Annotated in this window: 106 protein-coding genes, 4 tRNA genes, 1 pseudogene and 1 riboswitch (1 of these 112 cut by a window edge); of the genes and pseudogenes, 54 read left to right on the top strand and 57 right to left on the bottom strand. The window is 72.5% G+C overall.

Annotation, left to right across the window (positions count from 1 at the left end; all coding sequences use genetic code 11):
- The first annotated feature begins 34 nt into the window (after positions 1–34).
- Positions 35–1519: a replicative DNA helicase gene (gene dnaB / locus ACF09E_RS28580; protein WP_392208183.1), complete on the top strand. Its 1485-nt coding sequence runs from the start codon at positions 35–37 to the stop codon at positions 1517–1519.
- A gap of 56 nt (positions 1520–1575) precedes the next feature.
- On the opposite strand, the gene ACF09E_RS28585 is transcribed toward dnaB, so the two are convergent.
- The gene (locus tag ACF09E_RS28585) at positions 1576–2139 is read right to left on the bottom strand and encodes a dihydrofolate reductase family protein (protein WP_392208185.1); all 564 of its coding nucleotides are present in this window, start codon (positions 2137–2139) and stop codon (positions 1576–1578) included.
- A gap of 112 nt (positions 2140–2251) precedes the next feature.
- Here ACF09E_RS28585 and ACF09E_RS28590 point away from each other — a divergent pair.
- Positions 2252–3635, top strand: a pseudogene (locus ACF09E_RS28590) (serine hydrolase domain-containing protein).
- Between the two features lie 135 nt (positions 3636–3770).
- Here ACF09E_RS28590 and ACF09E_RS28595 read toward each other — a convergent pair.
- The 3 genes from ACF09E_RS28595 to ACF09E_RS28605 form a co-directional block, all read right to left on the bottom strand.
- Complete coding sequence (locus tag ACF09E_RS28595; protein WP_392208188.1) at positions 3771–4223, bottom strand: GNAT family N-acetyltransferase; 453 nt, start codon at positions 4221–4223, stop codon at positions 3771–3773.
- A gap of 81 nt (positions 4224–4304) precedes the next feature.
- Positions 4305–4763, bottom strand: a complete 459-nt coding sequence (locus tag ACF09E_RS28600) for a MarR family winged helix-turn-helix transcriptional regulator (protein WP_392208190.1) — start codon at positions 4761–4763, stop codon at positions 4305–4307.
- Between the two features lie 130 nt (positions 4764–4893).
- Entirely contained in the window at positions 4894–5757 is an 864-nt protein-coding gene (locus ACF09E_RS28605) for a GNAT family N-acetyltransferase (protein WP_392208192.1), read from the bottom strand.
- A 114-nt stretch (positions 5758–5871) separates the two neighbouring features.
- On the opposite strand from ACF09E_RS28605, the gene ACF09E_RS28610 reads away from it, so the two are divergent.
- Complete coding sequence (locus ACF09E_RS28610) at positions 5872–6525, top strand: HAD family hydrolase (protein WP_392208194.1); 654 nt, start codon at positions 5872–5874, stop codon at positions 6523–6525.
- 106 nt (positions 6526–6631) lie between these two features.
- The gene (locus ACF09E_RS28615; protein ID WP_392208196.1) at positions 6632–7924 is read left to right on the top strand and encodes a globin domain-containing protein; all 1293 of its coding nucleotides are present in this window, start codon (positions 6632–6634) and stop codon (positions 7922–7924) included.
- On the opposite strand, the gene ACF09E_RS28620 is transcribed toward ACF09E_RS28615, so the two are convergent.
- The 5 genes from ACF09E_RS28620 to ACF09E_RS28640 all read right to left on the bottom strand — a co-directional run bounded on the left by ACF09E_RS28620 (position 7867) and on the right by ACF09E_RS28640 (position 11725).
- Positions 7867–8361: an NUDIX hydrolase gene (locus ACF09E_RS28620; RefSeq protein ID WP_361859761.1), complete on the bottom strand. Its 495-nt coding sequence runs from the start codon at positions 8359–8361 to the stop codon at positions 7867–7869. The two genes, ACF09E_RS28615 and ACF09E_RS28620, sit on opposite strands and share 58 nt — an antisense overlap.
- 135 nt (positions 8362–8496) lie before the next feature.
- Positions 8497–9393, bottom strand: a complete 897-nt coding sequence (locus tag ACF09E_RS28625; protein ID WP_392208198.1) for a LysR family transcriptional regulator — start codon at positions 9391–9393, stop codon at positions 8497–8499.
- Positions 9394–9716: 323 nt separating this feature from the next.
- On the bottom strand, positions 9717–10850 hold the full coding sequence (locus ACF09E_RS28630) for a cystathionine gamma-lyase (protein WP_392208200.1): 1134 nt from the start codon (positions 10848–10850) through the stop codon (positions 9717–9719).
- Positions 10847–11338: a low molecular weight protein-tyrosine-phosphatase gene (locus tag ACF09E_RS28635; RefSeq protein ID WP_388800807.1), complete on the bottom strand. Its 492-nt coding sequence runs from the start codon at positions 11336–11338 to the stop codon at positions 10847–10849. Before ACF09E_RS28635 ends, ACF09E_RS28630 begins: the two co-directional genes overlap by 4 nt.
- 9 nt (positions 11339–11347) lie before the next feature.
- Positions 11348–11725: a phage holin family protein gene (locus ACF09E_RS28640; protein WP_319315257.1), complete on the bottom strand. Its 378-nt coding sequence runs from the start codon at positions 11723–11725 to the stop codon at positions 11348–11350.
- A gap of 51 nt (positions 11726–11776) precedes the next feature.
- Between ACF09E_RS28640 and ACF09E_RS28645 the strand changes: the two genes are divergently transcribed.
- The 4 genes from ACF09E_RS28645 to ACF09E_RS28660 all read left to right on the top strand — a co-directional run bounded on the left by ACF09E_RS28645 (position 11777) and on the right by ACF09E_RS28660 (position 14075).
- A complete protein-coding gene (locus tag ACF09E_RS28645) occupies positions 11777–12094 on the top strand; it encodes a cupin domain-containing protein (RefSeq protein WP_392208201.1) in 318 nt (105 codons plus the stop codon).
- A 172-nt stretch (positions 12095–12266) separates the two neighbouring features.
- The gene (locus ACF09E_RS28650) at positions 12267–12485 is read left to right on the top strand and encodes a DUF5326 family protein (RefSeq protein ID WP_361859777.1); all 219 of its coding nucleotides are present in this window, start codon (positions 12267–12269) and stop codon (positions 12483–12485) included.
- A gap of 237 nt (positions 12486–12722) precedes the next feature.
- Positions 12723–13493, top strand: a complete 771-nt coding sequence (locus ACF09E_RS28655) for an IclR family transcriptional regulator (protein WP_392208203.1) — start codon at positions 12723–12725, stop codon at positions 13491–13493.
- Positions 13494–13631: 138 nt separating this feature from the next.
- On the top strand, positions 13632–14075 hold the full coding sequence (locus ACF09E_RS28660; protein WP_030317990.1) for an SsgA family sporulation/cell division regulator: 444 nt from the start codon (positions 13632–13634) through the stop codon (positions 14073–14075).
- A gap of 117 nt (positions 14076–14192) precedes the next feature.
- Here the strand turns inward: ACF09E_RS28660 and ACF09E_RS28665 are convergent, their stop codons facing one another.
- Positions 14193–15602, bottom strand: a complete 1410-nt coding sequence (locus ACF09E_RS28665; RefSeq protein WP_392208205.1) for a YibE/F family protein — start codon at positions 15600–15602, stop codon at positions 14193–14195.
- Positions 15603–15673: 71 nt separating this feature from the next.
- Positions 15674–15820, top strand: a riboswitch (TPP riboswitch).
- On the opposite strand from ACF09E_RS28665, the gene thiC reads away from it, so the two are divergent.
- Entirely contained in the window at positions 15814–17607 is a 1794-nt protein-coding gene (gene thiC / locus ACF09E_RS28670; RefSeq protein ID WP_392208207.1) for a phosphomethylpyrimidine synthase ThiC, read from the top strand. Its footprint overlaps the riboswitch before it by 7 nt.
- A gap of 62 nt (positions 17608–17669) precedes the next feature.
- On the opposite strand, the gene ACF09E_RS28675 is transcribed toward thiC, so the two are convergent.
- The 3 genes from ACF09E_RS28675 to ACF09E_RS28685 form a co-directional block, all read right to left on the bottom strand.
- On the bottom strand, positions 17670–18329 hold the full coding sequence (locus ACF09E_RS28675; protein ID WP_392208220.1) for a hypothetical protein: 660 nt from the start codon (positions 18327–18329) through the stop codon (positions 17670–17672).
- Between the two features lie 160 nt (positions 18330–18489).
- Positions 18490–19893: a metallophosphoesterase gene (locus ACF09E_RS28680; protein ID WP_392208456.1), complete on the bottom strand. Its 1404-nt coding sequence runs from the start codon at positions 19891–19893 to the stop codon at positions 18490–18492.
- A gap of 258 nt (positions 19894–20151) precedes the next feature.
- Positions 20152–21258 (bottom strand): LacI family DNA-binding transcriptional regulator, encoded by a 1107-nt coding sequence (locus ACF09E_RS28685; protein WP_361857832.1) that lies wholly within the window; start codon positions 21256–21258, stop codon positions 20152–20154.
- A gap of 578 nt (positions 21259–21836) precedes the next feature.
- Between ACF09E_RS28685 and hisC the strand changes: the two genes are divergently transcribed.
- Positions 21837–22940: a histidinol-phosphate transaminase gene (hisC, locus tag ACF09E_RS28690; protein WP_392208226.1), complete on the top strand. Its 1104-nt coding sequence runs from the start codon at positions 21837–21839 to the stop codon at positions 22938–22940.
- Between the two features lie 60 nt (positions 22941–23000).
- Here the strand turns inward: hisC and ACF09E_RS28695 are convergent, their stop codons facing one another.
- A complete protein-coding gene (locus tag ACF09E_RS28695) occupies positions 23001–23381 on the bottom strand; it encodes a cyclophilin-like fold protein (RefSeq protein WP_361857838.1) in 381 nt (126 codons plus the stop codon).
- A 203-nt stretch (positions 23382–23584) separates the two neighbouring features.
- On the opposite strand from ACF09E_RS28695, the gene ACF09E_RS28700 reads away from it, so the two are divergent.
- The 4 genes from ACF09E_RS28700 to ACF09E_RS28715 are packed head-to-tail and all read left to right on the top strand — an operon-like array spanning position 23585 to position 31565.
- The gene (locus tag ACF09E_RS28700) at positions 23585–25093 is read left to right on the top strand and encodes a cytochrome ubiquinol oxidase subunit I (protein WP_361857841.1); all 1509 of its coding nucleotides are present in this window, start codon (positions 23585–23587) and stop codon (positions 25091–25093) included.
- A gap of 18 nt (positions 25094–25111) precedes the next feature.
- Entirely contained in the window at positions 25112–26113 is a 1002-nt protein-coding gene (gene cydB / locus ACF09E_RS28705; protein WP_392208227.1) for a cytochrome d ubiquinol oxidase subunit II, read from the top strand.
- A gap of 28 nt (positions 26114–26141) precedes the next feature.
- Positions 26142–29798, top strand: coding sequence for a thiol reductant ABC exporter subunit CydD (cydD, locus tag ACF09E_RS28710; RefSeq protein ID WP_392208229.1), 3657 nt, complete (start codon positions 26142–26144; stop codon positions 29796–29798).
- Between the two features lie 54 nt (positions 29799–29852).
- Entirely contained in the window at positions 29853–31565 is a 1713-nt protein-coding gene (locus ACF09E_RS28715) for a GAF domain-containing protein (RefSeq protein WP_392208231.1), read from the top strand.
- Between the two features lie 15 nt (positions 31566–31580).
- Here ACF09E_RS28715 and ACF09E_RS28720 read toward each other — a convergent pair whose 3' ends face one another.
- Positions 31581–32462, bottom strand: a complete 882-nt coding sequence (locus tag ACF09E_RS28720; RefSeq protein ID WP_392208233.1) for a Cof-type HAD-IIB family hydrolase — start codon at positions 32460–32462, stop codon at positions 31581–31583.
- A gap of 295 nt (positions 32463–32757) precedes the next feature.
- On the opposite strand from ACF09E_RS28720, the gene ACF09E_RS28725 reads away from it, so the two are divergent.
- A complete protein-coding gene (locus ACF09E_RS28725; RefSeq protein ID WP_392208235.1) occupies positions 32758–33312 on the top strand; it encodes a DUF6083 domain-containing protein in 555 nt (184 codons plus the stop codon).
- A gap of 55 nt (positions 33313–33367) precedes the next feature.
- On the opposite strand, the gene ACF09E_RS28730 is transcribed toward ACF09E_RS28725, so the two are convergent.
- The 6 genes from ACF09E_RS28730 to ACF09E_RS28755 form a co-directional block, all read right to left on the bottom strand.
- Complete coding sequence (locus ACF09E_RS28730; RefSeq protein ID WP_392208237.1) at positions 33368–34261, bottom strand: LLM class flavin-dependent oxidoreductase; 894 nt, start codon at positions 34259–34261, stop codon at positions 33368–33370.
- Positions 34262–34285: 24 nt separating this feature from the next.
- Positions 34286–34738, bottom strand: a complete 453-nt coding sequence (locus ACF09E_RS28735) for a hypothetical protein (RefSeq protein WP_392208239.1) — start codon at positions 34736–34738, stop codon at positions 34286–34288.
- 38 nt (positions 34739–34776) lie between these two features.
- Positions 34777–35361, bottom strand: coding sequence for an RNA 2'-phosphotransferase (locus ACF09E_RS28740; protein WP_392208241.1), 585 nt, complete (start codon positions 35359–35361; stop codon positions 34777–34779).
- 143 nt (positions 35362–35504) lie between these two features.
- Entirely contained in the window at positions 35505–36431 is a 927-nt protein-coding gene (locus tag ACF09E_RS28745; protein ID WP_392208243.1) for a MerR family transcriptional regulator, read from the bottom strand.
- 105 nt (positions 36432–36536) lie between these two features.
- Positions 36537–38327: an SDR family oxidoreductase gene (locus ACF09E_RS28750; RefSeq protein ID WP_392208245.1), complete on the bottom strand. Its 1791-nt coding sequence runs from the start codon at positions 38325–38327 to the stop codon at positions 36537–36539.
- Positions 38327–39172, bottom strand: coding sequence for a M24 family metallopeptidase (locus tag ACF09E_RS28755; RefSeq protein ID WP_392208247.1), 846 nt, complete (start codon positions 39170–39172; stop codon positions 38327–38329). Before ACF09E_RS28755 ends, ACF09E_RS28750 begins: the two co-directional genes overlap by 1 nt.
- Before the next feature lie 274 nt (positions 39173–39446).
- Between ACF09E_RS28755 and ACF09E_RS28760 the strand changes: the two genes are divergently transcribed.
- The 4 genes from ACF09E_RS28760 to ACF09E_RS28775 are packed head-to-tail and all read left to right on the top strand — an operon-like array spanning position 39447 to position 43003.
- Positions 39447–40409: an ABC transporter ATP-binding protein gene (locus tag ACF09E_RS28760; RefSeq protein WP_388801228.1), complete on the top strand. Its 963-nt coding sequence runs from the start codon at positions 39447–39449 to the stop codon at positions 40407–40409.
- Positions 40406–41308 carry an ABC transporter permease gene (locus tag ACF09E_RS28765; protein WP_361852739.1) on the top strand — a complete coding sequence of 301 codons (903 nt, stop codon included), beginning with the start codon at positions 40406–40408 and terminating at the stop codon, positions 41306–41308. Before ACF09E_RS28760 ends, ACF09E_RS28765 begins: the two co-directional genes overlap by 4 nt.
- Before the next feature lie 49 nt (positions 41309–41357).
- Positions 41358–42269, top strand: coding sequence for an ABC transporter ATP-binding protein (locus tag ACF09E_RS28770; protein WP_388800857.1), 912 nt, complete (start codon positions 41358–41360; stop codon positions 42267–42269).
- A 14-nt stretch (positions 42270–42283) separates the two neighbouring features.
- Complete coding sequence (locus tag ACF09E_RS28775; RefSeq protein ID WP_361852733.1) at positions 42284–43003, top strand: ABC transporter permease subunit; 720 nt, start codon at positions 42284–42286, stop codon at positions 43001–43003.
- Positions 43004–43140: 137 nt separating this feature from the next.
- Here ACF09E_RS28775 and ACF09E_RS28780 read toward each other — a convergent pair whose 3' ends face one another.
- Positions 43141–44439: a CynX/NimT family MFS transporter gene (locus ACF09E_RS28780; RefSeq protein WP_392208249.1), complete on the bottom strand. Its 1299-nt coding sequence runs from the start codon at positions 44437–44439 to the stop codon at positions 43141–43143.
- Entirely contained in the window at positions 44439–45116 is a 678-nt protein-coding gene (locus ACF09E_RS28785) for a FadR/GntR family transcriptional regulator (RefSeq protein ID WP_392208251.1), read from the bottom strand. Before ACF09E_RS28785 ends, ACF09E_RS28780 begins: the two co-directional genes overlap by 1 nt.
- 124 nt (positions 45117–45240) lie before the next feature.
- Here ACF09E_RS28785 and lpdA point away from each other — a divergent pair, with 124 nt between their 5' ends.
- A complete protein-coding gene (lpdA, locus tag ACF09E_RS28790; protein WP_392208253.1) occupies positions 45241–46644 on the top strand; it encodes a dihydrolipoyl dehydrogenase in 1404 nt (467 codons plus the stop codon).
- A 56-nt stretch (positions 46645–46700) separates the two neighbouring features.
- On the top strand, positions 46701–47357 hold the full coding sequence (locus ACF09E_RS28795) for a rhomboid-like protein (protein ID WP_392208458.1): 657 nt from the start codon (positions 46701–46703) through the stop codon (positions 47355–47357).
- Between the two features lie 106 nt (positions 47358–47463).
- On the opposite strand, the gene ACF09E_RS28800 is transcribed toward ACF09E_RS28795, so the two are convergent.
- The 9 genes from ACF09E_RS28800 to ACF09E_RS28840 form a co-directional block, all read right to left on the bottom strand.
- Positions 47464–48270, bottom strand: a complete 807-nt coding sequence (locus ACF09E_RS28800; RefSeq protein ID WP_392208256.1) for an HAD family hydrolase — start codon at positions 48268–48270, stop codon at positions 47464–47466.
- Entirely contained in the window at positions 48267–49556 is a 1290-nt protein-coding gene (serS, locus tag ACF09E_RS28805) for a serine--tRNA ligase (protein ID WP_392045211.1), read from the bottom strand. The genes ACF09E_RS28800 and serS overlap by 4 nt, the downstream gene beginning before the upstream one ends.
- Before the next feature lie 497 nt (positions 49557–50053).
- Positions 50054–50989 (bottom strand): prephenate dehydratase, encoded by a 936-nt coding sequence (pheA, locus tag ACF09E_RS28810; protein WP_392208258.1) that lies wholly within the window; start codon positions 50987–50989, stop codon positions 50054–50056.
- A gap of 81 nt (positions 50990–51070) precedes the next feature.
- Positions 51071–52336, bottom strand: a complete 1266-nt coding sequence (efeB, locus tag ACF09E_RS28815; RefSeq protein ID WP_392208260.1) for an iron uptake transporter deferrochelatase/peroxidase subunit — start codon at positions 52334–52336, stop codon at positions 51071–51073.
- A 3-nt stretch (positions 52337–52339) separates the two neighbouring features.
- Complete coding sequence (locus ACF09E_RS28820; protein WP_392208262.1) at positions 52340–54286, bottom strand: copper resistance CopC/CopD family protein; 1947 nt, start codon at positions 54284–54286, stop codon at positions 52340–52342.
- A gap of 45 nt (positions 54287–54331) precedes the next feature.
- Positions 54332–54799 carry a copper chaperone PCu(A)C gene (locus ACF09E_RS28825; protein ID WP_392208264.1) on the bottom strand — a complete coding sequence of 156 codons (468 nt, stop codon included), beginning with the start codon at positions 54797–54799 and terminating at the stop codon, positions 54332–54334.
- Positions 54796–55530, bottom strand: a complete 735-nt coding sequence (locus ACF09E_RS28830; protein ID WP_392208266.1) for an SCO family protein — start codon at positions 55528–55530, stop codon at positions 54796–54798. Before ACF09E_RS28830 ends, ACF09E_RS28825 begins: the two co-directional genes overlap by 4 nt.
- 48 nt (positions 55531–55578) lie before the next feature.
- A complete protein-coding gene (locus ACF09E_RS28835; RefSeq protein ID WP_392208268.1) occupies positions 55579–56358 on the bottom strand; it encodes a YcnI family protein in 780 nt (259 codons plus the stop codon).
- 111 nt (positions 56359–56469) lie between these two features.
- Positions 56470–57264, bottom strand: a complete 795-nt coding sequence (locus tag ACF09E_RS28840; protein ID WP_392208270.1) for a hypothetical protein — start codon at positions 57262–57264, stop codon at positions 56470–56472.
- 213 nt (positions 57265–57477) lie between these two features.
- Here ACF09E_RS28840 and ACF09E_RS28845 point away from each other — a divergent pair, with 213 nt between their 5' ends.
- The gene (locus ACF09E_RS28845; protein WP_392208272.1) at positions 57478–57927 is read left to right on the top strand and encodes an ATP-binding protein; all 450 of its coding nucleotides are present in this window, start codon (positions 57478–57480) and stop codon (positions 57925–57927) included.
- Positions 57928–58083: 156 nt separating this feature from the next.
- Here the strand turns inward: ACF09E_RS28845 and ACF09E_RS28850 are convergent, their stop codons facing one another.
- A complete protein-coding gene (locus ACF09E_RS28850) occupies positions 58084–59544 on the bottom strand; it encodes an aminopeptidase P family protein (protein ID WP_392208275.1) in 1461 nt (486 codons plus the stop codon).
- 138 nt (positions 59545–59682) lie between these two features.
- Complete coding sequence (locus ACF09E_RS28855) at positions 59683–61146, bottom strand: PP2C family protein-serine/threonine phosphatase (protein ID WP_392208277.1); 1464 nt, start codon at positions 61144–61146, stop codon at positions 59683–59685.
- A gap of 565 nt (positions 61147–61711) precedes the next feature.
- Here ACF09E_RS28855 and ACF09E_RS28860 point away from each other — a divergent pair.
- Together ACF09E_RS28860 and ACF09E_RS28865 are read left to right on the top strand one after the other, a co-directional pair.
- Positions 61712–62392, top strand: a complete 681-nt coding sequence (locus tag ACF09E_RS28860; protein ID WP_361859170.1) for a bifunctional DNA primase/polymerase — start codon at positions 61712–61714, stop codon at positions 62390–62392.
- 240 nt (positions 62393–62632) lie between these two features.
- Positions 62633–63295 (top strand): hypothetical protein, encoded by a 663-nt coding sequence (locus ACF09E_RS28865; RefSeq protein WP_392208279.1) that lies wholly within the window; start codon positions 62633–62635, stop codon positions 63293–63295.
- Between the two features lie 219 nt (positions 63296–63514).
- Here ACF09E_RS28865 and ACF09E_RS28870 read toward each other — a convergent pair whose 3' ends face one another.
- From ACF09E_RS28870 to ACF09E_RS28880, 3 genes are all read right to left on the bottom strand, one after another.
- Positions 63515–64492 carry a DUF5926 family protein gene (locus ACF09E_RS28870; RefSeq protein WP_392208281.1) on the bottom strand — a complete coding sequence of 326 codons (978 nt, stop codon included), beginning with the start codon at positions 64490–64492 and terminating at the stop codon, positions 63515–63517.
- A gap of 263 nt (positions 64493–64755) precedes the next feature.
- Positions 64756–65358 carry an ATP-binding protein gene (locus ACF09E_RS28875; protein ID WP_361859164.1) on the bottom strand — a complete coding sequence of 201 codons (603 nt, stop codon included), beginning with the start codon at positions 65356–65358 and terminating at the stop codon, positions 64756–64758.
- A gap of 124 nt (positions 65359–65482) precedes the next feature.
- Complete coding sequence (locus ACF09E_RS28880; RefSeq protein WP_392208283.1) at positions 65483–66304, bottom strand: glycerophosphodiester phosphodiesterase; 822 nt, start codon at positions 66302–66304, stop codon at positions 65483–65485.
- Positions 66305–66510: 206 nt separating this feature from the next.
- On the opposite strand from ACF09E_RS28880, the gene ACF09E_RS28885 reads away from it, so the two are divergent.
- The 13 genes from ACF09E_RS28885 (at position 66511) to ACF09E_RS28945 (ending at position 78905) form a co-directional block, all read left to right on the top strand.
- Positions 66511–67983 (top strand): S1C family serine protease, encoded by a 1473-nt coding sequence (locus tag ACF09E_RS28885; RefSeq protein ID WP_392208285.1) that lies wholly within the window; start codon positions 66511–66513, stop codon positions 67981–67983.
- A 48-nt stretch (positions 67984–68031) separates the two neighbouring features.
- Positions 68032–68118: transfer RNA gene (locus ACF09E_RS28890), tRNA-Ser, on the top strand.
- A 272-nt stretch (positions 68119–68390) separates the two neighbouring features.
- Positions 68391–68606, top strand: coding sequence for an antitoxin (locus tag ACF09E_RS28895; RefSeq protein WP_392208287.1), 216 nt, complete (start codon positions 68391–68393; stop codon positions 68604–68606).
- A gap of 150 nt (positions 68607–68756) precedes the next feature.
- On the top strand, positions 68757–69281 hold the full coding sequence (locus ACF09E_RS28900; protein ID WP_392208289.1) for an O-acetyl-ADP-ribose deacetylase: 525 nt from the start codon (positions 68757–68759) through the stop codon (positions 69279–69281).
- A 560-nt stretch (positions 69282–69841) separates the two neighbouring features.
- The gene (locus tag ACF09E_RS28905; RefSeq protein WP_361860055.1) at positions 69842–70147 is read left to right on the top strand and encodes a hypothetical protein; all 306 of its coding nucleotides are present in this window, start codon (positions 69842–69844) and stop codon (positions 70145–70147) included.
- A gap of 198 nt (positions 70148–70345) precedes the next feature.
- Positions 70346–71512, top strand: coding sequence for an acyl-CoA dehydrogenase family protein (locus ACF09E_RS28910; RefSeq protein WP_392208291.1), 1167 nt, complete (start codon positions 70346–70348; stop codon positions 71510–71512).
- Positions 71509–72462: a bifunctional MaoC family dehydratase N-terminal/OB-fold nucleic acid binding domain-containing protein gene (locus tag ACF09E_RS28915; RefSeq protein ID WP_392208294.1), complete on the top strand. Its 954-nt coding sequence runs from the start codon at positions 71509–71511 to the stop codon at positions 72460–72462. The genes ACF09E_RS28910 and ACF09E_RS28915 overlap by 4 nt, the downstream gene beginning before the upstream one ends.
- A 1-nt stretch (position 72463) precedes the next feature.
- Positions 72464–73537, top strand: a complete 1074-nt coding sequence (locus ACF09E_RS28920; RefSeq protein WP_392208296.1) for an acyl-CoA dehydrogenase family protein — start codon at positions 72464–72466, stop codon at positions 73535–73537.
- Positions 73534–73941: a MaoC family dehydratase gene (locus ACF09E_RS28925; RefSeq protein ID WP_388800935.1), complete on the top strand. Its 408-nt coding sequence runs from the start codon at positions 73534–73536 to the stop codon at positions 73939–73941. The genes ACF09E_RS28920 and ACF09E_RS28925 overlap by 4 nt, the downstream gene beginning before the upstream one ends.
- Positions 73938–75104, top strand: coding sequence for a lipid-transfer protein (locus tag ACF09E_RS28930; protein ID WP_392208298.1), 1167 nt, complete (start codon positions 73938–73940; stop codon positions 75102–75104). Before ACF09E_RS28925 ends, ACF09E_RS28930 begins: the two co-directional genes overlap by 4 nt.
- Before the next feature lie 361 nt (positions 75105–75465).
- The gene (locus ACF09E_RS28935; RefSeq protein WP_392208300.1) at positions 75466–76425 is read left to right on the top strand and encodes a DUF1906 domain-containing protein; all 960 of its coding nucleotides are present in this window, start codon (positions 75466–75468) and stop codon (positions 76423–76425) included.
- 125 nt (positions 76426–76550) lie between these two features.
- Positions 76551–77096, top strand: coding sequence for a SigE family RNA polymerase sigma factor (locus tag ACF09E_RS28940; protein WP_361862849.1), 546 nt, complete (start codon positions 76551–76553; stop codon positions 77094–77096).
- 156 nt (positions 77097–77252) lie between these two features.
- The gene (locus ACF09E_RS28945; RefSeq protein WP_392208302.1) at positions 77253–78905 is read left to right on the top strand and encodes a long-chain fatty acid--CoA ligase; all 1653 of its coding nucleotides are present in this window, start codon (positions 77253–77255) and stop codon (positions 78903–78905) included.
- Between the two features lie 190 nt (positions 78906–79095).
- Here the strand turns inward: ACF09E_RS28945 and ACF09E_RS28950 are convergent, their stop codons facing one another.
- Positions 79096–82989, bottom strand: a complete 3894-nt coding sequence (locus ACF09E_RS28950; RefSeq protein ID WP_392208304.1) for a PAS domain-containing protein — start codon at positions 82987–82989, stop codon at positions 79096–79098.
- A 147-nt stretch (positions 82990–83136) separates the two neighbouring features.
- Positions 83137–83562 (bottom strand): SSI family serine proteinase inhibitor, encoded by a 426-nt coding sequence (locus tag ACF09E_RS28955; RefSeq protein WP_392208460.1) that lies wholly within the window; start codon positions 83560–83562, stop codon positions 83137–83139.
- Between the two features lie 362 nt (positions 83563–83924).
- Here ACF09E_RS28955 and ACF09E_RS28960 point away from each other — a divergent pair.
- The 14 genes from ACF09E_RS28960 (at position 83925) to ACF09E_RS29025 (ending at position 97692) form a co-directional block, all read left to right on the top strand.
- Positions 83925–84015: transfer RNA gene (locus ACF09E_RS28960), tRNA-Ser, on the top strand.
- Between the two features lie 232 nt (positions 84016–84247).
- A tRNA-Arg gene (locus ACF09E_RS28965) sits at positions 84248–84320 on the top strand.
- A 424-nt stretch (positions 84321–84744) separates the two neighbouring features.
- Positions 84745–85179: a signal protein gene (locus ACF09E_RS28970; RefSeq protein WP_392208306.1), complete on the top strand. Its 435-nt coding sequence runs from the start codon at positions 84745–84747 to the stop codon at positions 85177–85179.
- Positions 85180–85361: 182 nt separating this feature from the next.
- Complete coding sequence (locus tag ACF09E_RS28975) at positions 85362–85727, top strand: PH domain-containing protein (protein ID WP_030318096.1); 366 nt, start codon at positions 85362–85364, stop codon at positions 85725–85727.
- Between the two features lie 140 nt (positions 85728–85867).
- Positions 85868–86692, top strand: coding sequence for a BRO family protein (locus ACF09E_RS28980; RefSeq protein WP_392208308.1), 825 nt, complete (start codon positions 85868–85870; stop codon positions 86690–86692).
- A gap of 109 nt (positions 86693–86801) precedes the next feature.
- Positions 86802–87671, top strand: coding sequence for a DUF2797 domain-containing protein (locus tag ACF09E_RS28985; protein WP_392208310.1), 870 nt, complete (start codon positions 86802–86804; stop codon positions 87669–87671).
- Between the two features lie 83 nt (positions 87672–87754).
- Entirely contained in the window at positions 87755–88090 is a 336-nt protein-coding gene (locus ACF09E_RS28990) for an antibiotic biosynthesis monooxygenase family protein (protein ID WP_392045249.1), read from the top strand.
- 148 nt (positions 88091–88238) lie between these two features.
- Positions 88239–89099, top strand: a complete 861-nt coding sequence (locus ACF09E_RS28995; RefSeq protein WP_392208462.1) for an amidohydrolase family protein — start codon at positions 88239–88241, stop codon at positions 89097–89099.
- A gap of 96 nt (positions 89100–89195) precedes the next feature.
- Positions 89196–89939: a response regulator transcription factor gene (locus tag ACF09E_RS29000; protein ID WP_361856491.1), complete on the top strand. Its 744-nt coding sequence runs from the start codon at positions 89196–89198 to the stop codon at positions 89937–89939.
- 6 nt (positions 89940–89945) lie between these two features.
- Positions 89946–91505, top strand: coding sequence for a sensor histidine kinase (locus ACF09E_RS29005; RefSeq protein WP_392208312.1), 1560 nt, complete (start codon positions 89946–89948; stop codon positions 91503–91505).
- A gap of 26 nt (positions 91506–91531) precedes the next feature.
- The gene (locus ACF09E_RS29010) at positions 91532–92815 is read left to right on the top strand and encodes a glycosyltransferase (protein WP_392208314.1); all 1284 of its coding nucleotides are present in this window, start codon (positions 91532–91534) and stop codon (positions 92813–92815) included.
- Positions 92812–95037 (top strand): ArnT family glycosyltransferase, encoded by a 2226-nt coding sequence (locus ACF09E_RS29015; RefSeq protein WP_392208316.1) that lies wholly within the window; start codon positions 92812–92814, stop codon positions 95035–95037. The genes ACF09E_RS29010 and ACF09E_RS29015 overlap by 4 nt, the downstream gene beginning before the upstream one ends.
- Positions 95038–95112: 75 nt before the next feature.
- On the top strand, positions 95113–96657 hold the full coding sequence (locus tag ACF09E_RS29020; protein ID WP_392208318.1) for an MFS transporter: 1545 nt from the start codon (positions 95113–95115) through the stop codon (positions 96655–96657).
- Between the two features lie 246 nt (positions 96658–96903).
- Positions 96904–97692 (top strand): TetR/AcrR family transcriptional regulator C-terminal domain-containing protein, encoded by a 789-nt coding sequence (locus ACF09E_RS29025; protein WP_392208320.1) that lies wholly within the window; start codon positions 96904–96906, stop codon positions 97690–97692.
- An 82-nt stretch (positions 97693–97774) separates the two neighbouring features.
- Here ACF09E_RS29025 and ACF09E_RS29030 read toward each other — a convergent pair whose 3' ends face one another.
- Positions 97775–99394 carry an MDR family MFS transporter gene (locus ACF09E_RS29030; protein WP_388800979.1) on the bottom strand — a complete coding sequence of 540 codons (1620 nt, stop codon included), beginning with the start codon at positions 99392–99394 and terminating at the stop codon, positions 97775–97777.
- 15 nt (positions 99395–99409) lie between these two features.
- A complete protein-coding gene (locus tag ACF09E_RS29035; RefSeq protein ID WP_383431073.1) occupies positions 99410–99910 on the bottom strand; it encodes a MarR family winged helix-turn-helix transcriptional regulator in 501 nt (166 codons plus the stop codon).
- Between the two features lie 153 nt (positions 99911–100063).
- On the opposite strand from ACF09E_RS29035, the gene ACF09E_RS29040 reads away from it, so the two are divergent.
- Complete coding sequence (locus tag ACF09E_RS29040) at positions 100064–100297, top strand: hypothetical protein (protein WP_388800982.1); 234 nt, start codon at positions 100064–100066, stop codon at positions 100295–100297.
- A 165-nt stretch (positions 100298–100462) separates the two neighbouring features.
- Here ACF09E_RS29040 and ACF09E_RS29045 read toward each other — a convergent pair whose 3' ends face one another.
- From ACF09E_RS29045 to ACF09E_RS29085, 9 genes are all read right to left on the bottom strand, one after another.
- The gene (locus tag ACF09E_RS29045) at positions 100463–101290 is read right to left on the bottom strand and encodes a hypothetical protein (RefSeq protein WP_392208322.1); all 828 of its coding nucleotides are present in this window, start codon (positions 101288–101290) and stop codon (positions 100463–100465) included.
- 50 nt (positions 101291–101340) lie between these two features.
- Positions 101341–102246 carry an RNA polymerase sigma factor SigF gene (locus ACF09E_RS29050; protein WP_361854366.1) on the bottom strand — a complete coding sequence of 302 codons (906 nt, stop codon included), beginning with the start codon at positions 102244–102246 and terminating at the stop codon, positions 101341–101343.
- A gap of 235 nt (positions 102247–102481) precedes the next feature.
- Positions 102482–103330: an RNA polymerase sigma factor SigF gene (locus ACF09E_RS29055; protein ID WP_392208324.1), complete on the bottom strand. Its 849-nt coding sequence runs from the start codon at positions 103328–103330 to the stop codon at positions 102482–102484.
- A 300-nt stretch (positions 103331–103630) separates the two neighbouring features.
- Positions 103631–103924: a Dabb family protein gene (locus ACF09E_RS29060; protein WP_361854369.1), complete on the bottom strand. Its 294-nt coding sequence runs from the start codon at positions 103922–103924 to the stop codon at positions 103631–103633.
- A gap of 10 nt (positions 103925–103934) precedes the next feature.
- A complete protein-coding gene (locus ACF09E_RS29065) occupies positions 103935–104099 on the bottom strand; it encodes a hypothetical protein (protein WP_187283877.1) in 165 nt (54 codons plus the stop codon).
- Positions 104100–104702: 603 nt separating this feature from the next.
- Positions 104703–104790: transfer RNA gene (locus ACF09E_RS29070), tRNA-Ser, on the bottom strand.
- Between the two features lie 55 nt (positions 104791–104845).
- Positions 104846–105274, bottom strand: coding sequence for a tRNA adenosine(34) deaminase TadA (tadA, locus tag ACF09E_RS29075; RefSeq protein WP_392208464.1), 429 nt, complete (start codon positions 105272–105274; stop codon positions 104846–104848).
- A gap of 62 nt (positions 105275–105336) precedes the next feature.
- Positions 105337–105870, bottom strand: a complete 534-nt coding sequence (locus ACF09E_RS29080) for a hypothetical protein (protein WP_392208326.1) — start codon at positions 105868–105870, stop codon at positions 105337–105339.
- 482 nt (positions 105871–106352) lie between these two features.
- Entirely contained in the window at positions 106353–106556 is a 204-nt protein-coding gene (locus ACF09E_RS29085) for a hypothetical protein (protein WP_361854404.1), read from the bottom strand.
- Positions 106557–106648: 92 nt separating this feature from the next.
- Here ACF09E_RS29085 and upp point away from each other — a divergent pair, with 92 nt between their 5' ends.
- Positions 106649–107284: a uracil phosphoribosyltransferase gene (upp, locus tag ACF09E_RS29090; RefSeq protein ID WP_015034991.1), complete on the top strand. Its 636-nt coding sequence runs from the start codon at positions 106649–106651 to the stop codon at positions 107282–107284.
- Between the two features lie 62 nt (positions 107285–107346).
- Here upp and ACF09E_RS29095 read toward each other — a convergent pair whose 3' ends face one another.
- Complete coding sequence (locus tag ACF09E_RS29095; protein WP_392208328.1) at positions 107347–107973, bottom strand: LytR C-terminal domain-containing protein; 627 nt, start codon at positions 107971–107973, stop codon at positions 107347–107349.
- Positions 107974–108089: 116 nt separating this feature from the next.
- The gene (locus ACF09E_RS29100; protein WP_015034993.1) at positions 108090–108386 is read right to left on the bottom strand and encodes a type II toxin-antitoxin system VapB family antitoxin; all 297 of its coding nucleotides are present in this window, start codon (positions 108384–108386) and stop codon (positions 108090–108092) included.
- Between the two features lie 96 nt (positions 108387–108482).
- Between ACF09E_RS29100 and ACF09E_RS29105 the strand changes: the two genes are divergently transcribed.
- Entirely contained in the window at positions 108483–110066 is a 1584-nt protein-coding gene (locus ACF09E_RS29105; protein WP_392208330.1) for a helicase HerA-like domain-containing protein, read from the top strand.
- 15 nt (positions 110067–110081) lie between these two features.
- On the opposite strand, the gene ACF09E_RS29110 is transcribed toward ACF09E_RS29105, so the two are convergent.
- The 5 genes from ACF09E_RS29110 to ACF09E_RS29130 form a co-directional block, all read right to left on the bottom strand.
- Entirely contained in the window at positions 110082–111635 is a 1554-nt protein-coding gene (locus tag ACF09E_RS29110) for a M28 family metallopeptidase (protein ID WP_392208332.1), read from the bottom strand.
- A gap of 115 nt (positions 111636–111750) precedes the next feature.
- The gene (locus ACF09E_RS29115; RefSeq protein WP_392208334.1) at positions 111751–112401 is read right to left on the bottom strand and encodes an HhH-GPD-type base excision DNA repair protein; all 651 of its coding nucleotides are present in this window, start codon (positions 112399–112401) and stop codon (positions 111751–111753) included.
- A gap of 42 nt (positions 112402–112443) precedes the next feature.
- Complete coding sequence (pip, locus tag ACF09E_RS29120) at positions 112444–113421, bottom strand: prolyl aminopeptidase (protein ID WP_392208336.1); 978 nt, start codon at positions 113419–113421, stop codon at positions 112444–112446.
- Positions 113422–113447: 26 nt separating this feature from the next.
- On the bottom strand, positions 113448–114020 hold the full coding sequence (locus tag ACF09E_RS29125) for an RBBP9/YdeN family alpha/beta hydrolase (protein WP_392208338.1): 573 nt from the start codon (positions 114018–114020) through the stop codon (positions 113448–113450).
- Positions 114021–114113: 93 nt separating this feature from the next.
- A protein-coding gene (locus ACF09E_RS29130) for an ATP-binding cassette domain-containing protein (protein ID WP_392208340.1) crosses the window boundary here: on the bottom strand, positions 114114–114201 show its 3' end. Its footprint extends 2183 nt past the window's final position; the window shows 88 of its 2271 coding nt (coding positions 2184–2271); its start codon lies off the right edge, out of view; it ends in the stop codon at positions 114114–114116.

The following is a 114201-nucleotide window of genomic DNA, read 5'->3' on the forward strand; positions in this document are numbered from 1 at the left end:
CGAGGTCCGCGGAGCGGACGGGAGGAGGTGCTTGGTGAGCATTCCCGAGCCCATGGACGACCCTTGGGCCGACGGCGGACCGAGCGACCGACTGCCCACCCGTACCCGGGGCGAGGGACGCGGCCGCGGCCGCGGACGGGACGACCAGCACGAGCGCGGCGGCGAGGGCGGACCGTGGGACGGCGGGCTCTCCGGCTTCGAGCGCGTCCCCCCGCAGGACCTGGACGCCGAGCAGTCCGTCCTCGGCGGCATGCTGCTCTCCAAGGACGCCATCGCGGACGTCGTGGAGATCATCAAGGGCCACGACTTCTACAAGCCGGCCCACGAGACCGTCTACGCGGCCATCCTCGACCTCTACGCCAAGGGCGAGCCTGCCGACCCCATCACCGTCGGCGCCGAACTCACCAAGCGCGGCGAGATCACCCGTGTCGGCGGGGCCTCCTACCTGCACACCCTGGTCCAGTCGGTACCGACCGCGGCCAACGCCTCGTACTACGCGGAGATCGTCCACGAGCGGGCCGTCCTGCGGCGCCTGGTCGAGGCCGGCACGAAGATCACGCAGATGGGCTACGCGGCCGACGGGGACGTCGACGAGATCGTGAACTCGGCCCAGGCCGAGATCTACGCGGTCACCGAGCAGCGGACCACCGAGGACTACCTGCCGCTCGGCGACATCATGGAGGGGGCGCTCGACGAGATCGAGGCGATCGGCTCCCGCAGCGGTGAGATGACCGGTGTGCCCACCGGGTTCACCGACCTGGACTCGCTCACCAACGGTCTGCACCCGGGTCAGATGATCATCATCGCGGCCCGTCCCGCCATGGGTAAGTCGACCCTGGCCCTGGACTTCGCCCGCGCGGCGTCCATCAAGCACAACCTGCCCAGCGTCATCTTCTCCCTCGAGATGGGCCGCAACGAGATCGCGATGCGTCTGCTCTCGGCGGAGGCCCGGGTCGCGCTGCACCACATGCGCTCCGGCACGATGACCGACGAGGACTGGACCCGGCTGGCCCGGCGGATGCCGGACGTCTCGCAGGCCCCGCTCTACATCGACGACTCGCCGAACCTCTCGATGATGGAGATCCGGGCGAAGTGCCGCCGGCTCAAGCAGCGCAACGGCCTCAAGCTCGTCATCATCGACTACCTGCAGCTGATGCAGTCCGGCGGCTCGAAGCGGCAGGAGAGCCGTCAGCAAGAGGTCTCCGACATGTCGCGAAACCTGAAGCTGCTGGCCAAGGAGCTGGAACTGCCGGTCATCGCGCTCTCGCAGCTGAACCGTGGTCCCGAACAGCGCACCGACAAGAAGCCGATGGTCTCCGACCTGCGTGAGTCCGGCTCGATCGAGCAGGACGCGGACATGGTCATCCTGCTGCACCGCGAGGACGCCTACGAGAAGGAGTCCGCGCGCGCGGGCGAGGCCGACATCATCGTCGGCAAGCACCGTAACGGCCCCACGGCCACGATCACCGTGGCCTTCCAGGGCCACTACTCCCGCTTCGTGGACATGGCCCAGACCTGACCGCGCCCGCGCGAGGCGGGAACCGGCTGTCCGGGCCGTGTGCCGCGACGGGCTGCTCAGCGCTTCGTGGCGTACCTGGTCAGGATCACGCCGCCGGGGAGGGCGCGGGTCTCCAGCAGGTCGAGGTTCGACCAGTGGTCCAGTGCGGAGAAGAACGGGGTTCCGCCGCCCGCCAGCACCGGGGCGGTGGCCAGGACGTACTCGTCGATGAGGCCGGCCCGCATGGCCGCGCCGGCGAGCGTTGCACCGCCGATGTCCATCGGGCCGCCGTCCTCGGCCTTGAGCCGGGCGATCTCCGCGACCGCGTCGCCGGTGACCAGTCGGCTGTTCCAGTCGACCCGGTCGATCGTCGAGGAGAACACCACCTTCTCCATGTCCCGCCAGCGCCGCGCGAACTCGATCTCCGCCGGAGTCGCTCCGGGCTGCTGGTCGCCGGTCGGCCAGTAAGAGCTCATCGTCTCCCACAGCTTGCGCCCGTACAGGGTCAGTTCGGTCGCCTCCAGCTGGTCGGACCAGAACTGGAACAGCTCGTCGCTCGGCACGCTCCAGCCGATGTCGTCGCCGGGCGCGGCGATGTAGCCGTCCAGGGTCACGTTCATGCCGTAGATCAGTTTTCGCATGGCGCCAGCCTTCCGTGCGGGGGTCTTCCGAGGATGGACCGACGCGGCGCCGGAAACTGATCGGTGCGCCGCGGCACGCGGTCCGTCCGGGGGATCACGTTGGATGGGGTCCATGACGACAACTTTCGAATCCCTGCTGCCCGGTACCGAGCGGGCACTCCTGCACCGTGTCGCGGTGGCCCAGTCCGAGGGGCGGGCGCCCTCCTTCGTGGGAGCGGTGGTGCGTGAGGGAGCGCTGGTGTGGAGTGGTTCCCGCAGCTGCGTGGACGGACACGCGCCGGACGCCGACACCCAGTTCAGGATCGGGTCGATCACCAAGGTGTTCACGGCCGTGCTGGTGATGAGGCTGCGGGACGAGGGGCTCCTGGGTCTCGACGATCCGCTGGAGCAGCACCTCAAGGGCACAGGCGTGGGGGCCGTGACGATCGCTCAGCTCCTCGGGCACAGCGCCGGTCTCGCGGCCGAGACGCCGGGGCAGTGGTGGGAGCGTTCCTCCGCGGAGCTGCGGCCGGAGCTCTCCGACGTCCTGGGGGAGGAGGCCTTCCGGCAGGCGCCCGGGCGCCGCCACCACTACTCCAACCCCGGCTACACGCTGCTCGGTTCGCTGGTCGAGGCCGTGCGGGGGGTGTCCTGGGAGGAGGCGCTGCGGCGCGAGATCCTGGAGCCGCTCGGGATGGACCGCACGACGCCGGATCCGGTCGCCCCGCACGCGGGCGGTTGGGCGGTGCACCCGTGGGCGGACGTGATGCTGCCGGAGCCGTCCGAGGACCTCGGGCTGATGGCGCCGGCCGGACAGCTCTGGTCGACGGCCGCGGACCTCGCCCGTTTCGCCGCGTTCCTCGCGGCCGGTGACGATCGGGTGCTCGCGGCGTCGACCGTGGCGGAGATGCGGGCCCCGGCCGCCGCGCCCGGCGAGGGCGACTGGGAGGGGAGTTACGGGCTCGGTCTGCAGCTGGTCCGCAGGGACGGCCGTACCTTGATCGGTCACTCCGGCTCGCTGCCGGGCTTCGTCGCCGCCCTCTGGGTGAGCGTGGAGGACGGGGTCGGGGCGATCGCGCTCGCCAATGCCACCTCGGGGCCTCTGACGGGGGCTGTGGCCGCCGATCTCGTCCGGATCGTGGCGGAGGGCCGAGCCGCGCTTTCCGGAGCCCTGGCGGCCGCTTCCGGCGGCCGAGGTCGACGAGGGGCTGCTGGCCCTGGCGGGCCCCTGGTACTGGGGTACGTACGCCTATGGGCTCCGGGTCGGCCCCGAGCGCGGTGTGGTGCTCGAACCCCTGCGGGGCGCCGGACGGCGGGCCCGGTTCCGGGCGCTGCCCGAGGGGGGCTGGATCGGGCTCAACGGCTACTACGAGGGCGAGACGCTCCGGGCGGTGCGGCGTGCGGACGGCAGCGTGAGCCATCTCGACCTCGGCTCCTTCGTCTTCACGCGGGAGCCGTACGCGCCTGAGGACGCGGTGCCCGGCGGTGTGGACGGGGAGGGCTGGCGCGGGCTCTGAGTCCTCGGGACGCCGTAGGTGACGGAGGTCCGGCTGACTCGTAGAGGACCCGTTCTGTGGTGTTTCACGTGAAACACGCCTGGAGGGTGCGCCGGGACCCGGTCCCGGCGCACCCTCGGCGGCGAGGGCTCCGCCTCAGAGGCTCTTCTTGAAGCCCAGGTGGGAGGCCTCGAAGCCGAGCCGCTCGTAGAAGCGGTGGGCATCGGTCCGGGTGACGTCGGAGGTCAGCTGGACGAGCCGGCAGCCTTGGCGGCCGGACTCCTCGACGGCCCACTCGATCAGACGGGTGCCCAGACCGCTGCCGCGCTCATCGGCGTGGATGCGGACGCCCTCGATGATCGAACGGGTCGCGCCCCGGCGGGAGAGGCCCGGGATGATCGTCAGCTGGAGCGTGCCGACGACCTTGTCCGCGCGGGTGGCCACGACGACGTGCTGCTGCGGATCGTTCACCAGACGCTCGAAGGCCGCGAGGTACGGGCCGAGGTCGTCGGGGGATTCGCGCTGCGCGCCCAGGGGGTCGTCGGCGAGCATCGCGACGATGGGGGCGATGTCCTCCGCGGTGGCGGGGCGTATCTCAAGATCGCTCATGCCCCGCAGCGTATGACGCCCCTCGGTCGGCGGGGATCGTCAGGCGGCCGGCCGCCGGTGGCGTGCGGGGTGTTCGCCGGCTCAGGCGGGGGCGCCCACACCCTCGACGACCTGGACCAGCGGGGCGAGCTCCGGGTTCTTGGCGGCCTCGTCGAGGGCCTCGCGCAGCGCGCTGTCGTTGGTGGGCCTGGCCTCCGCCAGGAGTTTCTGGCCCGCCTCGGTGACGTCGGTGTAGATGCCGCGCCGGTCGGTGGCGCAGAGGTAGCGGGTGAGCAGGCCCCTGTCCTCCAGGCGGGTGACCAGCCGGGTGGTGGCGCTCTGGCTGAGGACGACGGCGTCGGCGACCTGCTTCATCTGGAGGTGCCCGCCCGGACCGCTGTGCTGGCGGCTGAGGACGTCGAGCAGCGAGTACTCGCGCACGCTCAGACCGTGCCGGGACTCCAGGGCGCGCTCGATGTGCGTCTCGATCCTGCCGTGCAGGAGGGAGAGGGCGCACCAGCGCTGGGAGAGCGCGGTGAGTGCGGGGTCCGTCGCGGTCATGGTCTCTCCTCGGTCTCTCCTCGGCACCGGAGTGGTTCTCGACCAGGGTAAACGATGCGACGCAATAATGCGCGTGTGCAAGTAAATGGGGAGGTAGGGCCTCGCGCCGCCCGCCTCCCGCCGTGCCCGACTACCCCGCGGCGACCGTCAGCGGGGCGAAGCGGCGGGTCCAGTCGCCGGGAAGGTCGGGGAGGGAATGGACCATCACCGCGTTGAAGGCGATCGGGGCGAGGCCGTTCTCCTTCACCCAGCTCAGCAGGGCCGAGTGGCGCACGTCGATGTCCGTGCGCAGCGGCCGGTCGCCCGCGGCCGCGAGCGAGGCGATCAGCGCCTGGGCGGTGGCGGTGTCCCGGGCGATCAGCGGTCCTACGACATGGGTGTCCATGTTGGGCCACGCCGCCGCGAAGCCGGTGATCTCGCCGTTCTCCTCGGCCACCCGAAGGTGGTCGGCGAACGCGGGGAGCCGGGTGATCATGTGGGTGCGGTCGAGGCCGAAGACCTCGCGGTCGAGGCGGAGGATCGCCTGGAGGTCCTCGGCCGTCGCCGGGCGGACCGGAACGGCCGGCGCGGGTGCGGCGAAGGTGAAGCGGCCGCGCACCATCTCCGCGCGGCCCGTCCGGGCGAAGCCCAGCTGCTCGTACAGGGGCTGCCCGTTCGGGGTCGCGTGCAGGGTGAGCGGGGTGTCCCCGGATTCCGAGAGGACGTGCTCCATGAGGCGGCGTCCCACGCCCTGGCGGGCGTACTCCTCGGCGACGAGGACCATGCCGATCGCGGCGAGCCCCGGCCCGTACGAGGTGACCACGGCACAGCTGATCAGCCCGGACCCGGACGGGTCGTCGATGCCGTAGCCGGTGCCGGCGCTGAGCAGGAGGCCCCACTTGTGCTCCTCGCGCGGCCAGTTCCGGTTCTCGGAGAGGTCGGCGCAGGCGAGGAGGTCGTCCACGGCGAGGCGCCGGATGGGAAGCTGGGCGAGCGACGTGGGGGAGATCGGCATGGAGCCAGGCTGGCCGACGCGGTGATCTCGCGTCCACCGCTTTACCGGAGCCGGCCGCCCGCGGTCGGCGGTCGCCCGTAGGGGACGTTGCCTCCGGCTGCGAGGCCGGAGACGATGTTTCACGTGAAACCGCGACGACAGCGCCTGCATCTCTTCGACCTCGACGGCACCCTGATCCGGGGCTCGGCCGCTGCGGTGGAGATCTCGCGCCAGCTGGGGGTCGACGAGGAGATCGCCGCCCTGGAGAAGGGCTTCCTCCAGGGGCTCACCCCGGACGAGTTCGCCGTCCGGGCCCGCGAGCTGTGGTCCGCGCTCACCGTGGAACAGGTCGCGGCGGCCTTCGACGGGGCCCCCTGGCTCCTGGGCATCCGCGAGGTCTGGGCGGACATCCGGGACCGCGGTGACCGCTGCGCGGTCATCTCACTCTCTCCCGACTTCTTCGTCGAGCGGCTTCTCGACTGGGGTGCCGACGCGGTGCACGGATCGCGTTGGCCCTCCGTCCCCTTCACCGAGCCGGTGCACCGACCGGGCATCCTCGACGCGCTTGCCAAGGTGCGGATCGCGGGGGAGCTCTGCGCCGAGTACGGAGTGGACCCGGCCCACTGCGTCGCCTACGGGGACTCGATGTCCGACGCGGAGCTGTTCGCGATCGTGCCGGACACGGTCGCGGTGAACGCCGACCACCACCTCGCCGGGCTCGCCCGCCACACCTACACGGGAGGCGATCTGCGCGAGGCCTATGCCTTGGTCCGAAACAGCGCAGCTTAGTCAGAAACCCCGCCCTTTGGCCCGAGAACGCCGCTTTCCCTCCGCGACGCCGGTCGGAGGGGTCATGCTGCGTCCACGGAAGCCGGCCAGCGCGAGGGCGAGGCACATGATGGATGCTCCGACCACCACGAGGGCGCCGGAGGACGAGGACGGGCCGGAGCGCCCGGCGGGGGACGGAAACGGGCCCCGCCGTCCGAGAGAGGGCGGACACGAGCCCCGGATAGCGGCGGAGCCCTCCGCGGACGCGGTACTCGTCCGCCGCACCCTCACCGAGATCGCCCCGGTCGCCGACCGGGTGACCTCGTACTTCTACGCCCTGCTCTTCATAGGGAACCCGGGGCTGCGCGAGATGTTCCCCGCGGCCATGGACACCCAGCGGGACCGCCTCCTGAAGGCGCTGCTCACCGCGGCGGAGCACATGGACGACGCTCCGGTGCTCACCGCCTACCTGCAGAACCTCGGCAGGGGACATCGCAAGTACGGCACCCACGCCACCCACTACCCGGCCGTCGGCGAGGCCCTCATCGGCGCGCTCGCCCGGTACGCGACGACGACCTGGGACGAGGCGACGCAGGCGGCCTGGGTCCGGACGTACACGACGATCTCCCAGATCATGATCGACGCGGCGGCCGAGGACGAGCTCTCGGCGCCCGCCTGGTGGCAGGCGGAGGTGGTCTCCCACGATCTGCGGACCTCGGACATCGCCGTCATCACGCTCCGCCCCGACCAGCCGTACCCGTTCCTGGCGGGCCAGTACACGACGCTGGAGACCCCGTGGTGGCCGCGGATATGGCGGCACTACTCGTTCGCCTCGGCGCCCCGCCCGGACGGGCTGCTCTCGCTCCACGTGAAGGCGGTCCCCGCGGGCTGGGTGTCCAACGCGCTGGTGCACCGGGCGCGCCCCGGGGACGTCCTGCGCCTCGGTCCGCCGGCCGGCTCGATGACCGTCGACCACGACACGGACACCGGCCTGCTCTGTGTCGGCGGAGGCACCGGGATAGCCCCGATCAAGGCGCTGGTGGAGGATGTCGCCGAGCACGGGGACCGGCGTCCGGTCGACGTCTTCTACGGGGCCAGGAGCGGCCACGACCTCTACGACATCGACACGATGCTGCGTCTCCAGAAGACCTTTCCCTGGCTCTCCGTCCACCCGGTCACGGAGGAGCAGGGGCGGCTCCCGGAGGCGGTGTGCCGCTACGGCTCCTGGAGCGAACGCGACGCCTACCTCTCGGGGCCGCTAGGGATGGTGCGCCGCGGAGTGGACGCGCTGCGGGGAGCGGGGGTCCCGGCGGAGCGCATCCGGCACGACTTCCTCGCCGAACTGGCCCCGCCGACCGACGATCAGCCCAGGTCGGGCGCGTGCATGGCGCGGACGCCCTCGATGTTGCCGTCGAGGTAGTGGCGCAGGGAGAGCGGGACGAGGTGCACGGCGGCGATGCCGACCCGGCTGAAGGGCACCCGCACGATCTCGTACTCCCCGACGGGTTCGTCCATCTCGGGGCCGTGCCGCAGCGAGGTGTCCATGGAGTCCAGCCGGCAGACGAAGAAGTGCTGGACCTTCACCCCGGAGACGCCGCCGTCGACGATGTGCTCCATGGTGTCGACGAAGCAGGGCACCACGTCGACGACCTTCGCGCCGAGCTCTTCGTGGACCTCGCGGTGCAGGGCCTCGACGACGGTCGCGTCGGTGGGTTCCACGCCGCCGCCGGGCGTGACCCAGTAGGGATCCATGCCCGGCTTGGTGCGCTTGATGAGGATGAGGTCGTCCCCGTCGAGCAGGATGGCGCGGGCGGTGCGCTTGATCACGGGCCGTTCGGTCGTGGGCCGTTCGTTCATGGGAAGAAAATGGCCCGTCCGGGGTGTCCTGAAACGCGTTCCCGGGGTCGACTCACCGGCGCCTGGGGAACCGAGCGGCTCCCCCGCGGAACGACGCGGCTCCCCCGCCGCGCCCTTGGGCTCCGCTGCCGTGGCTCACCAGTCGCCCGCCGCCCGGAGCAGCTCCTCGTGGGCCCGTGCGAGGGGGGCCAGCGCGAGCGTTCCGGTCCGTACGACCAGGAAGTAGGTCCGCAGCGGGGGGACCGGCGGGTCGAGCAGGGCCACGAGCCGTCCCTGCTCCAGGGCGTCCTCGCAGAGATAGCGGGGAAGGACCGCGAGCCCCGCGCCGGCGGCCGCGGACTCGCGGACGGCACGGAGATCGGGGGTGATCACGGTCGCGGCGACCGCCGGCTTGGTCTCGAAGACGCTCGCCCAGTAGCGGGCGACGAAGGGCAGCGATTCGTGGACCTCGACCACCGGCAGCTGCTCCAGGACCACCGCGCCCTTGCGGAGCAGGACCTCGGGGGAGAGGCGGGCCGCCCAGCGCGGGGCGGCGACGAGGACGTACTCCTCGTCGCAGAGCGGGGTGGAGGCGAGCAGACCGCCCCGGGGCCGGGCGGTGGCGACGGCCAGGTCGTGGTGACCGGCGGCGAGCCCGTCGAGGATCTCCTCGGTGTTGCCGAGGAACGACGCCCTCACGGCCAGGCCCTGGCCGACCAGCGGGGTGAGGGCGGGCACGACGCGGAGCGCGGTGAACTCCGGGGGCCCGGCGACGTGGAGGGTGCGGACCCCGCTCTCCTCGTCGGCGCCGGTTCCGGCGATCTCGACGAGGGCGTCCAGATGGGGAGCGGCGCGGTGCGCGAGCTCGTCGCCGATGGTGGTCGGGGTGACGCCGCGGGCCTGCCGGAGGAAGAGGGGGCGGCCGAGCTGGCGTTCGAGGGTCCGGATCTGGCTCGTGACGGCCGGCTGGGAGAGCCCGAGGAGCGCGGCGGCGCGCGTGAAGGAGCCGGCCCGGTGCACCGTGACGAAGGTGCGCAGCAGGGCCAGATCCATGGTCGCCCCCTCCCGGCCGTGCGGCCGTTCGACTCACGCGGTCGGCTGACTGCGCCTCAGGACCGTCCAACTATAAATAAGTCGATAGGTCTCTGTCGCTACCGTGATTGGACACTGACGCACAGTCAACTAGCCTTGTACAGGCGGTCTCCGCGCGTGGAACCGAGGCGTTCCGAGCCACGAGGGGGGAGGCTCGGAGCGTCTCGTTCCGTGCGGCGGGACCGGTGCGGACCATATTCCGGCAGGCTCCGTCGCCTGGCCGGAAACCGCTCCCGACCGGTCCCGACCGGTCCCGACCGGTCCCGACCGGTCGCGTGACGGGCTTACGCCCCGGCCTCGTCGAGGGCCCGCAGCACGTCGGCGATGAGGTCCTCCGGGTCCTCGGCCCCCACCGAGAAGCGGATGAAGCCCTCCGCCACCGCGTCACCGCCCCAGCGCCCGCGCCGCTCCGCCGTGGAGCGCACGCCGCCGAAGCTGGTCGCGTCGTCCACGATCCTCAGCTCCTCCAGGAACCGGTCGGCCCGCTTCCGGTCCGCCAGTTCGAAGGAGACGACCGATCCGAAGCGCCGCATCTGCCGGGCGGCCACCGTGTGCGAGGGGTCGTCCGGCAGCCCGGGGTGGCGCAGCCCGGTCACGTCCGGGCGCGCCGCGAGGGCCTGAGCGAGCGCGAGCGCGGTGGAGCACTGGCGGTCGATCCGCAGCTGCAGCGTGGCGAGCGAACGGTGCGCGAGCCAGGCCTCCATGGGGCCGGGGATCGCGCCGACGACCTTGCGCCAGCGGCGCACCTCCGCGGCCCGCTCGGGGTCGCGGCAGCTGACGTGGCCGAGCAGGATGTCGCCGTGCCCGGTCAGGCCCTTGGTGTCGCTGGCGACGGAGAAGTCCGCGCCCAGTTCGAGGGGACGCTGGCCGAGCGGTGTGGCCAGGGTGTTGTCGACGGCGACGAGCGCCCCCGCGGCATGCGCCTCGCGCACCAACCGGCGGATGTCGCAGACGTCGAGCCCGGGGTTGGACGGGGTCTCGATCCACAGCAGCCGGGCCCCTTCGAGGACGGCGAGCTGGCCGTCCTCGCGGGTGGGCGCGCTGCGGACCTCGATGCCGTACGCCCTCAGCTGCTCGTGCAGCAGGGGCAGGGCCTGGTAGCCGTCGTCGGGGACCACCACGGCGTCGCCCGTCCTCAGCTGGGAGAGGAGGACGGCGGAGATCGCGGCCATGCCCGAGGCGAAGACCAGCGTCTCGACGTCCTGCTCCCCCGGTGCCTCCAGCTCGCCGATCGCCCGTTCCAGATGGGTCCACGTCGGGTTCTCGTCGCGGCCGTACGCGTATCCGCCGGTCGGCTCGCCCGGCAGGTGGAAGTGCGCGGCGAAGACCGGCCCCGGCAGGGTCGGCTCGTACTTCACGGGTTCGGGCAGCCCCGCCCGGACCGCGCGGGTGCCGTCGCCGTAGTGCTTGTCGGTCACGGTGTCCGTTCCTCCAGTTCGCGGCGGACGGCCGCGAGCAGTCCCGCGCTCGCCGCCTCCACCATCTCCAGGCACTCCTCGAAGCCCTCGCGGTCGCCGTAGTAAGGGTCGGGGACGTCGAGTGCGTCCCCCGCGGCGGGGTCGTAGGAGCGCAGCAGTCGTACCCGCGCCGCCTCCTCGGGCGTGCGGGCGAGTCGGCGCAGTTCGCGCAGGTGCCCTTCGTCCAGGGCGATCACCAGGTCGAGGGCGGGGAACCAGGAGGCGCGGAACTGCCGGGCGGTGTGCGCCGAGGTGTAGCCGTTCTCGTCGAGTACGGCGACCGTGCGGTGGTCGGCGCCGTCGCCCTCGTGCCAGCCTCCCGTCCCGGCGCTGTCGACCTCCACCCGTGCGCCGAGGCCGGCGTCGTCCACGTGCCTGCGGAAGACGTGCTCGGCCATCGGCGAGCGGCAGATGTTGCCGGTGCAGACGAAGCAGACGCGGTAGGTCACGGCAGGCACTCAGTCGCCGTCGGGGAGCACGACGTTCAGCGCCCACGAGACGACGGAGATGATCAGGCCGCCGAGGACGGCGGTCCAGAAGCCCTCCACGTGGAAGCTGAGGTCGAACTGCTCGGCGAGCCAGGACGTGAGCAGCAGCATCAGGGCGTTGACGACGAGCGTGATGAGCCCGAGCGTCAGAATGAAGAGCGGCAGCGTCAGCAGTTGGACGATCGGCTTGACCAGGAAGTTCACGAGCCCGAAGACGAGGGCGACGAGAATGAGGGTCAGTGCCTTCTTGCCGGTGCTGTCACCGGTCAGGGTGATGTCCTGGACCAGCCAGATGGCCACTCCCAGGGCGCCCGCGTTCGCGAGCGTCTTGACTACGAAATTCATCATGTGTCTGATCGTGGCAGACATGATCGGGCCGAGGGCAGGGACGGACGGGCGATGAAGGCATTCCGGCTGGATGAACTGGAAGCGGAACGCGCCGCGAACGAGGGCGCGTACCTCCAGTTCCTGCGGGAGCGGAACATGTCCGTGGGCCTGTACGCGCTGGACGCCGGCGCACTCGACCCGCAGCAGCCGCACGGCCAGGACGAGGTCTACTTCGTGGTGAGCGGCCGGGCGGCGATCACGGTGGGGACGGAGACGACCCAGGTGGCGCGGGGCAGCGTGGTGTACGTGCCGGCCGGTGTGGAGCACCGCTTCCACCACATCAGCGAGGACCTGCGGGTGATGGTGGTCTTCTCCCCGCCGGAGGCCTGACGCACCGGATTCCGCTCCCTGGTCCGGCCTGATCGGCAAGACGCCCCCCTAGGGGGCGGATCAGGGGAGAGCGGGGGCCGCGGGACCTCCGTGCGCCCCCTCCGGAACCTAGCCTTGAGGTTGTTCCGCACGGGGTGTGCGGAACGGATCTTCGAGAGCGAGGGAGAGGACGATGGCCGTACAGGAGGTTCTCGCGGGGATGCCGTGGTGGGTGAAGTGGGTCGCCATACCCGTCATCGCGCTGCTCGTCTTCGGCGGACTGATCACGAGCGTCCTCGCCTTCGTGGTCGGACTGCTCTTCAAGGTGCTGCTCTTCGTGGCCCTCGTCGCCGGACTGATCTACGTCGTACGGAAGTTCACCTCGTCCGACCGTTCGCGCGAGGAGTGGTAGCACACGCTACCCGGCAGTATGAAGCCGACGGAGGGGATTAGCCCGGCCGGGGGAACGCACCGGTTTAAGCAGGGCGCGGGCCCGAGGGCTCCCACTAGAGTGGAATCCCTCCGCCGCGTTGGGGACTACAGGCGTAGACATCCCTGCTGACCAGCGGTTTCCCAGGCCCGGCGGGCGCGCGGGGGCGGCCCCCGCGGGCGGGTGCAATGCATCCGTCGTGATGCCTGGGGGTGACCTTTGGCCACGGCTTCGCAAACGGCTGCGCCTACCCTGATCGGCTCGGTGCAGCGGGCACTGAGACTGCTGGAGGCCGTGTCCTCCCACCCGGACGGCGCCCCGGCCAAGCAGCTCGCCCGGGAGACGGGCCTCCCGCTCCCCACCACGTACCACCTGCTCCGCACCCTGACGCACGAGGGCTATCTGCTCCGCGAGAAGGGTGTGTTCGTCCTGGGCGACGCCGCGGTCCGACTGGCCGGCGGCGGAGGTGTGCAGAATCGTCGCATCAAGATCGAAGACTCTCTCGCCCGCTGGCGGGACGCGATCGGCGTGCCCGTCTACTTCGCCGTCTACCGCGAGGGGGAGATCGAGCTCGTCGCCGTCGCCGACACTCCCTCCGCGCCCGCGGTGGAGGAATGGGCCGATTTCCGTGAGACGGCTCACGCCCATGCGATCGGGCAGTGCCTGTTGAGCCAACTCGATCTGAGATCTCGTCAAGACCACCTCGATCGCCACCCGGTCGAAGCCATCACTCCGTACACGCTGCGTAACCGCCGTGAGCTTTTGGAGCGTTTGGGAGGTTTGGGGCGAATGGAGCCTCTGGTGGAGCGTCAGGAATATGCGTTGGGCACGATCTGCGCCGCAATCCCCATCACTGCGGGCTCCATGACGGCCGCAATGGCCATTTCTCTTCCCCTTCACCAGGAAGAACGGTTGCTCCCAGCAGTCGAGCAACTACGCACGGAGATCGGGAGGCTCTTCAGTTCGCTCGCGTTCTCTATCAGTATCTGAAAAATCACTCCTTGTGATCTGCTAGTGCTTACAGCACGATTGCGTCAAGAGGGCCGCGGGGGATCATTCCTGGCCGTTTCGGTCACAGCTTTCAGCAGCTGTGTTTACACAACTGCTCCATCTACTGCGGGGTACATGATGCGAGAGTCGGTTCAGGCCGAGGTCCTGATGAGCTTCCTCGTCTCCGAGGAGCTCTCCTTCAAGATCCCGGTGGAACTCCGATACGAGACGCGGGATCCCTACGCGGTGCGGATGACCTTCCACCTCCCCGGGGACGCGCCGGTGACCTGGGCGTTCGGCAGGGAGCTGCTGCTCGACGGGATCAACCGGCCGAGCGGGGACGGCGATGTGCACATCGCCCCGACGGAGCCCGAGGGCCTCTCGGACGTCTCCATCCGGCTCCAGGTCGGCGGAGACCGCGCCCTGTTCCGGGCGAGCGCCCCGCCGCTGGTCGCCTTCCTCGACCGTACGGACAAGCTGGTTCCGCTCGGTCAGGAGCGCACGCTCGGCGACTTCGAGGACAACCTGGAGGCCGCGCTGGGCCGGATCCTGGCCGAGGAGAGCGCGGGCCCGGCCGCCTGAACCGGCGCGCCTCCCGCGCGCACCGGCGCACCCGCCCGGCACGGCGCGCACCCGCGCACCGACCGCGGCACCGCGCGCCTCCCCACACTCGCCCGGCACGACCCCCGACCTCACTCCTCACTTCGCGCGACGGCGCCGTCCACCACGTGCCGCCGCGGGCTTCCGGCTTCCCGTGCCCGGTGCTCCCCCGGCGTCCGTGCGGTCGGCGGAGACCACCAGGGCCGCGAGCGCCGTGGTGAGAGGCACGGACGCGACCAGACCGATCGATCCCACCAGGGTCCGGACGATCTCCTCGGCGACCAGCTCGCTGTTGGCCACCGTCCCCATGCTGCTCTGCGCGATGGAGAAGAGCAGCAGCAGCGGGAGGGCGGCACCCGCGTAGGCGAGCACCAGCGTGTTCACGACCGAGGCGATGTGGTCCCGGCCGATCCGGATGCCGGCCCGGTACAGGGCACGCGGCCCCATGCCCGGATCGGCCTGCTTGAGCTCCCAGACCGCCGACGTCTGGGTGACCGTGACGTCATCGAGCACACCGAGCGAACCGATGATCACACCGGCCAGGAGCAGGCCGGACATGTCGATCTCCGGGTACAGGCCGTGGATCAGGCCGGTGTTGTCGTCGGTGTTGCCGCTCAGCGAGGCCCAGCCGATGAACACCGAGCCGAGCAGGCCGATCAGCAGGAGCGAGATCAGCGTCCCCAGCACCGCGACCGAGGTCCGGGCCGAGAGCCCATGGCACATGTAGAGGGCGATCAGCATGATCGCACTCGATCCGACCACCGCCACGACCAGTGGGTTCGACCCGTCGAGGACCGCCGGCAGGATGAAGAACGTCAGGATGAGGAAGCTCACGACCAGCGCGACGAGGGCCATCACGCCTTTCATCCGGCCGACCAGCACGACGGCGACCGCGAAGATCCCGGCCAGCACCGCCAGCGGGAACTTGCGGTTCACGTCGGTCACCGAATACTGCAGGTCACGCGGCGCGTCGGGGGCGTAGGCAACCACCACGCCCTGGCCCTCGTGCAGTTGGCGCGGGGCGTCGGGCTGCACGATCTCGGTGAACGTGCGCCCCTTCTCCGGACCGCTGGTGACCTCGATCGTCGCCTTCCCGCACGTCCCCTCCTGCGACCTGACCGCCTCGCGCCCCTCCGGCGTCGAGGTGTCACCGGTGGGCGGCACCTGACCCGCGTTCACGGAGGCGCAGTCGACCTGCTGGACCGAGACGACCCTGCCCTGCTCGGTCTGCCGGTCGAAGCCGACGCCGGTGCGCTCGTGCGGGGGCGTGCCACCGGGCCACAGCACCACCAGCCCGACCACGACCGCCGTGGCGAAGGGGATGAGGATCGCGGCGATGACCCTGCGCAGATGCCGGGACACCGGGGTCGCGGGCCCGTGGCTGTGGCTGTGCCCATGGGATCCGTGTGCCGGACCGTGCCCGTGCGAGGCATGCGGCGCGGCATGCTCGTGGGGCCCGCGGTCGTGGTCGTGGCCGTGCGGCTCGGGGGTCTGTCGGGGGGAAGTCACCGACCGATCATCGCAAGAACGGCAGGGGCCCACTGTTCAGCACGCCAGGGATGACGCTAGCGTGGTGGCACCTTTGCACACGCGGGAGCTCGGAGCACCGGGCTGAGAGGGCGCTGATCACCGTACGCGCGTACCGATGTACGTACGGGAGGAGGCTGCGCCGACCGCCGAACCTGTTACCGGGTAATGCCGGCGTAGGGAGATCGGTCTCATGACCATTCAGGATGCACGCACGCCTGCCTCCGAGCAGAACGACACCTCTGCCGACGGCGCTCGCACGCCGGGCTGGCACAAGGGATACGTCCAGGGCTCGCGCCCCGACCTCAGGGTGCCGGTCCGCCAGGTGCACCTCACCAACGGCAAGGACGTCACGCTGTACGACACGTCCGGCCCGTACACCGACCCGGGCGTCGACACCGACGTACGCCGGGGCCTTCCGCCGCTGCGCGAGAACTGGATCATCACGCGCGGCGACACCGAGGAGTACGCGGGCCGGCCGGCCCGTCCCGAGGACGACGGCATCAAGCACACCTCGCCGCGCGGCGGGGGACTCAAGAACCTCGACGCGGTCTTCCCCGGCCGCCCGCGCCTGCCGCGCCGCGGTCGCGAGGGCCGGGCCGTGACCCAGCTCGCGTACGCCCGCCGGGGGGAGATCACCCCGGAGATGGAGTACGTGGCGATCAGGGAGAACGTCTCCCCCGAGGTCGTGCGCGAGGAGATCGCCGCGGGCCGCGCGGTGCTCCCGGCGAACGTCAACCACCCGGAGATCGAGCCGATGATCATCGGCAAGCGGTTCCTGGTGAAGGTCAACGCCAACATCGGCAACTCCGCCGTCACCTCCTCCATCGAGGAGGAGGTGGAGAAGATGACCTGGGCCACCAAGTGGGGCGCCGACACGGTGATGGACCTGTCCACCGGCCGCAACATCCACACGACCCGCGAGTGGGTCCTGCGCAACTCCCCCGTGCCCATCGGCACCGTGCCGCTCTACCAGGCACTGGAGAAGGTCGACGGCCGCGCCGAGGACCTGAGCTGGGAGATCTACAAGGACACGGTCATCGAGCAGGCCGAGCAGGGCGTGGACTACATGACGGTGCACGCCGGCGTGCTCCTGCCGTACGTGCCGCTCACCGCGCGCCGCAAGACCGGCATCGTCTCGCGCGGCGGTTCGATCATGGCCGCCTGGTGCCTCGCGCACCACAAGGAGAACTTCCTCTACACGCACTTCGAGGAGCTCTGCGAGATCCTCGCGACGTACGACGTCACCTACTCGCTCGGCGACGGGCTCCGCCCGGGGTCGATCGCGGACGCCAACGACGAGGCGCAGTTCGCCGAGCTGCGCACGCTCGGCGAGCTGAACACGATCGCCAAGCGGCACAACGTGCAGACGATGATCGAGGGCCCCGGGCACGTCCCGATGCACAAGATCAAGGAGAACATCGACCTCCAGCAGGAGATCTGCGAGGAGGCGCCGTTCTACACGCTCGGCCCGCTGACCACGGACGTCGCGCCCGCGTACGACCACATCACCTCCGGCATCGGCGCGGCCATGATCGCCTGGTGGGGTACGGCGATGCTCTGCTACGTCACGCCCAAGGAGCACCTGGGCCTGCCGAACCGCGACGACGTGAAGACCGGCGTCATCACGTACAAGATCGCGGCCCACGCGGCGGACCTGGCCAAGGGCCACCCGGGCGCGCAGGAGTGGGACGACGCGCTGTCGGACGCGCGCTTCGAGTTCCGCTGGGAGGACCAGTTCAACCTGGCGCTTGACCCGGACACCGCGCGCGAGTTCCACGACGAGACGCTGCCCGCGGAGCCCGCGAAGACCGCGCACTTCTGCTCGATGTGCGGACCCAAGTTCTGCTCGATGAAGATCTCGCAGGACATCCGCCGGGAGCACGGCGGCGACCTGAAGGCGGACGAGATCGAGGCCGGAATGGCCGCGAAGTCGGCCGAGTTCGCGGCGACGGGCAACCGCGTGTACCTCCCGCTGGCGGACTGACCCCCGCCGCCCGGCGACCACACCGGCCCGCGACCCCGGGGGAGTCGCGGGCCGGTGGTGCGTCAGGGGCCGGGGGAGCCGGTGGGCGGGGTGGTGGCGGCGAGGACGTCGCGGAGGAAGGGCAGGATGCCCCGTTCGAGGAGGGCGCGGCGCCAGGCCTCCCGGGCGCGGGACAGTTCGTCATCCGGTCCGGGCTCGCGCGGGCCGTCCGTGCTCACTTCGGCGGGGCTGTTGCGCAGGGCCGTCACGAGCAGCCCGGCGGCGGCGCCGAGCAGGCCGGCGGCGGCCACCGCGCCGAAGACCAGGCCGGCCGTCAGCAGTGTCGCCCCGAACGCCACGGTGGGGGCGACGGCGTGCAGGACCGCGCCGACCAGCAGGAAGATGGCCGCCGCCGTGCCCGCGAGGACGGGCACCATGACGGTCAGGATCGCGACGACGCCGGGGCCGTCGCCCGGGCGGTCCGAGGGCGCCGGGGGCCGGGCCCCGAGGGCGGCCCGGTGCTGCTCGCGGACCTTCACGAAGTGCTCGTACTCGCCGGCCGCCGCGCTGGTGACCAGGGTCGTCGCGTTCAGGGTCAGGGAGCGCAACTGGGCGAGCGAGAGCCGGGTTCCCGCTCCGGCGAGATCCGGACGTGCGTGGGCGGTGCTCAGTGCGTCGTCGAGGACCCGCTCGTACTCGGCGCGGTCCTCGGTCAGCAGGTGCGGAGCCACGTTCATGTGCATCCCCCGATGCTCCGTAGGCCCGGATCAGCCGTGGGACACGGTCGGTCGGGCGGAAACGGAGGAGAGCCTGCTACGGATGGACACGATGGTATTGCGGTCGTGCCACGCGCTGACAGGGTGTTTCCGGAATTCGACTTCCCCGGATGCGGAGGGTTATGCGTCAGTCGTTCAACGGGAGTTGGACGACCAGTAGCTTTCCGGCCATGGTCACTCCGCCGTCCATGGCGATCGCGAGACCGTCCGCGTACACGTGCGGTCCGTCGACGACGGGGCCCGAGCTGTCCTCGTCGTCCTCCGTGCCGACCTGCCCCAGGAGGTACGGGATGGGGCTGTGGCCGTGCACGATCCGGGAGCCGCCGTAGGTGGACAGCAGCTCCTGGACGGCCTGCGGACCGCCCTCGTCGCGGAACGCGAAGCGCTTGGTGAACTTCCTGAAGACGTCCCAGACCTCCTCGGCGTCGTTGCGGTTGAGGATCTCGTGGACGGTGTCGTTGACGTCCTCGATGGTCTGGCCGTAGTCGAGGTACGCGGTGGTGTCGGAGTGGAGCAGCAGGTGGTCGTCCTCGCGGACGACGGCGTCGAGCCGGGACATCCACTGCAGGTGCACGTCCTGGAGGCGGTCCATGTCGTGCTTCTGGCCGCCGTTGAGCAGCCAGGCGGCCTGGAAGGTGGCGGTGCCCGCGCCGGAGTTCACCGGGGTGTCGCCGAAGCGCTTGGCGCCGATGAGCAGCAGTTCGTGGTTGCCCATGAGGGCCTTGCAGTAGCCGCCGGCGGCGGCCGCCTCGGCGGACAGGCGCATGACGAGGTCGATGACGCCGATGCCGTCGGGGCCGCGGTCGGTGAAGTCGCCGAGGAACCAGAGGCGGGCGTTGCCGGCGGACCAGCTGCCGTTCTCGTCGACGAGCCCCTGGGCGCGGAGGGCGGCGACGAGCTCGTCGAGGTAGCCGTGCACGTCACCGACGACGAAGAGCGGACCGGGGCCCTCGCCGCCGGCCGGGGCGGGCTCGGCGGCGGGCCCGGCCGCCACCGGGACCTGGACGGTGTCGCCGCGGCGGTTGATGACCGGGAGGTCGCGCTCGGTCGGCGTGTAGCCCTCGGGCATCCCGCCCTCGGGGAAGGCGTTGCCGGGGTGGCCGGTGGCGACGGAGACGATGGAGGAGCCCGCGGGCGCGGAGCCGGGGGCGTACGCCGGCGGGGCGAGGCGACCCAGGTGCAGGGTCGGATCGGCGGGCGCGGGAGCCGGCGGACCGGCCGGGGGCGCGGGCGTGTCGGGCGCGCGCGGGGGGACCGCGGGGGCGGTCGGGTGCGCGGTCTCCGACGCGGCCGGAGGTGCCTGCGCCGCCGGTGCGGACGCGGCCGGAGGGGTGGATGCGGTCACGGGTGCGTGCTCCGGGTGAGCGGGCTCGGCGGGTGTCGGCACCGGCAGCGGCTCCGTGGTCGTCGGATCGGCGGCGTGGCCCTGTACGGGCACGCGGGCGTACGGCGGTACGCGGAAGTCGCGCAATGTCGCCGTGCGCGCCACGGGCTCCTGCCCGGCCCCCTGAGTCATGGACCCCTCCACCACCGTCGCGATGCCCTGCACAGCGCGGACCGGCCTGGTCGGGGTGGTCCGCGATGTCGTGCGCCCATCATAGGAATGAGGGTCCTCCTGTGTGACGCACCAGGGGTGGTGAATCCGGGTCCACTCCGGGTTCACCGGTTGTTTCGCCCGAATTGAGAAGGTCGAGTACGGGGTTGGGACCGGATCGGTGGCCGGTTTCGCCGCCCCGGCCCACGGGCAGGGACGGGGACGGCGGATTCGCCGGCGCCGGTCGGCGGTGTGTCAGTCCTTCTCGGGCGACCGGGGCGGGCTGACGGTGGTGCGTGGTGAACGGCGCTGCGAGGACGTGCGGACGATGAGTTCGGTCGGTATCACCCGTTCGACCGGGCCGTCGGCGTCGATCCCCTCGATGGCGTCGATGAGGAGCTGGACGACGGCCGTGCCGATCCGGCGCGGTTTGAGCGAGAGCGTCGTGATGGGCGGCTCGGTGGTGGCGTAGACGGTCGACTCGCTGCAGCAGACCAGCAGCAGGTCGTCCGGGACGCGCAGCCCGTAGCGGCGCGCGGCCGCGAGGAGGTCGGTGCCGTTGGGGTCGAAGAGGCCGTACACGGCGTCGGGCCGGTCCGGTCGGGCGAGCAGCCGGTCGGCCGCGACGGCGCCCGCGCACGGGTCGTGTGCCGGATAGGCCTCGTAGACGGGATCCTGGCCCACCCGCTCGCACCAGTCGAGGTACGCGGTGGTGGACAGTCGGGTGTAGGTGTCGGTGGTGGTTCCGGTGAGGAGGCCGATGCGGCGGGCGCCCGCGGCGGCGAGGTGGTCGAGCAGATCGAGGACGGCGGCTTCGTGGTCGTTGTCGACCCAGGCGGTGACCGGAAGGGTGCCGGCGGGGCGTCCGTCGGAGACGACGGGCAGGCCCTGCCGGACCAGTTCGGTCACGACCGGGTCGTGGTCGGAGGGGTCGATGACGACGGTCCCGTCGAGGGCGACGTTCGACCAGACGTCATGGCGGGACGTCGCGGGAAGGATGACCAGGGCGTAGCCCCGCGCGAGCGCCGCCGACGTGGCTGCTCTGGCCATCTCCGCGAAGTACGCGAATTCGGTGAAGGTGAAAGGTTCATCCCCGTACGTGGTCACGGTCAGGCCGATGAGTCCCGACTTTCCCGTGCGGAGCGTGCGGGCCGCCGCGGACGGGCGGTAGCCCAGCCGGTCGGCGACCTCGCGCACGTGCCGGCGGGTGGCGTCGGGGAGTCGGCCCTTGCCGTTGAGCGCGTCGGAGACAGTCGTGATGGAGACCCCGGCGGCGGCGGCCACGTCCCGGATGCCCGCTCGGCCCTGCCGGCTTCCCCGGGTCTGTGCCCGGCTCACCTGGTGCTTCCCTGCTGCTGTCATGGCGAGCCGATAGTAGGGCGATGAGGGGCGGTTGGGCCGGTCGCATATGCAGGCGTTGACAGGCACGTTTCTGCATGGCCAGAAGGCGTCAAGAGGCAAGGAATCCAAGGTAGTTAGGGTCTTCACCATGGGACCAGTGGTTGCCGAACGGTGTAGGCCTGGCGTGGGGGCGAGGTCTCGAAGAGGTCTCAACTCACCTCTACGGGGGATGCGCGCCACGGCGCCCGCCACCAGCGCGCGCCACCCGGCTGCGCGCCCCCTCGGATCGGGACCGCGTCGGCGGGCGCCGCGGAGCCCGCTCGTGGGGCGGTTCGGGGGATGCGCTCCGGGTGGCGCGCAGGGGTGGCGCGGCGGGGTGGGGTTCGGACGGTGGCGGGCACGGCCGGGGGCGGATCCGGGGGCGGATCCGGGGGTGGGTCGGGGGCGGAAGCGCTGGGCGGGCCGGGGGGCCGTGGCGGACGCGTCCGGGCTCGGGCCGCCCAGTGTGTCCCTCCTGTTGTCCGCAGCCCATTCGCAGCGGCGGCGAATCCTCATAAGGTGAGGAGTATTGGCGGTACGGAGGTCGAGGAGGCCACAGAGTGAGCGAGACCAGCGGGACCAGCGGGACGAGCACGGGCCCGAAGCTGCGCGCCGAGCTGGACGGCGTCCCCACCTACAAGCCGGGCAGGCCGGCGGCCGCGGGCGGGCCCGTGGCCTTCAAGCTGTCCTCCAACGAGAACCCGTACCCGCCGCTGCCCGGGGTCATGGAGTCCACGCTGGCCGCCGCCGCGAACTTCAACCGCTACCCGGACATGGCGTGCACCGGTCTGACCGAGGAGCTGGCGGACCGTTTCGGCGTGCCGGTCTCCCACCTGGCCACCGGCACCGGCTCGGTCGGCGTCGCCCAGTCGCTCCTGCAGGCCACCTCCGGCCCCGGCGACGAGGTCGTCTACGCCTGGCGCTCCTTCGAGGCGTACCCGATCATCACGCAGATCAGCGGGGCCACCTCGGTGCAGGTCCCGCTGACCGAGGGCGAGGTGCACGACCTCGACGCGATGGCCGAGGCGATCACCGACCGGACGCGGCTGATCTTCGTCTGCAACCCGAACAACCCCACGGGCACCGCGGTGCGCCGGGCCGAGCTGGAGCGCTTCCTCGACCGGGTGCCCTCCGACGTCCTGGTCGTGATCGACGAGGCGTACCGCGAGTTCGTCCGTGACGCCGACATCCCGGACGGCATCGAGCTCTACCGCGACCGGCCGAACGTCGCGGTGCTGCGGACCTTCTCCAAGGCGTACGGCCTGGCGGGGCTGCGGGTCGGCTTCGCGGTCGCCCACGAGCCGGTGGCGGCGGCGCTCCGCAAGACCGCGGTGCCGTTCGGAGTGAGCCAGCTGGCGCAGGACGCGGCGGTGGCCTCGCTCCGGGCCGAGGACGAGCTGCTCGGGCGGGTCGGCTCCCTGGTGGCCGAGCGCGAGCGGGTGCACAAGGGGCTCGTGGGGCAGGGCTGGACCGTGGCGGACACCCAGGCGAACTTCGTCTGGCTGCGGCTCGGGGAGAAGACCCTGGACTTCGCGGCCGAGTGCGAGCGCCACGGGGTCGTGGTGCGGCCGTTCGCCGGCGAGGGCGTGCGCGTCACGATCGGCGAGTGCGAGGCGAACGACCTGTTCCTGAAGGCGGCGGAGGGCTTCCGCAAGGAGGTCTGACCGCTGGTACCGGGCGGGCGGCCGTACGGTCTCGGCCCTCCGCCCGTGGTCCCGCCCGTGTCAGTCGGCTGCGCGTTCCACCCGGATCGGGTCGCCGTCGCGGACGGTGGCCAGGATCCTCGGGTCGTCGTCGAGCGCCCCGAGGACGTTGCAGGGGCTCGCGAGCCGGCACTCGTCGCCCCGCGAGATCGGGGTGGGGCCGTAGGGCAGGGCGAGCGCGTCGCCGTCCGTCCAGAACGCGACCGTGCCGGGATCGACGACCTGGCGCGCGCCGTCCTCGACGGCCACGGAGACCGGGGTGTCGAAGTAGACCTCCTCGCCCCAGGTCCGGGCGGTGGAGGAGATCGGAAGGGCCCCCGCGAGCGCTGCGCTCGTGGGGGTCTCCTCAAGGGTGGCCGTGGTGTGTCCGGCCGGCCAGACGATGCGTATCCGAAGGGTCATGCCCCGGATTCAACAATATGTTGAAGGTTCTGGGAAGGGTCGGCCTTCACTAGGGGGCCCCGCATGACGGTACGGATTTCGTATGAGTGATAATGCTTGTGAATGTGAACGCGTTCACAAGCGTGTCCTGGTTCGTCCCGTAATGGGTGGGATCAACGGGGCAAACTGCCGATGTGACCACGGCGATGTAAGGAGAGAACGACGTGGACCTAGCTCTGGCGCCAGAGACCTTGGCGCGCTGGCAGTTCGGCATCACCACCGTCTACCACTTCCTCTTCGTCCCCCTGACGATCTCCCTCGCGGCCCTCACCGCCGGTCTCCAGACGGCATGGGTACGGACGGAGAACGAGAAGTACCTCAGGGCGACGAAGTTCTGGGGCAAGCTCTTCCTGATCAACATCGCCATGGGTGTGGTCACCGGCATCGTGCAGGAGTTCCAGTTCGGCATGAACTGGTCCGACTACTCGCGCTTCGTCGGTGACATCTTCGGGGCGCCGCTCGCCTTCGAGGCGCTCATCGCCTTCTTCTTCGAGTCGACCTTCATCGGCCTGTGGATCTTCGGCTGGGACAAGCTCCCCAAGCGGATCCACCTCGCCTGCATCTGGATGGTGTCGATCGGCACGATCCTCTCCGCGTACTTCATCCTCGCGGCCAACTCCTGGATGCAGCACCCGGTCGGCTACCGGATCAACGAGGAGCGGGGCCGGGCCGAGCTCACCGACTTCTGGCAGGTGCTCACCCAGAACACCGCGCTCACCCAGTTCTTCCACACCATGACCGCGGCCTTCCTGGTCGGCGGTGCGTTCATGGTCGGCATCGCCGCCTTCCACCTGGCGCGCAAGAAGCACATCCCGGTGATGCGGACCTCGCTCCGCCTCGGCCTGATCACCCTGATCATCGCCGGCCTCGGCACCGCCATCAGCGGTGACCTGCTCGGCAAGGTCATGTTCAAGCAGCAGCCCATGAAGATGGCCGCCGCCGAGGCCCTCTGGGACGGCGAGGCGCCCGCTCCGTTCTCGATCTTCGCGTACGGCGATGTCGACAAGGGCCACAACAAGGTGGCCATAGAGATCCCGGGTCTGCTGTCGTTCCTGGCGAACGACGACTTCAGCTCGTACGTCCCGGGCATCAACGACATCAACAAGGCCGAGCAGGAGAAGTTCGGACCCGGCGACTACCGGCCCAACATCCCCGTCGCCTACTGGGGCTTCCGCTGGATGATCGGCTTCGGCATGGCCTCGCTGACCATCGGGATGATCGGCCTCTGGCTGACCCGCAAGAAGTTCATGCTGGCACCGGGACTGAGGACCGGTGAGGACGAAGTGCCGAACCTGGTCCTGTTCAAGCGGAAGGCACTCAGCCCCCGCCTGGGCAGGTGGTACTGGATCGTGGCTCTCTGGACCATGGCGTTCCCGCTGATCGCCAACTCCTGGGGCTGGATCTTCACCGAGATGGGCCGTCAGCCCTGGGTCGTCTACGGCGTGCTGCGCACCCGGGACGCGGTCTCCCCCGGCACCACCACGGCCGAGGTGCTCACCTCGATGATCGTCTTCACCGCGCTCTACGCCGTGCTCGCCGTGATCGAGGTCAAGCTCCTCGTGAAGTACATCAAGGCCGGCCCGCCGGAGCTCACCGAGGACGACCTCAACCCGCCCACCAAGATCGGCGGGGACTCTCGTGACCCCGACCGCCCCATGGCCTTCTCGTACTGAGGCTCAGGAGATCGAGGCATGGAACTCCACGACGTCTGGTTCGTACTCATCGCCGTCCTCTGGATCGGCTACTTCTTCCTCGAGGGCTTCGACTTCGGGGTCGGCATCCTCACCAAGCTGCTCGCCCGCGACCGGCCCGAGAAGCGCGTCCTCATCAACACCATCGGACCCGTCTGGGACGGCAACGAGGTGTGGCTGCTCACCGCGGGCGGCGCGACCTTCGCCGCCTTCCCCGAGTGGTACGCGACGCTCTTCTCCGGCTTCTACCTGCCCTTGCTGATCATCCTGGTCTGCCTGATCATCCGGGGCGTCGCCTTCGAGTACCGGGCGAAGCGGCCCGAGGAGGACTGGCAGCGCAACTGGGAGCAGGCCATCTTCTGGACCTCGCTCATCCCCGCGTTCCTCTGGGGCGTGGCCTTCGCCAACATCGTCCGCGGCGTGAAGATCGACGCGGACATGGAGTTCGTCGGGAGCTTCTGGGAGCTCCTCAACCCGTACGCGCTCCTCGGCGGCCTGGTCACGCTCACCCTCTTCACCTTCCACGGAGCGGTCTTCGTCTCCCTCAAGACGGTCGGTGACATCCGGGACCGGGCGCGGGCCCTCGCCCTCAAGCTGGGCCTGGTCACGGCGGTGGCCGCGCTCGGCTTCCTGATCTGGACCCAGCTCGACACCGGGGACAGCTGGAGCCTCGCGGCGATGCTGATCGCCGTGGTGGCCCTGGTCGGAGCGATCTTCGCGATCAAGGTGGGGCGCGAGGGATGGTCGTTCGCCCTCTCCGGCGTCACCATCACGGCCGCCGTGGCGATGCTCTTCCTCGCGCTCTTCCCGGACGTCATGCCGTCTTCGCTCAACCCGGAGTGGAGCCTTACCGTGACGAACGCCTCGTCGAGCCCGTACACGCTCAAGATCATGACCTGGTGCGCGGCGATCGCGACCCCACTGGTGCTGCTCTACCAGAGCTGGACCTACTGGGTGTTCCGCAAGCGGATCGGTACGCAGCACATCGCCGGAACCCACTAGCCGGCCCTCTCCAGGGAGCATGTTTCACGTGAAACCGATCGATCCGCGCCTGCTCCGGTACGCCAGGGCCACCCGACTCTTCCTGATCGCGGTGGTCGGCCTCGGCCTGACCGGGGCGGCGCTGGTCGTCGCCCAGGCGATGCTCATCGCCGAGATCGTGGTGGGGTCCTTCCAGAAGGGCCAGTCGGTTTCCGCCCTGACCACCCCCCTGCTGCTGCTCGTGGGCATCGCGGCGGCTCGGGGGCTGGTCTCCTGGCTGACCGAGCTCGCCGCCCACCGGGCGAGCGCGGCGGTCAAGTCCGAACTCCGCGGTCGGCTCCTGGTCCAGGCGTCCGCCCTCGGACCGGGCTGGCTCAGCGGCCAGCGGGCCGGCTCGCTGATCGCCCTCGCCACCCGCGGAGTGGACGCCCTCGACGACTACTTCGCCCGCTATCTGCCCCAGCTCGGGCTCGCGGTCGTGGTCCCCGTGGCCGTGCTGGCCCGCATCGTCACCGAGGACTGGGTGTCGGCGGCGATCATCGTGGTCACCCTGCCGCTCATCCCGGTCTTCATGATCCTCATCGGCTGGTACACCCAGGCCCGCATGGACCGGCAGTGGAAGCTGCTCTCCCGGCTCTCCGGCCACTTCCTGGACGTGGTGGCCGGGCTCCCCACCCTCAAGATCTTCGGCCGGGCGAAGGCCCAGGCCGAGTCGATCCGTGCGATCACCTCCGAGTACCGCCGGGCGACCATGCGCACGCTGCGGATCGCCTTCCTCTCCTCCTTCGCCCTGGAGCTCCTCGCGACGCTGTCCGTCGCGCTCGTCGCCGTGACCATCGGCATGCGGCTCGTCCACGGCGAACTCGACCTGTACACCGGTCTCGTCATCCTGATCCTGGCGCCCGAGGCGTATCTGCCGCTGCGGCAGGTCGGCGCGCAGTTCCACGCGGCGGCGGAAGGACTCGCCGCGGCGGAGGAGATCTTCGACGTCCTGGAGGAGCCGGTACGGGACGGGGGCGGCCGTCCGGCGCCCGAGTCGGTACGGCTGGAGCTCCAGGACGTGACGGTGCGCCACGCCGGGCGTGCCGAGCCCGCGCTGGACGCGATGCACCTCACGGTCGAGCCCGGGGAGACGGTGGCCCTGGTCGGACCGAGCGGGGCCGGGAAGTCGACCCTGCTCGACGTCGTCCTCGGCTTCGCCGTGCCGCAGGACGGAGGTTCCGTACGGGTCGGGGGCGAGCCGCTCGCCTCCCTGGATCCGGAGTCCTGGCGGTCGCGGATCGCCTGGGTGCCGCAGCGGCCCCACCTCTTCGCCGGGACGATCGCCGAGAACGTCCGGCTTGCCCGCCCGGACGCCTCGGACGAGGCCGTACGGGACGCCCTGCGGGACGCCGGGGCGGACGGGTTCGTGGCGGAGCTGCCGCGGGGACTCGACACCCCGCTCGGCGAGGACGGTGCCGGACTCTCGGCGGGGCAGCGGCAGCGGCTCGCGCTGGCGCGCGGCTTCCTCGCCGACCGGCCGCTGCTGCTGCTCGACGAACCGACGGCGGCGCTGGACGGCGAGACGGAGGCGGGGATCGTCGACGCGGTCCGCCGGCTGGCGGCTGGGCGGACGGTGCTGCTGGTCGCCCACCGGCCGGCGCTGCTCGCGGTCGCGGACCGGGTCGTGACGGTCGGCGGCGGTGCGTCCGGCGGCTCCGCGGACGAGGGCTCCGCGTCCGGGTCCACGTACAGCTCCGTGAGCGACGGCTCCGTGTCCGGCGGCTCCGTGTCCGGCGGCTCCGTGGACGGTGGGCGCCCGGAGCGGGCGGAGGCGGGGCGGGACGGCGGGGCGGCCGGAACCGACCTCGCCACGGGGTCCCGTCCGGAGGGAGCGGCGGAGCCCCGCGTCGAGCGGTCCCCCGCCACCGGGACGGCGGTGCTCGGACGGGTACGGGCGATGGCGGGGGAGCTCAGGGGACGGATGGGACTCGCCCTGCTCCTCGGAAGCCTCGCCCTCGGCTCCGCCGTGGGACTCATGGCCGTGTCCGGGTGGCTGATCTCCCGCGCCTCCGAACAGCCCCCCGTGCTCTATCTGATGGTCGCCGTCACCGCCACGCGCGCCTTCGGCATCGGCCGGGCCGTCTTCCGCTACGCCGAGCGGCTCGTCTCGCACGACGCCGTCCTGCGGATGCTCGCCGAACTCCGGGTCTCCGTCTTCCGGCGGCTGGAGCGGATCGCGCCCGCCGGACTGCGCCGCACCCGCCGCGGCGACCTGCTCTCCCGGCTCGTCCAGGACGTCGACGCGCTCCAGGACTACTGGCTCCGCTGGCTCCTGCCGGCCGGTGCCGCGCTCGTCGTGGGACTCGCCTCCGTCGGGTTCACCGCCTGGCTGCTTCCCGAGGCCGGCGCCGTCCTCGCCGCGGGCCTGCTCGTCGCGGGCGTCCTCGTGCCGGCGGTCAGCGGTGCGCTGGCCCGCCGCGCCGAACGGCGGCTCGCCCCCGCACGCGGCGCCCTGGCGACCGCCGTGGCCGACCTGCTGCGCGGCTGCGCCGAGCTGACCGTGGCCGGCGCCCTGCGGGACAGGATCGAACGGACGCGGTCCGCCGACCGCACCCTCACCGGCATCGCCTCCCGGCAGGCCGCGGCCGCCGCGCTCGGCGCCGGACTCTCCGCCCTGGTCTGCGGCGTGACGGTCGCGGGCGCCGCGGTCGTCGGCGTCCAGGCCGTGGCGGACGGGCGGCTCGCCGGGGTGGCGCTGGCCGTGGTCGTCCTCACCCCGCTCGCCGCCTTCGAGGCCGTCACCGGTCTGCCGCTCGCCGTCCAGTACCGCCAGCGCGTCAAGCACAGCGCCGAGCGGGTCTTCGAGGTGCTCGACGCGCCCGTACCCGTCCACGAGCCGGTCCGGCCCGAGACTCCCCCGGCGAGCCCCTTCCCGCTGGAGCTCACCGGACTCTCCGCCCGGCACGCCGGGCAGGAGAGGGCGGCGCTCGCCGGCTTCCGGCTCACCCTGGAGGCCGGGCGCCGGGTCGCCGTCGTCGGCGCCTCGGGCTCCGGCAAGACCACCCTCGCCCAGGTGCTGCTGCGGTTCCTGGACGTGGAGTCCGGCATGTACCGGCTCGGCGGGGTGCCCGCCTGGGAGCTCGACGGCGACGCGGTCCGGCGGCTCGTCGGCCTCTGCGCCCAGGACGCCCACCTCTTCGACAGCTCCGTCCGGGAGAACCTGCGGCTCGCCCGGACCGGTGCGAGCGACGAGGAGCTCCGCGAGGCACTGCGCCGCGCCCGGCTGCTCGACTGGGTCGACGGACTGCCGCAGGGCCTCGACACCCTCGTGGGCGAGCACGGCTCACGGCTGTCCGGCGGGCAGCGGCAGCGCCTGGCGCTGGCCCGCGCGCTGCTCGCCGACTTCCCCGTCCTCGTCCTCGACGAACCGGCGGAGCACCTGGACCTGGCCACCGCCGACGCGCTCACCGACGATCTCCTCCGGGCCACCGAAGGCCGGACGACCGTCCTCATCACCCACCGGCTGCACGGACTCGACGCGGTCGACGAGGTCCTCGTCCTCGACGCGGGCAGGACGGTGCAGCGCGGCCCGTACGCCGAGCTCGCGGAGGCCGAAGGGCCGCTGCGCCGGATGCTGGAACAGGAGCGGGAGACCGATCTGCTGGCCGTCGGCGCGGGCGCGGCGGCGGCCCTCGGGAACGACCGGGAGCCGCTCGTGTCCTGATCCCGGGCGCCGCCTGACTTTTCTCGCCAAATAGGACTAACTAGGCTCAAGCCCATGACCGCCGCAGCGTCCGGAGCCCCGGACCCCCTGGAAGCCGCCACTCAGGCCACCCGCAGCCTCCAGGGGCTGTCCACGGAGCTCACCGCCCGCGTTCCGCAGCTCCTCGAAGCCATGCGCTCGGTGGGCACGGGGCTCGAACTGCACTCCACCCTCGACCGGATCTGCGAGACCGCCGCCGAACTCGCCGACGCCCGCTACGCCGCCATCGGTGTCGTCGACGAAGAGGGCAAGGGGCTCTCCGACTTCGTCACCTTCGGCGTCGACGAGGAGGTGGCCCGCCGGATCGGGCGCCGGCCGGACGGACACGCGGGGCTGCTCGGCGCGCTCATCCGCGACCCGCAGACGATCCGGCTCGCCGACCTGGCCGCCGACCCGCGCGCCGCGGGCTTCCCGCCGGGGCATCCGCCGATGCGGACCTTCCTCGGGGTGCCCATCCGGGTCCAGGGCGAGATCTTCGGCAATCTGTACCTCGCGGAGAAGCGGGGCGGCGACGAGTTCAACGACTACGACGTCCACATGGTCCGGGTGCTCGCCACCGAGGCGGGCATCGCCATCGGCAACGCGCGGCTGTACGAGGCCGCCCGTCAGCGCGAGCGGTGGATCGACGGCTCCGTGGCCGTCACCACCGCGCTGCTCTCCGGCGGCGACGCGGACGACGCCCTCACGGTCGTCGCCGAGCAGGCCCGCCGGCTCGCCGACGCCGACGCCGGGATCGTGCTCCTGCCCTCCGAGGACGGCGGCCTGGAGATCGTGGCCGTCTCCTCGCCCCGGCCCACGAAGTCCCTCGGCGTGGTGATCCCGCCGGAGAGCCCCGTGGTGCAGCGACTCCTGGAGGGCGAGGCGGTCTTCGTGGCGGACGCCTCCACGGATCCCCGCATGATCAGCCGGCTGACCTCGCCGTACGGCCCCAGCATGATGCTGCCGCTGCAGAGCGGCGGGCGGGTGCTGGGCGCGCTCGCCACACCCCGGGTGCGGGGCGGGCGCCCGTTCACCGAGACGGAGCGGACACTGGCCACCCAGTTCGCCTCGCAGGCGGCGCTGGCCCTGATGATGGCCGACGCGCAGCGGGACCGGGAGCGCCTCGCCGTGTACGAGGACCGGGACCGCATCGCCCGCGATCTGCACGATCTCGTCATCCAGCGGCTCTTCGCCACCGGCATGATGCTGGAGAGCGCCCAGCGACGGTCGATCGTGCCGGCGGTGCGCGAGGGCGTCGGGAAGGCCGTCGACGAGCTGGACGTGACGATCCAGGAGATCCGTACGGCGATCTTCGCGCTCCAGCAGGGTCCCGCGGAGGCTCCGTCGGGGCTGCGCACCCGGGTCCTGCGGGAGATCAACATGGCGGCCGTGCCGCTCGGTTTCAAGCCCGCGCACCGCTTCCTCGGCGCGATCGACGCGACGGTCGGCGAGCTCACCGGCAAGAACCTCATCGCGGCCCTGCGCGAGGCGCTGTCCAACGCCTTCCGCCACGCCGAGGCGAGCCGGATCGAGGTGGTCGTCGACGCCGGCGTGACGCTGCCCGACGGTTCGGCCGGAGTACGGCTGGAGGTGGCGGACGACGGCATCGGCCTCCCCAAGGGCGGGCGCCGCAGCGGGCTGCGGAACCTGGCGCGGCGGGCCGAGTCGCTGGGCGGGGCGAGCTGGTGCGGCCCGGGCCTCGGGGAGGACGGCGGCGGTACGACGGTGATCTGGGAGGCGCCGCTGTAGGGACGGTCGTCCTCCTCAGCCCCGCGGTGCCGTCGTCCCGGCGGCCCGCAGGGCGTCCGCCACCAGCTGCTCGACGACGACGGCGACGCCGTCCTCGTTGTTGCCGACCGTACGGCCGGAGGCGGCGGCGATCACGTCGGGGTGCGACTGGCCCATCGCGTACGAGCGGCCCGCCCAGCTGAGCATCTCGATGTCGTTGGGCATGTCGCCGAAGGCGGCGACCTCGTCGGCGGTGATGCCCCGCTCGGCGCAGCACTGGGCCAGGGTGGAGGCCTTGGAGACGCCGAGGCCGCTGATCTCGATGAGGGCGGTGGGGCCCGAGCGGGTGAAGGAGGCCCGGTGCCCGGCGGCCTGCCGGGCCAGGGCCAGGAACGCGTCGGGGTCGAGGTCCGGGTGCTTGGCGAGCAGCTTGAGGACGGGGGCCGCGGCTCCGGGGGTCTCTTCGAAGAGGAGCTTCTCGGCGGTGGCGACGGTCGCCCCGGGGTCCAGGTGGAACGGCGGGTAGTGCGGTTCGTAGTGGATTCCGGTCGTGAGCTCCACGGCGAACGAGGTGCCGGGCGCGGCGGCGCGCAGGGCCGTGACGACGTCCATGGCGGCCGGGCGCTCCAGCGGGCGCACCTCCAGGAAGGTGCCTCCGGAGTGGAGGTCGACCACGGCGGCGCCGTTGGCGCAGATCGCGAGGCCGTGGCCGTGGACGTGCTCGCTGACGACGTCCATCCAGCGGGCCGGGCGGCCGGTGACGAAGAAGACCTCGATCCCGGCCTGCTCGGCGGCGGCGAGGGCGGCGATCGTGCGCTCGGACAGGGTCTTGTCGTCGCGCAGGAGGGTGCCGTCGAGATCGGTGGCGATCAGTCGGACCGTCGGGGCGGGCGTGCGCGGGGATCGGGGAGAGGTCACCGCACCATTCTTCCGCACCGAACGCACGGGCGTGCGGGGAGCCGCACATATGAGTGGCCGGTTTCGGGTGACGGGCCTTCCCGGGCGGCCGGGGGCTTACGCCCCGACGTGGCCGTAAACGTCCGTTCGTTTTCGGGCTGACGGGGAAGGTCCCTGGGAGCTGATGACGTCTCGAGGGGGGCGGAGCATGGGCTCGGGCCGGAGAAACGACGAGTGCGACTCCTGCGGCGCGCCGTACGGGACGTGGGTCCCGAGTCTCGGCATGGCCCTCTGCCCCGGGTGCGAGGGGCGGGGCGTGGCGCAGCCGGCACGGGACCCGGTGCTGGTCGGCGACGTCCTCGCGGGTCTGGTCGACGCCGCGTCGTTCGCGGTGGGGGGCGGAGCCGGCCGGGACGCCCGGTGCGGAGAGGCGACGGCGGACGTCCCGCGCCTGGCCGTCGCCGTGCCGGAGCCCCGCTCCGGTGGGTCGGCGGCCTCCCGTACCGGACGATCCGTGGGGGAGGTCCGGTCCGGAGGGTCTGTGCCGGAGCCCCGCTCCGGGGGGTCCGCGCCGCGTGCCGTGGCTCCGGGCATCTCGGCCTGCCGGCGGTGCGGGGGCCGGGGCGTCTGGTACCGGACGGCGCAGGGCCGCTGGATCATGATCGAGCCCGGTGAACTGGCGTCCTCCGCCGTCCCGGCCGCCAGCCGCTGGCAGCTCGCGGGGGACGGGACCGTGGTCCGGCCCGGATCCGCCGCCCCGTCCGAGAGGTGCCGGGTCGGCCATGCCGACGTCTGCGCGGCGGGCCCGGAGCCGGTCGGCTCCCCGGTGCTGCTGGCGCTGTGGCGGGGCCACGCCCGGCGGATCGCCTGATCCACCGGGCGAGCGCGTCGGCGACCGATCCCCCCGGGCCAGAGCCGCGACCGGGTCAGTCCAGCTGGGCGAGCGCCTCCGTGGCGATCCGCTCGAACACCTGCTGGTCGGTGGCGAAGTCCGAGTCCGGGATGGGCCAGTGGATCACGAGTTCGGTGAAGCCGAGTTCGCGGTGCCGTCCCGCGAAGTCGACGAACGCGTCGACGGACTCCAGCGGCCGCCCGCGATCCGGGGTGAAGCCCGTCAGCAGGACCTTGTCGAGCTCGGCGACCTCGCGTCCGGTCTCGGCGCAGGCCTTGCCGAGCTTCTCGATCTGGCCCCGCAGCGCCGCCACCGACTGCTCCGGGGTGCCGGTCTCGAAGATCTTGGGGTCGCCCGTGGTCACCCACGCCTGGCCGTGGCGGGCCGCCAGCCTCAGGCCCCGGGGGCCGGTCGCCGCGACCGCGAAGGGCAGCCGGGGGCGCTGGGCGCAGCCGGGGATGTTCCGGGCCTCGTCCGCCGAGTAGAAGGTGCCCCGCTGGGAGACGGCGTCCTCGGTGAGGAGCCGGTCGAGCAGCGGCACGAACTCGGCGAAGCGGTCGGCGCGCTCCTTCGGCGTCCACGGCTCCTGCCCCAGCACGGTGGCGTCGAAGCCGTTGCCGCCCGCGCCGATGCCGAGCGTGACGCGTCCGCCGGAGATGTCGTCGAGCGTGATCAGCTCCTTGGCGAGCGTCACGGGATGGCGGAAATTGGGCGAGGTCACGAGGGTGCCGAGCCGGATCCGGGTGGTGGCCGCGGCCGCTGCCGTGAGGGTGGGCAGCGCCCCGAACCACGGGCCGTCCCGGAACGTCCGCCAGGACAGGTGGTCGTAGGTGTACGCGGCGTGGAAGCCGAGTTCTTCGGCCCGCTGCCAGGTCTTCTGCCCCTCGCTCCATCGGTGGATGGGGAGGATCACCGTACTCAAGCGCATGACGGCCACGATACGCGCGGGGGATCAGCGGACGTTGCGGTTCATCCAGGGTGTGAGGGAGGCGCCGGGGACGAGTTCCCTGTACGTCTCGTCGCCGGGCAGCGGGACGACGAGCCACCAGCCCGGCGGGAGGAATCGTCCCTTCACGTGGGCGAGGCCGCCGTGGACGGCGCGGACGAAGGCGGGCACGGCGTCGCGCGGGACGTCCGCGAACTCGATGCCCTCGACGATGATCCGGGCGTCGTCCTCGGGGAAGATCTGGACCGTGACGGCGGGAGAGCCGCCGAGTTCGACGTAGGCCTCGTGCGGGAGCGAGCCGTCGTCGTCGAGGACGGCGAACGCGTCCGCGGACGTGCGGCGGGACGTCCGGTCGGCTCCGATGTCGTCGGTCACCGTCATCTCCAGGTGGAACTCCCGGGCGAGTTCGCGGATCGCGACGACGGCCGCCTCGGTGCTGGGCAGGTGCGGGTGGGCCATGGGAACGATCATGCCTCAGGGGGTCGGCCGGTCCGGCCTCAGCCCGGAAGGCGGAGGAACTCCGGCGGGACGGCGTCCGCGAGCCAGACCCCGTTGGCGCTGACGCGGAAGACGTGTCCGGCCCGGTGCATGGCACCGGCGTCGACGTCGATCACGACCGGCCGGCCGCGGCGGGCGCCGACCCGGGTCGCGGTCTCCCGGTCGGGGGAGAGGTGCACGTGGTGGCGGGCCATGGGGCGCAGCCCCTCCGCCCGGATCGCGGGGAGCGCCGTGGCGACCGTGCCGTGGTAGAGGTACGCGGGCGGTTCCGCCGGGGGCAGGTCGAGGTCCACCTCGACGGTGTGGCCCTGGCTGGCGCGGATGCGGGTGCCCTCGACGGCGAAGCGCTTCTTGTCGTTGGTCGCGACGACGTGGTCGAGTTCGGCCCGGGTGATCGGGAGGCCGTTCCGGGCGAGGGCGGCGAGCAGGGTGTCGATCTCGGTCCACCCCTGCGGGTCGAGGACGAGGCCGATGCGCTCGGGCTGGTGACGCAGATGCTTCGACAGGTACTTCGAGATGCGCACCGTGCGGCGCTCGTCCGGTGGCTGCGGCCGGGATTGCTCCCGGGGCTGGTCTCTGGTCATTCCGTCAGGATGGCGGAGCGCGGATCGCCGATCCATTGATTTTGGTGCACAGGTTTGATCCACAGCCAAAGCGAGTTATCCACAGGGTAGTTGGCGATTCTGTGGACAACACACCAGCCGTTACGGGTGAATTGGGTAAATTGTCACTCCGTGACGCGAGTTGTGGCAAGAGCATCCAATGTCCGCTTGTGTACCTCTCGTTCGGCAGCCGCCGCGACGAAGGCGGCGACGCCCTCCGAGCCGACGAGATCCTGAACGGCCCGCACCGTCCCCGCCGGTAGCGTCACCGGCCGCGGCTCGTCGTCCCGCACCGGCGGCGCGTCCGGAGACAGATGGAGCTGAAGGTGCCGGGTGGCCAACAGTCGCATCGCCCTAGCCAGTTCGGCGTCCACGGTCTGCTGGGCCAGCGGCCTGAGGCGGCGGACCATCGTCGCGGCCTCGTGCGCGTCGGCGTCCGTCGGCGGCCGGTGCTCCAGATAGCGGGCGAAGACGTGCTCGGTCGTGAACTCCAGGAAACGGGAGGCTATGTGCTCCACCTGGTCCCGAAGTTCCCTCAGATGCCCGGTGATCGCGCCGAGCGGAACGCCCGCCGCGTACAACTCGGCTGCCACGGCGAGCTCCTGGGGACTCGGTACGAGGTACTCCTCCGTCTCCCGGTCCGGCAGAGGCTCCAGTACGCCGAGCTCGACGGCCTCCAGGATGGCCGCCTCGTCCGGTGTGCCGCCGAAGCGGGCCTCCAGCTCCGCCCGGGAGATCCGGTCGGCCTGCTCGTCCGTCCACGGACCGTGCACCTCGGCGACGAGGCCGAGGACACCGCCGAGCCCCCGGCCGGTGTCCCAGGCCTCCAGGAGCTCCTTGATCGAGGCCAGCGTGTAGCCCCGGTCGAGGAGGTCGGCGATCTGGCGGAGCCGCGCGAGGTGCGCGTCCCCGTACACGTTCGACCTGCCCCGCCGCTCCGGGCGGGGCAGCAGCCCGCGGTCCTGGTAGGCGCGGATCGTGCGGACCGTGGCGCCGCTGTGGTGGGCGAGATCCTCGATCCGGTACTCCGGCTGTGCTGACTGCTCGGACAAACCCGCTCCCACCGACCGCTCGCTCCACCCCGCCGCCGCGGGGCCCTGTGCAGGCCACCGATCGTACGACCGCCGCGCGGCGAGGGCCCCCGCGCGGTCCGACCGCTACGCCGGCGGCTGCCACCGCGCGAAGGCCCGGAGCGTGCCCGGGCTGAGCCGCGACAGGACGTGCGCGCCCCGCGCCTCGGGGGTCACCGGGACGACCGCGCGGTTGTGCAGGACCGCCGCCAGGATCGCGTCCGCGACCTTCTCCGGCGGGAAGTTGCGCAGCCCGTACAGCCGGGAGGCCTTCCGGCGGCGCCGCTTCTCCTCCGCCTCGTCGCTGACGCCCGCGAACCGCGCCGTCGCCGTGATGTTGGTGTTGACGATGCCGGGGCATATCGCGGAGACCCCGATGCCCTGCTCGGCCAGCTCGGCGCGCAGGCACTCGCTCAGCATCAGCACCGCGGCCTTCGAGGTGCTGTACGCCGGGAGGGCCCGGGAGGGCTGGAACGCCGCGGCGGACGCGGTGTTGACGATGTGGCCGCCCTGGCCGCGGGCCGTCATCTGCGCGCCGAAGACCCGGGATCCGTGGATCACGCCCCACAGGTTGACGTCGAGGACCCGCTTCCACTCCTCGGCGGTCGTGTCGAAGAAGGACCCGGTGAGCCCGATGCCCGCGTTGTTGACGAGGACGTCGACCACTCCGTACTCGCTCGCCACCTTGGCGGCGAGCTTCTCCATGGCCTGCTCGTCGGCGACGTCGACGGTCTCGCCCCAGGCCTCGGGGGCCCCGATCAGCCGGGCCATCCCGGCCGTGCGGGCCGCGCCCTCGGCGTCCCGGTCGACGGCCACGACACGGGCCCCGGCCTCCGCGAACGCGAAGGCGGTGGCGCGTCCGATGCCGCTGGCGGCACCGGTCACCAGGACCAGCTGCCCGCCGAACCGCTCCGCGTACGCCGGCTTCACCCCGCTCCTCGCCTTCGCCGGGACGGGCGCGGCGGCCCGGGTCGCCGGGTCCTCATGGGCCCGGACGAAGTCGCCGATCCAGGCGGAGAGCTGGTCGGGCCGGGTGCGGGGCACCCAGTGCTTCGCGGGCAGCGTGCGCCGGGTCAGGTCCGGGACCCAGTCGCCCAGGTCGTCGTAGAGCCGCTCGGAGAGGAAGGCGTCGCCGGTCGGGGTGATCAGCTGCACGGGCGCGTGCGCGTACGCGTCGGGGCGCGGCCGGCCGAGGCGGGACCGGACGTTGTCCCGGTAGAGCCAGGCGCCGTGCGCCGCGTCGCTCGGCAGCGACGGCGTCGGGTAGTCGCCGGCCGGGACCTTCTCGACGCGCTCCAGGATCCTCGGCCAGCGCTTGCCGAGCGGCCCGCGCCAGGCGAGCTCCGGCAGCACGGGGGTGTGCAGCATGTACACGTACCAGGACTTGGCCCCCTGGCCGAGGAGCTGGCCGACCCGGCGCGGGGTGGGCCGGCTCATCCGCCGCTTGATCCAGTGCCCGAAGTGGTCGAGGGAGGGCCCCGACATCGAGGTGAAGGAGGCGATCCGGCCCTCGGTGCGCGGGACGGTCACGAACTCCCAGGACTGCACCGACCCCCAGTCGTGGCCGACGAGGTGGACCGGCCGGCCGGGGCTGACGGCGTCGGCGACCGCGAGGAAGTCGTCCGTCAGCTTCTCCAGGGTGAAGCCGCCGCGCAGCGGCGCCGGAGCCGTCGAGCGGCCGTGGCCGCGCACGTCGTAGAGGACGACGTGGAAGTCCTCGGCGAGCCGGCCGGCGACCTCCGTCCACACCTCCTTGGAGTCCGGGTATCCGTGCACGAGCAGCACGGTGGGCCGGCCCTCCTCGCCGAGCTCGGCGACGCACAGTTCGATCCCGCCCGTACGGACCCAGCGCTCCCGCGCTCCGTTCAGCCCCGCCATCAGACCGCTCCCTCGTTCCAGCGCCGCACGTGCGGCAGATCGTCGTCCAGCCAGAACGCGCTCTGCTCGGGATCCCCGGAGTCGGTGACGACCAGGATCTCCTCGAACTTCGCGCCCGTCCCCCGGAATCCGAGGTGCGGCTCGACCGCCCACAGGCCCGGCTGCGGAGGGTGGTCGGAGAAGGTGTACGGCGACCAGAGCGGCGACCAGCCGTCCCGGTGGCCGTGCAGGGCGTCGCTCGCGAGGCCCTTGAGCGCCTGGGTGCCGAAGCCGAAGACGGTCGGCGACCAGCGGCGCTCCTTCACCCGGTCGATCTTGTGGGCGATGAGGCCGAAGGGATAGGCCCGGTGCCGGTTCGCGTATCCCTGGCGGACCATGAGGCGGTCGACGTCCTGGTAGATCTCGCGGAGCGTGCGGCGCTCGCGCACCTCGCGCAGGATCAGCTCGCGGTGCTCCCGGAGGTCGGCGAGCAGCTTGTCGTGGAGCGGGTCGAGGCCGAGGCAGCCGCTGTAGCCGATGTCGGCCGTGTACCCCTTGAACACCGGGGCCATGTCGAGGATGAACGGCATCCCCGGTTCGAGGCGCCGGTTCGTCGGGAAGAACTGCAGCGGGATCCTGAAGCCGGTGAAGGCGGTGCGGTCCCCGAACCAGGCGAACGGCCGGTGGAACCAGTCCCGGACACCCCGCTCGTACAGCCACTCGCGCTGCATCCGGGCGGCCTCGCGCTCGGTCACGCCCGGCTTGAGCTGAGCCGCGACGGCCTCCGCGCACGCGTAGGAGAGCCGCTGCACTTCCCTGAAGCCCCGCAGCTCCGCGGAGAGTTCGCCTGTCACTGGTGAGGCCATGCCACCCGCCGTCCCGTGTGAGCGCCCGACTGCGCTACGCGTCCGTAACTTGACACCGATGAATGTGACAATGCTCGGCGGCTGCGTCAAGGGGTCGGACCGCGGCCTGTGGAGAACCGGTCGTCCCAGCCGCGCCGCGGGGAGCCGCGGACCCGGGCGGAAAGACTTTCGTCGCGAGCTCCCCTACTGGCATGTACTCCTCTGGTCGGACAAGGATCGAGCCGTTGGGCTGACGACCCCTGTGGCGCAGACCACTACCGTCGGAGGCGTGACTGTGATCGCGACCGAAAGCCTCAGCAAGCGGTACCCCCGGGTGACCGCTCTTGACCGGCTCTCCCTGGACATCGGGCCCGGTGTGACCGGACTCGTGGGTGCCAACGGAGCCGGCAAGTCCACCATGATCAAGATCCTGCTCGGGCTCGCCCCCGCCACGGAGGGCACCGCCCACGTCCTCGGGATGGACGTCCGCACGTCCGGTGCCGAGATCCGCGAGCGCGTGGGCTACATGCCCGAGCACGACTGTCTGCCGCCGGACGTCTCGGCCACCGAGTTCGTCGTCCACATGGCGCGGATGTCCGGGCTGCCCGCGACCGCCGCCCGTGAGCGGACCGCCGACACCCTGCGGCACGTCGGTCTGTACGAGGAGCGGTACCGCCCGATGGGCGGCTACTCGACCGGCATGAAGCAGCGCGTGAAGCTCGCCCAGGCCCTGGTCCACGACCCGAAGCTGGTCCTCCTGGACGAGCCGACCAACGGTCTGGACCCGGTCGGCCGGGACGAGATGCTGGGGCTGATCCGCCGGGTCTGGACCGACTTCGGCATCTCGGTCCTGGTCACCTCGCACCTGCTCGGCGAGCTGGAGCGCACCTGCGACCACGTCGTCGTCATCGACGGCGGCCGGCTCCTGCGCTCCAGCTCCACCAGCGACTTCACCCGGCAGACCACGACGCTCGCCGTCGAGGTGACCGACTCCGACACGCACACCGACGGCACGGCGGCCCTCCGGGCGGCCCTCGCCGCCGCGGGCGTCACCCTCCACGAGGGCGTGGAGGAGGGCCTGCCCGGTGCCGGTCACATCCTCCTCCTGGAGGCCCCGGGCGAGGAGACGTACGACCTCGTGCGGGACACCGTCGCCGACCTCGGCCTCGGTCTCGTCCGCATGGAGCAGCGCCGCCACCACATCGCCGAGGTCTTCCGCCCCGAGGCGTCCCAGCACGAGGAGGTGCCGGCCCGATGAGCACCCCCGCCCCCCAGGCCGCTCCCGACACGACCCGCATCCACAACATCGGCTACCGCTCCTACGACGGCCCGCGCCTCGGCCGGGCGTACGCGCGCAGGTCGCTGTTCTCGCAGTCCCTGCGCGGCGCGTACGGACTGGGCCGCAGCGCCAAGTCCAAGGTGCTGCCGATGCTGCTCTTCGGCGTGATGTGCGTGCCCGCGCTGATCATCGTCGCGGTCGCGGTCGTCACCAAGCAGTCCAAGCTGTCGATCGAGTACACGCAGTACGCGATCTTCCTCCAGGTCGTCATCGGCATCTACTTGGCCTCGCAGGCGCCGCAGTCGGTCTCCCGCGACCTCCGGTTCAGGACCGTGCCGCTGTACTTCTCCCGGCCGATCGAGCGCGCGGACTACGTGCTCGCCAAGTTCGGCGCGATGGCCTCGGCGCTGTTCCTGCTGACCGCGGTCCCGCTGCTCATCCTCTGGATCGGCTCGCTGCTGGCCAAGATGGACTTCGGGACGCAGACGCAGATGTTCGGTCAGGGACTGGTCTCCGTGGCCCTGCTCTCGCTGCTCTTCGGCGGCGTCGGGCTGGTCATGGCGGCGCTCACCCCGCGCCGCGGCTTCGGCGTCGCCGCCGTGATCGGCCTGCTCACGATCTCGTACGGAGCGGTCTCGACGCTCCAGGGCATCGCGTACGGCACGGACAACCCGGGCGCCATCTCCTGGCTCGGCCTGTTCTCGCCGATCACGCTCATCGACGGCGTGCAGACCGCCTTCCTCGGCGCGCCCTCCTCCTTCCCCGGCGGCGAGGGACCGGGTGCCGGCACCGGCGCGGTCTATCTGCTGGTCGTCCTCGCACTCGTCGCCGGCTCGTACGGCATCCTGATGCGCCGCTACCGAAAGGTCGGGCTGTGACAGCCCTCCCGTCGCCCGCCACCACCCCTCTAAGGAATGGGCCGCGCCCATGAGCATCCTCACCATCGACCACGTCTCCCGCTGGTTCGGAAACGTCGTGGCCGTGAACGACGTCACGATGACGGTGGGCCCGGGTGTCACCGGCCTCCTCGGGCCGAACGGCGCGGGAAAGTCCACCCTCATCAACATGATGGGCGGCTTCCTCGACCCCTCCACCGGCAGCGTCACCCTCGACGGGCAGACGATCTGGGGGAACGAGTCGGTCTACCGCGAGATCGGTGTCGTGCCCGAGCGCGAGGCGATGTACGACTTCCTCACCGGCCGCGAGTTCGTCGTGGCCAACGCCGAACTCCAGGGCCTCGGCGCCACGGAGGCCCAGCGGGCCCTGGCGACGGTCGAGATGGAGCACGCGCAGGACCGCAAGATCTCCACGTACAGCAAGGGCATGCGGCAGCGCGTGAAGATGGCGTCGGCCCTGGTGCACGACCCGTCGGTGCTGCTGCTCGACGAGCCGTTCAACGGCATGGACCCGCGCCAGCGCATGCAGCTGATGGACCTGCTGCGGCAGATGGGCGCGGACGGCCGCACGGTGCTGTTCTCCTCGCACATCCTGGAGGAGGTCGAGCAGCTCGCGTCCCACATCGAGGTGATCGTGGCCGGGCGCCACGCGGCCTCCGGCGACTTCCGCAGGATCCGCCGCCTGATGACGGACCGCCCGCACCGCTACCTGGTCCGCTCCAGCGACGACCGGGCACTGGCCGCGGCGCTGATCGCCGACCCGTCGACGGCGGGGATCGAGGTCGACCACGCCGAGGGCGGGCTGCGCGTGCAGGCCGTGGACTTCGGCCGGTTCACCGAGCTGCTGCCGAAGGTCGCGCGCGAGCGCGGGATCCGGCTGCTGACGGTCTCGCCCTCGGACGAGTCCCTCGAATCGGTCTTCTCGTACCTCGTCGCGGCCTGAAAGGAGCCTGACCGATGTACAACCCCACAGTCGCCCGGCTCACCTACCGGGCCCTGCTCGGCCGCCGCCGGGCCCTGATCCTGTTCCTGCTGCCCGCCATGCTGCTGCTGATCTCGGCGGCGGTGCGTGCCTTCAACGGCGCGGACGACCAGGTCGCGGCCGATGTCCTGGGCGGCTTCGCGCTGGCCACGATGGTCCCGCTGATCGGCGTGATCGCCGGCACGGGCGCGATCGGCCCGGAGATCGACGACGGTTCGATCGTCTACCTGCTGTCGAAGCCGGTGAAGCGGCCCTCGATCATCTTCACGAAGCTGATCGTCGCCATCGCCGTGACGATGGTCTTCTCGGCGGTGCCGACGTTCGTCGCCGGCTTCATCCTCAACGGCAACGGCCAGCAGGTGGCCGTGGCGTACACGGTGGCGGCGCTCGTGGCCTCCATCGCGTACAGCGCGCTGTTCCTGCTGCTCGGCACGATCAGCCGCCACGCCGTGGTCATCGGCCTGGTCTACGCCCTGGTGTGGGAGGCCCTGTTCGGCTCCCTGATCGAGGGCGCGCGGACCCTGAGCGTCCAGCAGTGGGCGCTCGCACTGGCCGAGAAGGTCACCGGCGACGGCCTGGTCACCTCGGAGGTGAGCCTCACCACGGCGGTCGTGCTCCTCTCCGCCGTCACGGTCGTGGCGACCTGGTTCGCCGGGTTCAAGCTCCGCACGCTGAAGCTGGCCGGCGAGGAGTAGGAGCGGACACGCACGCGGTACGGCTCCGAGGCCGGGCGCCCCACCCCGGGAGCCCGATCTCGGAGCCGCACCGCGCCCCCCTCCTCTCACCCGGTCCGTTCACCCGGTCCGCGCGCGGTCCGTTCACCCCGTCCGGTTCACACCGTCCGGTCCCGGGCGGCGAAGAGCCCCACCGTGAGGGCCGCCGCGCAGACCCCGAGGACCACGGCGAGGGGCAGCGTCCAGGAGCCGGTGGCCTGATGCAGGGCGCCGGCCGCGAGCGGGCCCGCGGCGGCGAGCAGATAGCCGACCGTCTGGGCCATGCCGGAGAGCCGCGCCGCGGTCACCGCGTCCCCGGAGCGCAGCACGATCAGCGTCAGGGCGAGGCCGACCGCCCCGCCCTGGCCCACCCCGAGCACCGCGGCCCAGAGCCAGGCCCCCTCCACCGGCGCCACCATCAGACCGGCGTAACCGGCCCCGACCAGCGCGGTGACCAGGACGATCAGCGGACGCTGGCTCCGCATCCGGCCGGCCAGCAGCGGCACCACGAAGGCACCCGCGACCTGGACCAGGTTGTTGAAGGCGAAGACGACACCGGCCGTGGAGCGGCTCATCCCGTGGTCGGTGAAGATCGTCGGCATCCAGGCGATCAGCACGTACGACCAGAGCGACTGCAGTCCCATGAAGAGCGTGACCTGCCAGGCCAGTGCCGAGCGCCAGACGCTCACCCGGCGGGTGCCGGCGGCCGGGACGGCCCGTACCTCGTGGCCGGTGCGGCCTCGGGCGATCAGCACCTGGGGCAGCCAGGCGACCGCGGCGAGCACGGCGAGCAGGGACCAGAAGCCGAGCGAGCCCTCCCAGCCCCCGCCGAGCGCCTTCTCCAGCGGCACGGCGGCCGCCGCCGCGACCGTCGCACCGGCGATCATCGCGCCCGTGTAGACCGAGGTCATCGCCGCGGCCCGGTCCGGGAAGTCGCGCTTGATCAGGCCGGGCATCAGCACGTTGAGCAGGGCGATCGCGGTGCCGACGAGGATGCCGCCGCCGTACAGCGCGTACACGGAGGGCAGCACGCGCGCGAGGATGCCGACGGCGAGCAGCAGCAGGGCCGCGAGCAGCACGCGTTCGGCGCCGAAGCGGCGCCCCAGCCAGGGGGCGACGAGCGCGCCGACGCCGAGGAACAGCACCGGCACCGAGGTCACGAGCGAACTCGCCGTGGCGGAGAGGCCGAAGGCCCCGGATATCTCGCCGACCAGCGGCGCCACACCGGCGAGCGCGGCCCGCATGTTCAGCGAGGCCAGCACGATCCCGACGAGGAGCAGTGCCGGGTGCGCCGACAGCGCCCGCCGGGCGGCCGCACCGGCGGCCGACGGCCGGACCCCGGCCTCCGCGTCGACGAGCACGGCCGGCGGCGCGGGCGGGTCCCCGGCCGATCCCCTGGTCCGGGTCTCCGCGCGCATCAGGAGTCCTCCGTGAGTGCCGCGACCGTCTCCATCGGGAGCCGCAGCAGTTCGCGGGCCCGGCGTTCCGCCGTCTCCGGGTCGCCGGCCTCGATCGCCGCGACCAGGGCCGCGTGGGCGTCGATGTCGACCGGCGGCATCTCGCGGTCGCCGAGGGCCTCCACGAGGACCTCGTGGACCTGGGCGGAGAAGAACCGGTACACCTCGACGAAGGCGGCGTTGTGGGTGGCTCCGACGACCGCGAGGTGGAAGGCGAGGTCGGCGTCCGCGTTCCGGTCGCCCTCCTCCCGCAGCGTGGTGAGGGCCGCCGCGAGGCGCAGCAGGTCGTGGGTGTCCCGCCGGGCCGCAGCGAGCCGCGCGGCCTCGGCCTCCAGGGCGACCCGCAGTTCGAGGACGTCGGCCGCGCCCGCGTGCCGCACCCCGCGCAGCACGGCCGCCGGATCGGCGGTCGACCTGACGAAGGTGCCGTTGCCCTGGCGGGATTCCAGCAGGCCCGCGTGGACCAGCACCCGGACCGCCTCGCGGACCGTGTTCCGGCCCACACCGAGCTGCTGGGCGAGCTCGTGCTCGGTGGGGATGCGGTCGCCGACCGCCCACTCGCCGTCCGCCAGCTGCGTCCGCAGCTGGTCCACCACGGAGTCGACCAGCGAGGTCCGTCCCGTCGCCCTGAGTGCCATGCCGTTCCGACCTCTCCATTCGCCCGGTTGCCCGGTCATCCTACAACTGACCCGTGCGGGGGACACCGGACTACTGTGGGCCCGTACGCGGACCGAACACCCTCACCACCCTCGGGAGTCAGTCATGTCAGACCGCTTCGACGTCGTCGTACTCGGAGCTGGCCCCGGCGGCTACGTCGCCGCCATCCGCGCCGCCCAGCTGGGCAAGCGGGTCGCGGTCGTCGAGGAGAAGTACTGGGGCGGTGTCTGCCTGAACGTCGGCTGCATCCCCACCAAGGCGCTGCTGCGCAACGCGGAACTGGCCCACATCTTCAACCACGAGGCCAAGACCTTCGGCATCAAGGTGGACGGCACCGTCTCCTTCGACTACACCGAGGCGTTCCGCCGCAGCCGCTCGGTCGCGGACGGCCGCGTCAAGGGCGTCCACTTCCTCATGAAGAAGAACAAGATCACCGAGTTCGACGGCCGGGGCACCTTCCTCGACGCGAACACCCTCCAGGTCGCCAAGTCCGACGGCACCTCGGAGACGATCCAGTTCGACAACTGCATCATCGCCACCGGCGCCACCCCGCGCCTGCTCCCGGGCACCGCCCGCAGCGAGCGCGTCGTGTCCTACGAGGAGCAGATCCTCGCCGAGGACGCCCCGCAGTCGATCGTCATCGCCGGCGCCGGCGCGATCGGCATCGAGTTCGCGTACGTCCTGAACAACTACGGCACCAAGGTCACGATCGTCGAGTTCCTCGACCGGATCGCGCCGCTGGAGGACGAAGAGGTCTCCAAGGAGCTGGCGAAGCAGTACCGCAAGCTCGGCATCGACGTCCTCACCTCGACCCGGGTCGAGGCCATCGACGAGTCCGGCCCGCAGGTCCGCGTCACCGTCACCGGCAAGGACGGCGCCCAGAAGGTGCTGGAGGCCGACAAGGTCCTCCAGGCCATCGGCTTCGCCCCGAACGTCACCGGCTACGGCCTGGAGGCCACCGGCGTCGCGCTCACCGAGCGCGGTGCGATCGAGGTCGACGGCCGCTGCCGCACCTCCGTGCCCCACATCTACGCGATCGGCGACGTCACCGCGAAGCTGATGCTCGCGCACACCGCCGAGGCCATGGGCGTCATCGCCGCCGAGACCATCGGCGACGCCGAGACCATGGAACTCGACTACCCCATGATCCCGCGCGCGACCTACTGCCAGCCGCAGATCGCCAGCTTCGGCTGGACCGAGGCGCAGGCCCGCGAGAAGGGCTTCGACGTCAAGGTCGCCAAGTTCCCCTTCGTGGCGAACGGCAAGGCGCACGGCCTCGGCGACGCCACCGGCTTCGTCAAGATCATCGCGGACGGGACGCACGGCGAGATCATCGGCGCCCACCTGATCGGCCCCGACGTCACCGAGCTGCTCCCCGAGCTGACCCTGGCGCAGCAGTGGGACCTCACCGTCCACGAGGTCGCGCGGAACGTCCACGCGCACCCGACGCTCGGCGAGGCCGTGAAGGAAGCGATCCACGGCATTGCCGGACACATGATCAATTTCTGAGGTTTCCCACGGCTTCGGGTGATAGGCACTGAAAGGTGCCCACCGACGCCAGCGGAATCCGCGGAACCCCGCCGGGTGGCGAACCGTCCCGACCGATCAGGTCGTGGGTGCGTTCGTCACCCGGCACCCATGTCTGGCTCGGGGTCATCGCGATCACCAGTCTGGTCATCGCGCTCTCCCCACAGGGCCTCGACACCTATCTGCTGCACCGCAACAGCAGCAATCTGCACCAGCTGTCCCACCATCCGCTGCGGGCCCTGCTCGGCAGCGCGTTCTGGATCGAGAACCCGGCCGACCTGCTGCTGTACGCGGCGCTGTTCGAGCTCGTTCACGCGCCCGTGGAGCGCTGGATCGGCACGCCCAAGTGGCTCTTCACCGTCGCCACCGCCCACATCGCGGCCACCCTGATCAGCCAGCAGGTGGTCCTCGTCGCCATCCGCCTGCACGACGTGCCGCGCAGCATGGCGCACGTCGTCGACATCGGGGTCAGTTACGGCCTCGCCGCGTCGGCGGGCATCCTCACGTACCGGCTCGCCCGGCCCTGGCGCTGGCTCTACCTCGCCGGGGTCGTGGCCTTCTTCGTCGTGCCGCTGCTCACCGACCGCACGTACACCGACCTCGGACACGCGATCTCGCTGGCCGTCGGCCTCGCCTGCTATCCGCTCACCCGCGGAAAACCGGTCGACCCCGAACGGGGGGCGGGCGCACACTAGTTGTACGGGGGAAACGGGGGCTCCCCCGTGGAGAGGGGGCGGCCGCTTCGAGCGCGCGGACTTCACGTCCGCGCGGGGCCGCCCCCTCTTCCCCGTCGGGGATCCGTCAGGCCGACAGGAGGCGCTCCAGGACGACGGCGATGCCGTCCTCCTCGTTCGACGCCGTGACCTCGTCCGCCACCGCGCGCAGTTCCGCGTGCGCGTTGCCCATGGCCACGCCGTGGGCGGCCCAGCCGAACATCGGGACGTCGTTGGGCATGTCGCCGAAGGCGATCGTCTCGGCGGCCTTCACCCCGAGCCGGCGCGCGGCCAGCGAGAGGCCGGTCGCCTTGCTCAGGCCGAGCGGCAGGATCTCCACGATGCCGGGCCCGGCCATGACGACGTCCACGAGACCGCCGACGGTCTCCCGGGCGGCCCGGGTGAGCTCGTCGTCCGTCAGCGTGGGGTGCTGGAGGTACACCTTGGTCAGCGGCGCCGACCACAGCTCCGCCGGGTCCTCGTACGGCACGTACGGCAGCGGGCCCTCGTGGACCCGGTAGCCGGGGCCCATGATGACCTCGCCCTCCAGGCCGTCGCGGCTGGCGGCCAGCGCGAGCGGGCCCACCTCCGCCTCCAGCTTGGACAGCGCGAGTCCCGCGAGCTGCCGGTCCAGGGTCAGCGAGGTGAGCAGCCGGTGCTCCCCCGCGTGGTAGACCTGCGCGCCCTGGCCGCACACCGCGATGCCCTCGTAGCCGAGGTCGTCGAGGATGTGACGGGTCCAGGGCACCGCCCGGCCGGTGACGACGATGTGCGCGGCACCGGCCTCCGTGGCGGCGGCGAGCGCGTCCCGCGTGCGGGCCGAGACGGACTCGTCGGCGCGCAGCAGGGTGCCGTCGAGGTCCGTCGCGACCAGTCGGTAGGGGAAGGTGCTCACTTGGCGATCGGCTCCAGGACCTCACGGCCGCCGAGGTAGGGCCGCAGCATCTCCGGGACGCGCACGGAACCGTCGGGCAGCTGGTGGTTCTCCAGGATCGCCACGATCGTGCGCGGGACGGCGCAGAGCGTGCCGTTGAGCGTGGCGAGCGGCTGCACGGTCTTCTTGCCGCCCTGCTCGTCGCGCATGCGGACGGAGAGGCGGCGGGCCTGGAAGCTGTCGCAGTTCGAGGCGGAGGTCAGCTCGCGGTACTTGCCCTGGGTCGGGATCCACGCCTCGCAGTCGAACTTGCGGGAGGCGGAGGCACCGAGGTCGCCGGTGGCGACGTCGATGACCTGGAACGGCAGCTCCAGGCCGGTCAGCCACTGCTTCTCCCACTCCAGGAGCCGCTTGTGCTCGGCCTCGGCGTCCTCCGGCGCGACGTACGAGAACATCTCGACCTTGTCGAACTGGTGGACGCGGAAGATGCCGCGGGTGTCCTTGCCGTACGTGCCGGCCTCGCGGCGGAAGCAGGGCGAGAAGCCCGCGTACCGCAGGGGCAGCTTGTCCGCGTCGATGATCTCGTCCATGTGGTACGCCGCGAGGGGCACCTCGGACGTGCCGACGAGGTAGTAGTCGTCCTTCTCCAGGTGGTACACGTTCTCCGCGGCCTGGCCGAGGAAGCCGGTGCCCTCCATGGCGCGCGGACGGACGAGCGCCGGGGTCAGCATGGGGATGAAGCCGGCCTCGGTGGCCTGCGCGATCGCCGCGTTGACCAGGGCGAGCTCCAGGAGGGCGCCCACGCCGGTCAGGTAGTAGAAGCGCGAGCCGGAGACCTTGGCCCCGCGCTCGACGTCGATGGCGCCGAGCGCCTCGCCGAGCTCCAGGTGGTCCTTGGGCTCGAAGCCCTCGGCCGCGAAGTCGCGGATGGTGCCGTGCGTCTCGAGGACGACGAAGTCCTCCTCGCCGCCGACCGGGACGTCGGTGTGGACGATGTTCCCGAGCTGGAGCAGCAGCCGCTTGGCCGTCTCGTCGGCGTCGTTCTGCTCGGCCTCGGCGGCCTTGACGTCGGTCTTGAGCTGCTCGGCCTTCTGGAGGAGCTCGGCGCGCTCCTCCGGGGTGGCCCTGGGGATCAGCTTGCCGAGCGCCTTCTGCTCGGATCGGAGCTCGTCGAAGCGGACGCCGGACGACCTGCGCCGCTCATCGGCGGAGAGCAGGGCGTCGACGAGCGCGACGTCCTCTCCACGGGCGCGCTGGGAGGCGCGAACACGGTCGGGGTCCTCACGGAGCAGGCGAAGGTCAATCACCCCACCAGGCTACCGGTGCGTGTTCACCCGCCCCCACCGGATAACGTCACGCGTGTTGTCACGAGTGGCGTTATGCCCGAATTGATACCCGTGAGAATGCCGGGATCCGGGCGCCGCATTCAGTTATCCACAGGCTGTGCGGAAGATCTGTGGACTACGGGGAAGATCGCGTGGATTTCCCGACCGACTCCTGAGAATTCCGTGATCAAACACCATTGAACCACTCATTTGGGTGGGAATTGCTCGCTCTGAAGAGTTGATCGGGAGAACGGTGCTGACGAGGGCCGCTTTTCCCCGCTGTGGACAGCTCGGCGGCGCCGGAGAGTGGCTAGGGCGATTTGTCGACCTTGTCGGGGTGGGCTGTCGACTTGTCCCCAGGTCGAGCCCGCACCCTGTGGACAACTGCTGTGGGTAACTGAAAAATATGCAGGTAGGACTAGTGGTTCGCACCTGTGGACGAACGCTCCCGCCGAGGGGAGCGTTCGGTCACCATCGGGTCAGGCCCGACCGTCCTGGGCCCTCGCCAGCCAGTCGGAGGCCGCCATGAACTCCCCGTCCGAGGTGCCGCGCCGCAGCGCCGCCACGCCCTCGACCGCGACGCCCGCCCTCGGGTACGAGCCGAGGAAGCGCACCTTGGGGCAGATCCGCTTGAGCCCCATCAGCGCCTCGCCCACCCGCCGGTCCGAGATATGGCCCTCGGCGTCCACGGCGAAGCAGTAGTTTCCGATCCCCGCCCCCGTGGGCCGGGACTGGATCAGCATCAGGTTCACCCCGCGCACCGCGAATTCCTGGAGCAGTTCGAGGAGGGCACCCGGATGATCGTCACCCAGCCACAGCACCACCGAGGTCTTGTCCGCGCCGGTCGGCGCCGAGGGCCGGGCCGGCCGGCCCACCAGGACGAACCGCGTCTCGGCGTTCTCCGCGTCGTGGATCTCGGTGACCAGGGCCTCCAGGCCGTAGGTCGACGCCGCGAACTCCCCGGCGAACGCGGCGTCGAAGCGGCCCTCCTGCACCAGCCGGGCCCCGTCCGCGTTGGACGCGGCCGACTCCCACAGCGCCTCGGGCAGGTGCTCCCGCAGCCAGTTCCGGACCTGCGGCTGGGCCACCGGGTGGCCCGTGACCGTCTTGATGTCCGACAGCTTCGTCCCCGGCCGCACGAGCAGCGCGAAGGCGATCGGCAGCAGCACCTCGCGGTAGATCATCAGCGGCTCGCCGGAGGCGAGTTCGTCGAGGGTCGCGGTCACCCCGCCCTCGACCGAGTTCTCGATCGGCACGAGGGCGGCGGCCGCCTCCCCGTTCCGTACGGCGTCGAGCGCGGCCGGCACCGAGACCATGGGGACGAGTTCCCTCGTCGCGGCCTCGGGCAGCGTACGCAGCGCGGCCTCCGTGAAGGTGCCCTCGGGGCCGAGATACGTGTACCGGGTGGCGGACATACCGTCACCCTAATGGGCCCCGGAGCCCCGGGCCGCCCGTCCGGCGCCGCGCGCCCGCCCGGCGGGCGGCAGACCGGGAGGTCAGGACTCCAGGAGCCGCTGTCCCACGTACTCGCCCTCGGCGGGGCCGCCCGGCACCGCGAACAGGCCGCTCGACTCGTGCCGGATGAAGGGGGACAGCGCGTCGCCCCGGTCGAGCTTGCGCTGCACGGGCACGAAGCCCCTCAGCGGGTCGGCCTGCCAGCAGACGAAGAGGAGGCCGGCGTCCGGCGTGCCGTCCGGAGCGATCCCGTCGTGGAAGGAGAACGGCCGGCGCAGCATCGCCGCCCCGCCGTTCTGTTCGGGGGCGGAGATCCGGGAGTGGGCGTTGTCCGGGATGACCGTCGTCCCGTCGGGACCGCGCTTGTCCAGGTCGAGCTCGGTGGTCTCGGTGCCGCCGGTGAGCGGGGCCCCGTCGGACTTCCGCCGCCCGATCACCTTCTCCTGCCGGTCGAGGGGCAGCTTCTCCCAGTCGTCGAGCAGCATCCTGATCCTGCGCACCACCGCGTAGGAGCCGCCGGCCATCCACTCCGTCGCGCCCCCGGTGCCCGCCGGGACGAAGACGCGCCGGTCGAAGTCGGGGTCGCTCACCTTGGGATTGCCCGTCCCGTCGACCTGACCCATCAGATTGCGGGCCGTCATGGGCTGGGCGGTGGCACCGGCCGAGCGGTTGAAGCCGTTCATCTGCCAGCGCACCCGGGCCGCGTCGCCCGCGTCCTTCTGGAGGGCGCGCAGCGCGTGGAAGGCGACGAGCGCGTCGTCCGCACCGATCTGGACCCACAGATCGCCCTCCGAGCGCCGTGCGTCCAGGGCGTCGGCGGAGAAGGCGGGCAGCGGGTCGAGCGCGGACGGGCGGCGGGCGGTGAGCCCGGTCCGGTCGAAGAACGTACGGCCGAACCCGAAGGTGACCGTCAGGGACGAGGGGCCCGCGTCGAGCGCCACACCGGTGTCCCCGGCCGGTGCCTTGCCCGCCATCAGCGCCTTCGCCGTCACCGACCAGCGGCGCAGCAGGGCCGCCGACTCCTTGCGCCCGGCCCCGGGAGCGAGGTCGAAGGCGATCAGATGGCCGCGGGACTGGAGGGGGGTGGTGATGCCCGCCTGGTGTTTCCCGTGAAACTTCACCTCGGTCGCACCGACGGAGGCCAGCGCGGGTGCCCCGCCGGCGCCGGTTCCGCCGTCGCCGTCCGATCCGGCCGCGGTGACCCCGATGCCCCCGGCCGCGCCGATGACCAGACCGGCCGCGCCCGCCGCGCCGACGGTGCCGAGCAGGCGCCGCCGGGAGATCTCAAGGTTGTCGTTCTCGGTCACGGGTCAGCCGATCTTCACGTTCTTCTCGATGGTGGTCTGGTCGATGTCGGAGGTGCGGACGGTCACCTGGATCTTCCACTCGCCGGGCATCGGGATCTGGACGCCGCTCGCGCTCCAGTGTCCGGTCTGGATCCGGTCCGGGGCGACGGGCAGCGGTCCGACGTCCTTCGCCTCCAGGGTCAGGGCGATCTTGATCTCCGGGACGTCCAGCGGCTTGCCGTTGGGGCGCTCGACGAAGAGGTGGAGCGCGTTGGCGCCGGTCCGGCCCGGGTCGAGGCTGAGCCGGACGATGCCCTTGCCGTCGACGCCGCCGGTGTCGAAGGGCAGCCGGATGTCGACGGGCCGGTCCGGCACGGCGGCCGGGCCGGACGCGCTCGAGCCGCTCCGGCCCGCCTCCTCCTCGGTGCGGCCGGGTTCGGTCGCGGTGAGGACGGTGGTGACGGCGAGGAGCACGACGGCGACCGCGGCCTCGGTCAGCACCGAGCGGCGCAGACCGGCCCGCTCGGGATCGGCGTCCCGCTCCCGCTTGCGCCGGGCGGTGGCGACGGCGGCCCGCTGCCGGGCGAGCTGCGCGGCCCGCTCAGGATCCGCGGCAGCCGCGTCCTCGCCCGCGTCGGAGTCCTGGCCCGCCTCCTCGGTCTCCTCGGCGTGCTCGGCGTGCTCGCTCTCCTCGGTGTTCCCGGTGCTCTTGGTCTCCGCCGTCGGCGTCGGGTCGGCGAGGCGGCGGGTCCAGCGGCGCGAGATCCAGGCGATGCCGATGAGGACGGCCATCAGGCCGATCTTGACGAGCAGCAGCTGCCCGTAGCGGGTCCCGGTCAGCGCGGACCAGGAGCCGACCTGGCGCCAGGACTGGTAGAGCCCGGTGGCCGCGAGGACGACCACGGAGCCGAAGGCCACCCGGGAGAAGCGCTCGATCGCCGAGCGGTCGACGGACGGGGCCTTGTAGAGGGCGACGAGCAGCACGGTGAGACCGCCGAGCCAGGCGGCGACGGCCAGCAGGTGCAGGATGTCGACGGGCATCGCGATACCGGGCTGGATCCCGGTCGAGGCGTGCTCGGCCAGCGCCCACGTGCCGGCGATGCCCGCCGCGACGACGGTGCCGCCGATGCCCAGCCCGAAGCTGAGGTCCTTCTTCTCCTTCGGGTCGGTCCGCCGGGCGTAGGCGCCGAAGAGAACCGCCACGAACAGCGCGGCCGCGCCGAGGAGCAGCAGCCGCGAGGTGAGCGCTGCGCCGGTCTTCGTCTCCAGGACGGCCTTGAGGCCGGCCAGGTCGAAGACGTCGGAGAGCTCCCCCGAGCCGGTGTACGGGTTGCGCAGCAGCAGCATGAGCAGGGTGGCGCCGGTGAGGGCCAGCCAGCCCCGGACCACGGTCTGCTGGACGGGACGGACGCTCGCGCCGCGCGGCCAGCAGGCCAGGACGAAGGCGCCGCCGCCGACGAGGACCGCGAAACCGGCGTAGGAGACGTAGCGCGCGATGCCGTAGAGGGCGCCGACGAGACCGCCGCCGGCCGCCTGGTCGGGCAGGGCGACGGACGTCGTGGAGGGGGCGCCGATGGAGAAGGTGAAGGCGCCGGCGACGGGGTGGCTGTCGGCGGAGACGGCCTGCCAGGCCACGGTGTAGGTGCCGTCGGGCAGTCCGGCCCGGAGCGCCACGCCGTAGCGGACGATCGAGCCGCTGCAGAGGTCGAGTATCTCGCCGGTGTCGGCCCGCCGGCCCGCCGGGTCGAGGACCCGGATCGAGTCGGTGCTCATGGCGACCTGCTCGGAGAAGGTGAGGTTGACCTCCTTGGGAGCGGTGGCGACCACCGCCCCGTCCTTGGGATCGCTTGCCGTCAGCGCCGCGTGCGCGGACGCGGGTGCGGCGCCGGCGAGCAGCGTGCCGAGCAGCGCGGCCGCGAGTATCAGCAGCCGGGCCAGGGCGGTACCGAGGCGCGGGGCGGTGGTTGTCATCTTCCGGTTCACTCCGTCAGTTCTGTGAGAACTCCGTCAACGCGCTCAGTGCTGCTGCGGGTTGTGGTTGGCGGCTTCGACGGGAAGGTCGACCTTGATCGGGTCGGACTTCTCGAAGTGGAGCTCGATGCTGACCTTCTCGCCCTGCTTGGGCAGCTTCTTCAGCTCCATGAACATGATGTGGTTGCCGCCCCGGGCGAGCTGCAGCTCTCCGTTCGCGGGGATGTCGAAGGACTTCACCTCCTGCATCTTCTGGTTCTTCGTCTCGTGGATCGTGACGTCGTCCGAGATGCTGCTGGTGACCGAGGTGAGCTTGTCCGCGGTGCCGCTGTCGTTCTTGATGGTGAGGAAGCCCCCGGCCATGTCCATCACGGGCTGCGGCATGAACGCGCCGCTGACCTTGAGGGCGGGCTTGCCGTCCCCGGCCGCTTCGGACGAGGACGAGCACCCGGTCAGCGCGAGCGCGGCGGAGAGGGCCACGGCGGCGGACAGGGCGGTGGTGCGGCGGTTCACGGGTTCTCCCCCTTGATGAGCTTCGGCAGATCCTTGGCGTAGTCGTCGACGCTCGTGTCCTCGCCGTACAGGACGTAGCCCTGGTCGGTCGTCGGCGAGAAGGCGATCACCTGCGCTCCGTGCATGGAGACGACCTTGCCGTCCTTCCCCTTCTTCGGCGGGTCGATGCCGATGCCGATCTCCCGCGCCCCCGCCTGGATGGTGGAGAACGCGCCGGTCAGACCGGTGAAGGAGGGGTCGCCCGCGGCGGGCAGCCACTTGCCGAGCTCGGCCGGGGTGTCCCGCTCGGGGTCGGTGGTGACGAAGACGACCTGGAGCTTGTCCTGGTCGGCCTTGGGGAGCTGCTTCTTCGCGATGGCGATGTTGCTCATCGTCAGGGGGCAGACGTCGGGGCAGTGCGTGTAGCCGAAGTAGATGAGCGTCGGCTTGCCCTTGGTCCGCTCCCGCAGGTCGTACTTCTGGCCCTTGGTGTCGGTGAGGACGAGGCCGGGCTTGGTGAAGGGCCGGTCGAGGACGGTCGCGGCCCTGGTCGTGTCGTCGCCGCCGGAGACCACGGCGACCGAGCCGGAGCCGTTCGCCGAGGTCGTGCCGTCGCCACCGCCGCCGACGACGGCCGCGGTGATGCCGATCGCGGCGACGATCGCGACAGCGGCGACGATCAGCGGGGTGCGGCGCCCGGGGCGGGCGGGGCCGTCCCCGGGCTTGGGAGAGGGTGTCTTCTCTGCGGACATGCTGGTTCTTTCCGCTTGTTTCCGGGTGCTCTGGAGGAGGTGCGGCCGTCAGGCCGAGCGGCGGCGGCCGGCGAGGACACCGAAGGCGACGCCGGCGATGCCGACGAGGATGCCGATGACGCCGAGGATCCGGGCCGTGGTGTCGGAGGAGTCGGCGGCGGCCGTCTCCTCCTTCTCGTGGGAGTCGTCGCCGTGGCCGGCCTTGTCGTCCGCCGCGGGGGCCGAAGCCGAGGCCGACGGGGCGGCGCCGCCGTGGTGGTCGGCGGAGGCGGCGGAGAGCTTCAGGACCGGGGCGGGGTTCTGCGGCTCCTCCGCGCCCTCCTTCTGCTCCTCGATCCAGCGCACGACCTCCTTGTTGTCGTACGTCTGGATCGCCTTGAGGACCAGCTGGTCGGCGTCCTCGGGCAGCTGGCCGAGGGAGAGCGGGAACTGCTGGAACTGGCCGGGGGCGATCTTCGAGCCGTCGGCGGTCCACGTCACCTTGGAGACGGCCTCGTTGATCTTCTTGCCGTGGAGCTCCAGGGGCTTGCTGAGCTTGCTCTTGGTCACCTCGGCCTTCCAGCCGGGGACCGGCTGCGGCATGACGGAGGCCAGCGGGTGGTCGAGCGGGAAGTTGACCTCGACCTTCACGGTCGAGGCGTTGTCGCGCTCGTTCGGGACCTTGATGTTGACGGTCGCGTAGCCCCCCTTGGCGGCCTCGCCCTGCGGCTGCACGCTCACGTGCGCGAAGGCCGTACCGGACAGCAGCACGACGGAGGAGAGGGCGATGCCGCCGGCGAGGGCGACGCGGGTGGCGGAGACGCGGGAGGAGATACGGGAAACGCTCATGGCAGAAGACACTCCGGCTCGGGAGAGAGGCGAGGAAGTCCGGCGCGCGGGGGGACGGAACCCGGACCGGCGTGCGGACGTGCACGGCCCGCTCCCGGTGAGCGGTCCGTGTCAGGCGGCGAGAACGCAGGCGGCGGCCGGCGGGCCGCGCCTGATCACCGTGTCCTTGAGTGCCTCCGCCACCGGTGGCGGCGAGGAGTCGGGGGCGGTGCGTGCCGTCCGCCGCGGACCCGTTCCGGGTGCGGCCGCGAGGCCGTTCAGCAGGGCCCGTACGAGCCGGAGCGCGGCCCGCAGCGAGCGGACGAGGGTGCACTCGGCGAGCTCCGTCGCCCCCTGCTCGGAGAGTTCGACGAGCCGGACGAGGGCCAGGTCGCCGCGGCGCAGCAGCCAGCCCGTGGCCAGGGCCGCGAGCAGGTGGCCGAGGAGCATGGGCAGCCCGGGCAGCAGCTCGCCGCCGGGCGTGGTCGCCGCGGCCGCGTGCCCGAGGTGCGCTCCGGCACCCGCGTGGGCGGCCGCGGCCGGGTCCATGCCGGCCTCGCGGACGATCCGGGTGGCGTCGGCCGAGGTCAGGGACGAGGTCCCGGCGCCGCAGACGAGCCGGGCCGCCATCCGTACCAGGGCGTCGTCGGCCTGGTCGCTCAGGGCGAGCTTGAGCTGTCCGAGGCCGAAGAGGACGTGAAGGCCGAGCTGGCCGCCGGCGAGCGCGCCGACGACGAAGCCGAGGGAGCGTTCCCGCCCGGTGAAGAGGACCGTGATGCCGAAGACGCCGAGGAAGCCCGCCAGCAGCGTCCACAGGGGGATGCCCGCGCAGGCGGCGACGGCGTGCCCGAGCGCGGACAGCACGACGCAGACCGCGGTGAACACCGCGGCCCTCAGCAGCCGTGGAGCGAGCGCGGGGGCATTCATGGCGGGCCCATCATCGCACCACGGGCCCCACCGGTATGAGGCAGGTCCAGAAGGTCGTTCTTGGGCCGCTTGGGGGCCTACGGGGTGACATACACCGGCACGCGCGCCCGGTGCATCCGCCGAACGAGCGCTCTTGACGCGTCCGTGCGCTTACGAAGGCTTCTGTCCGGCAATAGGTATCCGTATGTCGAGCCGCTGCCGGGAGGCTGGAGCATGAGCATCTGGTGGTCACTCCATCTGCGGCGCGAAGCCGCGAGCGTGCCGCTCGCCCGAAGGCTTCTGCTGGGGACGATGGAGACGGCGGGTGTCGATCCCGACGTGTCGTACGAGCTGTCGGTCGCGCTGACCGAGGCGTGCGCGAACGCGGTCGAGCACGGCGGCCGTGGATCCGAGGGGGCCGGCCCGGCCGGCGCGGCCTACCGGGTGACGGCGTACCTGGACGGCGAGACCTGCCGTATCGAGGTGGCGGACTCGGGCCCCGGCTTCCCCGGCGTCGAGCTGCCCGCCGCGCCCTCGGACGCCGAGCACGGCCGGGGGCTGCGCCTCATCGAGGAGCTCGCGGACCACGTGCAGTTCGGCAACCGGTCGGGCCGGGGCGGCGCGGTGGTCAGCTTCGACAAGATCCTGAAATGGAAGGACAGCCCCTCCCTGCTCCTGGCGTGACCCGCGGGCACGCCCGCGTGACCTGCCGGGACGCCCGCGTGACCCCCGGGGCCGCCCGAGCGCCCCGCCGGGCCGTCCGCGTCCCGCCGCCGGTACGGGGAAGGGCCCCCGCCGGTCGGTCGGCGAGGGCCCTTCGGAATCCAACGTACGCGGGGGTCAGCCCTTCAGCGCGGCCATCCACGCCTCGACCTCGTCGGCGTGGCGCGGCAGCGCGTCCGACAGGTTCCGGTTGCCGTCCTCCGTGACGAGGATGTCGTCCTCGATCCGGACGCCGATGCCGCGGTACTCCTCGGGCACGGTCAGGTCGTCGGCCTGGAAGTACAGACCCGGCTCGACGGTCAGGCACATGCCCGGCGCGAGGGTCGTGTCGACGTAGGCCTCGGTGCGCGCGGCGGCGCAGTCGTGGACGTCCATGCCGAGCATGTGACCGGTGCCGTGCAGGGTCCAGCGGCGCTGGAGGCCGAGCTCCAGGACGCGCTCGACCGGGCCCTCGACGAGGCCCCACTCGACGAGCTTCTCGGCGAGGACGCGCTGCGCGGCGTCGTGGAAGTCGCGGTAGGCGGCGCCGGGCTTGACCGCGGCGATGCCGGCCTCCTGGGCCTCGTACACGGCGTCGTAGATCTTGCGCTGGAGCTCGGTGTACCGGCCGTTGATCGGCAGGGTGCGGGTGATGTCCGCGGTGTAGAGCTCGGTGGTCTCCACGCCGGCGTCGAGCAGCAGCAGGTCGCCGGAGCGGACGTCGCCGTCGTTGCGGACCCAGTGCAGGGTGGTGGCGTGCGGGCCGGCGGCGCAGATGGAGCCGTAGCCGATGTCGTTGCCCTCGACGCGGGCGCGGAGGAAGAAGGTGCCCTCGATGTAGCGCTCGCTGGTCGCCTCGGCCTTGTCGAGGACCTTGACGACGTCCTCGAAGCCGCGCGCGGTGGAGGCGCAGGCCTTCTCCAGCTCGGCGACCTCGAAGGAGTCCTTGATGAGGCGGGCCTCGGAGAGGTGGACGCGGAGTTCCTCGTCGCGCTCGGCGGTGACCTTGTCGGTCAGCGCGGCCTCGATGCCGGCGTCGTGGCCGCGGACGTTGCGGACGGGGCCGGTGGCCTCGCGCAGCGCCTCGGCCAGCTCGCGGACGTCCTTCGCGGGGATGCCCAGGAGCTGCTCGGCCTCGGTGAGGGAGTGGCGGCGGCCGACCCACAGCTCGCCCTGGCCGTCGAGCCAGAACTCGCCGTTCTCGCGGTCGGAGCGCGGCAGCAGGTAGATCGTCGCCTCGTGGCCGTCCTTCTCAGGCTCCAGGACGAGGACGCCGTCCTGGGTCTGGTCGCCGGTGAGGTAGGCGTACTCGGTGGAGGCGCGGAAGGCGTACTCGGTGTCGTTCGACCGGGTCTTGAGCTTGCCGGCGGGGATCACCAGGCGCTCGCCCGGGAAGCGGGCGGAGAGCGCGGCGCGGCGCTCGGCGGTCCGGCCGGCCTGGGCGATCGGCTCCAGGCCGTGCAGCTCGGTGTCGGCCCAGCCGGACTTCATGTTCTCGGCCAGCTCGTCGGAGACGCCCGGGTACAGGCCGTTCTTCCGCTGCTTGATCGCCTGTTCCTCAGTCTCTTCCGGGGTCTCCGGCGTGAGCTCCTCGGCCACGGGTCTGCCTCCTCTTGGTACGACACTGAACCCCCACCATCGTACGGTCGTACGGAAGGGGGCCCAGGGCCGGAAGACCCATTACCGGAATGTCACGCTCCGCTCATGTGCGGCCACGTCGGAGGGCGTCCCGGTCGCTCACTCGAAGCGGGCGGCGAGCAGGACCACGTCCTCCCCGTCCACGGCGGTGTCGAGCCCCTCGGGGAGCAGCGTCCGCAGGACGTGGTCGGCGACGGCGCCCGGGTCGCCGCGGTCCGCCCGCGGCACGCTCGACGCCGCCGCGTGGAGCCGCGCGAAGGCCCGGTCCATGGCGTCGCCGGTACGGCGGAGCAGCCCGTCCGTGTAGAGAAGCACCGTTTCTCCGGGTGCCGGGGACAGCTCCACGCTCGGCGCCTCCCAGCAGGACAGCATGCCGAGCGGGGCCGAGAGCGAGGTCTCGACGAACTCGGTGCGGCGCTCCCCGATGACCAGCGGCGGGGCGTGGCCGGCGCCGGCCAGCACGATCCGGCGCTGGGCGGGTTCGGCGTAGGCGAAGAGGGCGGTGGCCGAGCGGGCCGGCTCGGTCAGGCGCAGCAGGAGTTCGAGGTCGGAGAGGACCGCGACGGGGTCCTCGCCCTCCATCACCGCGTACGCGCGGAGGGAGGCGCGGAGCCGTCCCATGGCGGCGAGGGCGCTGGGTCCGGTGCCGGAGACCGAGCCCACGGCGAGCCCGAGGGCGCCCTCGGGCAGCGGCAGCGCGTCGTACCAGTCGCCGCCGCCCCGGGGCCCGGTGCGGTGCCGGGCGGCGAGCTGGACGCCGGGGACGCGCGGGAGGCGGCTGGGCAGCAGCTCCTCGGCGATGGTGGCGACCTGCACGCGGGCGCGTTCGACCTGGAGGAGGCGGGCGAGGTGCTCGGTGGCGAAGCGGCCGTACAGCCCGATCAGGTGGCGCTGGCGGTCGGTGGGCTCGGCGGGCTCGTCGTAGAGCCAGACGGCGGCGCCGAGCCGGCCGGCCTCCTCGGTGGCGAGGGGGAGGGCGTAGCTGGCGGCGTAGCCGAGGCGGGCGGCGACCTCGCGGTGGCGGGGGTCGAGTCCCTCCTCGGTGCGCACGTCGCGGATGGCGATGGGGTCGGGGATCCGCTCGGGTGCCTGCTCGGTGCGGACCGGGTCGGGGAGGCCGTCGAGGAGGCGGCCGTAGTGGCCGGCGCCGCACGGGACGGTCTCGATCGTGCCGAGCTCCGCGTGCGCGAGGCCGAGTCCGATGGTGGAGGCGGGGCCGAGTCCGTCGGCCGGTTCGAGGACGGCCATGCCGCGGCGGGCGCCGACGAGGGCGGAGCCGGCGCCGAGGACCTCGCGGAGGGCCTCGTCGAGGGAGGCGGTCCTGATGAGGCGCTCGGTGAGTTCGTGGAGGGTGGTGAGGTCGGAGACCCAGGTGGCGAGCCGGTCCTGGATCAGCGCTCCCGGCGGGGAGACCGGTTCGGAGGGTGCCGCCGCCGCGGGGACGCCGGAGAGGGGCGCCGTAGTGTGCGGGGGTCCGGGAACCGTGGAGTCGATTCCGGCCACTTTCGGCATGTGCGGGGCACTCATGTCAGTCGGCTTTCCGACCGGTGCGTTTGACGCCATAGCATCGCAAACCCCCATGTCATTCTGAGCCGCTCGATGCATCCACATGTACACGCACAAGAGGAACGATGTCCAGCATTGTCCCCACGGGACTTGTGGTGTCCGGGAGGTCGTGCGAGAGGGTTGAAGTCCAGGCGAAGTTGGCCGAAAATTGTCCCCGCTGTGCACCTTTTGCGGTCGACTGGCGTCGTTTCAAGGCGCGTCATTCCGAGCGTGCTGGGTACGTAGTCGATGACAGGCAGGGGCAGTTGGAGCTGCCCCGGAACGCTTCGCGGGACCCCGGCGTCTTCCACGCCGCAGGCCGCGGCCCGTCACCGAGTGGCGGGGATCGTGTTCTGGCCCGCCTCTGGTGCAGACCCGGCTCCACCTCGTTCTGACCTGGCTCCACCTGGTACTGACCCGCTCCATCCGGTTTCCACGTGGTTCCACCCGGTCCGGCCCGGCCGGCCCCGCTCCGGCAGGGGCCGTCACCCCGCCCGACCCGGTACGCGCTGATACGCACGGTGAAGTGTCCTGTACATGGTGTGATGTGGATTCGGCGTTCAACGGAAAGGAACGAGCGCTCATGCGCGAGATCCTCGGAAGGCGACGCAGGCTCCGGTTCCGGCGCAAGGCGAGGACCGCCCGGCTCGACGCGGCGGTCACCTTCGCCGTCGAGTGGAACTGGCCCGTCCTGCCGGGAGCAGGCCTGAGAGCGACGACCCGAACGGCCGCGGGGGCCGCCTGCTCCTGCCCCGACCCCGAGTGCGCGGTGCCCGGCGCGCACCCCTACGACCCCGGGCTGCTCGCGGCCACCACCGACGAGCGGATGATCCGCTGGTGGTGGACCCGGCGCCCGGACGCACCCGTCGTCCTGGCCACGGGCGGAGGCGCCCCCTGCGCGGTCAGCCTGCCCGCGGTGGCGGGGGCGCGGGCGCTCGCCGCGCTCGACGCGACGGGCATGCGGCTCGGCCCGGTGGTCGCGACCCCGACCCGGTGGTCGATCCTCGTCGCCCCCTACGGCCTGGAGCGGCTCGGCGAGCTGCTGTACGCGAAGGACAGCGTCCCCAGCTCGCTGCGCTTCCACGGGGAGGGCGGCTATCTGCTCCTGCCGCCCTCGGTCGCCGGAACCGGACAGGTCCGGTGGGAGCGTGCCCCGCTCGCGGGCTCGGCCCGGCCGTGGCTGCCGGACGTGGAGGCCGTGGTGGACGCACTGGTGGAGGCGAGCAGCAGCACCCCGGGCGGCGGGAGCCGGCTGGCGTACTGAGCGGCGCGGGAGCCGGCCGGCATACGGAGCGACCGCTCGCCGGATCGCCGGGATACGGAGCGACCGCTCGCCGGGACCGGGGCGGGCGGCCGTCGACGGTCTTCACCCGAACGGGTGTGTCCTGGTCCGACTTGTACGGGAAACGGGCGCGCGGCCGACCGCGCGCCCGTCGGCCGCCGCTATGTTCGGCGCACCGTTCAAGATCTCCGGCAGAGCAGGAGCAGGGAGCAGGTGGGGCGCATGGGTCCGGTGAACCTCCGCACGGTCGGACTCGGGGCCGCCGTCACGGTCGCCGTCCTGGTCCCCCTGGTCGCGAGAGCGGGGTCGACGGGCGAGCCCGCGGCCGGCGGGTCGGCACGGCCCGCGGGCGCCGCCGGGGCGAGCTCCGCCGGGACCGGTGCCGCCGGTGCCTCCGACGCGAAGCCGGGGGACGTGCTGGAGGGGCTCGGTCTGGGCGGCCGGACGGAGTCGGCCGCCGACCCGGCCGCGCCTTCCGCCCCCGCCGTCCCCGTCACTCCCCGTGACACCCCCGCCGCACCGGACGTTCCGGAGAGGGTCACGCATTGTGGGCCGGAACTCGCCTCTCCCGAGGGGGTCGAGGCGCAGACCTGTGTCCTGTCGGAGGGATCCGACACCTGGGGACGCACGTACTACCGAAACGCCACCGGCCGGAATCTCGACGCGTTTCTGACCCTCATGGCGCCCGGCGGGCGCACCGTGCAGGTCCGCTGCCCGGTCGCCGCGCAGGACGAACCGGGTGCCTGCGAAACGCCCAGGGAACGCGGTCGGGGGGTGGCCACGGCCTATACGGCGGTCGCGGAATTCGCCGGAGCGGGCGAGGGGGGCAACACTCCGCTGCTGCTGAGGGCCGGGAGCAACACGGCGGGCAGTGAAGGAAGTTGAACGTCGACGCCCCGCGGTGGGCGGCGGCGGACATGGAAAGGCCCGATCGCTGGCGACGGGGGATGCACCAGCGACCGGGCTTCCAGAACGGTAACAAGAGATCTGCTGTTCGCAAATTCGATCTCGGTTATTCGGACAGGGATTTACTCGGCCGAAGACCGCGTTGTGGCGGAAGTCACCGACTGGTCGGTCTGTCAGTCACCGATACCGTGCGGGGTATCAGCTGAGAGTGACCTGACGGTTCGTGAGGCCGCCGCGCGCCCGACGCTCCTCCGCGGTGAGCGGAGCGTCCGAGGCGAGCGCCTCGGTCAGCCGCTCGGCGAACTCGGCGGCGGGCTTCTCGCACTCCTCGGCGGTCATCGCGGTGGGCAGGTCCCAGACCGGCACCATGAGCCCGTGCGCGCGGAACGAGCCGACGAGGCGGGTGTCCGCGCCGATGGAGGTGCCGCCGGCGGCCTGGAGCCGGGCGAGCGCGTCGAGGAGCTTCTCCTCCGGGTACGGCATGACCCAGCGCAGGTGGTTCTTGTCCGGGGTCTCGCACCAGTACGCCGAGTCGACGCTCGTCAGCTTCACGGTCGGGATGGCGGCGGCGTTGGCCCGCTCCAGGGAGGCGGCGACCTCCGGGTCCGGGCCGTCCGCGGACTGCGGGATCCAGAACTCGAAGCCGGTGTGGACCTCGGGGGCGAAGGCGGCGTCGGCGTCGAGCAGGTCCTGCAGACGCGGGCCCTCGGCGGGGACGCGGCGCGGCGGGACCGGGTTGCCCGGCTCGGTCTCCAGCGCGCGCTCAAGGGTGTCGGCGAGGTCGCGGGCGAGGTCGCCGGAGGTGGAGTCGTTCTGCAGGGCGAGCAGCACGGAGCCGTCCTCGCGGCGCAGGGCGGGCCAGGCCATCGGCAGCACCGTCGCGAGCGTCACGGAGGGGACGCCCTCCGGGAGCCCGCCCTTGAGGGTGAGCGGCACGGTGGCGGCGGGCACGAGCTCGCGCAGCGCGACCCAGTCGCACTCGCCGGGCAGGCCCTCGAAGGGGCGCTGGACGAGCTCGGTCACGGCGTGCGCGGCGGCCCGGCCGTGACACGCCTTGTAGCGGCGGCCCGAACCGCACGGGCAGGGCTCGCGCGCGCCGACGACCGGGATCTCCCCGCTCGTGACCTGTGCCTGACCGGTCTTGCCGGCCTTCGTCTGGGGGCGCTTCTTGGCCATGGTGTGGCTTTCTCCCGATCGCGGCGTTGCGGTGCTTGTTCCGGGCGCGAGCCTAGCCGTACCGCGCACCGCCGCCCTTCAGGCGGGCCGCTGCCCGCCCCTCGTACGCCACCGGCCTCCGAGCCCGCACCGGGACCGGTCCCGACTGCCGTACGCCCGCGATGCCGGCCGCCGTACGGGGTCGGTCCCGGTCGCCGCACGCCCGTGATCCCGGCGCCGGTCGCTGCCGTCGTACGGCGTGGGTCCCGCCCGTCGTCCCGCGGTCAGTCCAGGTCGTCGTACGCGTCCAGGATGTCGAAGCGGGAGCCGCCGCCGACACGGGCGGCGAAGTCCTCGCGGCGGTGTCCCTCGGTGACCACCACCCAGACCGTCACCTCGCCGGTCGCGCTGTCCCGCACGCCCCAGTCCTGGGCCAGCGCGCTGATGATGTTCAGCCCGCGGCCGCCCCGGGCGGTCACCGACGGCGTCGCCGGAACGGGCCGGGTCGGGCCGCCTCCGTCGGTCACCTCGACCCTGAGTCCGCCCGCCGGGTCGACCCGCCAGGCCGCCCGCACGTCCCCGTCGCCCCGATCCGCGTGCCCCAGCGGCCTGCCGTACCGGCAGGCATTGCTGAGCAGCTCGGAAAGGATCAGTACCGCGTCGTCGACGACCGATTCGGACATCCCGCTGCGGTACAGCTCGTCCCGCATCCGGTGTCGCGCCTCACCCACGCCCGCAGGGCCATGGGGTACGGCCATGCTCGACGACGTGGGCACCTCCTGTGCCACCACCAACGCCACCCCCGAGACCTCCTTTGCCCCACGCCACCGTGTGGATGCCCCAATGGCCTGGACCGGAAACCGGCCAATCCGTGTGCGATGAGGCACTCGTGACGATCGCGTACGCGCGGAACGCGCCGGTGCACTCCCCGGCGGACCCGAGAAGCCTTGTGGCACAAGGGAAAGACGGGGCCGGAGAGGCGGGAACGCGTCACGCGCGCGGCCAGGACGCTCAGTCGCGGCCGAGCTGGGCGAGGACCTGCTTGGGACGGTTGGTGATGATCGCGTCCACCCCGAGGCGCTCGCAGAGCTCGACGTCCTCGGCGTCGTCCACGGTCCAGACGTGCACCTGGTGCCCGGCCTTCTGCAGCCTGAGGATCACGGCCGGGTGGTGCCGCACGATCCTGATCGACGGCCCGGCGATGCGCGCGCCCGCGGGGAGCCGTCCGTCGCGCAGCCGCGGCGAGACGAACTGGGCCAGGTGCACGGTGGGCAGCGTCGGCGACGCGGCGGCGATCCGGCTCAGAGAGCGGGCCGAGAAGCTCATGACGCGTACCGGGGATTCCGCGGGGGACGCGGGCGCGTCCAGCCCGAAACGCCTGAGGAGCTGGAGCAGCTTCTCCTCGACCTGGCCCGCCCAGCGGGTGGGGTGCTTGGTCTCGACGGCCAGCTCGACGCGGCGCCCGGCGTCGGAGACCAGCTCCAGGAGCCGCTCCAGGGTGAGGACGGAGGTGTACCCGGGATCGCCCCAGTCGGGGCTCTCGCCGGACTCGTCGTGGCCCTTCCAGGTGCCGAAGTCGAGGGCGGTGAGATCGGCGAGCTCCAGGGCGGAGACGGCCCCGCGGCCGTTCGAGGTGCGGTCGACGCGGCGGTCGTGGACGCAGACGAGATGGCCGTCGGCGGTGAGCCGGACGTCGCACTCCAGGGCGTCGGCGCCGTCCTCGATGGCCTTCACATAGGCGGCCAGGGTGTGTTCCGGAGCGTCTTCGGAGGCTCCACGGTGGGCGACGACCTGGAGGGGGACGCTGTTCGGGTGCTGCCGTGCGTGAGTCACGGCGTCATGGTGCCATTGGCGGGGTGGAGCGGGCACACCGGAAGGTGTCCGTTCTGTCCGTATATAAAGGTAGGGGGGTGAACGCACAGCTCCGCCTTACAGCGGCCTGACGTCCTGTGGGAAAAGCTGGTGCAGCACCCTGGACCCCATAGGTGACCAGTAGGTACCACCACCCCACCCCGCGCAGTCAACGAGGAGAGCGAGCTGTGAGCACCGAGAACGAGGGCACGGCGGTACCGGCGGAACACCCGGCTGCCCCGTCCACCCCTCCGACGCCTCCGACGCCTCCGTCGAGCCCTCCGGCCTCGACCCCCGCACCCACGCCGGCCCCCGCACCGGCACCGGCGGACCCCCCGACGGTCGCGCAGGCCCCGGTCCCCGACGGAGCGCCGGAACCGGCGCCGGCCCACGCCCCCGGCCCCGCCGACACGGCCCACACCCCTACGCCGGCCCCCGCGGCCCCCGCGGCCGCCGGGGCCGGCTGGCCGCCGCCCCCGCCGACCGTGCCGGCCTGGGGTGCCCCGGTGCCGCCCGAGCACCCCGCCCCCGCGGCGCCCCGGCGACGGGCCGGCGGCCTGGTGGCGGCGGTCCTGGTCGCGGCGCTCGTCGCGGGCGGCATCGGCGGCGGCATCGGCTACTGGGCCGCCGAGCGCGGTGACGACGGCGTCAGCTCCACCACCGTCTCCTCCGGCGACGCCCCGGCGTCCTTCAAGCGCGAACCGGGCACCGTCGCGGCGGTCGCCGCGACCGCGCTGCCCAGCGTGGTCACCATCCAGGCGAAGTCGGGCGGCTCGCAGGGCGAGGGCGGCACGGGCACGGGCTTCGTGTACGACCAGGAGGGCCACATCGTCACCAACAACCACGTGGTGGCGTCGGCGGCGGACGGCGGCACGCTCTCCGTGACGTTCCCGGACGGCAAGTCGTACGACGCGGAGGTCGTCGGCCGGGCCGAGGGCTACGACGTGGCCGTACTGAAGCTGACGAACGCGCCCAAGGGCCTGAAGCCGCTGCCCCTGGGCGACTCGGACAAGGTGGCGGTCGGCGACTCGACGATCGCGATCGGCGCGCCCTTCGGTCTGTCGAACACCGTGACCACCGGCATCATCAGCGCGAAGAACCGCCCGGTGGCCTCGGGCGACGGTTCGGGCGGCAGCAACTCGTACATGAGCGCGCTGCAGACCGACGCGTCGATCAACCCGGGCAACTCCGGCGGTCCGCTGCTGGACGCGAGCGGTGCGGTCATCGGCATCAACTCGGCCATCCAGTCCACCGGGAACGGCTTCGGCCAGTCCCAGGCGGGGTCGATCGGCCTGGGCTTCGCGATCCCGGTGAACCAGGCGAAGAACGTGGCCCAGCAGCTGATCAGGACGGGCAAGCCGGTGTACCCGGTGATCGGCGCGACGGTGAACATGCAGGAGCAGGGCGAGGGCGCGACGATCGCCTCCCAGGGCTCGGGCGGCACCCCTTCGGTGACCCCGAACGGCCCGGCGGCGAAGGCGGGCCTGAAGGCCGGTGACGTGATCACGGGCTTCGGCGGCCACCCGATCGACAGCGGTCCGTCGCTGATCAGCGAGATCTGGACCCACAAGCCGGGCGACCAGGTCAAGATCACGTACGAGCGGGACGGCCGGACGGCCGAGGCGACGGTCACCCTCGGCGAGCGCACCGGCGACAGCTGACCGGCTAGGCTGTCCCCCGCGCCGCAGGTGGACACACCGCCGGCGCGGGGTGGGTTGCCCGAGCGGCCTAAGGGAACGGTCTTGAAAACCGTCGTGGCAGCGATGTCACCGTGGGTTCAAATCCCACACCCACCGCACCGTGCACGACGTGGCGACACACAGGAGGGCGGGTCCCGGACACCGGGGCCCGCCCTTCGCGTCGGTTCCGTCCCCCGTCCCCGCCCCCGCGTCTTCCGTGCCCTCGCGTCACCCCGGCCCTCCCTCACCCCCTTCCCTCCCCCGTCTCTCCGTCCCCTTCCGACCCGTCCCCCGGGGCCGCGTCGGGGTCCGGGCGGGCTCCAGCGGATGCGGGACTCGGGTGGTGCCGTGATGCTGGAGGGGCTGGAACAGTGGCTAGGAGGGCCAGGATGTCTGTGTTCGACAAGCTCAAGGGAATGCTGAAGGGCCACGAGGATCAGGCCTCCAAGGGTGTCGACCAGGCCGGCGACCTCGTCGACAAGAAGACGCAGGGCAAGTACGCCGGCCATGTCGACACCGCCCAGGAGAAGCTCAAGGGGCAGCTGGGAGACACGGGCGCACGGCCGGACTCTCCGCCGCAGCCCCCGCCGCCGCCCCAGCAGTAGCGCGAGGAGTGCCGCACGACCCGTGCGTCACCCGTGTGGCGAGGGCGCCCCGGAGCCGTCTCCGGGGCGCCCTTTTCCGGGTGCGGGCGCGGTGCCCCTTCGGGTTTCATGGGGACTCGGAGAGCTGTGGGCGGCCGGAGGAGGACTGTCGTGGTGCGGATCGTGCTCGTGCAGGGGGACATCACCGCCGAGGCCGTGGACGCGATCGTGAACGCCGCGAACTCCTCGCTGCTGGGCGGTGGCGGGGTCGACGGGGCGATCCACCGCAAGGGCGGCCCCGAGATCCTCTCCGCCTGCCAGGACCTGCGGCGTTCCCGGTACGGAAAGGGGCTGGCGACCGGGCGGGCCGTGGCGACCACGGCGGGACGACTGCCGGCCCGGCACGTGATCCACACGGTGGGACCGGTCTGGTCGCGCGACGAGGACCGTTCGGAGCTGCTGGCCTCCTGCTACCGCGAATCCCTGCGGATCGCCGACGAGTTGGGCGACCGCACGGTGGCGTTCCCCGCCGTCTCCACCGGGGTCTACGGCTGGCCGATGGACGACGGCGCCCGGATCGCCGTACGGACCGTGCGGGCCGCCCGTACCGACGTGGAGGAGGTCCGCTTCGTGCTCTTCGACGCCGCGGCGTACGCGGCCTTCGAGGCGGCCGCGGGGGAGCCGGACGTCCCGTAGCGGGGGACGCCGACCTCGCGGAACGCGTTGACCACACAGAACACGTCGACCACACGGAGCGCATGGAGCGCATGGAGCGCATGGAGCGCACGGAGCGCACGGAGCGCACGGAGCGCACGGAGCAGGCGGCCCCGGGGGTCGGGCTCGCCCGTGCCGCCGCCTCCCCTTGATCGAACTGTTCTTCCGCCCTGCTCTGCCGTTCGGTTCCTGCGGGTGGGGGGCGCGCCGCGTCGATCCCCCGGTGGGGAGATTGGCGGGAAATCTGCCGGAACGCTTCCTCCCTTGCGGCGCCCGGGCCGAGCGTGTCCGGAACCCTCTCCGTCGCTGTGAGCTGCGCCTTTGTCGGGTGCTGTCTGGTTTATCGGCTTGTCCTCACGCTTGCGGGGGAATCAGGCGCTCCGGTCTGGTTCGCCGGGGATTCGGTGGGCAACTCTGGATTCGCGACGTCGAGCACAACGACCGAGGCGGTCGGCCAACTGCCTTGGAAACAGCTTTACTTCATCGCACTTCAGAGCAGTTCCGTGCAACAGCACCAGCTTTCAGTTCCCGGAGGAACACACATGGCAAGCATCCGTACCGCCCGCATCGTCGCCGTCGCCGCCGCCCTCCCCCTCGCCGCGGCGCTCTTCACCGGGGTGGCGCAGGCCGACAACGGCGGGTTCGCGGACGACGGATCGAACACGAGCGTCGCCTCGATCGTCGGCAGCGGCGTGGGCGGGGCCAACCTCGGCAACTCGACCACGACGCAGCAGGTGGCGACCGGTTCCGGCGCCTCGAACCAGAACAACACGGCCAGTGTGAACGGCTCCGCGTTCACCCACATCGCCCAGAACAACGCGGTGGTCAACTTCAACCCGTGGTGGTGATCCGCCCGGCACGGCAGCCGGCCCGACGGGGGGCGTGACCGCGGTGTGAACGACGGCCTGTGCGCCGGTACCCGGTACCGGTGTGCGGGCCGTCGCGCGTGTCCAGGGGAGCGCGCGCGGTCGGTCGTCGACCTTGACAGGGGTCCTGAATCTGACGGACAGTCAGAAATCTCAGTCGTCCCACGGGAGGCCGTCGCCGTGCACCTCGCCCCGACCGAGCGGCAGCTGCGGCTGCGCGCCGAACTCCGCGCGTATTTCCGGGAGCTGATGCCCCAAGGCCCGCCGCCCGCCACCGACACCGAGGCCCAGCGACGGCTGCTGCGCCGGATCGGAGCGGACGGACTCCTGGGGATCGGCTGGCCCGAGGAGTACGGCGGACAGGGACGCGGTCCCGACGAGCAGTTCGTCTTCTTCGACGAGGCGTACCGCGCGGGCGCCCCCGTCTCGATGGTCACGCTCAACACCGTCGGCCCCACCCTCATGGCGTACGGGACGGAGGAGCAGAAGGCCTTCCTCCTGCCCCGGATCCTGCGCGGGGAGGCCGTCTTCGCCATCGGGTACAGCGAGCCCGGCGCGGGCACCGACCTCGCCTCCCTCCGGACGCGCGCCAGGCGCGACGGCGGGTCGTGGCTGATCGACGGCCAGAAGGTCTTCACCTCCAACGCCCAGAACGCCGACTGGATCTGGCTCGCCTGCCGGACCGATCCCGACGCGCCCCCGCACCGGGGGATCTCGATCGTCCTCGTCCCCACCGACGCCGAGGGCTTCTCGTGGACGCCGATCGAGACCGTGGGCGGGCTCACGACCACGGCCACCCACTACGACGGGATCCGGGTCCCCGAGGGGAACCTCGTCGGGCCCGAGCACGGCGGCTGGGGGCTCATCACCAGCCAGCTCAACCACGAGCGGGTCGCGCTCGCCGCGATCGGGATGCAGGCGGAGGACTTCTTCGGCGCCGTGCTCGACCGGGCCCGTACCCCCGATCCGGTGACGGGCAGGCGCCGCATTGACGAGCCCTGGGTGCGGATCCGGGCCGCCGAAGCGCATGCCCGGCTGGCTGCGACACGCCTGCTCAACTGGCGTCTGGTGGGGGATGTGGGGGCCGGCCGACTGGCCCCGGGGGACGCGAGCGGCGTGAAGTTCGCGGGAACCGAATCGGCGGTGGAGGTGTATCGAATATGTCAGGAGATCGCGGGCGGCGCGGGGACGGTGCGAGCGGGATCGCCGGGGGAGTTCGACGGCGGTGAGCTGGAGCGCATGAACCGCGCCGCGCAGATCAACACCTTCGGGGGAGGGGTGAGCGAGGTGCAGCGCGAGATCGTCGCGAGGATGCGGCTCGGCATGAAGGGGAGGGGGCGGCGATGACCCCCACGCAGCGGGAGGAGGGTCCCGACCGGGCGCCGGACGGGCTGGCGGAGCGGCTCGCCGGGTTCGCCGGGCGGACCGCCGCGGAGGCCGGCGTCGGCAAGGACCCGGTCAACCTGCCCATGATCCGGCACTGGTGCGAAGCCATGGGGGACGATCATCCCGCCTATCGGGGGCCCGACGCGGTCGCGCCGCCGACGATGCTCCAGGCCTGGACGATGGGCGGCCTCTCGGGGCACACGGCCCGCTCCTCGGTCCACGACGAGCTGTTCGCCCTCCTCGACGGGGCCGGGTTCACCTCGGTGGTCGCGACCGACTGCGAGCAGGAGTACCTGCGGCCGCTGCGGCCGGGCGACGAGATCACCTTCGAGACCGTCATCGAGTCCGTGTCGGGGCTCAAGACCACCCGGCTCGGCTCCGGGCACTTCGTGACCACGCGGACCGACGTCCGCGCCGGCGGGCAGCCCGCCGGCACCCACCGCTTCCGCATCCTCAAGTACGCGCCCGCCGCACGGCCGCGCGAGCCGGAGCCCCCCGCCGGGCCGGCCGCCCGCCGCCCCCGGCCCGTGATCAACCGGGACAACGCCGGATTCTGGGAGGGCGTGGCCGGACACCGGCTGCTCATCCAGCGCTGCGCCGCCTGCGCGGCCCTGCGCTTCCCCTGGCTGCCCGGATGCGCCGACTGCGGCTCCCCGGAGTGGGACACGGTCGAGGCGAGCGGCGCCGGGACGGTCTACTCGTACGTGGTGATGCACCACCCGCCGTTCCCGGCGTTCGATCCGCCGTACGCGGTCGGTCTCGTCGAACTGGCCGAGGGCGTGCGGATCGTGAGCAACGTGGTGGGCGTGCCGTACGACAAGGTGCGGATCGGGATGCCGGTGCGGCTGGAGTTCCTGCGGGTCGACGAGGAGCTGGAGCTCCCCGTCTTCCGCGCGGGAGGGGAGGACTGACATGGACTTCACCCCCACCGAGGAGCAGGAGGCGGCCCGTGGGCTGGCCGCCCGGATCTTCGCCGACCTCGCCACCCACGAGCGGCTCGGGGCGGCCGGCACCGGCAGCGACCCCGAGCTGTGGAAGGCCCTCTGCGCCGCCGGGCTGCCCGGCTCGGTTGAGGAGACCGGCCTGCTCGGCCTCGTCCTCCTCCTGGAGGAGCAGGGCCGGGTGACGGCACAGGTGCCGTTCGCCGCGACCTGTGTGTACGGGATCCTCGCCGTCGCCCGGCACGGCACGGACGAGCAGCGCGCCCGGCTGCTGCCCGGGCTCCGTGAGGGGACGACGGTGGCGACGGGTGCCTTCCCCGCCTCCGGCGCGGTCACCTCGCACCGGGGACGGCTCAGCGGGACCGCTGACGGGGTGCCGTGGCTCCGGGACGCCACGCACGTCCTCGTCCCCGACGCGGACCACGTCCTGTGGCTGGTCCGCACCGAGGACGCGGCCCGGATCGACCCCGTCGAACTCACCGCGCCCTGGTCAGCCGGCCGGCTCGTCCTGGACGAGGCGCCGGGAGAGCGGCTCGGCGGAGACGGCGGCGGAAGAGACGCAGCGGTGGGCGGAGGCGTGGCCGGGGGCGCCGCCTACGCCGAGGTCCTCGCCGCCGCCCGGACCGCGTTCGCGGGGCTGCAGGCCGGGGTCTGCGCGGGTTCGCTGGCCAGGGCCGTGGAGTACACGGCCGTACGGGAGCAGTTCGGCCGTCCGCTCGCCACCCACCAGGCCGTGCAGCTGCGGGCCGCCGACGCCCACATGGACACCGAGGCCATCCGGGTCACCGCCTACGAGGCCGCCTGGCGGCACGACGAGGGGCTGGACGCGCACGCGGCCGCCCTGACCGCCGCCTGGTGGGCCTCCGAGGCGGGGAAGCGGGTCGTGCACGCCGGCCAGCACCTGCACGGCGGCATGGGGGCGGACCTCGACCACCCGGTGCACCGGCACTTCCTGTGGGGCCGACAGCTCGACGCGCACCTCGGGTGCGGCACCGAAGTCCTCGCCGAACTCGGCGACCTGCTCGCCGAAGGAGACCCGTCATGACGTCCGGCACGGAGACCTTCGCCGAGCCCGGGGACGAGCTGCCGCCGCTGACGATCCCGATCACCCGCACCCTGATCGTCGCCGGGGCCGTCGCCTCCCGCGACTACCAGGACGTGCACCACGACGCCGAACTGGCCCGGGAGAAGGGCTCTCCGGACATCTTCATGAACATCCTCACGACCAACGGACTGGTCGGCCGGTACATCACCGACCACTTCGGCCCCCGTGCCGTCCTGCGCAGGGTCGCCATCCGGCTCGGCGCCCCCAACCACCCCGGCGACACCATGGTGCTGACCGGCACGGTCACCGAGGTCGACGGGGACACCGCGCACGTCCGGGTCGTCGGCGCGAACGGGCTGGGGCACCACGTCACCGGGACCGTCACCGTGCGGGTGCCGCGATGAGCCTCCGCACCCGGGACGGCCTCGGCGGCCGGGCGGCCGTGGCGGGCATCGGGGCCACCGAGTTCTCCAAGGACTCGGGCCGCAGCGAGCTGTCGCTCGCTGCCGAGGCGGTCCGGGCGGCCCTCGACGACGCCGGTCTCGCCCCCGGCGACGTCGACGGCATGGTCACCTTCACCATGGACACCAGTCCCGAGATCACGGTCGCCCAGGCCTGCGGCATCGGCGAGCTGTCCTTCTTCTCCCGTGTGCACTACGGCGGCGGGGCCGCCTGCGCCACCGTGCAGCAGGCCGCGCTCGCCGTCGCCACCGGCGTCGCGGAGGTGGTCGTCTGCTACCGGGCGTTCAACGAGCGCTCGGGGCGCCGCTTCGGCTCCGGTGTGCAGCAGCGGGAGCCCTCCGCCGAGGGCGTCGCCCTTGGCTGGCAGCTGCCCTTCGGGCTGCTCACCCCGGCCTCCTGGGTCGCGATGACCGCCCAGCGGTACCTGCACACCTACGGTCTGACGCCGGACGCGTTCGGGCACGTCGCCGTGACGGACCGGCGCCACGCCGCCCGCAACCCCGCCGCGTACTTCCACGGGAAGCCGATCACCCTCGCCGACCACGCCGCGTCGCGCTGGATCGTCGAGCCGCTCCGGCTGCTGGACTGCTGCCAGGAGACCGACGGCGGTCAGGCGATCGTGGTCACCTCCGTCGAGCGCGCCCGCGACCTGCGGCGCCCGCCGGCCGTGGTCCTCGCGGCGGCGCAGGGCGCCGGCCGGAAGCAGGAGGCGATGACCAGCTTCCACCGGGACGAGCTGACGGGGCTTCCGGAGATGGGGGCGGTGGCCCGGCAGCTCTGGCGGACCTCGGGCCTCGCGCCGGGCGAGATCGACGTGGCCGTCCTCTACGACCACTTCACCCCGTTCGTGCTGATGCAGCTGGAGGAGTTCGGCTTCTGCGGTCCGGGGGAGGCGGCCGACTTCGTCGCGGCGGACGCGCTCCCCCTGAACACCCACGGGGGGCAGCTCGGCGAGGCCTATCTGCACGGGATGAACGGCATAGCGGAGGCGGTGCGGCAGCTGCGCGGGACGTCCGTGAACCAGGTGCCGGGGACGGAGCGGACGTTGGTGACGGCGGGGACGGGGGTTCCCACGTCCGGGTTGATCCTGGGCACGGACGGCTGAGGCGACGGCTCCTGCGGTGGCCGCGCGGGGCGGGCGGATCTTGACTCGCGCCATGAGCACTCACGCGTCACGACCGGAGCCCACTCCCGCACCGGACCGCAGGCCTGAGCCCGCGTCACCCGTCCGCCCGCCGTCCCCGCCACCGCCCGGAGCCCGGGACAGCGCCCCGGACCGGACCCCGGTGGACACCTCGTTCCCGTCCTCGTCCCTCACCCCCACCGGCACCCCCACCAGGACCTCCACCGAGACCCCCACCGGCACCCCGGTCACGCCCCCGCCCCCGCCCCCGGTCCCGTCCCCGTACCCCACCCCACCCCGTGCCCCCGTCGGCGGGCCGGGGCGGGGCGGGCGGCGGGCTTCCGTGCGACTCGTGGTCGGGGCCGTCGCGGCGGCGCTGGCCGGGACGGTGCTGTTCAGCGCCCCCGTGCCGACCGGGTCGCCCGGCCTGCTGCCCGCTCCCGCCGCCGGACCCGGGGCCGCCGGCGCCCCGGCCGCCGGACCCGGCGGCGCCCCGGGGAGCCAGGCCGCCGCCGACCCCGTGTACTTCGCCGGACGGGCCTTCGACACGTGCGAGGCGCCGTCCCTCGCGGTGATGGACGCCTGGCGCAGTTCGCCGTACGGGGCCGTCGGGATCTACTTCGGCGGGCGCGGGCGCGGCTGCCCCGTCCAGCGGGAGCTGACCCCGGACTGGGTCGCCTCCGTGCACACCATGGGCTGGCGGCTGCTGCCGCTCTTCGTCGGTTCGCAGGCGCCGTGCGTGAACGCCGCGGCGAAGCGGCCCTTCGCCCTCGGCGGGAACCCCTCGGGCCAGGGCACCCGGGAGGGGGCCGAGGCGGTGCAGGCCGCGCGGGCCCTGGGCCTGGACGCGAGCAGCCCGCTGTACCTCGACATCGAGGCGTACGCGCAGGACGACGCGGCCTGCGCCGCGACCACCCTCTCCTTCGTCCGCGCCTGGAACCGGGAGGTGCGCCGCCTCGGCTACCTGCCCGGGTTCTACAGCAGCGCCGACACGGGAGTGCGGGACATGGAGGCGGCGCGGCGGGCGGGGACGCCCGATCTGCCGTCCGTGATGTGGTTCGCCCGCTGGCTGGGGCGGCCCGCGCTCGCCTCCGAGCCGGTGCTGCACCCGCAGGCCTGGACGCCGCACGCCCGGATCCACCAGTACGCGGGCAACGTCGCCGAGACGTACGGTGGCCGGCGGATGCTCATCGACCGGAACACGATGGACGCCCCCGTCGCCCGCGTCGCCCCCTCGGCCGTGGGCGTGACCGGGGTCGCCGACCGGGCGGAGGGCGGGGCGCCACCGGTCCGCCGACCCTGAGGGGGCCCGGAGGGGTCTCCACCCAGAGGAGGTCGGGGCGTCCCCACCCCTACAACCTGAGGCGGACTGCGGGTCGGGACCTGGGGCCGATCCGCCGGACGCCCCTCCCCTCCTAGCGTGGAGCCATGACTCCGCCACCCTCTGGCCCCGTCTGCGCCGGTGCCTCGCAGTTCGCGTCGTACCCGACCTTCTCGTCGTACGTACGGGCGCGCGGGCCCGTGCTCCTGCGCACCGCGCGCTCCCTGACCGCCAACCCGTGCGACGCCGAGGACCTGCTCCAGACGGCGCTGGCCAAGACGTTCGTCGCCTGGGAGCGCATCGAGGACCACCGCGCCCTGGACGGCTACGTCCGCCGCGCCCTGCTGAACACCCGCACGTCGCAGTGGCGCAAGCGCAAGGTGGACGAGTTCGCCTGCGACGAGCTGCCCGAGCCGTCCGGAGTCCCGGAGCCGGACCCGGCGGAGCGGCAGGTGCTGCACGACGCGATGTGGCGCGCGGTGCTGAAGCTCCCCGAGCGGCAGCGCCAGATGGTGGTCCTCAGGTACTACGAGGACCTGAGCGAGGCCCAGACCGCCGAGGTCCTGGGGGTGTCCGTCGGCACGGTGAAGAGCGCGGTGTCGAGAGCGCTGGGCAAGCTCCGCGAGGACCCGGAGCTGACGCCCGTCCGGTAGGAAGCGCGAGGAACCGGTCGATATCCGGCGTGGCGCGGCACTCGTGCCAGTGATCACTGGCAATTTCCGTACTCTCGGGTAGTGACATACCGAGCGGTACGTGCGCAGAATCTCCACACCCCTTCTGCCACGTAGCGCCCACCGGGAGGACGCCCCGTGTACAGCACCATGCAGGACGTACAGCTGACCGTGAGCCGCATTCTGAAGCACGGAATGACGATCCACGGGAAGTCGATCATCACCACCTGGACGGGCGAACCCGAGCCGCAGCGCCGCACGTTCGCGGAGGCCGGGGAACGCGCGCACCAGCTGGCCAACGCCCTGCGCGACGAACTCGGGGTCGTCGGCGACCAGCGGGTCGCGACCCTCATGTGGAACAACGCCGAGCACGTCGAGGCGTACTTCGCGATCCCCTCGATGGGCGCGGTCCTGCACACCCTGAACCTCCGTCTTCCCCCCGAGCAGCTGGTGTGGATCGTCAACCACGCCGCCGACCGGGTCGTCCTCGTCAACGGCTCGCTGCTCCCCCTCCTCGCCCCGCTGCTGCCGCACCTGCCCACGATCGAGCACATCGTGGTCGCCGGCCCCGGGGACCGCTCCGTCCTGGACGGCGCCGCACCGCGCGTGCACGACTACGAGGAGCTGATCGCCGGCCGCCCGACCACGTACGACTGGCCCGAGCTGGACGAGCGTTCGGCCGCGGCCATGTGCTACACCTCCGGCACCACGGGCGACCCCAAGGGCGTCGTCTACTCGCACCGCTCGATCTACCTGCACTCGATGCAGGTCAACATGGCCGAGTCGATGGGCCTGACCGACCGGGACACGACCCTGGTCGTCGTCCCGCAGTTCCACGTCAACGCCTGGGGCCTGCCGCACGCCACCTTCATGACCGGCATCAACATGCTCATGCCGGACCGCTTCCTCCAGCCGGCCCCGCTCGCCGACATGATCGAGCGCGAGCGGCCGACCCACGCGGCCGCCGTCCCCACCATCTGGCAGGGCCTGCTCGCCGAGGTCACCGCGAACCCCCGCGACCTCTCCTCGATGTCCCAGGTCACCATCGGCGGCGCGGCCTGTCCGCCCGCGCTGATGGAGGCGTACGACCGGCTCGGCGTCCGCCTCTGCCACGCCTGGGGCATGACGGAGACCTCCCCCCTGGGCACGATGGCCCACCCTCCGCACGGACTGACCGCCGAGGAGGAGTGGCCGTACCGCGTCACGCAGGGCCGCTTCCCGGCCGGCGTCGAGGCCCGCCTGGTCGGCCCGGCCGGCGAGCACCTGCCCTGGGACGGCGAGTCGGCCGGCGAGCTGGAGGTGCGCGGCACCTGGATCGCCGGCTCCTACTTCGGCGGCGTCGACGGCGAGGCGCTGCGTCCGGCGGACAAGTTCAGCGAGGACGGCTGGCTCAAGACCGGGGACGTCGGTGTGATCAGCCCCGAGGGCTTCCTCACCCTCACCGACCGTGCCAAGGACGTCATCAAGTCCGGCGGCGAGTGGATCTCCAGCGTCGAGCTGGAGAACGCGATCATGGCGCACCCGGCCGTCGCCGAGGCCGCCGTCGTCGCCGTCCCGGACGAGAAGTGGGGCGAGCGGCCGCTGGCGACCGTCGTCCTCAAGGACGGCGCCACGGCGGACTACGAGACGCTGAAGGCCTTCCTCGCCGACGAGGCCGGCATCGCCAAGTGGCAGCTCCCGGAGCGCTGGGCGATCGTGCCGGCGGTGCCCAAGACGAGCGTCGGCAAGTTCGACAAGAAGGTCATCCGCAGGCAGTACGCGGAGGGCGCGCTGGACGTGACGGAGCTGTAGCCGACTGCGAACGCGGAAGCGGGGAGGGCTTCGCCGTGCGAAGCCCTCCCCGCTTCCGTGCGCGTGCGGCGGCCCCGGTCGTACGCGGCCCGGCGCGTCGGTGGTACCGGAGCGCGGCCCGGCATGCGCGGCGGTCGCGCTCGGGCGCCCCGGCGCCTGAGGCGGCTCCGTTCGGGCGCGGCCCGGGCGGCTAGTTGGTGCCGATCTTCGCGAGCAGGTCGACGATCCGGGCCTGGACCTCGGTGCTGTTCGAGCGCTCCGCCAGGAAGAGGACCGTCTCGCCGGAGGACAGCTTCGGCAGTTCCTCCTCGGCGAGGTCGGCCGAGGTGTAGACGACCAGCGGGGTGCGGTTGAGCTGCCCGTTCGCCCGCAGCCAGTCGATGATCCCGGCCCGGCGGCGGCGCACCTGCATCAGGTCCATCACCACCAGGTTCGGCCGCGTCTGCGTGGCGAGGGTGACCGCCTCGGTGTCCGTGGCCGCCCGGGCGACCTGCATCCCGCGCCGCTCCAGGGTGGCTCCGAGCGCTTCCGCGATGTCCTCGTTCTCCTCGATGAGAAGGACGCGGGACGGGTGCTGCTCGCTGTCGCGCGGTGCGAGCGCCTTCAGGAGCACGGCCGGGTCGGCGCCGTACGCGGCCTCCCGGGTCGCCTGCCCCAGACCGGCCGCGAGGAGCACCGGAACCTCGGCGGCCACGGCGGCCTGACGCAGCGACTGGAGCGCGGTGCGCGTGATGGGCCCGGTCAGCGGGTCGACGAAGAGCGCGGCCGGGAAGGCGGCGATCTGGGCGTCCACCTCCTCACGGGAGTGCACGATCACCGGGCGGTAGCCGCGGTCGCTCAGCGCCTGCTGGGTGGAGACGTCGGGCGCGGGCCAGACCAGCAGCCGGCGCGGGTTGTCGAGGGGCTCCGGGGGGAGTTCGTCGTCGACCGGGCGCGGTGCGGGCCGGTTGGCGACCTCGACGGCGCCACCGGGACCGTCGAGCGGCTCGGGTCCCTCGGCGCTGCCCTCGGCGGGCGCTCCTATGGCGTACGCGCGTCCCTCGGGCGCGCGGGACGGCGTCGGGGCCTCCGGCTGCGGGTGCGGCCTGGCCTCGCCGCCGGCCGGCGCGGGGAGCGCGGCCTGCGCGGGCGGGTCGGACTCCGGCGGGGTGGCGAGCCTGCGCCGCCGCCCGGAACCGTTGGAGGTGCCGGAGCCGTTGGAGGGCGGACCGGAGACCGCCGGGGCCGCCGGGGCGGGCGAGCCGGCCGGGGCGGGCAGCGGGGCCGCCGGGGGCGGCGGGACGAAGGGGACGCCCTGCCCGAGGGTGCGCACGCTGAACGCCCGCCCCTGCGTCGAGTCCTTAGGCATGGGCAGTTCGGGAGGCAGCGGCACCGAACCGGTGCCGGTCCCCGAACCGGTGCCGGTGCCCGAACCGGAGCTCGTGCTGTTCCGGGGCTCGGCCTGCGCGGCGGGCACGGCCTGGGCGGGGGCCCGGGTCGGCTCGGGAGCCGGGGCGTGCGCGACCGGCTCCTGCTCCGACTCGGGCGGCGGGGGCGCCACGGCCCGGCGGCGCCCGGTCGGCTCGCCCTGCGGCAGCGGGTGCGGATGGGCCGGCGCGGGCGTGTGCCCGGCGTCCGGGACACCCCGTACGGCCTCGTGGCGGCCCTCGTCGGACACGGGCAGCGGCGCCGCGACGGCCGAGGACCCGGCCGGCGGGGCGAGCGCGACCTCGTCCTCGGCGGGGCGGTCGGCATCGGCCGGCGGGAGCGCGAACGGCGTCCGGGGCCCCGCCTCGGCCGCGGCCGCGCGCTCCTGCGCGGCGGCGAGCGCACGACGGCGGCGTCCGCTCGGCTGCGCCTCGGGCGCGGAGTCGGCAGAGGCCACGGCCGGCAGGGCGCGAGCGAGCGCGGGCGCCGGCGGAGCCCCGGTGGGCTCGACGGCGACACCCTGCGGCGGCACGGCGGCACCGAGCGCGGCCCGTCCCTGCGCGCCTTCCGCGGCGGTCACGACCGAGCCCTCGGCGGGCCGTCCGCGACGCCGGCCGGTGGGCTCGACCGGGGAACCGCCGGGGGCGCCCTGGGCCGTACCGCCGACGGGCACGGCCTCGTCCACGCCCGCGTTCTGCTGGGCCGGGATCAGTTCGGCGGGCCCGCCGAGCGCTTCCGCCGTACGGGCCCGGCGGCGGCCGCTGGGCTCGGCGGCGGTCTCGGGGGCGACCGCACTCTCCAGGAAGGCGTCCGTGGAGCCGCGCCGGGCCCGCCGCCGCCCGCCGCCGGAGGTCTCCGGGGAGTCGGCGGACGCCACCGGAGCACCGGAGGGCGCCGACGTGCCGGAGGGGCCGGCGGGGACGGGGACCGGGGAGAGGCCGGCCGCGGCCGGGGGGACGGGTGCGGAGGCCTGCGCCGGGAGCGCGAGCGCCTCCCGGCCGCCGCCGGCGCGCCCGCCGGCCGAACCGGGCCCGGACGCGCCGGCCGGGCCGTCCGCCCCGTGCGGGGCCTGCTCCGTCGCCGGGACCGTGCCCCGGCCCGTACCGAGCGGGACTTCGAGGACGTACGCCCCGCCGCTCGTCCCCGGCACCTCGTGGGTCTGCACGACACCGCCGTGCGCCGCCACGATGCCGCGGACGACCGGCCCGTGGACCGGATCCCCGCCGGCGTACGGGCCCCGGACCTCGATCCGCACGACGTCACCGCGCTGCGCCGCCGCGACGACGATCGTGGAGTCGGCCGGTCCGGCGCCCTGGGCGGCGGTGCGGTTCTTGCCGGTCGCGTCGACGCCGGCGACGTCGGCGACCAGGTGCGCGAGCGCGGTCGAGAGCCGGGCCGCGTCCACCTCGGCCTCGATGGGCGGCGCGTGCACGGCGAACTGGGCGCGGCCGGGGCCGATCAGGTCGACCGCCCCGTCGATGCCCGCCGTCACGATGCCGTCGAGGAGCGCGACGCCCTTGTCCAGCGACTCGGCGCCCGCGTCCAGGCGCTGGTAGCCCAGGACGTTGTCCACCAGGGCCGTCATGCGGGCGTACCCGGCGGCGAGGTGGTGCAGGACCTGGTTGGCCTCGGGCCAGAGCTGTCCGGCGTCGTCCGCGGCGAGGGCGCCCAGCTGGCCGCGGAGTTCCTGAAGGGGGCCGCGCAGGGACTCCGCGAGGACGGCCGTGAGCTGCTCGTGCCGGGCGGCGAGGGAGGCGTACCGCTCCTGCTGCGCCTCCCGGTCGGCGGCGTTCCGCTCGGCCCGGTCGGCGAGTTCGGCGGCGTTCCGCTCGGTGAGCTCCTTGATCTCGGCGGCGTGCTCCTCGACCAGCTGCTCGTACGGCCTGCGGTCGGTGAAGGTCATGACGGCGCCGACGAGCTGGTCGCCGTCGCGCACCGGAGCGGTCGTCAGGTCGACCGGCACGCGGTCGCCCTTCTTCGCCCAGAGGACCTGCCCGCGGACGCGGTGCTTGCGGCCGGACTTGAGGGTGTCGGCGAGCGGCGACTCCTCGTACGGGAACGGCTCGCCGTCCGGGCGCTTGGCCAGGATCAGCGGGTGCAGCTCCTGGCCGCCGAGCTCGCCGGCGCGGTAGCCGAGGATCTGGGCGGCGGCCGGGTTGACGAGGACGACGCGGCCGTCGGTGTCCGTGCCGACGACGCCCTCGGCGGCGGCGCGCAGGATCATCTCGGTCTGCCGCTGCGAGCGGGCGAGTTCGGCCTCGGTGTCGAGGGTGCCGGTGAGGTCCCGGACGACCAGCATGAGCAGCTCGTCGCCGGTGTAGCCACCGTACGAGTCGTAGGCCTCGCGGCCGTCCTCCAGGCTGGCGCTGGTCACCTCGACGGCGAACTCGCTGCCGTCGGTGCGGCGGGCGATCATCCGGGTGGGCTTGGTGCGGCCGCGCTCGTCGGTGCCCTCGGGGCGGCGCATGGAGCCGGGGATGAGGCGGGAGTCGAAGCCGGGCAGGAGATCGAGCAGGCCGCGTCCGACGAGTGCGGTGCCCGGGGTCTCGAACATGCCGAGGGCGATGGTGTTGGCGTTGACGACCGTGCCGTTGCAGTTGACGAGCACGAGGCCGTCGGGAAGGGCGTCGAGTATGGCTGCGAGGCGAGCAGCGCCCCGGGATGGCCTGCTGCTCACGACGACGTTCCTCCCTGACGCACGGCAACGTGCATGCCCTATCGGCCGGCCGGCCCCATCTTGCCCCTCGGGCCGCACCCTGTCACGGAAGGGAGTCTAAGGGAGCCCGCGGGGGGCGGGCCCGGTCTCATTGCCTCCCATCCCGTCTCATCCCCGGACAAGAGGAAGGACAGGCTCCAGATTCTCCCAGCGGTTGATCTCGCAGCCGTCGGCGCGGGAGAAGCGGGCGTCGACCGTGCGTCCCTGCCAGGTGCCGGTGACGTGGGCGACGGCCGGGCCGCCGTACACCTGGGTGCAGAACGCGTCCCCGGGCACGGGCGCGAAGGGGTCGCCCCCCTCCTCGGCGAGCCGGTCGAGGCGCTCGCAGGCGTTCTGGTGGGCGGGGTGGTTCCCGGCGACCCGGTCGTCGCACCTCAGCTCGAAGGTGCCGTCGGCGTCGGGGTGGCCGCTCTCGGCGACGGTCACGGTCAGCTTCTCGGGCGGGGCGAGCAGCGGCAGCGGAGGGAGCGGGCCGAGGCCCGCGGTGCCGGCGGCGGCGGTGGCGAGGGACGCGAGGACGAGGCGGCGCAGCATGCGGGTCTCCCGGACGTTGAAGGGGGCGGGGCACGCGCGCACGACGCGCCCCGCCCCCTCTAACGCTCCGGACGCGGGGGCGTTGCGCAAGCGGGGTGCGCCGGGCGGGGGAGGACGGGGGGCCGTCCGTGCCACGGGACCGCGCGGGGAGCCGGGCGGTCCGTCCCGCCGGACACCGCCGGGCCTCGGACCGGCATTCCACGGACCCCGCCGGGTCGGGGGCGGCTCCGGCGGGCACCACGTCGGGCGCGCTGGGCTTTGCCCTCGACCCCGGGGGGCTAGTACGGTGAGAATCGATTGGTGACACCCGGTTCGTCTGTGTCATCATCTGCACGCACCACCCGCGCAAGCGCGAGGTGCATGGAGGCGTCGCCTAGTCCGGTCTATGGCGCCGCACTGCTAATGCGGTTTGGGTCTTAAAGCCCATCGAGGGTTCAAATCCCTCCGCCTCCGCCCCTACCGAAGCCCCGGCCCCACAGGCCGGGGCTTCGGCCGTTTCCACCCCTCGGCACCCCGGCACCCACCACCCGGCTTCCCGCCCCCACTGGGGACCCGCACGACGTTTTCGCAGGTCACAAGGGGTGGGCCTAATGGATTTCACATGGCGGCGGCAGTCATGTAATGTTCTGTCTGTCGCCGCGAGCGGGTCGAAAGACCGGGGAGCGGAGGCAAGACAAAAGAACAAGCACTCGTAGCTTAACGGATAGAGCATCTGACTACGGATCAGAAGGTTGCAGGTTCGAATCCTGCCGAGTGCACAGCAGACCAGAGGCCCGGACGAGAGTCCGGGCCTCTCGCGTTCTCCGGACGCGCCGGGGATACGTGCGGCCGCCGGGCCCGGAGCGGTCCGGGAGGACCCGGGGGATAGCGTGGCCGCTCATGTCGCGTCGGGGCGGGGGTTCGGCGACGCGTCCGATCGGGAGGGGCTGTATGAGGTACGGAGTCGGGGTGGCGGGCCTCGCCGCTGTGGTGATGGCGGGCTTGACGGGGTGCGGGACCCAGGCGGCCGCGGGGGCGGAGGGTGCGGAACGAGCCACGCCGGCTCGCACTGCCCCGGCGGGCACCCTTCCACCGAGCACGGACCAGGCGAGGGGGAGCGAGACCCTCTCCCCCGGGGAACTGCAGGGACGGTGGTGGACGTGGGCGGCCTCGGAGCCCGAAGCGACCAATCCCGTCGCCGACGTGGACGGGCGTGCGTGCGCGCGTAACCAGCCCCAGGACGTGTGGTTCCTGGCCGGAACCTTCGGCGGTCGGGCCGAGCGCGCGTGCGAGGTTCCCGGCGGGCGTTCGATCGCCGCGCCCGTCGTCAACACCTTCGGAGACCCCGAGCGCTGCGCGGACTTCATGAGCGGCGCCCAGGGGACCGTGGTCCTCGACGGCAAGGCGGTCGAGCCCGAGACGTACTCGGGCGCCTCGATCACGGTGCTCGGTGCTCAGGGCAACCCGGTCACCGGGGAGGAGGGACGCTTCGAGGCGACGGGGTGCGGTCTGTGGGTGCAGTTGCCGCCGCTCGCTCCGGGGAAGCACTCCCTGAAGATCCGTGGGTGGTCGGGCGGCTTCTCGACCGGCGTGGACTACGCGTTGACCGTGGTTGCCCCGTCGGGTTCGTCGGCCTAGACGGCCGCGGGCGGAGGAGATCCGGCACGCCGTGGGGTCGCTCCGGCGTCGGGTGTCGGGGCTCGTGGGGGTGGTCCGGTGGGCGGTGAAGTCGGGGGGCCGTGGTGGGGGTTCGGTGACGGGGCGCGGGGGAGCCGTTATGGTCGGATGATCGTTCTTTCTACGGATGTGGGGGTTGGAGCATGGCGCTCTTCGGGAACGCGCACGCGATTGATCCGGCGCAGGCGCAGCAGGACTACGCGCGGCTGCTCGGGCAGGGGGAGCAGGTGCACGCCGCGTACCTGCTGATCCGCGACACCATCTTCTTCACCGACCGGCGGCTCGTGCTGGTCGACAAGCAGGGCATCACCGGCAAGAAGGTCGAGTACCACTCGATCCCGTACAAGAGCATCACGCACTTCGCGGTCGAGACCGCCGGCACCTTCGACCTGGACGCCGAGCTGAAGATCTGGATCTCGGGCAGCCAGCTGCCGGTCCAGAAGACCTTCACCAAGGGTGTCGACATCTACGAGGTGCAGGCGATCCTCACGCAGTTCGTCGCCCGGTAGGGACGGCCGCGGAATCGGATGTCGGGGAGGGGTTTCCGGGGGTGTCCCCGGGAACCCCTCCCCTTTTGGGTGAACCTGTCTGATTTGCATGTCAGTTGAATATGCCCTCGGCCTAGCTTGCGAGGCGGAGGTGATGATCGATGGACGCGATCGACATCGATGACTTGGTGTACGCCGCCACCGGCGCGCCCCTGCGGAGGCTGACCGCGGCCGACGGGACCCACTGGTTCCCCGTCGTGGACGTGGCGAAGCGGCTGGGTTACGCGGGGACCCGGGAGGTGCTGCGGACCGTGGTGCTGCCGGAGACGTGCCTGGCGGCCGCGCGGGAGCTCGCAGGGGACGAGGAGTTCGCCGGGCGGAGCGGAATCAGGGCGACGACGCGGATGGTGAGCCTCCAGGGGCTCGTGCAGCTCGTCGGGGCCTGCCGGAGACCGGAGGCCGGGCCGTTCCGGGCGTGGACGGCCGAGGTCATAGCGGCGATCCAGCGGTACGGCGGATACGGGCTCGAACCCTCCCCCGTGCACGCCGGACACGTCCTGCCGCCGGAGCTCCTCGACGCCCTCGTCCGGCTCGACGGGCAGTGGGACGAGCGGGCCGTCGCCTACGCCGAGCACACCGAGTACGCGGAGCTGCTCCGCGAGACCCGGCGGAGCCTCTCCCGGGTCGCCGCCTCCCTCGAACACCTCTCCCTGCCCCGGCAGCGGGCCGGCGCCGCGGTCGCGCTCACCCCTCAGCAGCTCGTCGAGTCCTGGGCCGTCACCGGGGACGTGCGGACGGTCGCGGCCTTCCTCGCCCCCGCGCTGGTCCGCGGCGGCGTCCGGTGCCGAGCCCAGGACGTCACCCGCCGCACCGGCCTCGCCGGCGAGCGCGTCCAGGACTGCGTCCGCCTGCTGATCGAGCGCGGCTGCATGCGGGAGGTCGGCGGGCCCGACGCCGACGGGGCACGCTTCTACGTCCTGCCCTGAGCGGGCACGACGGCCCGGCACGCGTCCGCGTCGCCCCGGTGTCCAGGGGTAGGGGACGGGGAGCGGACGTGCCGGAGACTGGACATCCGGCGAGCGGAGGAGGCAGGGCGTGGAGTGGCGGTGTCGGGGGATCACCTGGGCCGGGGGCGAGCCGGGACTGCGGTGGTGGGGCGGCAGGGTCAGCGCCCTCGCGTACGGACAGGAGCTCGCCTTCCAGGCCGTCGGGGAGCGGCGGTGCCCGGGAGCGCGGGGGAACCCCTGCCCGCTGGACGCCGTCGTGCCCGGTCGGGCCACCGGCGGGCGCTGCGCGGAGTGCGCGCGCCTCGACCGGACCCACTCGGTCGCGGCCGACACCTTCCTTGACGACCCGCAGCCGTACCGCGTCTACCTGGCCTGGTTCGGGCCCGGGATGACCAAGGTCGGGATCACCGCGGAGGCCCGGGGCGAGGCCCGGCTGCTGGAGCAGGGGGCCGTCACGTTCGGCTGGCTCGGGCGGGGGCCCCTGATGGCGGCTCGGCGGACCGAGGAGGTGCTCCGGCAGGCCCTCGGGGTTCCCGACCGGGTGGCGTACGAACGGAAGCGCGCCGCCCGGCACGCCCTGCCGTCCGCCGCCGACCGGGCGGCCGAGGTCCGGGAGCTGTACGGGCGGGCGCGGGAGGTCGGCGGCTGGACGGAGACCCTGGAGCCGCTGGAGTTCGCCGCGCGCGACCACGCGGCCGTCTTCGGTCTCGACGGGCTGCCGCCGCTCGCCGGCACGGTGACGGAGCTGGTCGACGGGGGTGTCGTCAGCGGGCGGCTGCTCGCCGCGGCGGGGCCCGACCTGCATCTGCTCGACTCCGGCGGGCGCTGTGTCGCCCTCGACACCCGGCTGATGGGCGGCTGGGCGCTCCGGGGTGCGGGGGAGGGGGTCGCGCTGTCCGTCCCGGTGGCGGAGGCGGTGTCCGCGGTGGACGAGAGCAGCCAGGGGGAGCTCTTCTGAGGGCCTGCGGCCCTTCGTAAAGTCTTGGATCCCTTTCCCGGCGTCCGTGGACATCCGCCCGCCGGTCCGACGAGGGTGATCACATGACCTCCGAACTGGTGGCGGGCCTCGAACCGCCCTACTACACGGCTGTGTTCACCTCGGTCCGGCCGGACGCCCCCGAGGGCTACGCCGAGACCGCGGCCCGGATGGACGCGCTCGCCCGCGAGATGCCCGGCTTCCTCGGCCACGAGTCGGCCCGCACTCCGGGCGGCATCGGGATCACCGTGGCCTACTTCCGGGACCTGGAGTCGCTGGACGCCTGGCGGCTGCACGGCGAGCACGTGGCGGCCAAGGCGTACGGGCGGGAGCACTGGTACGACAGTTTCAGCGTGCACATCGGGAAGGTCGAGCGGAGTTACAGCTTTGAGCGCGCGTAGCGGGAGCGGTTCCGACGGTCCGGGCGGTCCCGGCGAGCCGGTCGCACGGGGCGACGCGGGCGGGGAGAGCGACGGGAGCGATCCGTGCTGCCTCGGTGGTGCGGTTCCCGCGGGCCAGGAGAGCCGTGACCGCCGTGAGAGCGCGGGCATCCGGGAGCTCGTCGAGCGGCTCGGGATTCCCGGACTCGTCGACGTGCACACGCACTTCATGCCGCAGAACGTCCTCGACAAGGTCTGGGCCTACTTCGACGCCGTCGGCCCCCTGACCGGGATGGCGTGGCCCATCACCTACCGCGAGGAGGAGGACCGCCGGCTCGCCCTCCTGCGGGGCTTCGGAGCGGTCGCGTTCACCGCGATGCTCTATCCCCACAAGCCCGGGATGGGCGCCTGGCTGAACTCCTGGGCGGCCGACTTCGCCTCCCGCACGCCCGACTGCCTGCACACCGCGACCCTCTTCCCCGAGCCGGGCGTCGACCGGTACGTCCGCGAGGCGCTCGACGCGGGGGCCCGGGTCTTCAAGGTGCACCTCCAGGTCGGCGGCTTCGACCCCAACGACCCGGAGCTGGACGAGGCCTGGGGTGCGCTGGCCGACTCCGGTACGCCGGTCGTGGTGCACTGCGGCTCCGGACCCGCCCCGGGCCGGTTCACCGGGCCGGAGCCCATGGGGCGGCTGCTCGCCCGCCATCCCCGGCTCCGGGTGATCGTCGCCCACATGGGGATGCCCGAGTACGGCGAGTTCCTCGACCTCGCCCAGCGGTACGAGGGCGTCCACCTCGACACCACGATGGCGTTCACCGACTTCAGCGAACGGCTCGCGCCCTTCCCCCGGGAGGAGCGCGCGCGGCTGGTGGCCCTCGGCGACCGGATCCTCCTCGGCTCCGACTTCCCGAACATCCCGTATCCGTACCTCCACCAGCTCCAGGCTCTCGAACGCCTCGGGCTCGGGGACGACTGGCTGCGGGGAGTCCTGTACGAGAACGGCGCCGCGCTGTTTCACGTGAAACCCTGAGGACACCGGCCCAGCCCACCCCTTCCTCTCCGGTTCTCAGGCAATTCACAGGAAGAGACAAGAGGCCTCTCAGCGGCGGCCGGGAGCGTGGGTTCCATGACCGTCACCACACGCCGTCCCGGCACCCGCGCCGACATGCTCCGTGCCGACGGAACCGCCGTCCGCGTCCTCGTCGTCGACGACGAGGCCTCGCTCGCCGAGCTGCTCTCCATGGCCCTTCGCTACGAGGGCTGGCAGGTGTCCAGCGCCGGGGACGGGGCCACCGCGCTGCGCTCCGCGCGCGAGTTCCGGCCGGACGCCGTCATCCTCGACATCATGCTGCCCGACGTCGACGGGCTCAGCCTGCTCGGCCGGATCCGGCGCGAGCTGCCCGACGTGCCGGTGCTCTTCCTGACGGCGAAGGACGCCGTCGAGGACCGGATCGCCGGGCTCACGGCGGGTGGCGACGACTACGTCACCAAGCCCTTCAGCCTGGAGGAGGTCGTGGCCCGGCTGCGCGGGCTCATCCGCAGGTCGGGCGCGGCGGTCGCGCGCAGCGAGTCGCTGCTCGCCGTCGGGGACCTCACCCTCGACGAGGACAGCCACGAGGTCACCCGGGGCGGGGACTCGATCCACCTCACGGCGACCGAGTTCGAGCTGCTGCGCTATCTGATGCGCAATCCCCGCCGGGTGCTCAGCAAGGCGCAGATCCTCGACCGGGTCTGGTCCTACGACTTCGGCGGCCAGGCCAACGTCGTCGAGCTCTACATCTCGTACCTGCGGCGGAAGATCGACGCCGGGCGCACCCCGATGATCCACACCCGGCGCGGGGCCGGGTACCTCATCAAGCCGGGGGAGTAGCGGCCCGTGTTCCGAGCTGCAGGGCGGCGGTGGCGGACCCGGGGACCGTGGTCGCTGCGGACCCGTCTCGTCGTGTCGGCGGTCGCGCTGATCGCGGTCGTCGCGTCCGTCATCGGCACGGTCACGACCATAGCCTTCCGCTCGTATCTGTACGACCGGGCCGACGAGCAGGTCCGGGCCGTCTCCAACCGGGCGGCCGGTCCGCCGTCGGGGATGGCCGGCCTGCCCGAGATGAACCGGCGCGGGAAGGACGACCTCGGGTTCGTGGTGGGGCCCAGCACCCCGGTCGGCACGCTCGGCGCCGTCCTCACGGACGGCGTCGTGACCGAGGCCGGGTACTCGGCGGAGGCCGAGGACCGGGGCATCTACCGGCAGGACCTCCGCATCAAGCCGCTCGACGAAGCCCAGCGGGCGGCCCTGGCGGCCGTCCCGCGCGACGGGCGGCCGCACACCGTCGAACTGCCGGGCGGACTCGGCTCGTACCGGGTCGAATACGCCTCCGCGAGCTGGGGCACCGTCCTCACCGGCATTCCCCTGGCCTCCGTCGAGAAGGCGCTCTCCACCCTGATCCTCGTCGAGCTGAGCGTCACCGGCGCCGGGCTCTTCGCCGCCTCCCTGGCCGGGACGGTCCTCGTCCGGGTCGCCCTGCGGCCGCTGCGGCGGGTCGTCGCCACCGCGGGGCAGGTCGCCCAGCTGCCGCTGCACAGCGGAGAGGTGGCACTCCACCAGCGGGTCCCCGAGACCGAGGCCGATCCCCGGACCGAGGTCGGCCAGGTCGGCGCCGCCCTCAACCGGATGCTCGACCACGTCCACTCGGCGCTCGACGCCCGCCAGCAGAGCGAGACCCGGGTCCGGCAGTTCGTCGCCGACGCCAGCCACGAACTGCGCACCCCGCTCGCCTCGATCCGGGGGTACGCCGAGCTGACCCGGCGCGGCCGCGAGGAGTGCGGCCCCGACACCCGGCACGCGCTCGGCCGCATCGAGTCCGAGGCGGCCCGGATGACGGGCCTCGTGGAGGACCTCCTGCTGCTGGCCCGCCTCGACGCCGGACGTCCCCTCGCGTACGAGTCCGTCGACCTCGTCCCGCTCGTCGTGGACGCGGTGAGCGACGCGCGCGCCGCGGGACGCGACCACCACTGGTCCCTCGAACTGCCCGAGGACGGCGGGGGCGTCGTCCACGCGGACGGCGCCCGGCTCCAGCAGGTCCTCGTCAACCTCCTCGCCAACGCGCGGACGCACACCCCGGCGGGGACCAGGGTCACCGCGCGGGTGCGCACCGAACCCGGTGCGGTGACCGTCCGGATCGAGGACGACGGCCCCGGCATCCCCGCCGCGCTCCTGCCCTCGGTCTTCGAGCGGTTCGCGCGCGGCGACGCCTCCCGCTCCCGGCAGGCCGGATCCACCGGCCTCGGGCTCGCCATCGTGCGGGCGGTCGTGGTCGCGCACGGGGGCGAGGTGGGCGTCGACAGCGCGCCCGGCCGGACCGTCTTCACCGTCCGGCTGCCTGCCCCGGCGGCGGAGGACGTCCCCTCACAGGCAGGGCACAGGCTCATCACACAGCCGTGACAGCGGCCCCGGCGAGTGTCTGTGACATGCGAACCCCAACGATCGCGGGGCCCCTGTCCGGAGCCCTCCCGGCCCGGGAGCACCTGCCGGTGGACGGCGCCGGGCGGCCCGTCCTGGACGTGGTGATCCCCGTCTACAACGAGGAGAAGGACCTGGAGCCGTGCGTCCGCCGGCTCCACGAGCACCTCCTCCGGACCTTCCCGTACGACTTCCGGATCACCGTCGCCGACAACGCCTCCACCGACAGCACCCCCGAGGTCGCGGCCGGGCTCGCGGCCGAGGTGCCCGAGGTGCGTTCCGTCCGGCTGGAGCAGAAGGGCCGCGGCCGGGCGCTGCGGACGGTGTGGTCGGGCTCCGACGCGCCCGTCCTCGCCTACATGGACGTGGACCTCTCCACCGACCTGAACGCCCTGCTCCCGCTGGTCGCGCCGCTCATCTCGGGCCACTCGGACCTGGCGATCGGCTCCCGGCTCGCCCGCTCCTCGCGGGTGGTGCGCGGGCCGAAGCGGGAGTTCATCTCGCGTGCGTACAACCTGATCCTGCGCGGCTCGCTGGCCGCCCGGTTCTCCGACGCGCAGTGCGGCTTCAAGGCGATCCGGCGCGACGTCGCCGAGCGGCTGCTCCCGATGGTCGAGGACACCGGCTGGTTCTTCGACACGGAGCTGCTGGTCCTCGCGGAACGGGCCGGCCTGCGCATCCACGAGGTTCCGGTGGACTGGGTCGACGACCCCGACTCGACCGTGCACATCGTGAGCACGGCCACCGACGACCTCAAGGGCGTCTGGCGGGTGGGCCGTGCCCTCGCGACGGGTTCGCTGCCGCTGGACCGGCTGGCCAGGCCCTTCGGGGACGACCCCCGGGACCGTGAACTCACGGGCGTGCCGGGCGGACTGGCCCGGCAGCTGGTCGGCTTCTGCGTGGTCGGGGTCCTGTCGACGCTCTTCTACCTCGCCCTGTACTCCCTCTTCCGGCTCGGGGTGGGCCCGCAGCTCGCCAACGCGGGCGCGCTCCTGGTCTCCGCCGTGGCCAACACGGCGGCCAACCGGCGGCTGACCTTCGGCGTACGGGGCCGCGACCGGGCCGTCCGCCACCAGGCGCAGGGACTCGTGGTCTTCGCGATCGGCCTGGCCCTGACGAGCGGTTCGCTCGCCGCGCTCGGCGCGGCGACCGGGAACCCGGCGCACTCCACCGAACTCGCCGTCCTGGTCGTCGCGAACCTCGCCGCGACCGTCCTGCGCTTCCTCCTCCTCCGGCTCTGGGTCTTCCCCGAGCGCTCCCCCGCACGGAACGACCCCAGGGACGACCGATGACATCGACGACCTCGACCTTCCCGGCCGCGGCGCCCGCCGCGCCGCATGCGGGGGCGCCCCGCGGCGGCCCGCTGACCCGGCTCCTGCGCGGCCGTCCGGAGGACGCCCGCTGGGTCCGGCCCGCGTTCCTCGGCCTGCTCGCCGTCACGGCCGCGCTCTACCTGTGGAACCTGAGCGCCTCCGGTTACGCGAACTCCTTCTACTCCGCCGCCGTCCAGGCGGGCGGGGAGAGCTGGAAGGCCTTCTTCTTCGGCTCGCTCGACGCGGCCAACGCCATCACCGTCGACAAGCCGCCGGCCGCTCTCTGGCCCATGGCCCTCTCGGTCCGGCTCTTCGGCCTGGGGTCCTGGCAGATCCTGGTGCCGGAGGTCCTCATGGGCGTGGGCACGGTCGCCGTGCTCTACGCGGCCGTGCGGCGCCGGTTCGGCCCGGGCGCCGGCCTGATCGCGGGCACCGTCCTGGCGCTCACGCCCGTCGCGGCGCTGATGTTCCGCTTCAACAACCCGGACGCGCTGCTCGCCCTGCTCATGACGGTGGCCGTGTACTGCGTGCTGCGGGCCCTGGAGCAGGACCGGGGCGCGGCGAAGTGGCTGGTGTGGGCCGGGGTGGCCTTCGGCTTCGCCTTCCTCGCGAAGACCCTCCAGGCCTTCCTCGTCCTGCCGCCGCTCGCCCTCGTCTACGGCGTGTGCGCGCCGGGCGGGATCGGCCGCAGGATCGGCCGGCTCGGGCTCGCGGGGCTCGCGATGCTGGTGTCGGCGGGCTGGTGGGTGGCGCTGGTCGAGCTGTGGCCGGCGTCCTCCCGCCCGTACGTCGGCGGCTCGCAGAACAACAGCTTCCTGGAGCTCACCTTCGGCTACAACGGTCTCGGCCGGATCAACGGCAACGAGACCGGCAGCGTCGGCGGCGGGGGCGGTCCGGGTGGCGCGGGTGGCGGCCGCTGGGGCGAGACCGGGGTCCTGCGGATGTTCAACGACTCGGTCGGCGGCCAGATCTCCTGGCTGCTGCCGGCGGCGCTGATCCTGCTCGTCGCGGGGCTCGTCGTGACCTGGCGGGCGCCGCGGACGGACACGGCGCGCTCCGCGCTCCTGGTGTGGGGCGGTTCGCTGCTGATCACGCTGGTCGTGTTCAGCTTCATGGCCGGCATCTTCCACGAGTACTACACGGTGGCCCTGGCCCCCTACCTGGCGGCGGTCGTCGGCATGGGCGCGGCGGTGCTGTGGGAGGAGCGCACCCGGCTGCTCGCCTCGGGGACCCTCGCGCTCGCGGTGGCGGTGACCGCCTGGTGGGGCTGGACCCTGCTCGGCCGGACGCCGGACTGGCTGCCGTGGCTGCGGTGGACGGTGCTGGTCGCGGGCGCGGTGGCCGCGGTCGGGCTGCTGTTCGCGGGCCGGGTGGACCGGCGGCTCGGGCTGGGCGTCGCGGGCCTCGGTCTGGCGGCGGGGCTCGCGGGTCCGTTCGCGTACACCCTGGCGACGGTGGACACCGGTCACCAGGGCTCGATCGTCACGGCGGGCCCCGCGGGCGGCGCGATGGGCGGCCGCGGTCCCGGCGGCGGCATGCGGATGTTCGAGGGCGGATTCCCCGGCGGCGGCAGGGGCGGCCAGATGCCGGGCGGTGGGCAGATGCCCGGCGGCGGTCAGATGCCCGGTGGTGGCCAGATGCCGGGCGGCGGCCAAATGCCCGGCGGCCAGGGCGGCCAGGGCGGCCAGATGCCCGGCGGTCAAGGCGGTCAGATGCCCGGCGGGCAGGCTCAGGGCGGGATGCCCGGCGGCACTCCGCCGCAGGGCATGACCCGGGGCGGCGGCCGGGGCGGCGGCGGTGGCGGGATGGGCGGCCTGCTCAACGGCGCCAGTGTCGGTGCGGAGGCGAAGAGCACGCTCCTCGACGACGCCGACGCGTACACCTGGGTCGCGGCCACCGTGGGTGCCCAGAACGCGGCCAGCTACCAGCTCGCCACCGAGAAGCCGGTCATGGCGATCGGCGGCTTCAACGGCAGCGACCCGTCCCCGACGCTCGCGGAGTTCAAGCGGTACGTCGCCGAGGGCAGGATCCACTACTTCATCGGCAGCGGCGAGAGCGCCTCCGGTGAGGCCGACGGCGGCCGGATGGGCGGCGGGGGCCCGGGCGGCGGCAACTCGGAGATCGCCACGTGGGTCGCGGAGAACTTCGAGAAGACCACGGTCGGGAACGCCTCCTTCTACGACCTGACGGCCCGTGATTAATCGCTATACAGCGTAAGAGAGCCCTTGTACGGTGTACGAGACCCAGTCCCGTACACCGTACAAGGAGCCCTGCCCATGACGGCGACGACCGCCGCGACCGAACCGACCGCCACCGGCGGTCACCCTCAGCGCTGGCTGATCCTCGGCGTCATCTGCCTCGCCCAGCTCACCGTGCTGCTCGACAACACCGTGCTCAGCGTCGCCATCCCGTCGCTGACCTCCGAACTCCACGCGACCACCACCGACATCCAGTGGATGATCAACGCGTACTCGCTCGTCCAGTCCGGCCTGCTGCTCAGCGCGGGCAACGCCGCCGACCGCTACGGCCGCAAGAAGCTGCTCGCCGTCGGACTCGCGCTCTTCGGCCTCGGCTCGCTCGCGGCCGGGCTCGCCGGCTCGACGACGCAGCTGATCGCCGCCCGCGCGGGCATGGGCGTCGGCGGCGCACTCCTGATGACCACCACCCTCGCGGTCGTCATGCAGATCTTCGACGACTCGGAGCGGGTCAAGGCCATCGCGCTCTGGTCCACCGTCGCCTCGCTCGGCTTCGCCGGCGGACCGCTCATCGGCGGAGTGATCCTGAACCACTTCTGGTGGGGAATGATCTTCCTGATCAACATCCCGGTCGCGGTCCTGGCCCTGGTCGCCGTCCTCAGGCTCGTACCGGAGTCGAAGAACCCCCAGGGGGAGCGTCCCGACCTGCTCGGCGCGCTGCTGTCCACCATCGGCATGACCGCCGTCGTGTACGCGATCATCAGCGGCCCCGAGCACGGCTGGGTCTCCGCCCAGGTGCTGGTCCCGGCCGCGATCGGGCTGCTGGGCCTCGGCGCGTTCGCCCTGTGGGAGCTGCACACCCCGTACCCGATGCTCGACATGCACTTCTTCCGGAACCAGAAGTTCATCGGCGCGATCGGCGGCTCGATCCTGGTCGTCTTCGGCATGGGCGGCTCGCTCTTCCTGCTCACCCAGCACCTGCAGTTCGTGCTCGGCTACGAGCCGCTGGAGGCGGGTCTGCGGATGGCGCCGCTGGCGCTGACGATCGTCGGCCTCAACCTGACCGGCATCGGCCCGCGGATCGTCGTGAAGCTGGGCACCCCGCCCACCGTCGTCCTCGGCATGTCCCTGGTCGCCGGCGGGCTGACCGCCATCTCGCTGCTCGGCGGAGGCACGGACGGCAGCTACGCGGGGATGCTCCTGGGCCTGGTCCTGATGGGCGGCGGCATCGCCGTCTCCTCCCCGGCCATGGCCAACGCGATCATGAGCTCGATCCCGCCGGAGAAGGCGGGGGTGGGCGCCGGGATCAACGGCACCCTCGCCGAGTTCGGCAACGGCCTCGGCGTCGCCGTCCTCGGCGCCGTCCTCAACGCGCGCTTCGCCGCGCTCGTGGCCGTCACCGCGACCTCCCTCCCGGCCGCCCTCGCCGCCGCCGGCGGCGAGGCCGAGCGGAAGGCCGTCTCGGAGGCCTTCGCCTCAGGCCTCCAGACCAGCCAGCTGGTCGGTGCGATCGCCGTCTTCGCCGGCGGCCTGGTGGCGGCGGCCCTGCTCCGGCGGGCCGAGCGGACCGAGCGGGCCCTGGCGGCCGGGCAGTCGGCCGCCGCCCCGGCCGAGCCCGGAGAGTAGGGACCGCGTCCGGGGCCCCGGGGGTGTCCGGCCCAGACCGCCGGGGACCGGGCGCCCCGCCGCCCCGGCCGAGCCCGGAACGCAGGGACCGCGTCCCGCACTCCCGGGGCGTCCGGCCTGGACCTCCGGGACCGGGCGCCCCCGGGCGCGGTCCAGGGCCGAGACCGCGGCCGGGCCCGCGGCGCCCGACCGGGTCGGCGGGCCCGCCTAGCATGGTCGCGGAGAACCGATCGACGGAGGAACGCGATGGTCAAGGCAGCCGACCGGGCCGAGAACCCGGCGCGTTCCAGCGTCTGGCTGGAGACGAGGGCCGCCCGCAGCGGCGGCGGCCCCGCCGGGCTCGACCGGGACCGGATCGTCGCCGCCTCGATCCGGATGCTCGACGAGGACGGCCTGGCCAAGCTGTCGATGCGCAGGCTCGCCACCGAACTGGGCGTCACGGCCATGTCCCTCTACTGGTACGTGGACACCAAGGACGACATCATCGAGTTCGCCGTGGACAAGGCCTACGGCGAGGTCGACCTCGCCGCGGTCGACGCGGCCGGGGAGTGGCAGGACCGGCTCCGGGTGCTCGCACTGGACTACCGGCGGATGCTGGTGCGCCACGCGTGGATGTCGCCGTGCGCCGGCCAATACCTGAACATCGGCCCGAACGCGGTGGCCGTCGGCCAGAAGATCCACGAGACGATCCGCGACACCGGGCTCTCGATGAACCGGCAGCCGAGCGCGATGTCGGCGGTCTTCCAGTTCGTGTACGGCTACGGGACGATCGAGTCCCAGTTCGGCCGGCGGGCGGCCCAGGCGGGCATGTCGCAGGACGAGTTCTACGTGGACGCGATCAAGGCGTTCCGCGACGACCCGGACTTCGTCGACCAGGTCGGCGGGATGCGGGACCTCCTCGACGAGCGGGCCTCGCACGGCGGCGTCAGCGTCATCTGGGACCGGGACTTCGCCTACGCGCTGGACGTCCTGGTCGCCGGGATCGAGGTCATGGTGACGCGCGAGGCCGAGGCGGCGGGCCCCACGGAGACATGACGGAGCGGCGGGCCGTCCCCTGCCCGCCGCTCCGTACTCGACCCGGCCGCGCCTCCGCTCGAAGCGCGGCCGGGAGTCTTCTCTAGGCCTCCGCGGCCACCGGCTTCTCGTCCGCCTTCACCGAGTTGCTCTTCAGGGCGACCTCCTTGATGAAGAGGGTCACCACGAAGGCCAGCAGCGCGAAGGGCGCCGAGTAGAGGAAGACGTCCGCGACACCGTGTCCGTACGCGTCCTCCATGACCGTCCGGATCGGGGCCGGGAGCTTGTCCATGTCGGGGATGCCGCCGCCGGAGCCGCCCTGGCCCATGGCGCCCGCGGCCTTGGGACCGAGCTCGGCCAGGCCCTCCTTGACGTAGCTGGTGACCCGGTGGGCCATGACCGCGCCGAGCGCCGAGACGCCGACCGCACCGCCGAGGGAGCGGAAGAAGGTGACGACGGAGGAGGCGGCGCCGAGGTCGGCGGGGGCCACCTGGTTCTGGGTGCAGAGCACCAGGTTCTGCATCATCATGCCGAGGCCGAGGCCGAGGACCGCCATGAACAGCGCGATGTGCCAGTACGCCGTGTCGTAGCGGATCGTGCCCAGCAGGCCCAGGCCGCCCGCGGCGAGCGCGCCGCCGCTGACCAGCCAGGCCTTCCACCGGCCGGTCTTGGTGATGACCAGGCCGGACACGGTCGAGGAGATGAACAGGCCGCCGATCATCGGGATGGTGAGGACGCCGGACATCGTCGGCGACTCGTTCCGCGCCAGCTGGAAGTACTGGCTGAAGAAGACCGTGCCGGCGAACATCGCGACACCCACGAAGAGCGAGGCGAGCGAGGCGAGGGTGATCGTCCGGTTGCGGAAGAGGCGGAGCGGGATGATCGGCTCGCTCGCCTTCGACTCGACGAGCAGGAAGATCCCGCCGAGGGCGACCGCGCCGAGCACCATCACGGCCGTCTGCCAGGACATCCAGTCGTACTTGTCGCCCGCGAAGGTGACCCAGATGAGGAGCAGGGAGACGGCGGCGCTGATGAAGAAGGCACCGGCCCAGTCGACCTTGACCTGGCGCTTCACGACGGGGAGCTTGAGGGTCTTCTGCAGGACGATCAGCGCGATGATCGCGAAGGGCACGCCCACGTAGAAGCACCAGCGCCAGCCGAGCCAGTCGGTGTCCGTGATGACGCCGCCGAGCAGCGGGCCGCCGACGGTGGCGACGGCGAAGGTCGCGCCGAGGTAGCCGCTGTACCGGCCGCGCTCGCGCGGGGCGATCATGGCGGCCAGGATGATCTGGGAGAGGGCGGTCAGACCGCCGACGCCGATGCCCTGCACGACACGGCAGGCGATGAGCATGCCGGTGCTCTGCGAGAGACCGGCGACGACCGAGCCCGCCACGTAGATGACCAGGGCTATCTGGACCAGCAGCTTCTTCGAGAAGAGGTCCGCGAGCTTGCCCCAGAGGGGCGTGGTCGCGGTCATCGAGAGGAGCGCGGCGGTGACCACCCAGGTGTAGGCGGACTGGCCGCCGCCCAGGTCGGTGATGATCTGGGGGAGGGCGTTGGAGACGATCGTCGAGGACAGGATGGCGACGAACATGCCGAGCAGCAGCCCGGACAGCGCCTCCATGATCTGCTTGTGCGTCATCGGGGCGCCACCGGAGGCGGTGTTCCCCTCCTTGGCGCTCCCGCCGCGCACACCGGTCTCTGGCGTGGTGGTCGTAGCCATCAAGTTCCTTCGTTCTCAAGCGTGGTGGGCCCGGCAGTCCCCGAAGGAATCGCGGAGGCGGGCGAGCAGGGTGGTGAGCAGTTCGACGTCGTCGTCGGACCACTCCGCGAGGGTGCGGGCGAGCATGTCGGTCAGCCGTCGGTCGAGGACGGCGAGCATGTCTTCGCCCGCCCGGGTCAGGTGCAGGATGCGGGAGCGCCGGTCGGCGGGGTCGGGCAGGCGCTCGACCCAGCCGCGGTCCACGGTGTGGGCCACGTGCCGGCTGCTGACCGACATGTCGACGGCCATCAGCTCGGACACCCGGCCCATCCGCATGTCGCCGTGGTGGTTCAGCAGGGCGAGGACGATGGCGGATCCGCTGGGGCACTCGGCGGGCAGGACCCGGCCGAGTCCGCGCTTGACCGCTCCGATGGCGCTCACCTGGCGGGCGAGGTTCTCGTATCGATTGCCCCGGTCCACCGAGCCGACCACCGAGTCCATCGGCACTCCCCTGATGTTGTTGCTTAGGGCAACCATAGAGATGGATGGTTGCTCCAGGCAAACTAAATCGGTCAAACGGCGCTAAAGAATCGGCAAAGGTGGAGCGGAGGTGCGGGTCGCGCAGGGTTCCGCCGTGGTGGGGGCAGGGGGCTTGGGCCCCTCACCCCTCCTTCGCTAGGGTCCTGACCCATGGCACACAACCCCCAAGCACCGTACGGCCAGGGCCAGCCCCCGCAGGGCCCCGAGGGTTACGACCCCGCCGGCAGCACGCAGATGTTCCGCGCCTTCGTCGACGAGGGTGCCCCGCAGCAGCACCAGCCGCAGGCCGCGGCCGCGCAGAGCGGCCCGAAGGTCGGACTGATCGTGGGCGTGGTCGCGGTGATCGTCGTCCTGGCGGCCGTCGCGTGGCTGGCCCTGGGCTGACCGACCTCTTCCCGCACCGAGACCCCGGGTGGGCCGGATCCGCGCGAGCGGACCGGCCCACCTTTCCGTTGCCCCTTGCCCGGCCCCTCTCCCACGGGGTCTCCCGCGGGCCCTCGGCCGCATCGGCGACCCGCTCGGAGCGCCTGACCGAGGTGGGCTTCCCCGTCACTGCCAGGTGGCGGAGACCTTCCGGGTGTCGATCCGCATCCCCAGCGGCACCCGCCAGGAGTCCACGCACACGGTGTACGTCTCCGTCCGCGCGGCTCCCGGGGCGATCGGCGCGGGCAGCGGCCGGGTGGAGGTGAGGGTCGCCCAGTCGACGCCGAGCGCCCCGATCACGTGCGTGGCGAAGGTGACCGTGCCGGAACGGGCCGGGGTGCCGCCGCTGTTCCGGAAGGTGACCGTGACCTTCTCGCACCAGCGCCGGTCGCCGTCGGCGAGGACGGGCGCGGAGACGGTGACCAGGGCGGGCTTCGGAGCGGGCGGGGGCGAGGAGGTCGCGGGGGGCGGTGGCGCGGTGGTGCCGGGTGCCGGCGTCGGGGGCGGAGCGGAGGGCGAACCGGGCGGGGCGCCGGTTGCCGGCGGCCGGCCGTCCGTGCCCGGGGACGTGCCCGAGCCGCCCGGCCGGTGCGCCGGGGCCGTACCGGACCCCGTACCCGAGCCCGGTCGCGTACTCGGACCGGAGCCCGCCCCCGTCCCCGTACCGGAGGATCCGGAGGAGCCCGGGAGCGCCGGGTTCCCGGCCGCCGGGGGCGGTCGCAGCGGGTCCCCGGGCGTCGGCGAGGGGGAGGAGGTGCTGGAGGTGTCCCCGGTCGTCGTGGGGCCGTCCAGCGGCACCAGGGCGACCGCGCCCGAGGGGGTGCCCGCGGCCCCCGGGGAGGGCCCGGCGCCGACCGCCGCGTACCCCTCGCCGTCTCCTCCGCCACCACACGCGGTCAGCGCTCCGCCGAGGCAGAGCGCCACCGCCACGAGTCCCGGCTTCCTTCGCCTCATGACCGACAGTGTGACTGACGATCCGTCAGAAAGAAGGCCCTTGGCGGAACTCAGTCCGCGATGAGGCCCTCACGCAGCTGGGCGAGGGTGCGGGTGAGCAGCCGCGAGACGTGCATCTGGGAGATGCCGACCTCCTCGCCGATCTGCGACTGGGTCATGTTGGCGAAGAAGCGGAGCATGATGATCTGCCGCTCGCGGGGCGGGAGTTTGGCGAGCAGCGGCTTGAGCGACTCGCGGTACTCGACGCCTTCGAGTGCCGAGTCCTCGTACCCCAGGCGGTCGGCGAGGGAGCCCTCGCCGCCGTCGTCCTCGGGGGACGGGGAGTCGAGCGAGGAGGCGGTGTACGCGTTGCCCACGGCAAGGCCGTCGACCACGTCCTCCTCCGACACCCCCAGCACGGCGGCCAGTTCGGGCACGGTGGGGGAGCGGTCGAGCTTCTGGGCGAGCTCGTCGCTGGCCTTGGTGAGGGCGAGGCGCAGCTCCTGGAGCCGGCGCGGGACGCGGACCGACCAGGACGTGTCACGGAAGAAACGCTTGATCTCGCCGACGACCGTCGGCATCGCGAACGTCGGGAACTCCACCCCGCGCTCGCAGTCGAAGCGGTCGATCGCCTTGATCAGGCCGATCGTCCCGACCTGGACGATGTCCTCCATCGGCTCGTTGCGCGAGCGGAAGCGGGCCGCCGCGTAGCGCACGAGCGGGAGGTTGAGCTCGATCAGGGTGTCGCGGACGTAGGTCCGCTCCGGGCTGTCCGCGGCGGCTCCCTCGGCGTCGAGGGCGCGCAGCCTCAGGAAGAGGGAGCGCGAGAGGGTGCGCGTGTCGAGGGCTCCCGACGTGACGGCCATCGGCGGAGGGGGGACCTCCGCGCTGTCGGTCGCGGTCGGCGCCGTCGTCTGCGTGGGCACGGGAACGGGCGTGAGCGTGAGCACCTTCGAGCTGCCCAGTTCTGTGGACATGCCACCCCCTTGAGGTCGCGGACGGTCGCGGTGGCCGCGACCATCTGAGGAACGCAGCCACCACCTGAATACCGGCGGCGGGGCTGCGGCAAACTCGGTTCCAGCAGAATGTCACATGTCGGCAACACGCTGTAGTGACTTGTCGACAAGCCGAGGGTGCATATCCGCAGGAAACAAGGGGTGTACGGCAATTGGGGTGCCGTGAAACTGCTCCGAACCGGTCTACCCGATTCAGCTACGCCTCGATTCTGTTTGCGGATCTCAAACGCGCGAAGCTGCGGGCGAGGAGCCTTGACACATGCATCTGGGAGACGCCGAGTTCCTGACTGATCTGGGACTGCGTCAGATTGCTGTAGTAGCGCAGCATCAGGATCCGCTGCTCCCGCTCGGGCAGTTGGACGAGCAGGTGCCGGACGAGGTCGCGGTGCTCGACGCCGGCCAGGGCGGGGTCCTCGTAGCCGAGCCGGTCGAGCAGTCCGGGCAGGCCGTCGCCCTCCTGTGCGGCCTCCAGGGAGGTCGCGTGGTACGAGCGTCCTGCCTCGATGCAGGCGAGCACCTCGTCCTCGCCGATCCGCAGCCGCTCGGCGATCTCGGCGGTGGTGGGGGAGCGGCCGTGGGCGGTCGTGAGGTCCTCGGTCGCGCCGTTCACCTGGACCCAGAGCTCGTGCAGGCGCCGGGGCACGTGCACGGTGCGGACGTTGTCGCGGAAGTACCGCTTGATCTCGCCGACGACGGTCGGCATCGCGAACGTGGGGAACTGGACGCCGCGGTCGGGGTCGAAGCGGTCGATGGCGTTGATCAGGCCGATGGTGCCGACCTGGACCACGTCCTCCATCGGCTCGTTGCGCGAGCGGAAGCGGGCCGCCGCGTAGCGGACGAGCGGCAGGTTGGCCTCGATGAGGGCCCCGCGCACCCGGTGGTGTTCCGGGGTGCCCGGTTCCAGGTTCTTGAGCTGCCCGAAGAGCACCTGGGTGAGCGCGCGGGTGTCGGCGCCGCGGGTGCTCTGGGGGCGGGCGCGAGGGGCTTCGGTCCCGCTTCCAGCCTCGGGCTGGGGCGGGACCTGAGGCGCTGTACTGGCCGGCACGTTCACGCCACCCCTTTGGCTGGTCCTGCTGGTCCACTGGGTCAACTACGGTCAACTCATCCGTCAAAAGCGGTCATAGCATCACAAGACATGTCCACTGTGTGCAAGCACCGCATAGCGACGTGTTGAGGGCATAGTGGCGGAAAAAGGGGAGGTCACGCGTGGAATCGCGCAGCGAAAAGCCCCCCACCTCGATGGCGGGGGGCCTGGCGTCGCGCCCGGACCGGGTCTGTCGCTCCGATCGGCCCGGATCCCGGGCGAACCGGACCGGACCCCGGACGGGCCGCGGGAGACGCTCTCCTAGAACGCGTAGTCCGCGATCACCCAGGTGGCGAACTCGCGCCACTGGGCGACACCCGCCTGGTGCGCGGGGTGCTCCAGGTAGCGCGTGAGCGCGTCGGTGTCCTCGACGGCCGAGTTGATGGCGAAGTCGTACGCGATCGGCCGGTCCGTGATGTTCCAGTCGCACTCCCAGAAGCGCAGCTCCGGGATCTGGCCGCCGAGGGCGCGGAACGCCTCGACGCCGGCGACGACACGGGGCTCGTCGCGGTCGACGCCCTCGTTGAGCTTGAAGAGGACCAGATGGCGGATCACGGAGTGGCTCCTAGTTGATGAGTTCGGTCATGAACTCGCCGACACCCTGGGCGGCGCTGGAAATGCCCTCGAACCCTACCTGTACGAGATCGGCGGCCCTGGCCGGGGACGTGATGATCGTGTACAGCACAAAGACCGCGACCGCGTAGAGCGCGATCTTCTTCGCCTGCGCCATGGCCAGTCCTCCCCTGATCCCCCGCCGAACGACCGCGCCACTCTAACCGAGGCTTTATGGACCAAGGGCCCGGCGATCGAGGCCTTTCGCCGCCCGCCGGAAGGGTGACGGGCGCGCAGGATGGAGGGGAGCCCGGAAGATCTGGCAGGAATCGGAAGGGCTCCCGGAACCGGCCCGCACTGCGGGGTCCGCGCCGCGAGCTTCCCCCCTGAACGCGGCGCAGGACTTGTAGGACCGGTTCTCATCGGGGGGAGCGGCTTGTCCCCCCGATGCCGCTCCCCCCGCCCAAGCCCCTTCCGCACCGCCCGGGCCCCCGAATCGAGACGCGGCCGTCCCCGCGGATCGGATTCCGCGCACGCGAGGGAGCCCGGTGCGACGCCGGGGACGCCCCGCGCCTCGTGAACGCCCGGGAAGAACGCGGAACTGTCGCCGAGAAGGCACGCTTCCCCGATCTCGAAACCCTCGGGGCGTCCTCGATCGCCGTCCCGTCTGACGGAGCGCCAGGGGCCGCCCGGCGCTCCGCACACGGCCCGCACGGCCGGGCCGCAGGCGGCAAAAGAAGAACCCCGCCGGTCCGTTTCCACGGACCGGCGGGGTTCCTGCTGGCGGTAGCGGAGGGATTTGAACCCTCGGTGAGTTTCCCCACACTCGCTTTCGAGGCGAGCTCCTTCGGCCGCTCGGACACGCTACCGAGAGAGAGCTTAGCCGAAACTCGCGCTGCGATGAAATCCGTATCCCGTGGCAGGTCAGCGGGCCCGGAAGAAGGCCGTCAGCCGGGCCGCGCACTCCTCGCCGAGGACGCCCTGGACCACCTCGGGCCGGTGGTTCAGCCGGCGGTCCCGGACGAGGTCCCAGAGGGAGCCCGTCGCGCCCGCCTTCTCGTCCGGGGCGCCGAACACCACCCGCTCGACGCGCGACTGGACGAGTGCCCCCGCGCACATCACGCACGGCTCCAGGGTCACGACCAGCGTGCAGCCCGTCAGCCGCCACTCCCCGGTCGCCGCGGCCGCGCGCCGCAGCGCGAGCACCTCGGCGTGCGCGGTGGGGTCGCCGGTCTCCTCCCGCTCGTTGTGCCCGCGGGCGAGCACCGAGCCGTCCGGGCCGAGCACGACCGCGCCGACCGGTACGTCACCGGCCGGCACGGCCGCGTCGGCCTCGGCGAGGGCGAGCCGCATGGCGTCCCGCCAGGGGTCCCGTACGGGGTCGGGCAGGGGTGGGGCAGGTACCGCGCGTGCCACTAGCGGACGGCCTCCAGGACCTCGGCGGCCCCCAGGGCGTCCGCGATCTCCGCGAGGGCGTCGCTGTCGAGCGTCAGCAGGTCCGCCGGGGACATGCCGAGGTCCGCGAGGATCAGCCGGTCGCCGACCGGAGCGGCCGGGACGGCCTCGGCGGCGACGCTCGTCTCCTCGTCGTCGTCCGTGTCGCCGTCGAGCGGCTCCCCGTCCTCGGTACCGTCCAGGTCCAGCGACTCAAGCTCGTCGACGAGGTCGTCCAGGTCGTCACCGAGGATCTCCCGGGTGAGGATCTCCCCGTACGAGGAACGGGCGGCGGCGGCGCCGTCGGAGACGTAGATGCGAGGGTCTTCCTCACCCTCGATCCGGACGATCCCGAACCACGCGTCCTCCTGCTCGATGAACACGATCACCGTGTCGTCGTCCGAGGCCTCGCGGGCGAGGTCGGTCAGATCCGACAGGGTCTCCACGTCGTCGAGCTCCGTGTCGCTCGCTTCCCACCCGTCTTCGGTGCGCGCGAGCAGTGCGGCGAAGTACACCTGACTCTCTCCCACTGATCAGAGGTGTGACGATCCGGCGGCGCGCTCCTGAGCCCCGCCCAATCGGCATCGTGACAGATACGGCGCCCGCAGGAGAGGTCTTCGGCTCTTGCGTCGTGCATCAGTCTGAACGACCCCGCGATCGGGCGGGCGCGCGACCCCGGCGCACGCAGGGGGCGCACACGGGACGGGGCGGGCGTTCGCCGGTGAGGGAGGGCCGGGAGGGCCGGGAGGGGCTCCGGGGCGCGGACGAGGCGCACGGGCCACGGGCCGGCGCCCCGGGGGCGCGGTACGGCCTCCGAGAACCCGGAAGCACCACGGCGAGGCCCCCACGGGACGGCCCCCGAGGCCCGGAAGCACCCGGCGAGGCCCCCACCGGACAGCCCCCGAGGGCCGGGAAGCCGCGGCGAGGGCCGGGGAGGGGTTTCCGGCGCGGGCTCAGCCCGCGGCGGGTCTCCCCGGCAGGTCGTCCCGCGCGGCCTTCACCACCGGAAGGTCCGCATGCGCATCTGCTGTCGCATGCGGGCCGCCCGCGCGCGTCTCGGCTGCACGCGTTCGCGCAGCGCCTTCGCCTCTCCGAGTTCACGGAGGAACTGCGCGCGGCGCCGTCGGCGCTCCGCGTCCGTCTCCGGCCCCCGGGCCGCCCCCTCGGCGGCACCCTCGGCCGGTTCTTCCAGGTCGGGCATCGGTCACTCCACCCCATCGCTGGGTTCCCGTCCCCCCACCTTCCCCCAGTGGCGCGGGTCGATGCCAGTGCGCGGCGGGCTACTGTTGAGTCATGCGTCTCCACGTCGTCGATCACCCGCTGGTCGCCCACAAGCTCACCACGCTGCGCGACAAGCGCACGGATTCCGCGACCTTCCGTCGGCTCGCCGACGAGCTGGTCACCCTGCTCGCCTACGAGGCCACCAGGGACGTCCGGACCGAGCAGGTCGACATCGAGACCCCCGTCACGCCCACGACCGGCGTGAAGCTGTCGTACCCGCGTCCGCTGGTGGTCCCGATCCTGCGCGCCGGACTCGGCATGCTCGACGGCATGGTCCGGCTGCTCCCGACCGCCGAGGTCGGCTTCCTGGGCATGATCCGCAACGAGGAGACGCTGGAGGCGTCGACCTACGCGACGCGGATGCCGGAGGACCTCTCCGGCCGCCAGGTGTACGTCCTCGACCCGATGCTGGCGACCGGCGGCACGCTCGTCGCGGCCATCCAGGAGCTGATCAAGCGCGGCGCCGACGACGTGACCGCGGTCGTGCTCCTCGCCGCCCCGGAGGGCGTCGAGGTCATGGAGCGCGAGCTGGCGGGCACCCCCGTCACCGTCGTGACGGCCTCGGTCGACGAGCGTCTCAACGAGAACGGCTACATCGTCCCGGGCCTCGGCGACGCGGGCGACCGCATGTACGGCTCCGCCGAGTAGCGGTCACCGCCTCCCGCGGAACGGCGTCTCCTCGGAGCGCGCCGCCTCCGCGGGACGGAGTCTCAGCACTTTCCTGTCGGTACGGGCGCGGGCTTGGTCAGGGCGACCAGGGCCGCGTCCGCCGTCGTCTTCGGGGACAGGTTCTTGAAGGCGGTCCCGATGATCAGGTCCACGTCGGCCGTGCCGCGGGTGTCCGTCTTCGTCACGGCGCCCGCCAGCTGGGTGCCGAGGACGGGGAAGGCGCCCTTGGCGGCGGTCGTCGCGCCGAGGAGGAGACCGGAGCCGGGGACCTTCTTGTCGTAGGCGGCCGGCGCGTTCCCCACCTTGCCGATCTTGAAGCCGCGCTTCTTGAGTTCGTCCGCGGTCGTCTTGGCGAGTCCGCTGCGCGGGGTCGCGTTGTAGACGTTGACCGTGATCTGGGCGGGTTTGGGGAGGGCGGCGGCGGGGGCCGTCGTCGCGCGGGGGGCGGGTTTGCAGTCCGTCTGGCGGCCTGCCGTCGCCCTGCCCTCGTCGCCGGAGAAGACGTCGACGAGCTGGAGCGTGCCCCAGCCGGCCGCGCCGAGCACGACCACGGCGGCAGCGGCCGCGAGGACGATCCTGCGACGGCGCCGCGGGCGGCGCATGCGGGGGTAGGTGTCCCCTGTGATGCGGTACTTTCCGCCCATTCCGGGGGGAGTGAGCATGCTCATGAACGCAGCGTAATGCCGCCCGTCGGCGATGCCTACTTGATGATCATGTGATCGCGTCCGGATGGGGGCGAACTGACCCCGAAAGGGTCAGTGCGTACGGGCCGGTCGGCGCCGTCTCAGTCCATTTCCAGGACGCGGGCGTGCAGTACCTGGCGCTGCTGGAGCGCCGCGCGGACGGCGCGGTGCAGTCCGTCCTCGAGGTAGAGATCGCCCTGCCACTTCACGACGTGCGCGAAGAGGTCGCCGTAGAACGTGGAGTCCTCGGCGAGCAGCGTCTCCAGGTCCAGCTGGCCCTTGGTGGTGACGAGCTGGTCGAGGCGGACCGGGCGCGGCGCGACGTCCGCCCACTGCCGGGTGCTTTCCCGGCCGTGGTCGGGATACGGCTTTCCGTTTCCGATGCGCTTGAAGATCACACGGAAAGCCTACCGGGCGAGCGGCTCCCGGCGCAGCCATGCACGGCCGGTGGGATGCTGGTGCGAATGAGGACGAACCGGAATTGGGGTGCCGTGATGAGCGTGAGCGAGCAGCCGGCGGCCGTACCGGACGGCCCCGCCGCCGAGATCGCCGCCGGATACGCCTTCGAGGGCCCGGCACTCGATCTGGGGGCCCTGCTGTGGGACGGGGAGTGTCACCCGGACGCGCCGATCCGCATCCCGCTGGCCGTGCTGAACCGGCACGGACTGGTCGCCGGCGCGACCGGCACCGGCAAGACGAAGACGCTCCAGCTGATCGCCGAGCAGCTCTCGGCGAACGGCGTGCCGGTCTTCCTCGCCGACATCAAGGGCGACGTCTCGGGCGTCTCGGCGCCCGGCCAGGACGGCGAGAGGGTCCGGGAGCGGGCCGCCCAGGTCGGCCAGGAGTGGCGGGCGACGGGCTTCCCCTGCGAGTTCTACGGGCTCGGCGGGACCGGTCCCGGCATCCCGGTGCGGGCCACGGTGACCGGCTTCGGCCCCGTGCTCCTGTCGAAGGTGCTCCAGCTCAACCAGACGCAGGAGCAGTCGCTGGGCCTGATCTTCCACTACGCCGACTCCAAGGGCCTGGAGCTGGTGGACCTCAAGGACCTCCGGGCGGTGGTGGCGTTCCTGGTCGCGGACACCGGGAAGGCCGAGCTCAAGGGGATCGGCGGGCTGTCCACGGTGACCGCCGGAGTGATCCTGCGGTCGATCACGGCCTTCGAGCAGCAGGGGGCGGGCGACTTCTTCGGCGAGCCGGAGTTCGACACGAGCGAGTTCCTGCGGACGGCGACGGACGGGCGGGGCGTCGTCTCGGTCCTGGAGCTGCCGTCGGTGCAGGACAAGCCGCAGCTGTTCTCGACCTTCCTGATGTGGATGCTGGCGGACCTGTTCGGGGACCTGCCCGAGGTCGGCGACCTGGAGAAGCCGAAGCTGGTCTTCTTCTTCGACGAGGCGCACCTGCTGTTCGCCGGGGCGTCGAAGGCGTTCCTGGAGTCGATCACGCAGACCGTGCGGCTGATCCGCTCGAAGGGGGTCGGCGTGTTCTTCGTGACGCAGACGCCCAAGGACGTGCCCTCGGATGTGCTCGCCCAGCTCGGCAACCGGGTGCAGCACGCGCTCCGTGCGTTCACCCCGGACGACGCGAAGGCCCTGAAGGCGACCGTGCGGACCTTCCCGCACTCGCCGTACGACCTGGAGGAGGTCCTCACGGGCCTCGGTACGGGCGAGGCGGTGGTCACCGTCCTCAGCGAGAGGGGCGCGCCGACGCCGGTGGCGGCGACCCGGCTGCGGGCGCCGGAGTCGCTGATGGGCCCGGTCGACGCGGCCGCCCTGGACGCGGCCGTGAAGGGTTCGCCGCTCTACGGCCGGTACGCGCAGGCGGTGGACCGCGAGTCGGCGTACGAGCGGCTGACGGCCGAGCAGCAGGCGGCGGAGGCGGCGGCGCTGGAGGCGGCGGCCGCCGAGGAGGCCGGGAAGGACCGGCCGCGCGGCGGAGCGAGGGCTCCCAAGCCGGAGCCCTCGCTCGCCGAACAGGTGGTGGGCAGTGGGATCTTCACGTCCCTGGCCCGGTCGATCGGCACCCAGCTGGGCCGGGAGATCAGCCGGTCGATCTTCGGTACCGCCCGCCGCAGGCGGTGACGGGACCGGTCGGTCCTACTCGGTGACCTCGTGGTGGTCGTCGTGCAGGCCGCCGCCGCTGCCCTCGCCGCCGGTGGTCGGGGTGGAGACGACCGGCTTGCGCAGGGAGGAGATGTCGTGGGCGTAGGTGCCCACGGCGTTGGCGATGACCTTGATGTTGGCGTCGAAGGCCTTCATGTTGACGTTCTTCAGGTCGTCGCCCTTGGCGTGGTAGTTCACGTCGTACGCGACGCCCGCCGTGCCGCCGAACTTGGCGGCCTGCGCGGCGGTCTTGATGCCCTCGGCGCCGGTGAAGGTGCCGCCGGAGGGGATGCCGACCTTGATGAACGGGCCGTAGTCGGAGCGGCCGGAGAAGTCGGTGCCCTCGTGCGGGAGGCCGCGCGCGTCCATGAACGCGGCGATGTCGCGCTCCAGCTGGGCGGAGCCCTCGGGGCCGGCGCCCTCGCCGACGTTGTCCGAGTTGTCGCCGTCGTAGACGAACAGGCCGTAGTTCGGCGAGGCGATCATGTCGAAGTTGAGGTAGAGCTTGATCTCCTTGCGGTCGAGCTCCGTCAGGTTCTTGACGTAGAAGTCGGAGCCGAGGAGGCCGTTCTCCTCCGCGGACCACCAGGCGAAGCGGACCTTGTTGCGGACCTTCTCCTTCGTCTTCGCGAGCTCCAGGGCGGTCTGGAGGAGGCCCGCGGAGCCGGAGCCGTTGTCGTTGATGCCGGGGCCGGCGGTGACCGAGTCGAGGTGCGAGCCGAGCATCACGGTGTTGGCGGCGTTGCCGCCCTTGGTCTCCGCGATGACGTTGTTGGTGACGCGCTTCTCCTGGAGCTGGCGGATCTCGAAGGAGAGCTTGACGGGGCCCTTGGCGAGGTCGGCGGCGAGCTTCTCGCCCTCGGCCAGGCTGGCGCCGCCGGTCGGGATCTTGCCCGCGGCCGGCTCGCCGAGGGTGCCGGACAGGACGCCCTCGACGTTGTTGTAGATGATCGCGCCGGCGGCGCCGGCCGCCGCGGCCTGCTCCTGCTTGATCGCGAAGGAGCAGCCGCCGCGCTTGATGAGCGCGACCTTGCCGGTGAAGGTGCCGGAGGCGTAGTCGCCCGGCTCACAGCCGGTGGTGCCGTCGGCGTCGACGGGCACGGCGACCAGGTCGGCCTTGATGCCGCCGACCGGGGTGGACTTGGTGTACGTCATGGCCCGGATGTCCAGGGCGCGCGGCGCGGGGCCCTCGACGGAGACCTTCTCGGCGAGCGTCTGGGTGTAGATGAAGTCGAACTGCTCGTACGAGACGTTGTAGCCGGCCTTCTTGAGCTGCGTGTAGACGTAGGCGGCGGAGGCGTCGTGGCCGAGCGTGCCGGCCGCGCGGTGGCCGCCGGCCGAGTCGGCTATCGCCTGGAACTTCTGCAGGTGCTTGTAGGCGTCCTGGCCGGTGGAGGCGGTGACCAGCTTCTTCGCCAGCTTCGCTGCGTCGCGGGCGGGCGCGGCTCCGGGGTCCTTCACCGCGGTGGCGGGGGAGGCGAGGACCAGCGGTGTGGCGAGGGCGGCGGCGGCCAGAACGGCCGCGGCCCGGCGCTGGGTGGCGTTCACAGAAGTCCTTCCCGTTACGGACGAGGTTGAGGGGAAGTTAGCGAGCCGCAGGGCATCCTGTGAACACCTTCTCCACAATTCCTGTCACACAGAGCAGGATTGAAATCTGGAATTTTCAATTCCCGCCGGTTTTCTGGTCCTTGGCCGCTTTCGCCGCTTTCGCCGCCGCCTTCATCTCCTGCTTGTGCGCCCGCACCTTCACCAGCGACTCCGGACCCGTGATGTCGGCGGCCGAGCGGTACGAGCCCCGCTCGCCGTACGCGCCCGCCGCCTCCCGCCAGCCGGTGGGCCGCACCCCGTACTGCTTGCCCAGCAGCGCCAGGAAGATCTGCGCCTTCTGCTTGCCGAAGCCGGGCAGCGCCTGGAGCCGCGCGAGCAGCTCCTTCCCGGTCGCCGCGTCCGCCCAGACCGCCGAGGCGTCGCCCCCGTACTCCTCCACCAGGAAGGCGCACAGCTGCTGCACGCGCTGGGCCATCGACCCCGGGTAGCGGTGCACGGCGGGCTTCTCGGAGAGCAGCGCGGCGAACTCCTCCGGGTCCCGGGCGGCGATCTCGTGCGCGTCGAGATCGTCCGTCCCGAGCCGCAGGGCGATGGTGTACGGCCCCGAGAAGGCCCACTCCATCGGCACCTGCTGGTCGAGCAGCATGCCCACGAGCGCGGCCAGCGGCGACCGGCCGAGCAGCGCGTCGGCCTCGGGCTGCTGGGCGAGGTGGATCTCGGGGTGCTCGGGCTGCGGGGCGGCGGGGCTCTCGGACGCGGGGCTCATTCTCCGATCATCCCGCCGGGCCGGGCTGATCGCGCGGTGGACTCACCCGTCCCCGGGCCCCGCGCCGCCCCCGAGCAGGGGCGATCCCGCCGCGAAGCGGTCGAGGGCGGCCAGGATCAGCCGCCCGGTCTCGGCCCCGCCCAGGTGGCCGGCGGTCTCCACGACGTGCAGCTCCGCGTCCGGCCAGGCCCGGGTCAGCTCCCAGGCGGTGCCGAGCGGCCCGCCCATGTCGAGCCGCCCGTGGATCAGGACGCCGGGGATGCCGGCCAGCCGGTGCGCGTCGCGGATCAGGGCGCCCTCCTCCAGCCAGGCGCCGTGCGCGAAGTAGTGCGAGCAGATCCGGACGAAGCCGAGCCGGGCGTCGTCGACCCGGTCGGTGTACGGGGTGCCCCGGCCCTCCGGGGAGAGCACCGCGTCCTCCCAGGCGCACCACTGGGCGGCAGCCCGTTCCCGCACCGGGCGGTCGGGGTGCTCCATCAGGGCGGCGTAGGCGCCGACGAGGTCCGCGGCCCCGCCCGCCCCCTCCCGGAACCGCTCGTGGGCCTCGGGGAAGAAGCGGCCGACCCCCTCGTACAGCCAGGCCGTCTCGGAACGGCGGGTGGTCGTGACCGCCGCGATCACGATCCCCGACACCCGCTCCGGGTACGCCTCCGCGTACGCCAGGATCAGCGTGGACCCCCAGGAGCCGCCGTACAACAGCCACCGGTCGATCCCCAGGTGCTCCCGCAGCCGCTCCATGTCGGCGACCAGATGGGCGGTCGTGTTCACGGACATGTCGGCGGCCGGGTCGCTCGCGTGCGGCGTGGAGCGGCCGCAGCCGCGCTGGTCGAAGAGGACCAGCCGGTACGCCTCCGGATCGAAGGAGCGCCTGTTGTGCGGCGAGGACCCGGAACCCGGCCCGCCGTGGACGACGACCGCGGGACGGCCCTCCGGGTTGCCGGACACCTCCCAGTGGACACGGTTGCCGTCGCCCACGTCGAGCAGGCCCTGGTCGTACGGTGCGATGTGCTCGGAGTACATCCGAGGGAGCCTAGGGCCCGTCGTCGCTAGTGCCCCTTGATCCGCACCGAGGGGTCCTCGCACCACTCCAGCAGCGAGGGCCACTCCCCGTACCCGGAGGCCGGGTTGAGGTGCTCCCCGCCCGGTACGTGGTCCATGTCGAGCCCAAGGGGACGGCCGTAGTGCAGGTCGGCGCCGCCGGGGCAGTAGGGGTCGCCGTCGCCGTACACGAGACGCGCGTCGAGGCCGGTCTCCGTCAGGTCGAGGCCGTCGGCGAACGCGGCGATCGCGGGGATCGATGCGGCGACGGGCGGCGCGGGCGGGGCGACGAGCAGCACCCGGTCGGCGTCGGGCCGGCGGGAACCGGCCCGCAGCCAGAGCAGCACGGACAGGCTGTGCGCGAGGACCACGAACTCGCCCCGCGGGGGCCGCCCGCCGTGCTCGTCCAGCGCGGCGAGCCAGTCGCCGAGCACGGGGGCGTCGGGCTCGGGGAGCTGCGGATACCGCACGTCGTGCCCCCGGTCCCGCAGCTGCCGGGCGAGCCGGTGCTGCCAGTGCTCGGGAGGCCGGTGGTTCTGGAAGCCGTGCAGGACGAGGAAGGTGCCGGGCTGAGTGTTCATGCCCGAACCCTGCGCACCACCCCGTGCGAAGGTCCACCACATCCCACCCACTGGACCCCCGCGGAGGTGGGAACCGGCTGTCAGGACGGGGCCTCAGCCGCCCACGTACTCCCGGAGGTGACGTGCCGTGAGGGTGTCCGCCTTGGACACCAGCTCCGCCGGCGTCCCCTCGAAGACGATC

Origin of the sequence: Streptomyces sp. NPDC014891 (assembly GCF_043081085.1) — a bacterium.
Taxonomy (GTDB): Bacteria; Actinomycetota; Actinomycetes; order Streptomycetales; family Streptomycetaceae; genus Streptomyces.

Coding starts and splice junctions, on each gene's coding strand:
- ACF09E_RS28585 (WP_392208185.1), bottom strand. CDS start 2,139: ATGCGAAAACTGATCTACGGCATGAACGTGACCCTGGACGGCTACATC.
- ACF09E_RS28595 (WP_392208188.1), bottom strand. CDS start 4,223: ATGAGCGATCTTGAGATACGCCCCGCCACCGCGGAGGACATCGCCCCC.
- ACF09E_RS28600 (WP_392208190.1), bottom strand. CDS start 4,763: ATGACCGCGACGGACCCCGCACTCACCGCGCTCTCCCAGCGCTGGTGC.
- ACF09E_RS28605 (WP_392208192.1), bottom strand. CDS start 5,757: ATGCCGATCTCCCCCACGTCGCTCGCCCAGCTTCCCATCCGGCGCCTC.
- ACF09E_RS28610 (WP_392208194.1), top strand. CDS start 5,872: ATGTTTCACGTGAAACCGCGACGACAGCGCCTGCATCTCTTCGACCTC.
- ACF09E_RS28615 (WP_392208196.1), top strand. CDS start 6,632: ATGATGGATGCTCCGACCACCACGAGGGCGCCGGAGGACGAGGACGGG.
- ACF09E_RS28620 (WP_361859761.1), bottom strand. CDS start 8,361: ATGAACGAACGGCCCACGACCGAACGGCCCGTGATCAAGCGCACCGCC.
- ACF09E_RS28625 (WP_392208198.1), bottom strand. CDS start 9,393: ATGGATCTGGCCCTGCTGCGCACCTTCGTCACGGTGCACCGGGCCGGC.
- ACF09E_RS28640 (WP_319315257.1), bottom strand. CDS start 11,725: ATGATGAATTTCGTAGTCAAGACGCTCGCGAACGCGGGCGCCCTGGGA.
- ACF09E_RS28645 (WP_392208201.1), top strand. CDS start 11,777: ATGAAGGCATTCCGGCTGGATGAACTGGAAGCGGAACGCGCCGCGAAC.
- ACF09E_RS28650 (WP_361859777.1), top strand. CDS start 12,267: ATGGCCGTACAGGAGGTTCTCGCGGGGATGCCGTGGTGGGTGAAGTGG.
- ACF09E_RS28660 (WP_030317990.1), top strand. CDS start 13,632: ATGCGAGAGTCGGTTCAGGCCGAGGTCCTGATGAGCTTCCTCGTCTCC.
- thiC (WP_392208207.1), top strand. CDS start 15,814: ATGACCATTCAGGATGCACGCACGCCTGCCTCCGAGCAGAACGACACC.
- ACF09E_RS28675 (WP_392208220.1), bottom strand. CDS start 18,329: ATGCACATGAACGTGGCTCCGCACCTGCTGACCGAGGACCGCGCCGAG.
- ACF09E_RS28685 (WP_361857832.1), bottom strand. CDS start 21,258: ATGACAGCAGCAGGGAAGCACCAGGTGAGCCGGGCACAGACCCGGGGA.
- ACF09E_RS28695 (WP_361857838.1), bottom strand. CDS start 23,381: ATGACCCTTCGGATACGCATCGTCTGGCCGGCCGGACACACCACGGCC.
- cydB (WP_392208227.1), top strand. CDS start 25,112: ATGGAACTCCACGACGTCTGGTTCGTACTCATCGCCGTCCTCTGGATC.
- ACF09E_RS28715 (WP_392208231.1), top strand. CDS start 29,853: ATGACCGCCGCAGCGTCCGGAGCCCCGGACCCCCTGGAAGCCGCCACT.
- ACF09E_RS28730 (WP_392208237.1), bottom strand. CDS start 34,261: ATGCGCTTGAGTACGGTGATCCTCCCCATCCACCGATGGAGCGAGGGG.
- ACF09E_RS28735 (WP_392208239.1), bottom strand. CDS start 34,738: ATGGCCCACCCGCACCTGCCCAGCACCGAGGCGGCCGTCGTCGCGATC.
- ACF09E_RS28740 (WP_392208241.1), bottom strand. CDS start 35,361: ATGACCAGAGACCAGCCCCGGGAGCAATCCCGGCCGCAGCCACCGGAC.
- ACF09E_RS28750 (WP_392208245.1), bottom strand. CDS start 38,327: ATGGCGGGGCTGAACGGAGCGCGGGAGCGCTGGGTCCGTACGGGCGGG.
- ACF09E_RS28755 (WP_392208247.1), bottom strand. CDS start 39,172: ATGGCCTCACCAGTGACAGGCGAACTCTCCGCGGAGCTGCGGGGCTTC.
- ACF09E_RS28765 (WP_361852739.1), top strand. CDS start 40,406: ATGAGCACCCCCGCCCCCCAGGCCGCTCCCGACACGACCCGCATCCAC.
- ACF09E_RS28770 (WP_388800857.1), top strand. CDS start 41,358: ATGAGCATCCTCACCATCGACCACGTCTCCCGCTGGTTCGGAAACGTC.
- ACF09E_RS28775 (WP_361852733.1), top strand. CDS start 42,284: ATGTACAACCCCACAGTCGCCCGGCTCACCTACCGGGCCCTGCTCGGC.
- ACF09E_RS28780 (WP_392208249.1), bottom strand. CDS start 44,439: ATGCGCGCGGAGACCCGGACCAGGGGATCGGCCGGGGACCCGCCCGCG.
- ACF09E_RS28785 (WP_392208251.1), bottom strand. CDS start 45,116: ATGGCACTCAGGGCGACGGGACGGACCTCGCTGGTCGACTCCGTGGTG.
- lpdA (WP_392208253.1), top strand. CDS start 45,241: ATGTCAGACCGCTTCGACGTCGTCGTACTCGGAGCTGGCCCCGGCGGC.
- pheA (WP_392208258.1), bottom strand. CDS start 50,989: ATGTCCGCCACCCGGTACACGTATCTCGGCCCCGAGGGCACCTTCACG.
- ACF09E_RS28820 (WP_392208262.1), bottom strand. CDS start 54,286: ATGACAACCACCGCCCCGCGCCTCGGTACCGCCCTGGCCCGGCTGCTG.
- ACF09E_RS28830 (WP_392208266.1), bottom strand. CDS start 55,530: ATGTCCGCAGAGAAGACACCCTCTCCCAAGCCCGGGGACGGCCCCGCC.
- ACF09E_RS28835 (WP_392208268.1), bottom strand. CDS start 56,358: ATGAGCGTTTCCCGTATCTCCTCCCGCGTCTCCGCCACCCGCGTCGCC.
- ACF09E_RS28840 (WP_392208270.1), bottom strand. CDS start 57,264: ATGAATGCCCCCGCGCTCGCTCCACGGCTGCTGAGGGCCGCGGTGTTC.
- ACF09E_RS28845 (WP_392208272.1), top strand. CDS start 57,478: ATGAGCATCTGGTGGTCACTCCATCTGCGGCGCGAAGCCGCGAGCGTG.
- ACF09E_RS28855 (WP_392208277.1), bottom strand. CDS start 61,146: ATGGCGTCAAACGCACCGGTCGGAAAGCCGACTGACATGAGTGCCCCG.
- ACF09E_RS28860 (WP_361859170.1), top strand. CDS start 61,712: ATGCGCGAGATCCTCGGAAGGCGACGCAGGCTCCGGTTCCGGCGCAAG.
- ACF09E_RS28865 (WP_392208279.1), top strand. CDS start 62,633: ATGGGTCCGGTGAACCTCCGCACGGTCGGACTCGGGGCCGCCGTCACG.
- ACF09E_RS28870 (WP_392208281.1), bottom strand. CDS start 64,492: ATGGCCAAGAAGCGCCCCCAGACGAAGGCCGGCAAGACCGGTCAGGCA.
- ACF09E_RS28895 (WP_392208287.1), top strand. CDS start 68,391: ATGTCTGTGTTCGACAAGCTCAAGGGAATGCTGAAGGGCCACGAGGAT.
- ACF09E_RS28905 (WP_361860055.1), top strand. CDS start 69,842: ATGGCAAGCATCCGTACCGCCCGCATCGTCGCCGTCGCCGCCGCCCTC.
- ACF09E_RS28915 (WP_392208294.1), top strand. CDS start 71,509: ATGACCCCCACGCAGCGGGAGGAGGGTCCCGACCGGGCGCCGGACGGG.
- ACF09E_RS28920 (WP_392208296.1), top strand. CDS start 72,464: ATGGACTTCACCCCCACCGAGGAGCAGGAGGCGGCCCGTGGGCTGGCC.
- ACF09E_RS28925 (WP_388800935.1), top strand. CDS start 73,534: ATGACGTCCGGCACGGAGACCTTCGCCGAGCCCGGGGACGAGCTGCCG.
- ACF09E_RS28930 (WP_392208298.1), top strand. CDS start 73,938: ATGAGCCTCCGCACCCGGGACGGCCTCGGCGGCCGGGCGGCCGTGGCG.
- ACF09E_RS28940 (WP_361862849.1), top strand. CDS start 76,551: ATGACTCCGCCACCCTCTGGCCCCGTCTGCGCCGGTGCCTCGCAGTTC.
- ACF09E_RS28955 (WP_392208460.1), bottom strand. CDS start 83,562: ATGCTGCGCCGCCTCGTCCTCGCGTCCCTCGCCACCGCCGCCGCCGGC.
- ACF09E_RS28975 (WP_030318096.1), top strand. CDS start 85,362: ATGGCGCTCTTCGGGAACGCGCACGCGATTGATCCGGCGCAGGCGCAG.
- ACF09E_RS28980 (WP_392208308.1), top strand. CDS start 85,868: ATGGACGCGATCGACATCGATGACTTGGTGTACGCCGCCACCGGCGCG.
- ACF09E_RS28990 (WP_392045249.1), top strand. CDS start 87,755: ATGACCTCCGAACTGGTGGCGGGCCTCGAACCGCCCTACTACACGGCT.
- ACF09E_RS29000 (WP_361856491.1), top strand. CDS start 89,196: ATGACCGTCACCACACGCCGTCCCGGCACCCGCGCCGACATGCTCCGT.
- ACF09E_RS29010 (WP_392208314.1), top strand. CDS start 91,532: ATGCGAACCCCAACGATCGCGGGGCCCCTGTCCGGAGCCCTCCCGGCC.
- ACF09E_RS29015 (WP_392208316.1), top strand. CDS start 92,812: ATGACATCGACGACCTCGACCTTCCCGGCCGCGGCGCCCGCCGCGCCG.
- ACF09E_RS29020 (WP_392208318.1), top strand. CDS start 95,113: ATGACGGCGACGACCGCCGCGACCGAACCGACCGCCACCGGCGGTCAC.
- ACF09E_RS29025 (WP_392208320.1), top strand. CDS start 96,904: ATGGTCAAGGCAGCCGACCGGGCCGAGAACCCGGCGCGTTCCAGCGTC.
- ACF09E_RS29030 (WP_388800979.1), bottom strand. CDS start 99,394: ATGGCTACGACCACCACGCCAGAGACCGGTGTGCGCGGCGGGAGCGCC.
- ACF09E_RS29035 (WP_383431073.1), bottom strand. CDS start 99,910: ATGGTTGCCCTAAGCAACAACATCAGGGGAGTGCCGATGGACTCGGTG.
- ACF09E_RS29040 (WP_388800982.1), top strand. CDS start 100,064: ATGGCACACAACCCCCAAGCACCGTACGGCCAGGGCCAGCCCCCGCAG.
- ACF09E_RS29045 (WP_392208322.1), bottom strand. CDS start 101,290: ATGAGGCGAAGGAAGCCGGGACTCGTGGCGGTGGCGCTCTGCCTCGGC.
- ACF09E_RS29050 (WP_361854366.1), bottom strand. CDS start 102,246: ATGTCCACAGAACTGGGCAGCTCGAAGGTGCTCACGCTCACGCCCGTT.
- ACF09E_RS29065 (WP_187283877.1), bottom strand. CDS start 104,099: ATGGCGCAGGCGAAGAAGATCGCGCTCTACGCGGTCGCGGTCTTTGTG.
- tadA (WP_392208464.1), bottom strand. CDS start 105,274: ATGCGGCTCGCCCTCGCCGAGGCCGACGCGGCCGTGCCGGCCGGTGAC.
- ACF09E_RS29085 (WP_361854404.1), bottom strand. CDS start 106,556: ATGCCCGACCTGGAAGAACCGGCCGAGGGTGCCGCCGAGGGGGCGGCC.
- upp (WP_015034991.1), top strand. CDS start 106,649: ATGCGTCTCCACGTCGTCGATCACCCGCTGGTCGCCCACAAGCTCACC.
- ACF09E_RS29095 (WP_392208328.1), bottom strand. CDS start 107,973: ATGAGCATGCTCACTCCCCCCGGAATGGGCGGAAAGTACCGCATCACA.
- ACF09E_RS29105 (WP_392208330.1), top strand. CDS start 108,483: ATGAGCGTGAGCGAGCAGCCGGCGGCCGTACCGGACGGCCCCGCCGCC.
- ACF09E_RS29115 (WP_392208334.1), bottom strand. CDS start 112,401: ATGAGCCCCGCGTCCGAGAGCCCCGCCGCCCCGCAGCCCGAGCACCCC.
- pip (WP_392208336.1), bottom strand. CDS start 113,421: ATGTACTCCGAGCACATCGCACCGTACGACCAGGGCCTGCTCGACGTG.
- ACF09E_RS29125 (WP_392208338.1), bottom strand. CDS start 114,020: ATGAACACTCAGCCCGGCACCTTCCTCGTCCTGCACGGCTTCCAGAAC.